105 protein-coding genes and 4 pseudogenes are annotated in these 115,343 nt (G+C 48.5%); 55 read left to right on the top strand and 54 right to left on the bottom strand.

Translation table 11 applies throughout. The features are described 5' to 3' along the window. From dnaA to JMX03_RS00035, 7 genes are all read left to right on the top strand, one after another. Nucleotides 1-1,446, top strand: a 1,446-nt coding sequence (gene dnaA, locus JMX03_RS00005; RefSeq protein ID WP_201593766.1) for a chromosomal replication initiator protein DnaA, incomplete at its 5' end; no start/stop codon positions are given. 160 nt (nucleotides 1,447-1,606) lie between these two features. Beyond that, the gene (gene dnaN / locus JMX03_RS00010) at nucleotides 1,607-2,782 is read left to right on the top strand and encodes a DNA polymerase III subunit beta (RefSeq protein ID WP_201593767.1); all 1,176 of its coding nucleotides are present in this window, start codon (nucleotides 1,607-1,609) and stop codon (nucleotides 2,780-2,782) included. Nucleotides 2,783-2,976: 194 nt separating this feature from the next. Then, nucleotides 2,977-4,203 (top strand): DNA replication/repair protein RecF, encoded by a 1,227-nt coding sequence (gene recF / locus JMX03_RS00015; protein WP_201593768.1) that lies wholly within the window; start codon nucleotides 2,977-2,979, stop codon nucleotides 4,201-4,203. Between the two features lie 495 nt (nucleotides 4,204-4,698). Then, nucleotides 4,699-7,326 (top strand): DNA topoisomerase (ATP-hydrolyzing) subunit B, encoded by a 2,628-nt coding sequence (gene gyrB / locus JMX03_RS00020; protein ID WP_201593769.1) that lies wholly within the window; start codon nucleotides 4,699-4,701, stop codon nucleotides 7,324-7,326. 128 nt (nucleotides 7,327-7,454) lie between these two features. Then, the gene (locus JMX03_RS00025; RefSeq protein ID WP_201593770.1) at nucleotides 7,455-8,936 is read left to right on the top strand and encodes a DUF6880 family protein; all 1,482 of its coding nucleotides are present in this window, start codon (nucleotides 7,455-7,457) and stop codon (nucleotides 8,934-8,936) included. Between the two features lie 99 nt (nucleotides 8,937-9,035). Then, a complete protein-coding gene (locus JMX03_RS00030; RefSeq protein ID WP_201593771.1) occupies nucleotides 9,036-9,644 on the top strand; it encodes a manganese efflux pump MntP in 609 nt (202 codons plus the stop codon). A gap of 82 nt (nucleotides 9,645-9,726) precedes the next feature. After that, nucleotides 9,727-10,365: a manganese efflux pump MntP gene (locus JMX03_RS00035; RefSeq protein ID WP_201593772.1), complete on the top strand. Its 639-nt coding sequence runs from the start codon at nucleotides 9,727-9,729 to the stop codon at nucleotides 10,363-10,365. A gap of 222 nt (nucleotides 10,366-10,587) precedes the next feature. On the opposite strand, the gene rlmF is transcribed toward JMX03_RS00035, so the two are convergent. Together rlmF and JMX03_RS00045 are read right to left on the bottom strand one after the other, a co-directional pair. After that, complete coding sequence (gene rlmF / locus JMX03_RS00040; RefSeq protein ID WP_201593773.1) at nucleotides 10,588-11,646, bottom strand: 23S rRNA (adenine(1618)-N(6))-methyltransferase RlmF; 1,059 nt, start codon at nucleotides 11,644-11,646, stop codon at nucleotides 10,588-10,590. Nucleotides 11,647-11,675: 29 nt separating this feature from the next. Then, nucleotides 11,676-12,449, bottom strand: a complete 774-nt coding sequence (locus tag JMX03_RS00045) for a LysE family translocator (RefSeq protein ID WP_201593774.1) — start codon at nucleotides 12,447-12,449, stop codon at nucleotides 11,676-11,678. Nucleotides 12,450-12,792: 343 nt separating this feature from the next. Between JMX03_RS00045 and JMX03_RS00050 the strand changes: the two genes are divergently transcribed. The 6 genes from JMX03_RS00050 to JMX03_RS00075 all read left to right on the top strand — a co-directional run bounded on the left by JMX03_RS00050 (nucleotide 12,793) and on the right by JMX03_RS00075 (nucleotide 22,835). After that, nucleotides 12,793-13,596, top strand: a complete 804-nt coding sequence (locus tag JMX03_RS00050) for a crotonase/enoyl-CoA hydratase family protein (RefSeq protein WP_201593775.1) — start codon at nucleotides 12,793-12,795, stop codon at nucleotides 13,594-13,596. Nucleotides 13,597-13,699: 103 nt separating this feature from the next. After that, entirely contained in the window at nucleotides 13,700-14,647 is a 948-nt protein-coding gene (locus JMX03_RS00055) for an AEC family transporter (RefSeq protein WP_201593776.1), read from the top strand. Nucleotides 14,648-14,792: 145 nt separating this feature from the next. Then, a complete protein-coding gene (locus tag JMX03_RS00060; protein WP_201593777.1) occupies nucleotides 14,793-16,946 on the top strand; it encodes an McrB family protein in 2,154 nt (717 codons plus the stop codon). After that, a complete protein-coding gene (locus JMX03_RS00065) occupies nucleotides 16,927-18,333 on the top strand; it encodes an McrC family protein (protein WP_201593778.1) in 1,407 nt (468 codons plus the stop codon). Before JMX03_RS00060 ends, JMX03_RS00065 begins: the two co-directional genes overlap by 20 nt. Nucleotides 18,334-18,820: 487 nt before the next feature. Beyond that, nucleotides 18,821-21,487 carry a cation-translocating P-type ATPase gene (locus JMX03_RS00070; RefSeq protein WP_201593779.1) on the top strand — a complete coding sequence of 889 codons (2,667 nt, stop codon included), beginning with the start codon at nucleotides 18,821-18,823 and terminating at the stop codon, nucleotides 21,485-21,487. Nucleotides 21,488-21,680: 193 nt separating this feature from the next. Next, the gene (locus tag JMX03_RS00075) at nucleotides 21,681-22,835 is read left to right on the top strand and encodes a MalY/PatB family protein (protein WP_201593780.1); all 1,155 of its coding nucleotides are present in this window, start codon (nucleotides 21,681-21,683) and stop codon (nucleotides 22,833-22,835) included. Nucleotides 22,836-22,865: 30 nt separating this feature from the next. Here JMX03_RS00075 and JMX03_RS00080 read toward each other — a convergent pair whose 3' ends face one another. From JMX03_RS00080 to JMX03_RS00100, 5 genes are all read right to left on the bottom strand, one after another. After that, nucleotides 22,866-24,431, bottom strand: a complete 1,566-nt coding sequence (locus JMX03_RS00080; RefSeq protein ID WP_201593781.1) for an FGGY-family carbohydrate kinase — start codon at nucleotides 24,429-24,431, stop codon at nucleotides 22,866-22,868. A gap of 174 nt (nucleotides 24,432-24,605) precedes the next feature. Next, nucleotides 24,606-26,288, bottom strand: a complete 1,683-nt coding sequence (locus JMX03_RS00085) for a glycerol-3-phosphate dehydrogenase/oxidase (protein ID WP_201593782.1) — start codon at nucleotides 26,286-26,288, stop codon at nucleotides 24,606-24,608. 32 nt (nucleotides 26,289-26,320) lie between these two features. After that, on the bottom strand, nucleotides 26,321-28,060 hold the full coding sequence (locus JMX03_RS00090) for an FAD-binding oxidoreductase (protein ID WP_201593783.1): 1,740 nt from the start codon (nucleotides 28,058-28,060) through the stop codon (nucleotides 26,321-26,323). A gap of 448 nt (nucleotides 28,061-28,508) precedes the next feature. Further along, on the bottom strand, nucleotides 28,509-30,368 hold the full coding sequence (locus tag JMX03_RS00095) for a BCCT family transporter (protein ID WP_265090433.1): 1,860 nt from the start codon (nucleotides 30,366-30,368) through the stop codon (nucleotides 28,509-28,511). Nucleotides 30,369-30,399: 31 nt separating this feature from the next. Continuing rightward, a complete protein-coding gene (locus JMX03_RS00100; protein WP_201593784.1) occupies nucleotides 30,400-30,630 on the bottom strand; it encodes a cupin domain-containing protein in 231 nt (76 codons plus the stop codon). 283 nt (nucleotides 30,631-30,913) lie between these two features. On the opposite strand from JMX03_RS00100, the gene guaA reads away from it, so the two are divergent. The 11 genes from guaA (at nucleotide 30,914) to JMX03_RS00155 (ending at nucleotide 40,478) form a co-directional block, all read left to right on the top strand. Next, complete coding sequence (gene guaA / locus JMX03_RS00105) at nucleotides 30,914-32,533, top strand: glutamine-hydrolyzing GMP synthase (RefSeq protein ID WP_201593785.1); 1,620 nt, start codon at nucleotides 30,914-30,916, stop codon at nucleotides 32,531-32,533. Between the two features lie 304 nt (nucleotides 32,534-32,837). Further along, nucleotides 32,838-34,040 (top strand): tyrosine-type recombinase/integrase, encoded by a 1,203-nt coding sequence (locus JMX03_RS00110; protein WP_000954590.1) that lies wholly within the window; start codon nucleotides 32,838-32,840, stop codon nucleotides 34,038-34,040. 147 nt (nucleotides 34,041-34,187) lie between these two features. Further along, nucleotides 34,188-34,409 (top strand): helix-turn-helix transcriptional regulator, encoded by a 222-nt coding sequence (locus JMX03_RS00115; RefSeq protein ID WP_001179606.1) that lies wholly within the window; start codon nucleotides 34,188-34,190, stop codon nucleotides 34,407-34,409. Between the two features lie 4 nt (nucleotides 34,410-34,413). Continuing rightward, on the top strand, nucleotides 34,414-35,241 hold the full coding sequence (locus tag JMX03_RS00120; RefSeq protein WP_001162384.1) for a helicase RepA family protein: 828 nt from the start codon (nucleotides 34,414-34,416) through the stop codon (nucleotides 35,239-35,241). Next, nucleotides 35,228-36,109: a replication protein C, IncQ-type gene (gene repC / locus JMX03_RS00125; protein WP_000743064.1), complete on the top strand. Its 882-nt coding sequence runs from the start codon at nucleotides 35,228-35,230 to the stop codon at nucleotides 36,107-36,109. Before JMX03_RS00120 ends, repC begins: the two co-directional genes overlap by 14 nt. Before the next feature lie 1,032 nt (nucleotides 36,110-37,141). After that, nucleotides 37,142-37,330 (top strand): FitA-like ribbon-helix-helix domain-containing protein, encoded by a 189-nt coding sequence (locus JMX03_RS00130; RefSeq protein WP_000024442.1) that lies wholly within the window; start codon nucleotides 37,142-37,144, stop codon nucleotides 37,328-37,330. Nucleotides 37,331-37,470: 140 nt separating this feature from the next. Continuing rightward, on the top strand, nucleotides 37,471-38,250 hold the full coding sequence (gene trbJ, locus JMX03_RS00135) for a P-type conjugative transfer protein TrbJ (RefSeq protein WP_000836966.1): 780 nt from the start codon (nucleotides 37,471-37,473) through the stop codon (nucleotides 38,248-38,250). A 12-nt stretch (nucleotides 38,251-38,262) separates the two neighbouring features. Next, on the top strand, nucleotides 38,263-38,499 hold the full coding sequence (gene trbK / locus JMX03_RS00140) for an entry exclusion lipoprotein TrbK (RefSeq protein ID WP_000718002.1): 237 nt from the start codon (nucleotides 38,263-38,265) through the stop codon (nucleotides 38,497-38,499). 10 nt (nucleotides 38,500-38,509) lie between these two features. Continuing rightward, nucleotides 38,510-39,937, top strand: coding sequence for a P-type conjugative transfer protein TrbL (gene trbL / locus JMX03_RS00145; RefSeq protein WP_001405816.1), 1,428 nt, complete (start codon nucleotides 38,510-38,512; stop codon nucleotides 39,935-39,937). A 4-nt stretch (nucleotides 39,938-39,941) separates the two neighbouring features. Continuing rightward, the gene (locus JMX03_RS00150; RefSeq protein ID WP_000213809.1) at nucleotides 39,942-40,190 is read left to right on the top strand and encodes a hypothetical protein; all 249 of its coding nucleotides are present in this window, start codon (nucleotides 39,942-39,944) and stop codon (nucleotides 40,188-40,190) included. A gap of 63 nt (nucleotides 40,191-40,253) precedes the next feature. After that, nucleotides 40,254-40,478, top strand: a complete 225-nt coding sequence (locus tag JMX03_RS00155) for a type I toxin-antitoxin system ptaRNA1 family toxin (protein WP_000211355.1) — start codon at nucleotides 40,254-40,256, stop codon at nucleotides 40,476-40,478. Nucleotides 40,479-40,514: 36 nt separating this feature from the next. Here the strand turns inward: JMX03_RS00155 and JMX03_RS00160 are convergent, their stop codons facing one another. From JMX03_RS00160 to JMX03_RS00180, 5 genes are all read right to left on the bottom strand, one after another. Further along, on the bottom strand, nucleotides 40,515-40,718 hold the full coding sequence (locus tag JMX03_RS00160) for a hypothetical protein (RefSeq protein ID WP_000131871.1): 204 nt from the start codon (nucleotides 40,716-40,718) through the stop codon (nucleotides 40,515-40,517). Between the two features lie 114 nt (nucleotides 40,719-40,832). Further along, nucleotides 40,833-41,900, bottom strand: coding sequence for an ACR3 family arsenite efflux transporter (gene arsB, locus JMX03_RS00165; RefSeq protein ID WP_001272375.1), 1,068 nt, complete (start codon nucleotides 41,898-41,900; stop codon nucleotides 40,833-40,835). Further along, the gene (locus JMX03_RS00170) at nucleotides 41,897-42,403 is read right to left on the bottom strand and encodes an arsenate reductase ArsC (RefSeq protein WP_000140066.1); all 507 of its coding nucleotides are present in this window, start codon (nucleotides 42,401-42,403) and stop codon (nucleotides 41,897-41,899) included. The genes arsB and JMX03_RS00170 overlap by 4 nt, the downstream gene beginning before the upstream one ends. Next, entirely contained in the window at nucleotides 42,400-43,167 is a 768-nt protein-coding gene (gene arsH / locus JMX03_RS00175) for an arsenical resistance protein ArsH (protein WP_001239389.1), read from the bottom strand. Before arsH ends, JMX03_RS00170 begins: the two co-directional genes overlap by 4 nt. Continuing rightward, on the bottom strand, nucleotides 43,164-43,496 hold the full coding sequence (locus JMX03_RS00180) for an ArsR/SmtB family transcription factor (RefSeq protein WP_000447876.1): 333 nt from the start codon (nucleotides 43,494-43,496) through the stop codon (nucleotides 43,164-43,166). Before JMX03_RS00180 ends, arsH begins: the two co-directional genes overlap by 4 nt. Before the next feature lie 147 nt (nucleotides 43,497-43,643). On the opposite strand from JMX03_RS00180, the gene JMX03_RS00185 reads away from it, so the two are divergent. From JMX03_RS00185 to JMX03_RS00205, 5 genes are all read left to right on the top strand, one after another. Continuing rightward, nucleotides 43,644-44,381, top strand: a complete 738-nt coding sequence (locus JMX03_RS00185) for a recombinase family protein (protein ID WP_001366550.1) — start codon at nucleotides 43,644-43,646, stop codon at nucleotides 44,379-44,381. After that, the gene (locus JMX03_RS00190) at nucleotides 44,378-44,602 is read left to right on the top strand and encodes a hypothetical protein (protein ID WP_000743213.1); all 225 of its coding nucleotides are present in this window, start codon (nucleotides 44,378-44,380) and stop codon (nucleotides 44,600-44,602) included. The genes JMX03_RS00185 and JMX03_RS00190 overlap by 4 nt, the downstream gene beginning before the upstream one ends. A gap of 210 nt (nucleotides 44,603-44,812) precedes the next feature. Then, nucleotides 44,813-46,306 (top strand): IS91-like element ISCR2 family transposase, encoded by a 1,494-nt coding sequence (locus JMX03_RS00195; protein ID WP_001120888.1) that lies wholly within the window; start codon nucleotides 44,813-44,815, stop codon nucleotides 46,304-46,306. 205 nt (nucleotides 46,307-46,511) lie between these two features. Beyond that, a complete protein-coding gene (locus tag JMX03_RS00200) occupies nucleotides 46,512-46,973 on the top strand; it encodes a hypothetical protein (protein ID WP_201593786.1) in 462 nt (153 codons plus the stop codon). 14 nt (nucleotides 46,974-46,987) lie between these two features. After that, a complete protein-coding gene (locus JMX03_RS00205) occupies nucleotides 46,988-47,239 on the top strand; it encodes a hypothetical protein (protein ID WP_201593787.1) in 252 nt (83 codons plus the stop codon). Nucleotides 47,240-47,328: 89 nt separating this feature from the next. Here JMX03_RS00205 and catA read toward each other — a convergent pair whose 3' ends face one another. From catA to JMX03_RS00220, 3 genes and pseudogenes are all read right to left on the bottom strand, one after another. Further along, nucleotides 47,329-47,952: a type A chloramphenicol O-acetyltransferase gene (gene catA, locus JMX03_RS00210; RefSeq protein WP_201597661.1), complete on the bottom strand. Its 624-nt coding sequence runs from the start codon at nucleotides 47,950-47,952 to the stop codon at nucleotides 47,329-47,331. 81 nt (nucleotides 47,953-48,033) lie between these two features. Further along, the gene (locus tag JMX03_RS15075; protein WP_201593788.1) at nucleotides 48,034-48,423 is read right to left on the bottom strand and encodes a helix-turn-helix domain-containing protein; all 390 of its coding nucleotides are present in this window, start codon (nucleotides 48,421-48,423) and stop codon (nucleotides 48,034-48,036) included. A 101-nt stretch (nucleotides 48,424-48,524) separates the two neighbouring features. Beyond that, nucleotides 48,525-49,934 (bottom strand): annotated as a pseudogene (locus tag JMX03_RS00220) (IS91-like element ISCR14 family transposase); the annotation flags it as partial. 193 nt (nucleotides 49,935-50,127) lie between these two features. Between JMX03_RS00220 and JMX03_RS00225 the strand changes: the two are divergent. Further along, nucleotides 50,128-51,288: pseudogene (locus JMX03_RS00225) on the top strand (IS91-like element ISCR2 family transposase); the annotation flags it as partial. Between the two features lie 29 nt (nucleotides 51,289-51,317). On the opposite strand, the gene JMX03_RS00230 reads toward JMX03_RS00225, so the two are convergent. The 3 genes from JMX03_RS00230 to intI1 form a co-directional block, all read right to left on the bottom strand. Beyond that, nucleotides 51,318-54,284 (bottom strand): Tn3 family transposase, encoded by a 2,967-nt coding sequence (locus JMX03_RS00230; RefSeq protein WP_201593789.1) that lies wholly within the window; start codon nucleotides 54,282-54,284, stop codon nucleotides 51,318-51,320. Between the two features lie 3 nt (nucleotides 54,285-54,287). Beyond that, a complete protein-coding gene (locus JMX03_RS00235; RefSeq protein WP_003090771.1) occupies nucleotides 54,288-54,848 on the bottom strand; it encodes a recombinase family protein in 561 nt (186 codons plus the stop codon). Between the two features lie 360 nt (nucleotides 54,849-55,208). Continuing rightward, a complete protein-coding gene (gene intI1, locus JMX03_RS00240; RefSeq protein ID WP_002075255.1) occupies nucleotides 55,209-56,222 on the bottom strand; it encodes a class 1 integron integrase IntI1 in 1,014 nt (337 codons plus the stop codon). A gap of 179 nt (nucleotides 56,223-56,401) precedes the next feature. Here intI1 and aac(6')-Ib point away from each other — a divergent pair, with 179 nt between their 5' ends. Further along, on the top strand, nucleotides 56,402-56,956 hold the full coding sequence (gene aac(6')-Ib / locus JMX03_RS00245; RefSeq protein ID WP_012695458.1) for an AAC(6')-Ib family aminoglycoside 6'-N-acetyltransferase: 555 nt from the start codon (nucleotides 56,402-56,404) through the stop codon (nucleotides 56,954-56,956). A gap of 83 nt (nucleotides 56,957-57,039) precedes the next feature. Next, nucleotides 57,040-57,843 carry a hypothetical protein gene (locus JMX03_RS00250; protein ID WP_201593790.1) on the top strand — a complete coding sequence of 268 codons (804 nt, stop codon included), beginning with the start codon at nucleotides 57,040-57,042 and terminating at the stop codon, nucleotides 57,841-57,843. Here the strand turns inward: JMX03_RS00250 and JMX03_RS00255 are convergent. Continuing rightward, on the bottom strand, nucleotides 57,805-58,218 hold the full coding sequence (locus JMX03_RS00255; protein ID WP_201593791.1) for a phage integrase N-terminal SAM-like domain-containing protein: 414 nt from the start codon (nucleotides 58,216-58,218) through the stop codon (nucleotides 57,805-57,807). The two genes, JMX03_RS00250 and JMX03_RS00255, sit on opposite strands and share 39 nt — an antisense overlap. A gap of 322 nt (nucleotides 58,219-58,540) precedes the next feature. On the opposite strand from JMX03_RS00255, the gene dfrA1 reads away from it, so the two are divergent. The 7 genes from dfrA1 to JMX03_RS00290 all read left to right on the top strand — a co-directional run bounded on the left by dfrA1 (nucleotide 58,541) and on the right by JMX03_RS00290 (nucleotide 63,442). After that, a complete protein-coding gene (gene dfrA1 / locus JMX03_RS00260; RefSeq protein WP_000777555.1) occupies nucleotides 58,541-59,014 on the top strand; it encodes a trimethoprim-resistant dihydrofolate reductase DfrA1 in 474 nt (157 codons plus the stop codon). A gap of 97 nt (nucleotides 59,015-59,111) precedes the next feature. Continuing rightward, complete coding sequence (blaOXA, locus tag JMX03_RS00265; protein WP_201593792.1) at nucleotides 59,112-59,894, top strand: class D beta-lactamase; 783 nt, start codon at nucleotides 59,112-59,114, stop codon at nucleotides 59,892-59,894. A gap of 95 nt (nucleotides 59,895-59,989) precedes the next feature. Beyond that, on the top strand, nucleotides 59,990-60,622 hold the full coding sequence (gene catB, locus JMX03_RS00270; RefSeq protein WP_201593793.1) for a type B chloramphenicol O-acetyltransferase: 633 nt from the start codon (nucleotides 59,990-59,992) through the stop codon (nucleotides 60,620-60,622). A gap of 57 nt (nucleotides 60,623-60,679) precedes the next feature. Continuing rightward, nucleotides 60,680-61,477, top strand: a complete 798-nt coding sequence (locus JMX03_RS00275) for an AadA family aminoglycoside 3''-O-nucleotidyltransferase (protein WP_201593794.1) — start codon at nucleotides 60,680-60,682, stop codon at nucleotides 61,475-61,477. Between the two features lie 156 nt (nucleotides 61,478-61,633). After that, the gene (locus tag JMX03_RS00280; protein WP_000679427.1) at nucleotides 61,634-61,981 is read left to right on the top strand and encodes a quaternary ammonium compound efflux SMR transporter QacE delta 1; all 348 of its coding nucleotides are present in this window, start codon (nucleotides 61,634-61,636) and stop codon (nucleotides 61,979-61,981) included. Next, nucleotides 61,975-62,814, top strand: a complete 840-nt coding sequence (gene sul1, locus JMX03_RS00285; protein ID WP_000259031.1) for a sulfonamide-resistant dihydropteroate synthase Sul1 — start codon at nucleotides 61,975-61,977, stop codon at nucleotides 62,812-62,814. Before JMX03_RS00280 ends, sul1 begins: the two co-directional genes overlap by 7 nt. Nucleotides 62,815-62,941: 127 nt before the next feature. Beyond that, on the top strand, nucleotides 62,942-63,442 hold the full coding sequence (locus tag JMX03_RS00290) for a GNAT family N-acetyltransferase (RefSeq protein WP_000376623.1): 501 nt from the start codon (nucleotides 62,942-62,944) through the stop codon (nucleotides 63,440-63,442). A 528-nt stretch (nucleotides 63,443-63,970) separates the two neighbouring features. Here JMX03_RS00290 and JMX03_RS00295 read toward each other — a convergent pair. Further along, nucleotides 63,971-64,735: an IS6-like element IS6100 family transposase gene (locus tag JMX03_RS00295; RefSeq protein WP_001389365.1), complete on the bottom strand. Its 765-nt coding sequence runs from the start codon at nucleotides 64,733-64,735 to the stop codon at nucleotides 63,971-63,973. A 90-nt stretch (nucleotides 64,736-64,825) separates the two neighbouring features. On the opposite strand from JMX03_RS00295, the gene JMX03_RS15280 reads away from it, so the two are divergent. The 6 genes and pseudogenes from JMX03_RS15280 to JMX03_RS00325 all read left to right on the top strand — a co-directional run. Continuing rightward, nucleotides 64,826-64,957 (top strand): NTP-binding protein, encoded by a 132-nt coding sequence (locus JMX03_RS15280; protein ID WP_201593795.1) that lies wholly within the window; start codon nucleotides 64,826-64,828, stop codon nucleotides 64,955-64,957. A 325-nt stretch (nucleotides 64,958-65,282) separates the two neighbouring features. Continuing rightward, nucleotides 65,283-66,770, top strand: a complete 1,488-nt coding sequence (locus JMX03_RS00305; RefSeq protein WP_119673428.1) for a SulP family inorganic anion transporter — start codon at nucleotides 65,283-65,285, stop codon at nucleotides 66,768-66,770. Between the two features lie 14 nt (nucleotides 66,771-66,784). Next, on the top strand, nucleotides 66,785-67,636 hold the full coding sequence (locus tag JMX03_RS00310) for a universal stress protein (RefSeq protein WP_119673427.1): 852 nt from the start codon (nucleotides 66,785-66,787) through the stop codon (nucleotides 67,634-67,636). Between the two features lie 5 nt (nucleotides 67,637-67,641). Then, the gene (locus tag JMX03_RS00315; protein ID WP_199699786.1) at nucleotides 67,642-67,995 is read left to right on the top strand and encodes a TraR/DksA family transcriptional regulator; all 354 of its coding nucleotides are present in this window, start codon (nucleotides 67,642-67,644) and stop codon (nucleotides 67,993-67,995) included. A 45-nt stretch (nucleotides 67,996-68,040) separates the two neighbouring features. Beyond that, nucleotides 68,041-69,003, top strand: a complete 963-nt coding sequence (locus tag JMX03_RS00320) for an SdiA-regulated domain-containing protein (protein WP_119673425.1) — start codon at nucleotides 68,041-68,043, stop codon at nucleotides 69,001-69,003. Between the two features lie 82 nt (nucleotides 69,004-69,085). Next, nucleotides 69,086-69,427: pseudogene (locus tag JMX03_RS00325) on the top strand (IS91 family transposase); the annotation flags it as partial. Between the two features lie 175 nt (nucleotides 69,428-69,602). Here the strand turns inward: JMX03_RS00325 and JMX03_RS00330 are convergent. From JMX03_RS00330 to JMX03_RS00385, 12 genes and pseudogenes are all read right to left on the bottom strand, one after another. Continuing rightward, nucleotides 69,603-69,905 (bottom strand): phosphoglucosamine mutase, encoded by a 303-nt coding sequence (locus tag JMX03_RS00330; RefSeq protein ID WP_000251875.1) that lies wholly within the window; start codon nucleotides 69,903-69,905, stop codon nucleotides 69,603-69,605. Between the two features lie 86 nt (nucleotides 69,906-69,991). Then, nucleotides 69,992-70,807: a sulfonamide-resistant dihydropteroate synthase Sul2 gene (sul2, locus tag JMX03_RS00335; protein WP_001043260.1), complete on the bottom strand. Its 816-nt coding sequence runs from the start codon at nucleotides 70,805-70,807 to the stop codon at nucleotides 69,992-69,994. Between the two features lie 402 nt (nucleotides 70,808-71,209). After that, on the bottom strand, nucleotides 71,210-71,947 hold the full coding sequence (locus JMX03_RS00340) for a hypothetical protein (RefSeq protein ID WP_201593796.1): 738 nt from the start codon (nucleotides 71,945-71,947) through the stop codon (nucleotides 71,210-71,212). 270 nt (nucleotides 71,948-72,217) lie between these two features. Then, nucleotides 72,218-73,165 (bottom strand): DUF5996 family protein, encoded by a 948-nt coding sequence (locus JMX03_RS00345; protein ID WP_201593797.1) that lies wholly within the window; start codon nucleotides 73,163-73,165, stop codon nucleotides 72,218-72,220. Between the two features lie 110 nt (nucleotides 73,166-73,275). Continuing rightward, nucleotides 73,276-74,304 carry a YhdH/YhfP family quinone oxidoreductase gene (locus JMX03_RS00350; protein ID WP_201593798.1) on the bottom strand — a complete coding sequence of 343 codons (1,029 nt, stop codon included), beginning with the start codon at nucleotides 74,302-74,304 and terminating at the stop codon, nucleotides 73,276-73,278. Between the two features lie 57 nt (nucleotides 74,305-74,361). After that, a complete protein-coding gene (locus JMX03_RS00355; protein WP_201593799.1) occupies nucleotides 74,362-75,339 on the bottom strand; it encodes a zinc-binding dehydrogenase in 978 nt (325 codons plus the stop codon). A gap of 188 nt (nucleotides 75,340-75,527) precedes the next feature. Then, nucleotides 75,528-75,791 (bottom strand): annotated as a pseudogene (locus JMX03_RS15080) (zinc-binding dehydrogenase); the annotation flags it as partial. Nucleotides 75,792-75,806: 15 nt separating this feature from the next. Next, nucleotides 75,807-76,469, bottom strand: coding sequence for an NADP-dependent oxidoreductase (locus tag JMX03_RS00365; protein ID WP_201593800.1), 663 nt, complete (start codon nucleotides 76,467-76,469; stop codon nucleotides 75,807-75,809). 170 nt (nucleotides 76,470-76,639) lie between these two features. Next, nucleotides 76,640-77,242, bottom strand: coding sequence for a GDYXXLXY domain-containing protein (locus JMX03_RS00370; protein ID WP_201593801.1), 603 nt, complete (start codon nucleotides 77,240-77,242; stop codon nucleotides 76,640-76,642). Continuing rightward, the gene (locus tag JMX03_RS00375) at nucleotides 77,242-78,423 is read right to left on the bottom strand and encodes a DUF4401 domain-containing protein (protein WP_201593802.1); all 1,182 of its coding nucleotides are present in this window, start codon (nucleotides 78,421-78,423) and stop codon (nucleotides 77,242-77,244) included. Before JMX03_RS00375 ends, JMX03_RS00370 begins: the two co-directional genes overlap by 1 nt. Further along, nucleotides 78,416-79,477: a DUF2157 domain-containing protein gene (locus JMX03_RS00380; protein WP_201593803.1), complete on the bottom strand. Its 1,062-nt coding sequence runs from the start codon at nucleotides 79,475-79,477 to the stop codon at nucleotides 78,416-78,418. Before JMX03_RS00380 ends, JMX03_RS00375 begins: the two co-directional genes overlap by 8 nt. 90 nt (nucleotides 79,478-79,567) lie before the next feature. Next, a complete protein-coding gene (locus JMX03_RS00385; RefSeq protein ID WP_201576424.1) occupies nucleotides 79,568-79,822 on the bottom strand; it encodes a DUF2798 domain-containing protein in 255 nt (84 codons plus the stop codon). A gap of 266 nt (nucleotides 79,823-80,088) precedes the next feature. Between JMX03_RS00385 and JMX03_RS00390 the strand changes: the two genes are divergently transcribed. Continuing rightward, on the top strand, nucleotides 80,089-80,847 hold the full coding sequence (locus tag JMX03_RS00390) for an aspartate/glutamate racemase family protein (protein ID WP_201576423.1): 759 nt from the start codon (nucleotides 80,089-80,091) through the stop codon (nucleotides 80,845-80,847). A 93-nt stretch (nucleotides 80,848-80,940) separates the two neighbouring features. On the opposite strand, the gene JMX03_RS00395 is transcribed toward JMX03_RS00390, so the two are convergent. Next, nucleotides 80,941-82,509, bottom strand: a complete 1,569-nt coding sequence (locus tag JMX03_RS00395) for an MATE family efflux transporter (protein WP_201593804.1) — start codon at nucleotides 82,507-82,509, stop codon at nucleotides 80,941-80,943. A gap of 271 nt (nucleotides 82,510-82,780) precedes the next feature. Between JMX03_RS00395 and JMX03_RS00400 the strand changes: the two genes are divergently transcribed. After that, nucleotides 82,781-83,728, top strand: coding sequence for an alpha/beta fold hydrolase (locus tag JMX03_RS00400; protein ID WP_201593805.1), 948 nt, complete (start codon nucleotides 82,781-82,783; stop codon nucleotides 83,726-83,728). 123 nt (nucleotides 83,729-83,851) lie between these two features. Here JMX03_RS00400 and JMX03_RS00405 read toward each other — a convergent pair whose 3' ends face one another. From JMX03_RS00405 to JMX03_RS00430, 6 genes are all read right to left on the bottom strand, one after another. Beyond that, nucleotides 83,852-84,898 carry an NAD(P)H-dependent flavin oxidoreductase gene (locus JMX03_RS00405; protein ID WP_201593806.1) on the bottom strand — a complete coding sequence of 349 codons (1,047 nt, stop codon included), beginning with the start codon at nucleotides 84,896-84,898 and terminating at the stop codon, nucleotides 83,852-83,854. Between the two features lie 299 nt (nucleotides 84,899-85,197). Further along, nucleotides 85,198-85,572, bottom strand: coding sequence for a DsrE family protein (locus JMX03_RS00410; protein WP_201593807.1), 375 nt, complete (start codon nucleotides 85,570-85,572; stop codon nucleotides 85,198-85,200). Nucleotides 85,573-85,728: 156 nt separating this feature from the next. Next, nucleotides 85,729-86,271: an acyl-CoA thioesterase gene (locus JMX03_RS00415; RefSeq protein WP_201593808.1), complete on the bottom strand. Its 543-nt coding sequence runs from the start codon at nucleotides 86,269-86,271 to the stop codon at nucleotides 85,729-85,731. 89 nt (nucleotides 86,272-86,360) lie between these two features. Further along, nucleotides 86,361-87,437: a YheT family hydrolase gene (locus JMX03_RS00420; protein ID WP_201593809.1), complete on the bottom strand. Its 1,077-nt coding sequence runs from the start codon at nucleotides 87,435-87,437 to the stop codon at nucleotides 86,361-86,363. A gap of 128 nt (nucleotides 87,438-87,565) precedes the next feature. Then, nucleotides 87,566-88,597, bottom strand: a complete 1,032-nt coding sequence (locus JMX03_RS00425) for a YheT family hydrolase (protein WP_201593810.1) — start codon at nucleotides 88,595-88,597, stop codon at nucleotides 87,566-87,568. Between the two features lie 60 nt (nucleotides 88,598-88,657). Further along, a complete protein-coding gene (locus tag JMX03_RS00430; protein WP_201593811.1) occupies nucleotides 88,658-89,254 on the bottom strand; it encodes a YigZ family protein in 597 nt (198 codons plus the stop codon). 216 nt (nucleotides 89,255-89,470) lie between these two features. Here JMX03_RS00430 and JMX03_RS00435 point away from each other — a divergent pair, with 216 nt between their 5' ends. Next, a complete protein-coding gene (locus JMX03_RS00435; RefSeq protein WP_201593812.1) occupies nucleotides 89,471-90,175 on the top strand; it encodes a pseudouridine synthase in 705 nt (234 codons plus the stop codon). A 323-nt stretch (nucleotides 90,176-90,498) separates the two neighbouring features. Next, nucleotides 90,499-91,518 (top strand): disulfide isomerase DsbC N-terminal domain-containing protein, encoded by a 1,020-nt coding sequence (locus tag JMX03_RS00440; protein WP_201593813.1) that lies wholly within the window; start codon nucleotides 90,499-90,501, stop codon nucleotides 91,516-91,518. A gap of 97 nt (nucleotides 91,519-91,615) precedes the next feature. Here JMX03_RS00440 and JMX03_RS00445 read toward each other — a convergent pair whose 3' ends face one another. Next, nucleotides 91,616-92,275 (bottom strand): DUF2939 domain-containing protein, encoded by a 660-nt coding sequence (locus JMX03_RS00445; protein WP_201593814.1) that lies wholly within the window; start codon nucleotides 92,273-92,275, stop codon nucleotides 91,616-91,618. Between the two features lie 481 nt (nucleotides 92,276-92,756). On the opposite strand from JMX03_RS00445, the gene dnaJ reads away from it, so the two are divergent. The 3 genes from dnaJ (at nucleotide 92,757) to JMX03_RS00460 (ending at nucleotide 95,868) form a co-directional block, all read left to right on the top strand. Next, nucleotides 92,757-93,890 (top strand): molecular chaperone DnaJ, encoded by a 1,134-nt coding sequence (gene dnaJ, locus JMX03_RS00450; protein ID WP_201576398.1) that lies wholly within the window; start codon nucleotides 92,757-92,759, stop codon nucleotides 93,888-93,890. 185 nt (nucleotides 93,891-94,075) lie between these two features. Continuing rightward, a complete protein-coding gene (dapB, locus tag JMX03_RS00455) occupies nucleotides 94,076-94,918 on the top strand; it encodes a 4-hydroxy-tetrahydrodipicolinate reductase (protein WP_201593815.1) in 843 nt (280 codons plus the stop codon). A gap of 47 nt (nucleotides 94,919-94,965) precedes the next feature. Further along, nucleotides 94,966-95,868 (top strand): hypothetical protein, encoded by a 903-nt coding sequence (locus JMX03_RS00460; RefSeq protein ID WP_201593816.1) that lies wholly within the window; start codon nucleotides 94,966-94,968, stop codon nucleotides 95,866-95,868. Nucleotides 95,869-96,106: 238 nt separating this feature from the next. On the opposite strand, the gene JMX03_RS00465 is transcribed toward JMX03_RS00460, so the two are convergent. The 9 genes from JMX03_RS00465 to erpA form a co-directional block, all read right to left on the bottom strand. Beyond that, nucleotides 96,107-97,279, bottom strand: a complete 1,173-nt coding sequence (locus JMX03_RS00465) for a type III PLP-dependent enzyme (protein WP_201597663.1) — start codon at nucleotides 97,277-97,279, stop codon at nucleotides 96,107-96,109. Between the two features lie 179 nt (nucleotides 97,280-97,458). After that, complete coding sequence (gene def, locus JMX03_RS00470; protein ID WP_201576393.1) at nucleotides 97,459-97,995, bottom strand: peptide deformylase; 537 nt, start codon at nucleotides 97,993-97,995, stop codon at nucleotides 97,459-97,461. A 256-nt stretch (nucleotides 97,996-98,251) separates the two neighbouring features. Further along, complete coding sequence (locus JMX03_RS00475) at nucleotides 98,252-98,506, bottom strand: GlsB/YeaQ/YmgE family stress response membrane protein (RefSeq protein WP_201576390.1); 255 nt, start codon at nucleotides 98,504-98,506, stop codon at nucleotides 98,252-98,254. 342 nt (nucleotides 98,507-98,848) lie between these two features. Continuing rightward, on the bottom strand, nucleotides 98,849-100,372 hold the full coding sequence (gene mpl / locus JMX03_RS00480; RefSeq protein WP_201593817.1) for a UDP-N-acetylmuramate:L-alanyl-gamma-D-glutamyl-meso-diaminopimelate ligase: 1,524 nt from the start codon (nucleotides 100,370-100,372) through the stop codon (nucleotides 98,849-98,851). A 294-nt stretch (nucleotides 100,373-100,666) separates the two neighbouring features. Continuing rightward, the gene (locus tag JMX03_RS00485) at nucleotides 100,667-101,308 is read right to left on the bottom strand and encodes a copper resistance protein NlpE N-terminal domain-containing protein (protein WP_227695056.1); all 642 of its coding nucleotides are present in this window, start codon (nucleotides 101,306-101,308) and stop codon (nucleotides 100,667-100,669) included. A 471-nt stretch (nucleotides 101,309-101,779) separates the two neighbouring features. Next, the gene (locus JMX03_RS00490) at nucleotides 101,780-102,304 is read right to left on the bottom strand and encodes a disulfide bond formation protein B (RefSeq protein ID WP_201593818.1); all 525 of its coding nucleotides are present in this window, start codon (nucleotides 102,302-102,304) and stop codon (nucleotides 101,780-101,782) included. 77 nt (nucleotides 102,305-102,381) lie between these two features. After that, nucleotides 102,382-103,944, bottom strand: a complete 1,563-nt coding sequence (gene gshA / locus JMX03_RS00495; RefSeq protein WP_201593819.1) for a glutamate--cysteine ligase — start codon at nucleotides 103,942-103,944, stop codon at nucleotides 102,382-102,384. A gap of 352 nt (nucleotides 103,945-104,296) precedes the next feature. Next, on the bottom strand, nucleotides 104,297-104,653 hold the full coding sequence (locus tag JMX03_RS00500) for a roadblock/LC7 domain-containing protein (protein WP_201593820.1): 357 nt from the start codon (nucleotides 104,651-104,653) through the stop codon (nucleotides 104,297-104,299). A 514-nt stretch (nucleotides 104,654-105,167) separates the two neighbouring features. Beyond that, nucleotides 105,168-105,548 carry an iron-sulfur cluster insertion protein ErpA gene (erpA, locus tag JMX03_RS00505; protein WP_201576379.1) on the bottom strand — a complete coding sequence of 127 codons (381 nt, stop codon included), beginning with the start codon at nucleotides 105,546-105,548 and terminating at the stop codon, nucleotides 105,168-105,170. 455 nt (nucleotides 105,549-106,003) lie between these two features. Here erpA and JMX03_RS00510 point away from each other — a divergent pair, with 455 nt between their 5' ends. Continuing rightward, a complete protein-coding gene (locus JMX03_RS00510) occupies nucleotides 106,004-108,025 on the top strand; it encodes an ATP-binding cassette domain-containing protein (RefSeq protein ID WP_201593821.1) in 2,022 nt (673 codons plus the stop codon). Nucleotides 108,026-108,137: 112 nt separating this feature from the next. Here the strand turns inward: JMX03_RS00510 and JMX03_RS00515 are convergent, their stop codons facing one another. Then, on the bottom strand, nucleotides 108,138-108,500 hold the full coding sequence (locus JMX03_RS00515; RefSeq protein ID WP_201576371.1) for a septal ring lytic transglycosylase RlpA family protein: 363 nt from the start codon (nucleotides 108,498-108,500) through the stop codon (nucleotides 108,138-108,140). A 558-nt stretch (nucleotides 108,501-109,058) separates the two neighbouring features. On the opposite strand from JMX03_RS00515, the gene JMX03_RS00520 reads away from it, so the two are divergent. Beyond that, complete coding sequence (locus JMX03_RS00520) at nucleotides 109,059-110,066, top strand: J domain-containing protein (RefSeq protein ID WP_201593822.1); 1,008 nt, start codon at nucleotides 109,059-109,061, stop codon at nucleotides 110,064-110,066. A 76-nt stretch (nucleotides 110,067-110,142) separates the two neighbouring features. After that, nucleotides 110,143-110,466, top strand: coding sequence for a chaperone modulator CbpM (locus tag JMX03_RS00525; protein WP_201576369.1), 324 nt, complete (start codon nucleotides 110,143-110,145; stop codon nucleotides 110,464-110,466). A gap of 220 nt (nucleotides 110,467-110,686) precedes the next feature. Here JMX03_RS00525 and sstT read toward each other — a convergent pair whose 3' ends face one another. From sstT to JMX03_RS00545, 4 genes are all read right to left on the bottom strand, one after another. After that, complete coding sequence (sstT, locus tag JMX03_RS00530; RefSeq protein WP_201593823.1) at nucleotides 110,687-111,889, bottom strand: serine/threonine transporter SstT; 1,203 nt, start codon at nucleotides 111,887-111,889, stop codon at nucleotides 110,687-110,689. 239 nt (nucleotides 111,890-112,128) lie between these two features. Beyond that, nucleotides 112,129-112,620 carry a DNA polymerase III subunit chi gene (locus tag JMX03_RS00535; protein ID WP_201593824.1) on the bottom strand — a complete coding sequence of 164 codons (492 nt, stop codon included), beginning with the start codon at nucleotides 112,618-112,620 and terminating at the stop codon, nucleotides 112,129-112,131. A 97-nt stretch (nucleotides 112,621-112,717) separates the two neighbouring features. Beyond that, on the bottom strand, nucleotides 112,718-114,364 hold the full coding sequence (locus JMX03_RS00540; protein ID WP_201593825.1) for a leucyl aminopeptidase: 1,647 nt from the start codon (nucleotides 114,362-114,364) through the stop codon (nucleotides 112,718-112,720). A 247-nt stretch (nucleotides 114,365-114,611) separates the two neighbouring features. After that, complete coding sequence (locus JMX03_RS00545; RefSeq protein ID WP_201593826.1) at nucleotides 114,612-115,217, bottom strand: cysteine hydrolase family protein; 606 nt, start codon at nucleotides 115,215-115,217, stop codon at nucleotides 114,612-114,614. Nucleotides 115,218-115,343 lie beyond the last annotated feature (126 nt).

The raw sequence follows: 115,343 nt of genomic DNA on the forward strand, positions 1-115,343 counted from the left end.
ATGATAGATACAGCAACGATTTGGGATAAGTGTCTAAACGACTTACGTTATCACGTTAAAGATAATGTATTCACTATGTGGTTAAGACCATTATCAGTCTATCAGGAGGCGCAGACTCTCGTTATTCTTGCTCCAAACGATTACTTCGTTACTTATATCAAAAAAAACCACTTACACGATATTCAACAACTGGTTGCTAAGCACAGTCAAGGGAGTATTGAGGATGTGGTTGTTCGCGTTGATAACGCTGGCCGTAGTACGGACGAGAGCAGTCAGCCTCAGTCAGGTTCTTTATTTGTAGAAGAGAAGCCCTCCCCTCCTCCAACAGATCATAACTTTGAAACTATACATCATAATAATGCGAAGGCAGATATTGAAGCCAATATGCGTCATGCAGAACTGGTCGACTCAGCCGATGCTAAATCGTTGAGTTATTTGAACCCTGATTTTACTTTTGAGACCTTTGTCACTGGTAAGTCCAATAACTTGGCTTATAAGGCTTGTTATGAGCTAGGAAAGCGCCAATCTAAAAATCGTCATAATCCTTTGTTTATATATGGGCCTTCTGGTTTGGGAAAAACGCATTTAATGCACTCTGTAGAACATCGGTATTTAAAAAATAATCAAAGTTTTTATTATTTCACTTCTGAAAAATTTATTAATCAATTGGTTTATTCATTAAGAAATAATAAAATAGAAGATTTTAAAAAGAAAATAAAAAAAGTAGATTTATTAATTGTAGATGATATTCACGTATTAGCAGGAAAGACCAAAAGTAGTAATGAGTTTTTGACATTATTTGCTGACTTTACTAGTGGTAATAAGCAACTGATTTTGGCATCTGATCGTCATCCTTCACAGATGACTGAATTTGATGAACGTTTTAGATCGCGGTTTTCTTGGGGTTTGACGGTCGCGGTTGACCCACCTGAGATCGATACTCGTGTGCAAATTTTGCAGAAAAAAGCAGCGTCATATGGTATGACACTGCCTAAAGAATGTGCGTTGTTCATCGCCCAAAACGTGGTTTCTAATGTCAGACGTTTAGAGGGTGCTTTAAATCAGGTATTTGCGAATGCAAATTTGACAGGCGCACAGATTACCCTTGAGATGGTGCAATATGCGCTGAAGGATATCGTCGCGCTGCGCGTGCAAGCGGTCAATATGGACAATATTCGTAAGGTTGTTGCTGAGTACTATGATGTGACGGTCAAAGAGATCATGGGTCGTAAACGTACTCGTAGTATTGCACGGCCACGTCAAATAGCGATGGCGCTATCACGTGAGTTGACTGGTGACAGCTTTCCAGAGATTGGCCAGTCATTTGGTGGACGTGATCATACGACGGTGATGCATGCTTGTGATAAAGTGAACGAGCTGCGAGCTGCAGACCCAGCGTTTGACAAGGACTACAAGACATTAGCCCTGATGTTACAAGCTGGTTAGAAGGCCACAGCATCACTATGTTTTCGTCAATTAATATGGTTTATAATATTGAAAGTATGAGTAGAGCCATACTTTATGGATTATAGTCAGTAGACAGGGTATTATTAAGCCAGTATTTTGGATTTATAAAAAAGAATCATTCAAATAAGAGTAACTAAGCATGCAATTATCGATTAATCGAGAGTCGTTACTAAAAGCTATTAACTTGATCGCCAAGGCTGCTGATAAACGCCACAACATGGTTATTTTGGGCAATATTAAGCTGCAACTTTCTGAGTCCGAGCTGATTTTGACTGCCTCTGATCTGGAAGTAGAGCTGACATCGACATTGAAATTGCCTGCTGGTGCATGTATTGAAGCAGGCGAGACGACCTTACCAGCGACAAAACTAAAAGATATTTGTAGATCTTTACCTGCTCAGGCGCAGATTAACCTTGCTACTCAAGAAAATGAACGCTGTTTGCTTACCAGTGGTAAAAGCCGATTTACTTTAGGGACTCTTCCTAGTGAGGATTATCCAAGCTTGGGCAATCCTGAAAATATTACACCCTTAACGATTAGCCGTAATCGTCTGATTGATCTGATTCATAAGACCCAGTTTGCGATGGCAATCCAAGATGTACGTTATTATTTAACGGGTATGTTGTTTGACGTTTCACAGCAGCAATTGACGACAGTGGCAACAGATGGGCATAGATTGGCATTGGCGCGTAGCGTCATCGATGTCAGTAGCGACTTAAATATGCAGGCTATCTTGCCACGTAAAGCGGTCATTGAGCTTGAGCGCTTGGCTTCTGAGTTAGGAAAAATGCTTGGCGACAAAGATAACCCAGTCATACTCAGTTTTGGTCGTGAATTCTTACAAGTGAGCTTGCCGTTTGGTGATGTTGATAGTACAGGGCAGATAAATGATCATCTGATGGTGACTTTTACTGCGCGTCTGATCGATGGTAAATTCCCTGATTACCGCCGTGTTATGCCAAGTAACACAGATAAGTTGGCATTATTTAACCAAGAAAAAATGACCGACGTACTACGCCGTGTCGCGATTTTGAGTAATGAAAAGTCACGTGGGGTAGTGTTTAATTTTGCCAGTGACGGTATGGTAGAAGTACGTGCCAATAATGCGGAGCAAGATGAAGCCGTCGAGATGATACAAGCTAAGTATCAAGGTGAGCCGATGGAGTTGTCGTTTAACGCTGCGTATTTGCAAGATGTGCTAGGCGTTATCCAAGGTGATTTGCAAATGCATATGAGCCAATCAAATGCCTCAGTGCTGGTCAACCAGCTTAATGATGAGTTCCATCAATATGTGATTATGCCAATGCGTGTATAGTTTTTACATTCTTTTTTTAATTTTAAAAACATTATTAGCTTATGAGATAGACTTTATTTATCAGACTGTTTTGCCAATGGTTAGTAGCCCAGTTCTAACAATAAAGTCTCATCCTAAAACCTGCCTAAATGCTTTTTAGACTAAACCTTTGCCTGTTAATTCGCAGGTGATCTTAATAGGCGGCTGTCGATACTATGATTGAACGTCTACAAATATCTAACCTACGTAACTTGACCCAAGTTGATCTCCAGTCTGCTGTTTGCAATGTCATTATAGGTGCCAATGGCAGTGGTAAAACTTCACTACTTGAAGCGATATTTTTACTATCAAGAGGGAAAAGCTTTCGCCATCATCAACCCAAGCGCTATATCCAGCACCACCAAAATACTGTCACTGTGCATGCTAAACTCAATGATAGCAGTACATTGGCTATCCAAAAGCAAGCCGATGCAACAACACTGTTACGCCTTAATCAAACCACTGTCTATAACCAAAGTATCTTAACTGAACAACTGCCAACGTTGCTGATAGATCCATCCACAATGGATATGTTAGAGCAGGGAAGCGCCAGCCGTCGACAATTATTAGATTGGCTAGTGTTTCACATGAAACAAGGCTTTCATCCGCAATGGGTTGCTTATCAACGACTGCTAAAACAGCGCAATAGTTTGCTAAAAAAAACACATCACCTGACGCAGGTTCAGATTGCTGAGCTAAAGTCATGGGATAAAGGGCTTAGTAATCATGCTGCTCTTATTCATCATTATCGCGAACGAATTTTTATGGAATGGCAGCCTTATTTTGCTGAGAGTATTGCTCGGTTACTGCCTGCTTACGCTGAGCAATTAAGCTTGAGCTATAGTGCTGGGTACGATACCAATGTAGCGCTGGATGTGCAGCTTAACGAGCGCCTAGAGCAAGATTTGCAACTGGGATATACCCGTATTGGCAACCATCGAGCTGATATTCATGTACATTGGCGCTCTAATGCTTCGGCAGAATCTACAAACAGCGATTCAAAAAGTGCTACTGGGGACTCAAATAATGCTTCACAAATAGATACTATTAAGTTGCCAGTGTTAAAGGAACAAGCGGCTAATGTACTTTCTCGTGGTGAAAAAAAACTGCTGATAACTGCTTTGCGCTTATCTCAGCTGCCGTTACTACTCCATGCTGAACAAAGCGTAGATGCAGCTAGTGAGCTACTGAACGCTAGAGCCACTCCGGTGGTTCTCTTAGATGATATTACAGCAGAGCTAGATAATAGGGCTATAGAGATTTTATTGTCCACTTTGGCAAAGCTGCCTTGTCAGGTGTTTATGAGCAGCTTGACCGCCGATATCGTACCTTTGGTTAAAGAGCTATGGTCAAACCCTAATATGTTTCATGTGAAACAAGGTCAAGTTTCATCTACTCAATAGTATTATAGTTATCTATCTAACCCACCTTAATAGCCTACAATTCTCATATATCTACGATTATTCACCCTTCAGTATTAACTATCTTAGGATAGCAATCAAAAGCAATAAAACTGCCAGTAAACAGTGACTTAGAGCCAAAAAAATGCTAAAATGGGGCTTTATTTTTGTCCTATTCTCAGCAAGTTATTTTGCAGCGTTATGCAGAGGGTTTTTACTATCTGTATATTTCTAAATGATTGATAAATATACGTTTCATTTGTTTTCTTAGCTTCGATAATATTTAAAAAAGCCGAAGCTAATATCAAAAACTGATCCGCTGATTTTAAGTATTACTTAAGTCTATATAATCTCTCACGAAGTGTTGGCTAACGCTAGGTTAGCAAAGCATATACGCTGAAGGTTTCAACTTTCAAAGTTAGATCTAAGATAACGTCATTTCATCATAGTGATGAGCTAATGATAAACGGCTGATTACGGCTAGATTAAGGAATGCACATGAGTGATTCATTACCTAACGACCACGAGCAACTGATGTCTGACAGCGTTGTCGAAACGGTTGTCGAAACGACTGCACCAGCATTGACTCCAGAAGGATTACCTTCTGATTATAGCTCCAAAGATATTCGTGTCTTGCGTGGACTCGAAGCAGTGCGCGTGCGTCCTGGGATGTATATCGGTGATACTGACGATGGCACAGGCTTGCATCACATGGTCTTTGAGGTAGTGGACAACTCTATCGATGAGGCACTGGCTGGCCACTGCGACCAGATTGACATCATTATCCATGAAGATGAATCGGTCAGTGTCATGGATAATGGTCGCGGCGTACCTGTCGATATCCATCCAGAAGAGGGTGTATCTGCTGCACAAGTGATCATGACTGTACTGCATGCTGGCGGTAAGTTTGATGATAATAGCTATAAAGTCTCAGGCGGTCTCCATGGCGTCGGCGTCTCAGTGGTCAACGCTTTATCAAAAAAACTTGAGATGAATATCTGGCGTGAAGGCTATCATTACCATCAGACTTATACTGACGGGGTGCCTGATAGTGAGATACAGCAAATGGAGGCGACGGATAAAACAGGAACACAAATCCGTTTTTATCCCAGTCATGATGTGTTTACCGGTACTACCTTTGAATACGATATCTTAGCTAAGCGTCTGCGTGAGCTGTCGTTTCTAAACTCAGGCGTGCGTATTGTCTTAACGGATGAGCGTATCGATAAGCGTCACGAGTTTGAGCATAAAGGCGGTCTCTCAGAGTTCGTTAGCTACATTAATGCGGGCAAAGATGGCATTAATGAGGTCTTTCACTTTACCAGTGAGCAAGCTGAAGGCATCAGTGTCGAAGTAGCTCTACAGTGGACAGACACCTATAACGAAAAAGTACTGTGCTTTACCAACAACATCCCGCAGCGCGATGGTGGTACGCATTTATCAGGTTTCCGCTCAGCGTTGACCCGTGTCTTAAATAGCTATATGGATCGTGAAAACTTATTCAAAAAAGAGAAAGTGGTCGCAACTGGCGATGACGCTCGTGAAGGTCTAACCGCTATTGTTTCTGTTAAAGTACCAGACCCTAAGTTCTCCAGTCAGACAAAAGATAAACTGGTATCAAGTGAAGTCAGATCAGCGGTCGAATCAGCCATGCACGACAGATTTAATGATTATCTGTTAGAGAATCCAAGCGCTGGTAAGGCAATCGCGGGCAAAATCATGGACGCGGCACGAGCTCGTGACGCGGCGCGTAAAGCACGTGAGATGACACGTCGTAAAACGACACTAGACATCGCAGGTCTGCCAGGTAAGCTTGCTGACTGCCAAGAAAAAGATCCAGCATTATCAGAGCTCTATATTGTGGAGGGTGACTCTGCAGGTGGTTCAGCGAAGCAAGGTCGTAGCCGTAAGACCCAAGCTATTTTGCCACTCAAAGGTAAAATTTTAAACGTTGAGCGCGCACGTTTTGACAAGATGCTGTCTTCTGCAGAAGTGGGCAACCTAATCACTGCGCTTGGCTGCGGTATTGGTCCTGATGAGTACAATCCTGATAAGGTGCGCTATCACAAAATCATCATCATGACTGATGCGGACGTTGATGGATCGCACATTCGTACCTTGCTGTTGACCTTCTTTTTCCGTCAAACACCAGAGCTGATTGAGCGTGGCTATATTTATATCGCGCAGCCGCCGCTATATAAAGTAAAAAAAGGCCGTCAAGAGCTGTATCTAAAAGACGATGAAGCGCTTAAAGCCTATTTATTGTCGTCGACGATTGACAATACTAAGCTACATATCAGTGCGGATGCCCCTGCTATTACGGGTCAGGCACTTGAGACGCTATTGAATGACTATAACCAAACGCAGCTGATCAAAGCACGTTTGCAGATTCGTTTTCCAGCAGTGATTTTGGACGCTTTGACGCACACGCCGAAGCTTAGCACTGACATGACTTATGATAAATCTGCCATGCAAGCATGGAAAGAAGCCATGCAAACTCAGCTTGATCACTTCGGTAGTGATTTGAGCCCTGAGATTGAACTGGTTAATATCCATGCGCCGCAGCCAAAGAACATGGATGCTGCTGCCGCTGATTTATTGGGTATGAGTCCCGTCATAGAGGTGGAAGAGAGCGAAACAACTGAGAGTGACGCATTATCTGCTAAAGCACAGTGGTTACCACGTATAACTGTGTATGTGCATCAGTTGGCACATCATTATTTGCTAGATTCTAGCTTTATTAATTCAGGTGAATATAGCAAGCTATTACGCTTATCTGCTGAATGGAACACCTTACTCGAAGAAGATGCATTTATCCGTCGTGAAGCAAGTGCGGGTACGACGAGAGATATCCCAGTGCGCGACTTTGATTATCTCTGGCAGCAGATGATGCTAGATGCGCGTCGTGGTCTGGCAATCCAGCGCTACAAAGGGCTAGGGGAGATGAACGCCGATCAGCTTTGGGATACGACAATGGATCCTGAAAACCGCCGCATGCTACGTGTGACTATTGAAGATGCTATCGCTGCGGATCATATGTTTACCTGTCTAATGGGCGATCATGTCGAGCCGCGCCGTATCTTTATCGAAGAGAATGCATTGACCGTTTCTAACCTTGATATCTAAATTTTAGGTTTAAATGTTAAGTTCTAATCTTTAAGCATAAGAAGTTGTTAGTATAAAGCCATTTTGTTCGCAAGGTGGCTTTTTTGTTTCACGTGAAACGCAACAAATAAAATAGCGAGGAAAATACTATGCTAAACATAGAACAAAAGAAGTATTTGTCACAACTACCAAAGACCGCACTCATTGATTTTGTCTCTGAAGTGTATGGAGTAGATAAAATGTTAGACAAAAAGATAGAGCGTCTGCTATTACAATCAGATAAGCCCAAACTCATAAAAAAACTAACCACGACGCTCAAAGGACTCAGAAGACGAAGAAAATTTGTAGATTACTGGGAGTCTAGCGAATTTGCTACTGAGCTTCAACATTTAGCCAGTGATGTGATGAGCCTTTATCCTGAGCAACCACAACAGTGCTTGGCATTGCTTGAGTTGTTTATTGAATCAACGAATTCCAGCTTACAACGTGCTGATGATTCGAACGGTTATATTGGTGATATTTATAGAGGTTTGATTTCATCTTGGCTGACAGTTGCTAGCACTTGCTATGAGCAAGAAAAGCAGGATATACCTATGGATGAGCGCGACATACTCAGTCAGGCATGGGTGCAGAAAGTAAAAGCGTTGGCTGACGATAATGATTATGGTACTAAAGATAGTTTATTAGAAGGTATTGATCAGCTGTTATCTGAGCCTGAGATACGTGGATTGATTGCTGATTATCAACAAAAGTATGAAACTGTGTTGGCTAAAAAGGCAGATAAAGATAAGCTCACTGATGGCCAAAAAAAACCCCTATACGATGCTGACTATACTATTGCTTATGAAAAAATGAGTATTGAGCTTGCTCTTAAAGATTTAGCAAAGGCGTTGGGTGATGTGAGTTTTTTTGAAGCCATTTATCTTGAGATATATCCTGAGCGACCGCTTCATCCACGCAGATTAGAAGGCTTGCTGGAGTTTTTGGTAGGCCACAACGCTTATGATAGGGCACTCAGCTACTTAAACGAAGAGTGGCAAAGTGATGGTCTGTTAGATAAGGTAAAGCGCTTAGAGTGGTTAAATAAAATATATGAAAAACAGAATAATACCGAGGTGCAACTAAAGATACTGGGGAAGGCGTTTGAGTTACAGTCTTCTCCTGCACGTCTAAAGGCAATTATGGCTGTGGCTAAACCCGCTGAACAAGCCCATTGGCGAAAAAGAGCTTATGAATTGGCAGGGCAGCAAGAAGATATTAATATGGCGACCACATTGTTATTGGAGATTGGAGAGATTAAGCTTGCTAATAAGGTCGCTGTAGCTCGTCATACCCAGTTTGCCAATTTGCACTATAAGACCTTGACTGGCATGTTAAAAGAGTTACCAGCGGGCACTGATTTAATTCAAGTGATCATTTATCGAAGTTTACTTAATGATATTCTGGACAGTGCTCGCAGTAAAGCTTATGGTCACGCTGCTCGCTATTTCAATCGTCTAACAAAGCTTGATGCTGTGATTAGTAAAACTTCCATCCTTTACAGTGAGCTTGTGACCCATCAAGAGTATGTTATTGCGCTTAAAGATAAACATGGTAAAAAGCGTAGTTTTTGGGAAAAAGCAGAAGATTAGCATGAAGTTATGTTTCACGTGAAACTTAACTTATCCCAGTCGCACTGTATTTATTTTATGGTGAATCGACTATAACAAATTTCGATAAGCGAAAAAAAGATGATTGAAGTAGTACTATTAGCTATCGCTTTAGCAATGGATGCGTTCGCAGTAGCGATTGGACTGGGTGCCAAGTCGCAAAAACAGAGTAAGCAGTATTTGCTGCGACTGGCTATTTATGCGGCGTTATATTTTGGTATTGCACAGGGTGTAATGCCACTTATAGGTTACTTATTGGGCGCGGCACTGTTAGGTTGGCTAGCCGCTGCTGCCCCTTGGATTGGCGGCATTATTCTTATTGGCCTCGGTGGAAAGATGCTTTATGAGGTTTTGACTGGCGATGAAGAAGAAGCGGTAGACAGTGCGTTTCACCTAAAATCTGACACTGATGATGCTGCTGCCGTCATAAACAATAGCATCAATCATCGCACTATGTTTACGCTTGCGATTGCGACCAGCATTGATGCCATGGCGGCAGGGTTCACCCTTAATTTATTAGCGCTTAATGCATGGTTGGCTTGTCTGATTATCGCTTTAGTAACCGCTGGGTTCAGCTTCTTCGGTGTTTATTTAGGCGAAAAATCTGGCACATGGCTAGAGGATAAAGCAGAAGCGTTGGGCGGAATCGTGCTAGTTGTCATTGGGGTAAAAGTTATGTTTTTTAGCTAGATAACTTCTGCTAAATAACTTTAGCTTAGTAAGTATGATATCGATCCCAAAAAAAGCTGGCTATTAAAGTAGGAGTAAAAACATGTTTGAAGCTTTTTTACTCGCCATTGCTTTAACAATGGACGCGTTTGCAGTGTCAATCAGTTTGGGCGCAAAAGCCCAAAAGCAGAGTCGTGCCTATATTCTGCGCTTAGCTATTTATACGGCACTATATTTCGGTACTGCACAGGGCATTATGCCGCTCATCGGTCATATATTGGATTCTGTCCTGTTAGGTTGGTTGGCTGCTGCCGCACCCTTGATTGGTGGTATTATCCTTATATCATTGGGTGCTGTCATGCTCTATGAGTCCTTTATTGTCATGGCTCGAGAGGCTGCAAGCGATAGCAAGCAAGATACAAATACCAGCAATACTCATAAAGACATCGAAGTTAACGCCAAAGCGCTCAAGGATAAGGATGCCGCTAAAGTTATTCGTCATCGCACCATGTTGACTCTAGCCATAGGCACCAGTATCGATGCGATGGCAGCAGGATTTACTTTGAATTTGATGGCGCTCAATGCATGGCTAGTATGCTTGATTATCGCAATTGTGACGGCTATGTTTGGGTTGGTCGGGGTTTATTTAGGCTGGCGTTCAGGCACATGGCTTGAGAGTAAAGCTGAGATACTGGGCGGACTGGTATTGATAGCTATGGGAATAAAGGTCATGATTTTTTGATATAGTCGGAGCACTTTTAAACCGCTATGGTGTTACCCGCCCTAAATGTACTTAGTGTACTATCTGCGGTCGGTCGCCTTGTAGCGATTTTAAAACTCCTTGACTATACTGGGCTATGCACCATGAATATCAAAAACCATACAGCATAAAAAAACACCGCTTTGGATGCCAGAGCGGTGTTTTTGTTTCACGTGAAACCTAAATAAGTAGTATTTTTATCAATTACTCTTCGTCAGTGTCAAAACGCCATGCTAATACACGGGTATTCTTTTGACCCTGGCTCATCTCTATGATGCGCATTTGTGCGACATCGAGTTGTTTTAACAGTAATTGCAAAGGTTTAACATTCTCTGATTTGGATACGAGAGTGGTAAACCAACCAACATGCTCGGCGAAGTTTTGACTCTCTTTTATCATGTTAGTCAAAAATGCAATCTCGCCGCCCTCACTCCATAATTCTTTATGCTGACCACCGAAGTTTAGGTTTTGTGCAGCATTACCAGTCTTGGTTGAATGTCGGCTGACTTGCTCGTTTTTATTTTTACCGCGGTGCCTTTGTAAATTGTGCTGCTTACGGGTATTGGCTTCCATCGCTTCTTCTAATGAAGCATGGAATGGAGGGTTGCAAACCACCACATCGAAGTAATCTTGACGACCGATAATACCAGCAAAAAACTGCTTAGGATTGGATTGCAGTTTGACTTTAACCGTGCCTTTTAGCTTTGGATTGGCGTCACAAATCAGTGCGGCGGTATTGACCGAAATAGGGTCGATATCACTGGCGGTAAAACGCCATCCATAGCTTTGGCTACCAATAATTGGATAAATAGCACTGGCACCGGTACCAATATCTAAGGCGTGGATTTCTTTACCAGTAGGCGGGGTATTATCGGCATTCACGTGGCTGGTTTGCGCGAGCAAGTCAGCAATATAGTGAATATAATCGGCGCGACCAGGAATAGGCGGGCACAAATAGCCTTCAGGAATGTCCCAAAACTTGACACCGTAATAATGAGCCAATAGCGCCTGATTGAGTACACGTACGGCCTGATGGTCGGAGAAGTTAATCGTTGGCTCGCCATTAGGATTAGTAATCGTATGCTTGGCAAGCTCAGGTAAAGCGCGGGTCAATACGGCAAAGTCATAGCGACCTTGATGTGGGTTGCGCGGGTGTAGCTTACCGAGTTTTTTGGCGGTCTCAGGTGAGCGGTTTCTGTGTTTATTAGTGTTTGGTCTACTGGTCATAGTGTGGGGCTTTGATGTTTGGATATAACCAACCATTTTAGCAGATTTCGCGGGTAACGAATGTCTTATCGGCTACGTAAAATGAGGTTTAATCCCAATACTATCATCGCTGTACCCAATACGCGGTCGATCCAATGCTCAAAGCGTTGAAAGCGTCGATGAATTGCAGGGATGGATAGCAACATTACCACGGTACTAAACCATGCCATCTGCAAGACCATCATCCATACACCATAAATGGCCAACTGCCACAGTGGTATGCCGGGTGATAAAACTAAGGTAAATATCGCCACAAAATAGACTGGCGCTTTTGGATTAAAGACATTGCAAAAAAAGCCACGACGTAGAATGGCGAACGTTGAGTCATTATTGGTAGAGGGTTGTTTCTTAAACAGGTTCTTAGACAAGCTTTTAGCAGTAGGGCTTTGTGTTAATAGTTTTTCGTTAGCAAGTGGCAGTACTTGCTTGGCAGGCGTGGTCTGTGAAACATCCAAGCCGACATTTTCTGAGTCTGCCGCATTTGTTGAGGCTGCTAAATCTGACGGCTTTTTTGGTTTGGCTTGGATGCCTTGCCAACCGAGATAAATAAGATAGCTACCGCCCAACCACTTAATAGCGGTCAATAATGGCTGCGAATGGGCGATGACCGTCGCTAGTCCTAGCACCGAATAGATAATATGTACGGCTAAACCAAGCGTAATACCCAAACTGCAAATCAAACCAGTACGGCGACCTTTTGCTAAAGTTTGCTGTGAAACCAAGACAAAATCAGGGCCAGGGGAGGCGGCAGCGAGTAGATGGACGCTGGTGATAAGCAAAAAACCGTGCCAAAATTCCATAAAATGCTCTGAGTGAAGTCTTAATTTGGATAATAGTTGCACTTATCGCAAATCAGGTCAACTGATATTGATGGCAGCTATGAATAGCAATGCTAAAACGGTGCTTGCGTTGCAAGGGGTGTATGTCTATATTGAAAGTGAACGATGTTAAAAACACTCTACATAGATACAATCCAAAATGAATGTCTATATCTCCGTATAGCTGGAAGAAATTTTTTTGCTTGCTGTGCGCTTTGCCAGACAGAGGCTGCAAAAATTTCTTCCAGCCATACTTTATCTATTGTGGGTTAGTCTAACTATGTCACTGACCTCATAACAAGAATAAACTTTAAAAGGAAATACCATGACTACGGAAAGTAATAACAGTACAGACAAGCGCATCACTTATGAAACGGACGGCTATATCTGCTTAATCGGGCTAAATCGTGCCGATAAGCGCAACGCCTTTGACAGTCATATGATTCAGCAACTATCTGAAGCACTTACTCATTACGATAATGACGATAACCTACGTTGTGCGCTGATATTTGCCCATGGTGAGCACTTCACTGCGGGACTTGATCTGATGGAGCTGCAAGATAAATGGGACAAAGGCGCGTTTGAATTTAACGATGACGAGATTGATCCGTGGGGAATAAGTGGTAAATTACGTACTAAACCTATCGTCGTCGCGGTACAAGGCACCTGCTTTACCGCTGGGATTGAGCTGATGCTCAATAGTGATGTGGTTATCGCTAGTGATAACTGCAACTTTGCGCAAATGGAAGTGCAACGCGGTATCATGCCATTTGGGGGAGCAACGGTACGCTTCATACAGGCAGCAGGTTGGCAAAAAGCCATGCCGTATTTGCTGACTGGTAAAGCCTTTGACGCGCAAACCGCTGATAGGCTGAATCTCGTCAGTGAAGTCGTGGCAAATGGTGAGGAATACGAGCGCGCGCTGACCATCGCCCAAGAGATTTGCCAAGCCGCACCGCTTGGCGTACAAGGGCTACTATCCTCAGCGCAAGATGCCAGTCGCAATGGTGCCGCTAGCGCAATCGCCAATATTCACAGCTATCTGCCGCCTTTGTTTCATTCAGAAGATGCCCGCGAGGGTGCGATGGCAATGGTTGAAAGGCGTGCGGCTGATTTTAAGGGGCGCTAAGCAAGGACGTTAGATTTTGAGTTTATATGCATTCTAAGACTGATTGATTATAATCGCTTGGCTGTATCAATGCTCACAATGCCTACAAGGGGCGATCACTACTATGTTAGACATCATCAACATCACTGCCCCTATTTTTATCGTCATCGCGCTTGGCTACTTATCTGTACGCCTCAAAGTCATTGACCCCAAACATGCGAAAGGCATGGGTAGTCTGGTGATGAATATTGCGCTGCCCGCACTGATGTTTAACGCGATCGCTGGCACACCTTTTCGAGAGGTCATACTGCCGTACTATCTGCTTACCTACGCTTTGGGCTCGTTCATGGCTTTTATGGTTGGCATCATGCTGACCAAAGTTATTTGGCGGCAAGATAATGTCTCCGCCGCTCTCAATTCCACTGCGCTCTCGTTCTCTAACAGTGCCTTTATTGGCTTTGCTGTGATCTCCATGGTTATTGGATCTAGCAAGGCTGCCGCCTACTTATCGATGAACGTCCTCATTGAAAACCTGTTAATCCTGCCGATGCTATTTGTAATAGCCGAGATGAATCCTGCTTCAAATAAGTCGCTGGCAAGCGTGCTGCTAGGCATTGGCAAAAACTTCACTCGTAATCCGCTTATCATCGCTATCGTGGTCAGTGTGATTTTCTCTATCTTTAGTATCCCTGTACCGCAAGTGGTCGCCGGAACCGCGCAGATGCTCACTGGCGCTGCGGCACCCGTTGCCTTGTTCGTTATCGGTATGAGCCTGTATGGGCTAGAGCTAAAGGGCGATTTGCCAAAAATCACCACCGTTGGCTTAGGTAAGCTGGTGCTGCATCCGCTGCTGGTGTTGCTTGCCATAATGCTCGTACCTGGCGGTATGGTGCAAGATAAATATGTCGCGGTACTCTTTGCCTCAGCGCCAGTGTTCTCAACCATCGCTATCATCGGGCAGCACTATGGCTTGGTTGATCGTATGTCTGCTATCGTCATCGTCTCTACCGTGGGTTCGTTCTTTAGTATGAGCGCGGTACTTATTTATTGGAAGATGACGATTGGGTTTTAGAGTAGGCTTGTATCTTGCATGATTATGATAATTGAGTAAGGCTACCTTTAGTAGTTAAATAAAAGGCAGTTTTAAATCAACCGTCAAATTCCAACTCGTTCTATAATCAAATTCTTATCTAAAGCCTCATTAAAAGGATTTTCCAGTGCAAGAAATCATCGTAAAGAATGGTGACTACTATAATACCCCGTCACAAGTAACTAAAGAAGAATGGTTAAACATACTATCTGACGATAGTTTTATGACTAATAATTATAGATATGTACTGAGTATCTTTTATATAGAAACTGAACACAAAGCTACTTGTAAGTATTTAGCTGAAAAATATCATACTCACCCTACCTCAATAAGTGGATTTATCACCCAATTTAGTGCTCGAGTTCAAGAAAATTTAAATAGATTTCAGTTCATTGATGAAAATGGTTCACAAAAATTTTGGTTGGTTACTATGACTGGTCAAAAGATTACTAATGGTTTGTTTGAATGGCGGTTACGCAATGAACTCATAGAGGCGATTGACGAACTTAAATATGTTCAAAAAAGTATGCTTCAAATAAATAACTTAGAGAGACTGGTCAATTATATTAATGATGATATTTCCGACTTTTCGACTAGGTTTGTGAAAACAAGGCAACATTTAGCAGATTTGAAACGTCCGAATAGTGCAAAGCAACTGTTTGTTTATGATAGTAAGGATAGAGATTGGGCAATAAATATTGGTGGTTCTGATGAAGTGCAATATCGTATTTACCTACGCGATGGAGTAATTGGTTATGGTCTAGGGTTTAATACTCGCTATGTAGAGAATGAACGGAGACCTAATTTCGAATATATAAAACCATATATGGAAGCCTTCATTGCTTTGAAAGACAGCGATGAGATAACCAAGCTTAGAGATAGAGGGTTCCATTTAAATAAGGATGTTAAAGATATAAACGATTTTGAGAAAGGGAGATATTATTTATATGGTCGTCAGGTAAAAATGAATGATAGTTACCTCTCTTTGATTGATTATTACAGCATTATCAATGACCTCAAAGGTGAATTATTTGAAGCTTATAAAAAAGTCTACAAGTTGGCCAATAAATTAAGAATAGACAGTACCGAAGCTATGAACGAGGTTCAGCAACCCATTACCAATCCTTTACTACAAGAAATTAGTGAGCTATTACTAGCTAACAAAAACCTGATACTAACAGGCGCACCTGGAACAGGGAAAACCTATTTAGCAAAAGCGCTGGCTAAAGCTTGGGGCGCAGAGCATCAGCTTATTCAGTTTCACCCCTCTTATGACTATACTGATTTTGTCGAAGGCTTGCGACCTATTCAAAATGAAGATGGTGAAGTTGGCTTTGAACTGCGAGATGGGAGCTTTAAAAAGTTCTGCAAAGAAGCGCTGAAATATCAAAACAATCAGCAGCTAAGTAACTTTGAAGAGGTGTATCAAAGGTTTATAGATGACATATCCGAGAACACTCTAGATTTAGCAACGCCTAGTCAAGAAAGCCCATTTAGCGTTGTTGTCAATTCGCGGGATAATATTACCGTTATTCTTTCTAACGAAGCACAAAGACAAATCACTTTAACCAAATCTTTAATACAAAACTATTTAGAAACAGGAAAGTCATTACGATGGAAACCATACTTAGTTTCAGTATGCAAGTATATCGAAGACAATTACGATCTAAGAATGGCTAATACGGAAGATAAAGATAAAAAGTTCATCCTTATATTAGATGAAATAAACTGCGCCGAAATCTCCAAAGTATTGGGTGAGCTGTTTTTCTCTATTGACCCCGGCTATCGAGGTGAGAGTGGTAGAGTCACCACTCAATACGCTAATTTGCAAACTGAAGAAGACGTGTTCAAAGACGGCTTCTATATACCTGATAACGTCTATATCATTGGTACGATGAATGACATTGACCGTAGTGTGGAGTCTTTTGATTTTGCTATGCGCCGTCGTTTTGCTTGGAAAGAAATCAAAGCAGAAGATAGATTGTCTATGTGGGAAAATCAAATCGGCGATTGGGCTGAGGAAGCCAAACAGCGTTTAATCACTTTAAATAGTGCTATTGAAGATATACAAGGGTTAAGCGCTGCTTATCACGTTGGACCTGCCTATTTTTTGAAATTGGCTAACTATGACGGCGATTTCGACAAGCTGTGGACGTATCATTTAGAGTCACTATTATTTGAATATCTGCGTGGATATCCTGATGCTAATGAACAGCTAGCTATCTTAAAAAACGCCTATGACTTGGTTGAGGTTGAGGCTGATGCTAGTAACGACAGATAATACCTCACTGGCTTTAGACTCTAATACGCCAAGCGTTAATAAAGCCCTAGCCGACCTATCAACACTTGCCAATAAAAGTATTGGTGAGCTGGTAAAAGCAAACCCTGAGCTGTTGATATTTCCTGAGTTTTTTAAAGATAACGAGGACGATATCGAAAACGCCCCAATCTATGAACTAACTCTTAGTAACTCTAAAACGGTTTTAAGGACGGGTAATATCATGGGTTTTATTGGCGTACAAGATACGCAACTAAAAATCCAATCTCGTTTTGCTCAGGCCTCTGCTGTTTATGGTGACCAAGTGGATCAGGAGAAAGGCAGTGAAGAAGATTATTTCTTGCACTATATGCTACAAAAGGTATTGTGCCTTAATCTGTTTGACTTAAAGCACAGCCGTAACCAAACTAACTTGTTTGATTTCTTGGTGTACCTGTTTCCTTATTTCCTTAAAAAAGCGCTTTCGCAAGGCTTGTACAAGGAGTATCAAAAGAAAACCTATAATGATAGCAATCTTCAAGGTGCTATTGATATCAAAACGCACCTGAAACAAAACTTACCGTTTCGAGGTAAGGTCGCCTACCGTTTACGAGAGCACAGTTTTGATAATTCGATAACTCAGCTTATCCGTCATACTATTGAACTTATCAGACAAAAACCAAACTTGCGAGACATACTGCACAGCGATAGCGAAACCTTAGATTTTGTTAATCTGATTGCCCAGCATACCCCGTTATATCATGCAAGAGATAGACACACCGTCATCAATGCCAACCGCAAGCCTTTCGTCCACCCTTACTTTACTGAATATACTGGCTTGCAAAAAATCTGCCTACAAATCCTACGGCATGAAGGTCTTAAATATGCCAAAAATGACGCCAAAGCACACGGTATCCTGTTTGATGGCGCTTGGTTATGGGAGGAGTATCTGAATACGCTTCTACACCCTATCGGTTATAAGCATCCGACAAATAATAATCGAAAAGGCGGTATCAAAGTATATGCACAAAAGCTTTCGGGTAATAACGTGAGTCGTTATCCTGACTTTGTAAAAGATAGCCGCATTATTTTGGACGCCAAATATAAACGCATGAAAGAAAATCACATTAGTCGCGATGACCTGAATCAAATTCTATCTTATTTGTTTTTATATCGAGCAGATATAGGAGGCTATATTGCTCCTACAATTGATGACAATTTGGCTTTGAATATGGGCTTGTTGAATGGCTTCGGTGGTAGTATTCATAAGTTTAAGCTAGCTATTCCGCAACAGGTCACAAGTTATCAAGCCTTTAAAAAGACAATTGCTGAGAATGAAGCGAAGTTAATTGAAGCTATTCAAAATCTGTCATCTATGCAAAATAATGGTGAGCCATCTGAGGTTATTTGAGGTTCGTAATAATATAATCGTCGCCTTGGGGCGCGGTTTAGCCCTGACATGAGAGCCGTAAAAAAATTGTACTACAATTTTAGGCTCGCAAGGAAAACTCTCTTAAATGAGAGTTTTTAAAGGTTATCCTGACGGGCTAGGCAAGCTGCGGGCGTGTCGTTTTGAGATGATATCGAGGTAACAGGAACAGCTCAAACGACAACGCCCGCCTTGCCTAGACTGGCAGATAATAGCAAAAGGCAGGATTAGCTCCAAAAACTGCTTCCTCCAAACTAAGCCAACCAAACTCCACAACCACCAAATAAGGTGGTATTTTTTTGCCTAAAAAATATATGGCTCTGACTTTATCTTGAGCTTTTGCATCCATCAGCCAATTTTCAATCCACTCCCTAAACTAGCCGTTAACGAATATTACATTTTTGCTCTGATATCCTTAGTATCATAGTGGACTAGCCATCAACAGATAATAACAACGATAAGTGAGGCAATGATGTGGCACAACAAAACGACGCAGCAAGTCGAAGACGAATTGGATGTCGACCTGTCCATTGGGCTAAGCGAGCAGCAAGTAGCGGCGCGGTTAGAGAAATATGGAAAAAACAAGATTGCGGGCACCAAAAAGAAAAGCCTAATGGCGATGTTTTTTGCACAAATGCAAGACACCTTGATTTATGTGCTACTGGCGGCGACGGTGATTACTTTTATTATTGGCGAATATACCGACAGTATTATTATTTTATCCGTGGTGCTCATCAACGCCATCATCGGCGTGGTGCAAGAGTACAAAGCCGAGCAGGCGATTGAGGCGCTACAAAAAATGTCCAATCCTCAAACCATGGTGCGCCGCGCGGGCGCAAGCCAAGAGATTGATTCAGAAGACTTAGTGCCCGGCGATGTAGTGCTTATAAATGCTGGGCGCTTTATCCCAGCTGACTTACGTTTGATTGAATCATCGAATTTGCAAATTGAAGAATCTGCCCTGACAGGCGAGTCGGTGGCGGCGAACAAAGACGCAAGCGTGGTTATCGATAATGAGGACATCAATATCGGCGACCGTGCCAATATGGCGTTTCGCTCGACCACCGCCACTTATGGGCGCGGCGAAGGGGTAGTTATCGCCACTGGCATGCAAACCGAGATGGGCAAGATTGCCAGCATTTTAGACAGTGCCGACGACACCGAGACCCCATTGCAAAGGCGCTTGGATGAATTGGGTAAAGTGCTGGGTCTGATGGCGGTTGGGGTATCGGTTCTCATTTTGGTAATTAGTGTATTTCAGGGTCGAGATACCTTTGATATGTTTTTGATTGCCATTAGCTTGGCGGTGGCGGCGATACCAGAGGGTTTGGCAGCGATTGTGGCGATTGTATTGGCGCTGGGCGTGACACGGATGTCGAAGATTAACGCCATTATCAAAAAGCTACCAGCGGTAGAGACGCTAGGGTCGGTGAACATTATTTGCTCAGATAAAACGGGCACGCTGACGCAAAACCGCATGACGGTGGTGGAGCATTTTACCTTAGTGGGTAATAAAACCATCCCTGAACAAGTTGTAAAATCTGAAGCTTGTGTTGAGCTGAGCGCCGATGAGCATTTGATGGCACGCAGTTTTTTACTCTGTAATGATGCCTCAATTGAGGGAGAGGAAACTGGCGACCCAACCGAAATTGCGCTAGTAGCTTATGCGCAAAAGGCGGGTTTAATCAAATCAAAAGCGGAGGTGCAGTGTCCACGTATCGATGAGCAACCTTTTGACTCTGAGCGCAAATTGATGTCGACCTTAAACCAGGTGGATACAGCTTATCGAGTGAATATCAAAGGGGCAATGGATCGAGTGCTGCCGCTGTGTACCCATGTGTTGGACAATGGCAAGGAGGTGGCGATTACCGAGGCGCATCAAGCGGCCTTTATAGAAGCATCAACAGCGATGGGGAAAAAGGCGCTGCGAGTGCTCGCCGCCGCTTATAAAAACGTCGATGAGATCATTGACCCCAAAGAGATGGAGAAGAATTTAGTCTTCGTCGGTATCGTCGGAATGATGGATCCGCCGCGAGAGGAGGTCAAGGACTCTATCGCTGAGGCGAAAAAGGCGGGTATTACCGCGGTTATGATTACTGGCGACCATCCTGATACGGCTTTTGCGATTGCTAAGCAATTGAATATGGCATCAGAGCGCGCACAGGCGATTTCAGGGTCTGAGATCAATCAGATGAGTGAAGAAGTCTTTAACAAAGAAGTGCTTAACTACCGCGTGTTTGCGCGCGTTAGCCCAGAGCACAAAGTACGCATCGTCAAAGCCTTACAGTCGCATGGCAATATCGTCTCGATGACCGGCGACGGGGTCAACGATGCGCCAGCGCTAAAGGTTGCTGACATTGGAGTGGCGATGGGCATTACCGGCACCGATGTGTCCAAGGGTGCCAGCGACATGATTTTGGCCGATGACAACTTTACTACCATCGTTCATGCGATTGAAGAGGGACGAAACATCTATAAGAATATCAAGAAGTCGGTAGTTTTCTTGTTATCTTGTAACCTTGGTGAGGTCATTACGATCTTGGTGGCGATTATCTTTGCTTGGCCGCTGCCTTTATTAGCCACGCAGATTTTGTGGATTAACTTAATTACCGACTCATTCCCCGCGATTGCGCTGGGCGTCGATACGCCTGATAAAGAGGTGATGAATGACAAACCACGTGACCCTAAAGAGAGCTTCTTTGCAGGTGGGGTGGGGTTTCGAGCGATTATAGGCGGGGTGCTAATTGGGGCTTTGGCTTTAGTAGCTTTTTATATTGGCCTGAGCGAAGAGGGTTATCATTTAGGGCAACGCGATATCCCTGAAAGTGCGCTCGCTCATGCGCGCACCATGACCTTTTTGGTGCTGGCAGGCTCGCAGTTATTTTACTCGTTGGCGCTGCGCCATGAGTCCAAGTCTATTTTTAAGTTAGGACTGTTCTCCAATCCTTATTTGGTCGCCGCGGTGGTGTTTGGTTTTGCCTTGCAGATAGTGGTGATTAGCGTGCCATTATTGGCCGATGCCTTCAAGGTTCAACCACTAGAGATGCAAGATTGGCTTATTGCGCTGGGATTGTCGTTGATTCCATTTGTACTCAAAGAGTTGTCTAAGTTGTTTATCAGATATGAGAAGATGTAGTTGATTTAAAATATAAAAAGAGACTGTAATTTAAGCGTGCTACTGGTATAAGTTTTACTTGCGTGCTGTGTCTACGCCGACAGAGGCTGCGCAACCTGCACTTAAAAGTGAGCATCCCAGTAGCACTGTATTCTTTTTGAATTGAAACAATTATAGTTGATATTAAATAAACCACCCTTTAAGGAATATGCCAATGCAATACAACTTCGATGAGATAATTGACAGACGTAATACAGGATCTCTTAAATGGCATTATAACGATGACACGATTCCGTTATGGGTGGCGGATATGGACTTTAAAGCGGCTGAGCCTATCTTAAACGCAGTTGAACAAGTGGCGCAGCATGGCATATTGGGTTATACCAAACCTACTGCGGCTTTGTACGAGTCAATTATTAATTGGCATGGCAGTCGTTATGATTTGCAGCTGACTCAAGAGAATATCTTGTTCTCACCAGGGGTCGTGCCTAGCTTGGCGCTGATGATGCAGGTATTTACCGAAGCAGGCGATGCGGTACTGGTCAATGACCCTATTTATACGCCATTTATGACCAAGGCCCAGCAAAATAATCGCACGCTGGTGACATCTGCATTAAAAGAAGTCGAGGGTAAATACCAGCTAGATTTGGACGACATCGAAGCCAAGATAGTCGAGCATGAGATTAAGTTATATTTGTTATGCAATCCGCATAATCCTGGCGGGCGCGTATGGACGAGGAATGAGCTTGAGGCGCTACTTTTGCTTTGCAAAAAGCATGAGGTAGCGATTGTCAGTGATGAGATTCATCAAGATTTAACTTTGAGCGGTCATACGTTTACACCGTTTTTAACGCTAGTAGAAGGTTACGCACATAAAGTGGTCAGCCTAACCTCAATGACCAAAACCTTTAACGTAGCGGGCATCAAAGGCTCGATGATCTTTGCTAAGGATGAGGCGTTACTCAAAAAAATCAGCCAGAAACAGAATTTAAATGATGAGTATGAGCTCAATTTATTTGCATATACCGTGATGCAAAGCGCTTATGAGCATGGCGGCGAATGGCTTGAGCAGGTGCTGGCTTATATTGAAAAAAATATTGAGATTACGATAGACTTTTTAGCAGGGCATTTGCCTGATATTAAGGTCATGCGTCCTGAGGCATCGTATTTGATTTGGCTGGACTGCTCGGCGTATGGGGATGATAATCAAGTGCTTTATGATAAATTAAGAGCCGCTAAAGTTGAGCTTAATGCGGGGATTAAATATGGTGATGAGGGGCATTTGAAAATGCGCCTTAATGTTGCGTGTCCTGAGGCGCTATTGAGAGAAGGGTTGAATCGTATTTATTCGGCGTTTGGTGATAATTAATAAACAAGCTATAAGACGTTAATATTAGTTTCACTTGGCAGGATACCCCGTAATATCTTGGATGCTTTGATATAAGGGCTTTAAGCGCTCGTACATTTTTAGATAGACCTCGTTATAAAGGCGTTTGTAGAGCTGGACATTGGCCTCAATAGGCAAGAACTCATCGCCCAAATGAGTCATCGCTTGCGTCGCGGCTAAATGGTCGGGATAGACGCCGAGCCCCACCGCGCAGTTGATAGCAGCGCCTAAACCTGAAGCTTCATAAGTGTGTGGACGATAGGCGGGCATACCAAAGATATCGGCAGTGAGCTGCATGGCTGAATCACTTTGTGAGCCACCACCAGAGACGCGCAGGTGTTTGATGGATTTGCCTGTGCGCTTCTCGATAGTATCAAAGCCCAGTTTGAGCTCATAAGCCAGCCCTTCCAAGATAGCGCGGTAGACGTGTGCCCGCGTGTGCACATCGCCAAAACCAATGAGCGCGCCTTTGCCCTCAACACCTGGATGACGGACGCCGGGCGACCAGTATGGCTGCATCATCAGCCCCATGCAGCCTGCTGGAATGTCTTTGACCGCTGCATCGAGGAGCTTTTCGGTATCGACCCCCTGCGTCTTTGCTAGCTGAGCTTCATATTGGGCAAATTGTTCTTTGAACCAGCTGACCATCCAAAAGCCGCGATAGATCATATACTCATGGTTATAGTAATTTGGCGCGGCAGCGGTATAGGCGGGCATGTGCTTGAGGATCTCGACATAATTGCTCGAGGTGGTGTTAATAGTCGCAGTAGTGCCAAAGCTTAAGCAGGCAGTGTCGGCAGCGAGACCTGCCGAACCCAATGCTTCGCAGGCTTTATCGCTAGCGGCTGCAATCATGGGTGTGCTTTCTAAAATTCCAGTAGCTTTGGCGGCTTTGGTACTGATATGCCCGAGCGCTTGTCCTGGTGGTACGATCTTGGGCATCTGCTCTGGTCGGCAGCTGAATAAGCGCCACTTGATATTGTTGGGTTTCAGCCACGTTTGCGCTTTATAGTCATAAGGGAGATAGCCTAGGGCGTGACCAGTGGAGTCGGTAAGTATACCTGTGAGCTGATAGGTGAGATACGCTGATAGATTGACGTAATGGGCAGTCTTTGCCCACATCTCAGGCTCGTGATGGGCAAGCCAGTTACAGCGCGCTTTTTGCTGTGCTTCTTGTACCAGCTCGCCCATGCCAATGACTTTGGTCAGGGGATTCAGGAAACCAATATCGTTGGTTTCGCCGCGGCGTAAATCCATCCATACAATAGCAGGGCGTAGAGGCCGTTTATCCTTATCCAGACAGATCATGGTATAGCGCTGGGTGGCGAGACTGACGCCTGCGATTTGCTCAGGAGTGATAGTGCTCGTTTGCCATAACTGCTGGCAGGCTTCACTTAACTTTTGCCAATAATAGTCGGCGTGCTGCTCAGCATAATTGGGCTGCTCGGAGAAATACGGCTCGATAGGGACGCGGGCTTTACTGATCTCATTACCAAATTGATCGAAGATAAGTGCTCTGACGCTTTGAGTGCCATTGTCGATAGCTAAGAAATAAATAGGGTCATCAAGGGTGGTCATAGTCGTCCTTAACTATGTGGGGAATAAATATATGGCTCATTTAAAATATGAGGCGCTGGTAGCGTGCTACTGGTACAAATTTTCCTTGCTTGCTGTGTGACTTCGTCACTCCAGAGGCTACACAAAATTTGTTCCAGCAGCACTGTATCGATTTCAAAATAACCTAGAAAACCATTAAGCTACAGGCAAGTGATAATAACGCTGCCATAAACTGGTGTAGCGACTGACTTCTTGCTGCCATTTTTGCTCATCCCAGCCCAGCTCCTGCTGACATATTTGCTTTAGTCTGGCACTAATTAATGGTGTCATCGCGCCATTTGGTAGTATTAAACCTAAACGCGTCCGCCGCAATAATAAATCATCTAAATGAATGACCTGTTCACAGCGCGCGGCAAAGCGAATCTCTGCCCAGATGGTATTGCTGTCGGTCACGTAAGCCAAATCATCGTCATGCGCCAGCTCAAGTAAGGTATCAAGCTGTAGACCATAAAACCCTTGCAAGCGCTGTTGTAAGTCAGTTGGCATAGTCGCAAACTTGGGATGGGTTGGGGTTGGATTACTAAAGACTTGGCTGCTATACGACGCCTCATCCTGAATAGCTGACTCATCAAGCGCGAGCACCTGTTGGCACACCTTTAGAACATCAAGAGCGATAAGGCGGAAGGTCGTTAGCTTGCCGCCGCTAACGGTCACTAGGTTGTTATCTAGCCAGACGCTATGGTCACGCTTTTCTTTACTAGGGCTGACGCGCTTGCCATTGCCGCACTCTGAGATGAGCGGACGCACACCTGCCCACGTGCTAATCACATCTTCTCGGCTCAGATTGGCATGATCAAAGAGATCATTTGTCGCTTCCAATAAATAATCCACTTCTGCGCTGGTGATACCGACCTCTTCATCGTCTAAAGGCGGATGATCCAAGTCTGTGGTACCAATGACTGATCGATTCTCCCATGGAAAGACAAACAAAGCCCGTTTATCGACAGGGTGCAGTAGGGTGTAGGCTTGATTGATGGGTAAGCGCTGTTGACTGACCACCAAATGGCTGCCACGAGACGGACGAATTTGCTTACGAAATGATTGTTCCGTCTGAGTGTTGGCTTGCATCCGTAACGTGTCTGCCCATGCACCCGTTGCGTTGACGACGACTTTTGCATGAATGTCGTAAGTTGAGGCGTCGTTGTTAAGGGTTAAAGAAGTCGAGTCATTGTCGTTGGTTATGGCAGCGGTGTCTTGTAGCCTTGCGCCCACGACCAAACCTTGCTCATCGGTAAGTAATGAATCGGCTTTGAGGTAGTTAATCGCCTGCGCCCCGTCATGAATGGCTTCATCCAGCACGCGCATCACTAGGCGTGAGTCATCGGTCACTGCATCGCTAAATTGGCTAGCACCCAAAAACTTGTCTTGCTTGATATGAGGATTCAGACGCAAAAAAGCGTCCTTTTTAAAGTAGGTAAAATAGCGTTTGCCCGCGAGTTTATCGTAGACTCGCAGCAAGGTGTTGAACATCCATGGCGGTGGAAACTTGCCTTTATAATGCGGCATGACATAGTGCATCTCGTTGACCAGACCGCCTGCTTCACTGAGCATACGTTCACGCTCACGGACACTCAGCAAGGTAGTTTTATAGTCGCCCGAGGCAATATAGCGTAGCCCGCCATGTACCATTTTGCTTGAACGGCTAGACGTGCCCCAAGCAAAGTCTTTTTGTTCAATAAGTAACACTTCTAAGCCGCGCCTTGCTGCCTCGCGAGCAATACCAGCGCCCGTAATACCGCCACCGATAATCAGTATATCCCAAGGTTCTGAACGTGCTAGGGGAGCAAGTGCTTGCTGGCGCTGTTTGCTTTGGTTCATAAATTTGTCATCTTAATTGTCATTTTTATGTTTTAGTTTTCAAGCAAAACCCCTGGGTTCATACGCTGCTCAGGGTCTAAGCTTTTCAGCATATCACGGGTCACTTGAATACCCAGCTCGCCTTTTTCGGCAGTTAAGTATGGCGCATGATCATGGCCAACGCCATGTTGGTGCGATATCGTGGCTGCACCATTGGCCAGACTGATACTGGCAGCCTGTTTGATTTTTTGCCAACGCTGTAAGGTGCTGGCGTGGTCTTTGGCCGCGCGAAAGAAGTAGGTGGTATAGAGACTGGCGCCTTGCTTATAGACGTGCGAGATATGAGTGAATGCCATGACTGCTTCGCCTTCATCAGCCAGAGCGGTTTGTACCGCTTGTTGCATCTGCTGCATCTGCTTGTCGATATTACTCCAGTTGGTCGCGGTCTCAAAGGTATCGACCATGATGCCTTTTTCCCATAAGGTGCCGCGCAGATAAGGGAATTTAAAACGTCCATGCGCCCATATGCTGCCCATCAGATTGGCCAGTTTGCCACTTACGCCGCCGTACTGCCTTAATAGCTGCTTGAACTGAGTCAGTGCCAGCTTGTTTTGTGCTTTATCGCCTGTTACCCCGTACGTGAGCATAACTTTATCTGTGCTCATTCCGCGCGCCTTTAGGTAAGTGCTAATGGCCAAAAACTGACTGGGAGAGGTGCCCAAATGCAGATGTGCATCAGTCTCAACCGCATTGCTCAGGCGTAGCATCGAGAGTTTGATGTTTTTTTGCACCGCTTGTTTGAGTACTTCCTTACCCGCCTCCCAATTGGGCAAAAACACTACCTTGAATAGCTCTTCTTCTGGCTGAGCCTGCACGCACATTTTGACTTCAGTAAAAATACCGGCGCGGCCTTCAGTGCCCATCATCATCTCTCGCAGATCAGGCCCTGCTGATGACGCTGGGATATCAGCGATGTTGAGTACTCCTTGCGGAGTGACGAGTGTTCCACCCGCAAACATCTGCTCAATACGCCCGTAGCCTAGCGACTGCTGACCACTGGAACGCGCTGCAATCCAGCCGCCAAGCGTTGACAGCTCCCAAGACTGCGGATAATGTCCCAAGCGGTAGCCGTACTCGTCCAACTGTGCTTCGACTGCTGGCCCTTGCGTACCTGCACCAAAAGTCGCAATTTGGCTCTCAGTATCTAAATCGATAAGCTGATCCATCTTGCTCATGGCGATGGTCAATACTGGGCGAGCGCCCTTTTGTGGATTGATATGGCCGACCACTGAGGTGCCACCGCCAAAAGGAATGACAATGAGGTCATGCTCGCTGGCTAGTTTTAATAGTTCTTCAACATCAGCGGTCGATTGCGGATGCGCCACGCCATCAGGATAGACTTCAAAGTCACCGCTGTGCATGGCTATCCAGTCTGGGAAGCTTTGACCGCGAGCATGTCTGAGTCTGACCTCGTTATCAATAGAGACTATATCAAGTTCGATGATGGCAGCAGGCAAGCGCGATTTTGGGACGGTTTTGAGCACCTGTTGTAAGCTGATAGACTTGAGTTTTTTGGTCTTGCCGATGTGTGACCGAATCAGCTTTGCACCGTGTGGCGAGACTTTTTTATTAATGTTGACATTGCCCCAACCATTCCAGCGGGTTTGCTCAATAGGCGTATTGGCAGGGGTATTGCCTTCTGAGGTGGCATTTAGCTCAACATTGTCAGTAGTAGAGATTGCCGCTGATTCTGGCGCAATACTTTTAGGAGTAAGTGATTTAATTTTGCTCATATGACATAACCTGTCGATTTATAATAATTGTATTTTGAATGAGGGTTTGGCTAGGGCTGGTATAGCGTTAATCTAATAATACAGTTGATTCAATCTAAAAGAGGCATCAGGCAACTGAGCACAGATGTATAAATAATACTTCAAACGAGGTTAGCGCTGTCACTCTTTTATAGTGGATTGACTATGGCTGACAATTAGCAGAACTAACGGTAATAAGACTGATTATAAACTAATACCATAATAATGATTATACAATACCATAGAACAAGCAACTATTTTTTATGAGATTGCGATTTATAAACGCGTTTACAGGGTTAAGGAACTCTAGCTGATCAAAAGTAAAGCTGTTATAGATTGTTAAGACATAAAAATAAAAAGGCTGAACTACGAACGTAGTCCAGCCTATCTATCAACACCTGAAAATACCAATAACTTAAAAAGTGCTCACTTATTCGTCTTTTCTGGCACTTTCCGTATCTTCTCGCATTTGCTCCCATTCCTCACTCTGCTGTAATACTGAGCCTTCAAGAGATTCTGAGGTTTCCCCTTCTTCCCAAGGCGCATTATCTGGCAGCTCTTCGATATGAATGGTTTTCAAGTTATAATCTGGTTGATAAGCCAAATCATAGCGCGCGGCTTTAATCACCGATACCATCATCATCGATAGAATGATAATAAGTGGCGCACCAGCGATGATAGACGCGGTCTGCAAGGTCTGTAGATCGCCTAAGAACATCAAGATCGCAGGTAATAAGCACAAGGTAAATGCCCAAAACAGACGGTTCCAGCGGTGCGGTTCATCATCGACTTCTTTTTGTACCACAGAGGCTAGAATATAAGAGATCGAGTCAAAAGTAGTGGCGGTAAAGATGGTGGCTAAAAAGGTAAACACGGCGACCACGACATAAGACATTGGCAGGCTATTTAAAATTGAGAAAATAGCAGCCGTCGGGGATTCGTTATTTAAGATGCCAACGACATCAACTGCGCCAGTCATTTGCAAATATAAACCATAATTGCCAAGGATGATCATAAACATCGCACAGCCAAGCGAGCCGTAAAACATCGAGCCTACGACCATATTACGAATGGTGCGCCCTCTGGAAATTTTGGCGATAAACAGTCCGATAGTCGGTGCAAATACCAACCACCACGCCCAATAGAAAACGGTCCAATCTTGCGGGAAAGTGATGTTTTCAAAGCCAAATTCTTGAAAGTTTTTAAAGGGCTCGACATAGGTCATCATCCGCGGCATCTCGGTGATAGAACGACCTATGGCCTCCAAACCTGTGTTTAGGATGAAGACCGTAGGTCCGACGACCAATACGAATAATAAGAAGGCAACTGCCAAATAAAAGTTGATATTAGAGAGTTTTTGAATACCGCCTTTAAGACCTTGATACGCACTATAAGCAAAAATCATGGTAGTAATTAACAACACCACAATCTGCATAGTGATGTTACGTGGTAAGCCAAATAAATTATATAAACCCTCATTAATCAGTGGTGAGGCCAGACCCAAGGTCGTCGCACCGCCGCCCACCATCCCAAAGACAAACAGGACATCGAGCATCTTTGCCCAATTACTACCCGCCAGCTTTTCACCCAATAATGGCATCAAAGTTTGGCTAACTTTGAGCACTGGAGTCTGGCGCACATAATAAAAGTAAGCAATGGGAATGGCGGGTACTAAGTAGATCGCCCATGCCACAGGCCCCCAGTGAAACATACCGTAAGTGGTTGCCCAGCGGATGGCGTCAGGCGTGCCACCTTCTATACCAAAAGGCGGGCTTTGATAATAATATGCCCACTCAATCAAGCCCCAATACAAAATACTGGCACCAATACCGCCGCAAAATAGCATCGCCGCCCATGAGCCATTAGAGAACTCAGCCGTCTCTTCTGGGCGACCCAGTTTAATCTTGCCGATATCAGAGAAAACGATGTAAATCACGAACAGCATGGCTAGCACACCAAAGCCTAAGTAGGCAAAGCCAAAGTTATCAGTGACAAAAGCACGTGCTATGCCGACCCAAGTTTTACCTTGTTCGGGGAACAGTATCAAGGGGATGGCGATACCAAAAAGTATCACGAGCACCATGCCAAACGTAAACTTATCGATGCGGGTGTCTGGTACGTGGTCAGGTCGCCATTGCGGAATGGACATGCCCACATCAAAAGTACCCAGATGCGGCGGCTTGTGATACTTAGACCTGACTCTTACGTAATCTGGAAGGTATTTTTTTTCAGGCTTGATCGTACCTTTATCAGGTTTTTTACTGTTTTGCTTATCATCAGAATTATCCATTTCATTTTCTCTTTATGCTTGACGTTATAATTTATAACTTACCTAGATCTTCTAAGTCTACAAACTCCCTTTTACCATAGACAGTATACATTTTGCGGTGGCTGTCTGGATAATGGCAAATATCGATCGGCGGTCTGTCACCACCCATTAGATAGACTGCGTCTGCATTGCTATTATTCACCCTAGAATGGGCTGCGATATCAGACTGAGTTAGAACGTAATCTTGAGTGCCTTTGAGCCTCTGCTGTTGTGGCGTATTCATCATTCATCTCCATTACGATTACTTCTGGTTTAAGTCTATAGTAATTATAAATGCAGGGTTTTATTTATTTAATTATGTATAAAAAATGCTTAGCCGGTTTTTGCTGCGTTTATCTTGCACGCTGCTTACTGTCTTGACCCTAGCTAAACGCCTTAAATTCAAATAATTGCTGAGAAACACTAGTAATCATCAATAACTGCAAATAATTGGTCATCTAATAGCCAATAGATGGCCTAAACTTGTTAAAATAGGCCACTAATTTTTTCTTGATGGACATCGATTTATGACCAATGCCGCTGCCACTCCTGCACTACCTACGATTAAAGAAGACCGCATCCTTATCCTTGATTTTGGCTCGCAATATAGCCAGTTGATCGCCCGCCGTGTGCGCGATTCTGGCGTTTTTTGTGAGATGTTCCCTTATGACATCGATACTCAGCGTATCATCGATTTTGGCGCAAAAGGCGTCATCTTATCGGGAGGCCCTGAGAGTGTCCATGCAGAGAACAGCCCGCGTATCAACGATGCAGTGTTTGAGCTTGGCGTGCCTGTATTGGGTATTTGCTACGGTATGCAAGCGATGGCAGATCGTTTCGGCGGGCAGGTTCATGCCAGTGATATCCATGAGTTTGGCGCAGCGACGATTGAAATCAGTGGTCAGTCGCAGCTCACTGACGGTATAGAAGATAGCGTGACTGAAAACAATACTGCCAAGCTTGACGTGTGGATGAGTCATGGCGATAAGGTGATTGAAGCGCCTACAGGCTTCGATATCATCGCCAGTACGCCCAGCTGTCCAGTAGCGATTATGGCAGATGACTCGCGCCATTATTATGGTCTACAGTTCCATCCTGAAGTGACCCATACTTTACAAGGTGAGGTGTTACTTGGTCGTTTTGTGCATCAGATTTGTGGCTGTGCGGGTGATTGGACACCAGATAATATTATCGACATGCGTATTGAACAATTGCAAAAGCAAATCGGTGATAAGCAAGTATTGCTTGGACTGTCAGGCGGTGTCGATAGTTCAGTCGTAGCAGCGCTATTGCATAAGGCGATTGGCGATCAGCTGACGTGTGTGTTTGTCGATACAGGTCTCTTGCGTCTTCATGAAGGCGACCAAGTCATGCAGGTATTCGCAGAAAACATGGGCGTCAAAGTCATCCGTGTCGATGCCGAAGATTTATTCTTAAATGCATTGGCAGGCGAGTCTGATCCAGAAGCCAAACGTAAAATCATCGGTAAAACCTTTATCGATGTGTTTGCCGATAGCGCCCGTCAAGTCAGCGAGCAAAGCGATGGCAAAGTCATTGAGTTCCTAGCACAGGGTACAATTTATCCTGACGTGATTGAATCAGCTAAGTCGCACCAAGGTAAAGCGCATGTGATTAAAAGCCATCATAACGTAGGCGGTCTGCCAGATGATTTAGCCTTTGAGTTGGTTGAGCCGTTACGTGATTTATTCAAAGATGAAGTGCGTAAATTGGGTATCACTTTAGGTCTGCCTGCAAAAATGATTTATCGTCATCCGTTCCCAGGTCCAGGTTTGGGCGTGCGCATCTTGGGCGAAGTCACCAAAGAGTATGCTGATATCTTACGTCAAGCCGATGCTATCTTTATGCAAGAGCTCGAGCGTTCAGGTTGGTATGACAAAACCGCGCAGGCCTTTGCAGTATTCCAGCCGGTTAAGTCGGTCGGCGTGGTCGGTGATGGCCGCCGCTATGCGTGGGTGATTGCGCTACGTGCGGTTGAGACGGTAGACTTTATGACCGCTCGCTTTGCCCATCTGCCGTATGATTTGATTGAGACGGTGAGTAATCGCATTATGAATGAGATCGCTGAGGTCTCACGTGTAACGTATGATGTGTCGAGCAAACCGCCTGCGACTATTGAGTGGGAATGATTCCGCGTCTGGCACAGCCAGGCACCTGATGGCATGAAATGCCGCTAAGCCCGCGTAATTGCGGGCTTTTTTTTGTTTGTGTTTGGCACGATCTGGCAACGGGAGGAAGCGCCAAGCACCGTTTGAGCATGGCATTAAAGCTGGTATTATGGTTTGGCGATGCCATGATTGATGCCGATACCATGCTGCGTTCTTTTGTGTGTTCATGGTATTAATATTCTATAAGTTACTGTTTCGTAAGAAAAAATACGATAAATTCGAGATTTTTTCAGCATGGTATCGGAGACGAAGAAGGACAAGGTACATGCTGACCGATACCAAGCTGCGCAATCTCAAGCCCAGGGACAAACTCTACAAAGTGAATGACCGGGAAGGTCTCTATGTGGCAGTGACTCCAGCCGGCTCCATCTCGTTCCGTTACAACTACTCAATCAACGGTCGGCAGGAGACCATCACCTTTGGGCGTTATGGTGTCGGTGGCATCACCCTGGCCGAAGCCCGCGAGCTGTTGGGTGACGCCAAGAAGATGGTTGCGGCGGGCAAGTCGCCGGCCAAGGAGAAAGCCCGAGACAAGGCGCGGGTGAAAGATGCAGAGACGTTCGGTGCCTGGGCGGAGAAGTGGCTGCGTGGCTACCAGATGGCCGACTCCACCCGCGATATGCGCCGCTCGGTTTATGAGCGTGAGCTGAAGCCGAAATTCAGCAATCAGAAGCTGGTGGAGATCACCCACGAAGACTTGCGGGCGCTGGCTGATGCCATTGTTGAGCGAGGCGCACCGGCCACCGCCGTTCATGTGCGTGAAATCGTGTTGCAGGTATTTCGCTGGGCCATCGAGCGTGGGCAGAAGGTCGAAAACCCGGCAGAACTGGTGCGCCCAACAAGCATCGCTCGATTCGAGCCACGTGACCGAGCGTTGACGCCAGAAGAAATTGGGCTGATGTACCAGTACATGGAGCGAGTGGGCACAAGCCCAACAAACCGTGCGGCGGCCAAGCTGTTATTGCTGACGATGGTGCGCAAGAGCGAGCTGACCAATGCGACCTGGAGCGAGATCAATTTCAGCGAAGCGTTGTGGACGATTCCAAAGGAGCGGATGAAACGCCGTAACCCGCACCTGGTATTTCTGTCCCAGCAGGCTCTGGATATTTTCATTGCCATGAAAACCTTTGCCGGTGGTTCCGACTTCGTTTTGCCATCACGGTACGACTCGGATGCGCCGATGAGCGCTGCCACACTTAACCAGGTGCTGACGCTGACTTACAAGGCGGCGCAGAAAGATGGGAAGTCACTTACCAAGTTCGGACCGCATGATTTGCGGCGCACAGCCAGCACGCTGTTGCATGAGGCCGGCTACAACACCGACTGGATCGAGAAGTGCCTGGCGCACGAGCAGAAGGGCGTGAGGGCTGTCTACAACAAGGCTGAGTACCGCGAGCAGCGGGCGGCGATGTTGCAGGATTGGGCCGATATGATTGATGAGTGGACTTCGGGAGGCAGTAAGGGTTGATGTTTTTGCTATCTTTGATAGCATTGAAGTTGATGCCGTGAATTTATAAATAAGGCCGCCATTGGCATCGGGCAGGTCAATTACCGATTAGCTGCTTCGCGCAGCTACTCGATGAATAGCAACTATTCATTTGAGAGGTATTGACCCATGCAAAATATAAAGACCCTCATCAACAGGAAGAAGCTCCTGGAGATGATCCCGCTTTCGACACGAACAATTTATAACCTGGAGCAGCGAGGGGATTTTCCACGCCGTATCGCGTTAACCAGTAGAAATGTCGCCTGGGATTTGTCAGAGGTCGAAGAGTGGATTGAGGCACGTAAATCATCGGGTGATCAAGCTGCGCGACCTGGCCCTATAGAGGGCTAGTTATATGGCTCTTGATCTTATGGCGGCTTTCACGGAATTGCCGCCACCCATTGATTATGTTCTGCCTAATATGGTTGCTGGCACTGTTGGTGCTCTTGTGTCGCCTGGTGGGGCTGGTAAATCCATGTTGGCCCTTCAATTGGCTGCACAGATTGCAGGCGGGCCTGATTTACTTGAAATAGGCGAGTTTCCCACCGGGCAAGTGGTCTATCTGCCTGCTGAAGATCCACCGGCCGCTATTCACCATCGTCTGCACGCCCTTGGGGCACACCTCAGCGCAGCGGAACGGCAAGCCGTGGCTGATGGTTTGCTCATTGAACCCTTGATCGGTAAATGCCCAAACATCATGGCTGCTAGCTGGTTCGATGCTCTCAAACGAGCCGCTGAAGGTCGTCGCTTGATGATCTTGGACACTTTGCGGCGCTTCCACATTGAGGAGGAGAACGCTAGCGGGCCGATGGCGCAGGTTGTTGGGCACATGGAGGCCATAGCCGCTGATACAGGCTGCTCCATTGTGTTTCTGCACCACGCGAGTAAAAGCGCAGCCATGATGGGGTCGGGCGATCAACAGCAGGCCAGTCGTGGATCGTCCGTACTGGTTGATAACATCCGTTGGCAATCGTACCTATCCGGCATGACGCAAGGCGAGGCCGAGATACTGGGGGTCGATGATTGTCAGCGTGGGTATTTTGTCCGCTTTGGCGTCAGCAAGGCCAACTATGGCGCACCTTTTCAAGAACTCTGGTTTAGACGGCACGACGGCGGCGTGTTGAAGCCTGCTGTACTGGAGCGGCAGTGCAAGGTGAAAAGGAGACAGCGTGAAGAAGCCTAAGCATGACCTGACCCACGTCCGACATGATCCCGCGCACTGTTTGGCACCTGGCCTGTTCCGCAGCCTCAAGCGTGGCGATCGCAAACGCTGCAAGCTGGACGTGACCTACACCTTTGGCGAGGACGAATCCATGCGTTTCGTCGGATTCGAACCTCTCGGGGCCGATGATATGCGTCTTTTGCAAGGCATCGTGGCCCTTGGCGGCCCGAACGGCATCTTGCTAACCCCGGAACCGACCAGTGAGACGGGGCGACAGCTACGGCTATTCCTTGAACCCCGTTTCGAAGCCATTGAGCAAGACGGCTTGGTGGTTCGTGAGAGCCTGACCAAACTGCTCTCAGAAACGGGCATGACGGATAGCGGCGACAACATCAAGGCGCTCAAAGCCAGCCTGCTGCGCATGTCGAACGTCACCATCCTTGTGACGAAGGGACGGCGGCAAGCCGCGTTCCACCTGATGAGTCATGCTTTTGACGAGACGGACGGCAGGCTATGGGTTGCCCTGAATCCGCGTATTGCCGAAGCGATCCTGGGGCATCGTCCATATGCCCGTATCGACATGGCGGAAGTGCGGGTGCTACAGACTGATCCGGCACGGCTGATGCACCAACGGCTATGCGGCTGGATCGACCCCGGCAAATCCGGGCGCGTGGAACTGGACACGCTTTGCGGCTATGTCTGGCCAGATGAAGCCAATGCCGAAGCTATGAAAAAACGCCGTCAGACTGCCCGGAAGGCACTGGCCGAACTTGCCGCCGTGGGTTGGGTAGTGAACGAATACGCCAAGGGAAAATGGGAGATCAAGAGGCCTGGCCCCACGGCAACTGCACCCGTTTACCGTCGTAACGTTCCCTTGTTACCGTCGTAACGCTCCCCTTCTGCCGTCGTAACGTTCCCCGTCCCAATTTGGAAAACCCAGACGGTGCGCTGCTTTGCGGGCAGTTTGGGAAATCCATCCAAGATTATCTAAAGATAATCCATCATGCGCGGTGCAGCTCGCGCCTTGAGGGCGCGTTCTGACCTTGCCAATAAAGCCCTGGCGGGCTTTATCAATCGGCCATAGGCCGATGGTTTAACGCCAAGAAGAGAAGGCGGCTTCAGTGGCCGCTGAAACGCCTTGTGAGAGGGGAAAACAACCCGGAGTCCCTTATTCCATGAGCTGAAGCAGAATCTGCGTCTAACGGTGCTGGAGGGCCGCTGTGTGCACTTGTAGTTATCTGTACTGAAACCTTGGCTCGAAACGTGAAATGGCTAAGCAGTGCCCATTCGTTCGGTAAGAATAATAAGAAGATTATTATTCTTATTATTACCAAGCAGGAATGAGCCGTGTGTGTTGGACGCCCATAACCAGTAACCTGCGTGAAGGTGTCAACATCAGGAAAGGTTGCCCCTCAAGTATCAATACGTCGCCTTAGTGGTATGACGGGAGGGGAGGCAAATTTCTTGTGTTCATTGACACTTGAGGGGCGGGTTATGCCCTTCTTTTTTGGCGTCCAACTCGCCCCATCGGGGCGAATGGTTTGTGTCGATTGTTGGCATTTTAGGTTCCGATTTAAAGCCGATTGAGCAGCGATTTTGAAGCGACTATGTCGATTGCAGGCCGATTTGGTGACGATTACGGTTATGTTGCCAAGAATCGGTGTTTGTTTGACGATAAAACGCTTTACGTTCGATATGCGCTAGATTTTCAATAGTGGGTGAAATGCGGGCAGGATGGGTGAAGTTAGCTAACCGGCAAGCCGGTTATCTATCTTCACTGTCCCTTATTCGCGCCGGGGGCACTCAACGGGAATCCTGCCCTGCGGGGCTGATCGGCTACCGCCGGTTGCAAGAGTATAGGTCTTGCTATTTTTAATATCTTTGATAGCATGGTTGTCGGGTACACCAAAAGGGTATTGATATGGCAAATGTGCTTATCAGGAATTTACCCGCCGAGGTGCACCGTGCGTTGAAAGTTCGAGCAGCGCTCAACGATAGGAGCACCGACGCGGAAATACGCGAAATACTGACGGCGGCAGTACAGCCGCTAGAGCTTGAAGAGATTGGCCGGGAAGTTGGCTTGTCCGAAAGCGATAAAAAAACAGAGTAGTTTTACGTTTGTAAGTCCGGGCCTCAGCGCCAAGGGCAATACCGATCAGCTAGTGGCGTAGCTCTTCGATGAAACGTTGCCGAGAACAAGCACAACGCTTGGTCAAGGCAATGCCTTCTTTTCATCGACGGAGTACGACCATGAAGTCCAAAATTTTAGCGGCTAAAAAAACCGCTCTAGCCGTTGCACTCGCAACCGGCTTTATCACCACTACCACCGCCCCTGTGCAAGCTGGTATCCCCGTCATCGACGGCGGCAACCTGGCCCAGAACATCATGACGGCCATCGAGTCGGTGGCGCAGACGCTCAAGCAGATTGAGCAGTACCAGACCCAGTTGCAGCAGTACGAAAATCAGCTCCAGAACACGATGGCCCCAGCCGCGTATATCTGGGATCAGGCGCAGACTACGATCAACCGGCTGATTGCCGCGCAAAACACGCTGGCCTATTACGAGAACCAGCTAGGCAGCCTGGATCGTTACCTGGCCAAGTTTCAGGACGTGGCCTATTACCGCAGCTCGCCATGCTTCAACGGCAGCGGCGGATGCACGCCGGCCGAAAAGGCAGCGATGGAAGAGAACCGCCGCCTGGCGTCAGAGTCGCAAAAGAAGGCCAACGATGCCCTGTTCCAGACCGTTGCCGACCAGCAAAAGGCTTTGAAGGATGACGCCCGTACCCTGGAGCGGCTGCAAGGCGCGGCCCAGGGTGCAACTGGCCAGCTACAGGCCATCGGCTACGCCAACCAGCTCGCCAGCCAGCAGGCCAATCAGCTCTTGCAGATTCGCACCATGTTGACCGCCCAACACAACGCGGAGGCAGCCCGGATTGCAGCAGAACTCGATGCCGAGGCGCGAGGTGATGCCAGGGCCGAGCAAATGCGTACCTGGACGTTTCGCCCGAGTCCGGCAGACAACTACTAGGGAGGCGGTGAGATGAAAAAAATCTTTTTTACTACCGCGGCTACGTTGCTGTTGTTGGCTGGATGTGAACAGGAAAGGATGCCCGAACCAAATGCGGCGACGTGTGCCCCCGATGCGTTCCAGGCAGCACTGAATGAAATGCGCAGCGAAGCGAACCGAGAGGCCTTTACCGAGGAATGCAGAGCATTCCAGAAGGCCAAGCAGATGCGTCAGTGGGAGTTCAAGCCCAGCCCTAAAGATGATTATTGAGGTGGTCGCCATGAGAAAGAAAATTGCTCTAGGTGGCTTGATGATGGTCGCCACAATGGTGCTGGCTGAACCTGCAATGGCGCAGGAGCTAAGTAGCAGCGGTGTTATGAATGATGTGCTCAAGCGTTTTCATGATGCTGCCGCAACATGGGGGCCAGCTATTGAGTCCGCTGCATCGCGTTTGTTCTGGACGCTGGTTGTGATTTCGATGGTCTGGACATTCGGCATGATGGCTTTGCGCAAGGCCGACATTGGCGAGTTCTTCGCGGAGTTCGTTCGCTTCACGATCTTCACCGGCTTTTTCTGGTGGTTGCTGACGAATGCGAACCAGGGCATGAATATCGCCGGTACGATTGTTCAGTCATTGCAAACTCTGGGCGCGCAGGCGGGGGGACTTTCCAATAGCAATCTTGGGCCCTCCAGCATCCTTGATCTTGGTTTCGAGTTATACAACCGCACAGTACAGGCCACCTCGGAGCTGGGATGGCGGCAGATGGCAACTGCTCTGGTCATGGAGCTAATGGCCCTGGCTGTTTTGTTTGTCCTGGCGTTGATTGCGGTCAACCTGTTGCTGTTGCTCGCATCAGCCTGGATTCTGTTGTATGCCGGTGTGTTCTTCCTTGGCTTTGGTGGAAGTCGTTGGACTTCCGACATGGCGATCAATTACTACAAGACCGTGCTGGGCCTGGCCGCACAGCTTATGGCAATGGTGCTTCTGGTTGCGATTGGCAAAGAGTTCATCAATCACTACTACACGCAAATCAGCGAGAACATGGCATCCCAGGAACTGGCCGTGATGTTGGTTATATCGGTCATCTTGCTTTTCTTGGTCAACAAAGTTCCGCCGATGATTTCTGGTCTTGTGTCTGGTGGTGGTATTGGCGCAGCCGGTGGAATTGGAAACTTCGGTGCGGGTGCGGCAGTTGGGGCGGCGGTGACGGCGGCCAGTATGGCAACTGGCGGCGCTGCCCTGGCAGGTAAAGCGGTTATGGGTGCCGCAGCCGGTGCAGCCGGAGGTGCAAGTGCACTCCAAGCGGCTTTTCAGAAAGCATCAGCGAGTATGGAAACCGGCGGTGACATGTCCAGCATGGGGTCAGTTGTCAGCAGTGGCGGAAACGGTGGTGGTGAAGCGGGTACTGCTGGCAGTAGCCCATTCGCCCAAGCGGCTGGCTTTGGTGACAGCGGCAGTAGCTCAAGCGGTGGCGGCTTTGCCAAGGCCGCGAAGCTGGCCACAGGCACGGCCTCCGAGTTAGCCAAGGGTGTCGGCTCTCAAGTGAAGCAGGGATTCCAGGAGCGAGTGAGCGAAACCACAGGCGGAAAACTGGCTGCTTCGATACGCGAAAGCATGGAGCCGAAAGAAGCAAGCCAATCTGGCCAGTTCGAGGGCAATAGCTTGGGCGCCGATTCTGGCCCAGATAGTAACGAAGTCAGGAGTTAGCACGATGACGACATCAACATACATGGCCGCATTGGCGGCCCTGGATGAAGCGCCAAGGGAAGAAGTCAGCCAGGTATTTATTTCGCCGCTGGGTGATCAATCGACCGAGGTCGATGCAGAGACAGAAACAGCCGCTTTTGTATCACGGCCAGACCCTATGAGAGAGAGCGAAACTAAGCCGATAAGTATTGAGGTTAATGGCGGCAGGAATGAGCGGTCAGCATTCGCGGAGGCGGCGGGGCTGTACCTGTAGGCGCACCGGGCTGGCCACAACCAGCCCGGCACTTTCAATCAACACCTACTGGAGAGGTGAATTATGACAACACAACATATTATCGAACCAGGGCAAGCAGTGCATCAAGCAGCGGCTATTCTTTCTTCTTTGGAGTACATCAACCAAGCGGAAGCGCGGAGCCTTGGGCCATTGGCCGAAGCCGTCGCTAATGCTTTTATGGTGGTGTACTACCAAGCTGAAACGGGCCGGGCGACACAGGCTGATTTTCAAGAAGCAATGAACGCCTTGCGCCAAGCGTGCAGCTAATGACGAAAGGGCGGCCACTCGAACTGGCCGCCTTTTTCAATCTTCACTGTTTGGCCATTCCCGACCCACAGACGGCGCATCCATCCATTCGCGTTCCTCCGGCGGCAGCGGGTAAGCCCCGGATGCTTCCGCGTCGGCCAGTAGTTCGGCCAGTGTGTAGCGCACCCGACCAGTGGAAACGGCGCGGGCCGGGTCGGCCTTCTCATGCAGCCTGTTCTCTAGGTTCTTTGGGTCTGTCATCGGGCGACCTCAGCAAGCATGGATACTAGGTGTTCCAGGTCAGTGATCGAATGCGCCAGGAAGCGGCCGGCGCGGCAATCTGCAATCATTTCCTCAGTTTTTTCCTACTCATGTTCAACCTCGTTCGTACCAGCTCTTCGAGCGATTCACCACGCGCACGACCAGCAGCATCACCGGCACTTCGACCAGGACGCCGACCACGGTTGCCAATGCAGCGCCGGAGTGCAGACCGAACAAGCTGATGGCGGCCGCCACGGCCAGCTCGAAGAAGTTGCTGGCACCGATCAGGGCCGAAGGACAGGCGACAGAGTGCTTTTCCCCCGCCCGCTTGTTCAGCCAGTAGGCTAACCCGGAATTGAAGAACACTTGAATCAAGATCGGCACGGCTAGCATGGCGATCACTAACGGCTGCCGGATGATGGCCTCGCCCTGGAAGGCGAACAGTAGAACCAACGTCAGCAGCAGCGCGGCCATCGACCACGGCCCGATCTTCTGCATGGCCCGTTCAAAGGCGGCCTGTCCTTGCTTGAGCAGATGCCGCCGCAAGAGCTGCGCCAGGATCACCGGCACGATGATGTAGAGCACGACCGAAATCAGCAGCGTGTCCCAAGGCACCGAGATCGAGGACATGCCCAGCAGCAGGCCGACGATGGGCGCGAAGGCCACGATCATGATGGCGTCGTTCAGAGCCACTTGCGAGAGCGTGAAAAGCGGGTCGCCGTTGGTAAGGCGGCTCCACACGAACACCATTGCCGTGCAGGGCGCGGCGGCCAGCAAGATCAAGCCCGCGATGTAGCTGTCCAGTTGATCGGCCGGCAGGAACGGAGCGAACACTTGTCGGATGAACAGCCACCCCAGCAGGGCCATCGAGAATGGCTTGACGGCCCAATTCACGAACAGCGTGACGCCGATGCCGCGCCAATGCTCTTTGACCTGGTGCAGCGCCCCGAAGTCGATCTTGACCAGCATCGGGACGATCATTACCCAAATCAGCAGGCCCACCGGCAAATTGACCTGGGCCACTTCCATGCGGCCTATGGCCTGGAACACGTCAGGAAGGCCCTGGCCGAGCGCAACACCGGCGACGATGCACAGGGCCACCCACAGCGTCAGGTAACGCTCGAAGCCGCTCATCGGGGCCTGGCGCGGCTTCGCGGCGATGGCCTGTGCGCCGGCGCTCATGCTTCCTGCTCGGTCTTGCCGATGTTCGCCAGCTCGCGCTTGATGGCCGTCTGGTCAAGCATTTTGAGAGGCAGATTCACGAACAGGCGGACGCGGTTCATCATGTGCCGGAAGGTTTGTTCGAAGGCCCGGCGCTTCTCGGCGTCAGTGCCTTCGACGGCGGCCGGGTCTTCAAATCCCCAATGCGCCGAGATCGGCTGACCAGGCCACACCGGACACATTTCGCCGGCGGCGTTGTCGCAGACGGTGATGATGAAGTCCATCTTCGGTGCGTCGGGCGTGGCGTACTCGTCCCAGCTCTTGCTGCGCAGATTCTCGGTCGGGTAATTCACCGACTCCACCTTTTCGACGGCGAAGGGATTGACCTTGCCGGTTGGGTGACTGCCGGCGCTGTAGGCGCGGAAGCGCCCTTGCCCCATCGTGTTGATGAGAGCTTCGGCCATGATGCTGCGCGCCGAATTGCCGGTGCAGAGGATGAGGACGTTATAGATTCTTTCGGTCATGATGTTTCGCTTTCTGGTAGTGGCTGGGGAGCAATGGCGATGGATGAAAGATCGGTGGCCTCGTCGATGACGTGGCCGGCCGCTTTCCGTTCGGAATAGCGGTCTGTCAGTGCTTCACGGTGCGGCCGTACCAGCGCCGTGAAGCGCACCAGTTCTTCCATCACATCGGCTATTCGGTCGTAGTACGGCGAGGGCTTCATGCGGCCCGCCGCGTCGAACTCTTGGAACGCTTTGGCGATACTCGACTGGTTCGGAATGGTGAACATTCGCATCCAGCGGCCGAGCAGACGCAAGGTGTTCACGGCGTTGAAGCTCTGCGAGCCGCCGGATACCTGCATCACGGCCAGGGTGCGGCCTTGGGTCGGCCGGATGCCGGCCATTTCAAGCGGCAGATGGTCAATCTGCGCCTTCATGACACTGGTAATCTGACCGTGGCGTTCCGGGCTGCACCAGACTTGTCCCTCTGACCACTCGGACAGGGCGCGCAGCTCCTTGACGGCCGGGTGATCGTCGCTTTGCACTTGATCGGGCAACGGCAAATCGGACGGGTCGAAGATGCGTGTTTCTGCGCCAAAGAATTGCAGCAGCCGGGCCGCTTCCTCGACGGCCAGCCGTGAGAACGAGCGGGCGCGCAGCGAGCCATACAGCAGCAGGATACGCACCGGCGGGGCGTCGGGTGCCAGCCCGAGCGCCGGGCGCTCGATGGCAAAGGATTTGTCCAAAGCGGGCAAAGAATCGGGGTCGGAAAGATGGCGAAGTCTCATGCCAACACCTTCCCGGCTTCCGTGGTGCAAGACAGGTTGCACACCTGGCCGCCGCAGCAGTTTTCCGTGAGAAAGGCCACCAGGTTAGTGGCCGTCGAAAAGTTCGCCTCGTAGATCACAAATCGGCCTTCTTGCCGCGACGTGACCATGCCGGCGTGTGCCAGCTCTTTCAGGTGGAAGGATAGCGAAGACGGCGGGATGCCGGCCGCTTCGCTGATTTTTCCGGCGGCCATGCCGGCGGGGCCGGCCTGGACGAGAAGCCGGAACACCGCGAGGCGCGATTCTTGAGCGATGGCCGCCAGGGCGGCTACAGCATTTATCGTTTCCATGTTTCAATAATAGTCGAAATATGGAGTGTGCTCAATAGCTCATTTAAGCTGTAAAAATGAGCTAGGCGCATTTAGATCGATATGTGATAAATTGGCCTGCCAGTTTAAGATGGGTGCATTTGAGTATGCCCAAAGGAGCCCGCAAGTATGCGCAGGACGAAGCCAGTAGCCGCGCCGATGGTGGCGCGGGTCTATCTGCGCGTCAGCACCGACGCGCAGGACTTGGAACGCCAAGAGGCGATCACTACGGCCGCGAAGGCCGCCGGCTACTACGTCGCCGGCATCTACCGTGAGAAGGCATCCGGCGCACGCGCCGACCGGCCTGAGCTGCTGCGCATGATCGGCGACCTACAGCCCGGCGAGGTGGTCATTGCCGAGAAGATCGACCGCATCAGCCGCCTACCTTTGCCCGAGGCCGAGCGCCTGGTGGCCTCGATACAGGCCAAAGGCGCACGCCTGGCCGTCCCTGGCGTGGTCGATCTATCCGACCTGGCGGCCGAGGCCCAGGGCGTCGCCAAGATCGTGCTGGAAGCCGTGCAGATCATGCTTTTTCGCCTGGCCTTGCAGATGGCCCGCGACGACTACGAGGACAGGCGCGAACGCCAGCGCCAAGGCATTGAGTTGGCCCGCCAGGCCGGGCGGTACAAGGGCCGCCGTGCTGATCCGAAGCGCCGCGCCCAAGTTGTCGCGCTGCGCAAGTCCGGCTACAGCATCAACAAGACCGCCGAGCTGGCCGGGTACAGTGCGGCCCAGGTGAAACGGATATGGGCCGAGGTCAGCCAGGCCGAAGCGAAGCAGCACGGCGCGTTCGTGGAGGACGCATTGACGGAAGCCGATGCCCTGGCCGCTGTCGGCCAGGATGAGCGCCAGGAGGAAAGGGCATGAAGAAGCCGAACCAAGACGACGAGCCGTTTTTCATCACCGAGGAGATTGCGGCCGAAATGATCGCCGGCGGCTATGAGTTCGAGCTGCCGCCCATTCCTTGCACCATCCGCCTACGCGACGTGCTGGAGCGCATGACCGATGCTGAGCTAGCATTGCAGCCGGGCGAGATCGCCGACCAGGAGCGTGAACGCTGCCGGCGCAAGCCGTGTTCAACCTCATGATCTGGTCATGGTATTTTTCATGGCACTGAGCCTGATAGTTCTTGCAAATTGTTGTCACTAAAGGGTTTTGTGTGCTTGTTTACAATCGAGTGGGAGTGACGGGCACTGGCTGGCAATGTCTAGCAACGGCAGGCATTTCGGCTGAGGGTAAAAGAACTTTCCGCTAAGCGATAGACTGTATGTAAACACAGTATTGCAAGGACGCGGAACATGCCTCATGTGGCGGCCAGGACGGCCAGCCGGGATCGGGATACTGGTCGTTACCAGAGCCACCGACCCGAGCAAACCCTTCTCTATCAGATCGTTGACGAGTATTACCCGGCATTCGCTGCGCTTATGGCAGAGCAGGGAAAGGAATTGCCGGGCTATGTGCAACGGGAATTTGAAGAATTTCTCCAATGCGGGCGGCTGGAGCATGGCTTTCTACGGGTTCGCTGCGAGTCTTGCCACGCCGAGCACCTGGTCGCTTTCAGCTGTAAGCGTCGCGGTTTCTGCCCGAGCTGTGGGGCGCGGCGGATGGCCGAAAGTGCCGCCTTGCTGGTTGATGAAGTACTGCCTGAACAACCCATGCGTCAGTGGGTGTTGAGCTTCCCGTTTCAGCTGCGTTTCCTGTTTGCCAGCCGGCCCGAGATCATGGGGTGGGTGCTGGGCATCGTTTACCGCGTCATTGCCACGCACCTGGTCAAGAAAGCGGGCCATACCCACCAAGTGGCCAAGACGGGCGCGGTCACCCTGATCCAGCGTTTTGGATCGGCGCTCAATCTGAATGTTCACTTCCACATGCTGTTTCTCGACGGTGTGTATGTCGAGCAATCCCACGGCTCAGCGCGTTTCCGCTGGGTCAAGGCGCCGACCAGCCCAGAGCTCACCCAGCTGACGCACACCATCGCCCACCGGGTGGGTCGCTATCTGGAACGGCAAGGCCTGCTGGAACGGGATGTCGAAAACAGCTATCTGGCCTCGGATGCGGTGGATGACGACCCGATGACACCCCTGCTGGGGCACTCGATCACTTACCGTATCGCTGTCGGTTCACAGGCGGGGCGAAAGGTGTTCACTTTGCAAACTCTGCCGACCAGTGGTGATCCGTTCGGTGACGGGATTGGCAAGGTAGCCGGGTCCAGCCTGCACGCCGGCGTGGCGGCCAGGGCCGATGAACGCAAGAAGCTCGAACGGCTGTGCCGGTACATCAGCCGCCCGGCGGTATCCGAGAAGCGGCTGTCGTTAACACGAGGCGGCAACGTGCGCTACCAGCTCAAGACGCCGTACCGGGACGGCACCACGCACGTCATTTTCGAACCATTGGATTTCATTGCAAGGCTGGCCGCCCTGGTACCGAAGCCCAGAGTCAACCTAACCCGCTTCCACGGGGTGTTCGCACCCAACAGTCGGCACCGGGCGTTGGTCACGCCGGCAAAACGGGGCAGGGGCAACAAGGTCAGGGTGGCTGATGAACCGGCAACACCAGCACAACGGCGAGCGTCGATGACATGGGCGCAACGGCTCAAGCGTGTTTTCAATATCGACATCGAGACCTGCAGCGGCTGCGGCGGCGCCATGAAAGTCATCGCCTGCATTGAAGACCCTATAGTGATCAAGCAGATCCTTGATCACCTGAAGCACAAAGCCGAAACCAGCGGGACCAGGGCGTTACCCGAAAGCCGGGCGCCACCGGCTGAGCTGCTCCTGGGTCTGTTTGACTGACGAGCCTGAAGGCCAACGATACCAATCAAAATGCTGCGTTCACAGCGCCGCGGCAGGGATCCGCCGTGCTGGTTGTCGGAAAAGGAGCCGCTAGTGGGAAAGAGGAGGGTAAATTTTCAGCGTTGCTGGCTCCCCGTCAGCCGGATTGGGTTGCATCGCAGGGGTGTCGAAAGAGTCAACTGCGGTCCAAAGCTGTTGGACTTGGGTGAAAAGGGCGTTTATTCTTCCTATACGTGCAGAGGAATACGGCATAAGCTCCGCAACGGTGGCAAGGCTTCTCCGCATAGACAAGCTGATAAACGAGTTCAAGGTGCTTGTTGACCGTGGAAATATAAAGGTCCGTTCTGCCGTTGACCTTTCATATCTTACAGAGGAACAGCAGAGAAATGTGTACAAGGTTATGACCGAAAAAGATGTTACTGTCATTGATATGAAAATGGCGAAACAGCTCCGTGAGATAGCATCATCTTACACGATAGTCACCGATGAGCTGATAACCGATGTGCTGAACGGTGAGTACGATTCGGACGAAAAGCCAAAGGACAAGGGAGAAAAGATAACGCTCCCCACCGCAACATACAAGAGGTATTTAAGCAGTTATTCCAAAAAGGAAGCGAACGAGATAATAGAAAAGGCCCTTGCTCTGTACTTTGAGCAGGGCGAATAACGGAGGTATTTAAAATGGAAAAGATGATTATTCAAGGCAAGGTAAAAGAGGTTTTTATGCTCAAAGGAACTGGCAGAATGCTTGACATTTTCGGCGTGAGGATAGCACAGGCGGACGGTTTGGAGGAGCTTGTGGAGTGCGAAGCTGCCGAGCTTGACAAAAGGCTTCACCCCGGAACGAAAATTGCGGTTCTGGCATACCGCACGGACAGGGACGATGACGGAAATCCTGCGGACAGGATTATTGCTAAGACTTTGAATTATTGATACTGTTTAAATAGGTATGACAAAGGCTCAATGGAGGGATTCCTCGTTGAGCCTTTATCTGTATTTTATATTGTCGATAAACTGGAATTTTATTTATTCAGCAAGTCTTGTAATTCATCCAAAAAACGGCAAACATGAAAGCCATCACAAACGGCATGATGCACTTGAATCGATAAGGGAATATAGTATTTTCCGCCATCCTCATAATACTTCCCAAACGTAAATATCGGCAGTAGATAGTCATATCCTTTTTTCAGATTTAAATTAAAGCCTTCAAAGCTTGTCCACGGTATCATAGAAACAGGGAAAGTGTTTTCCGGAGGATTAGGCTTTGCGAACATTCCCGTTCGTTCACCAAAAGCGTCTATATCCTTTTGGTAGTTCTGAAGAAACTCAGTGTAATCTGCTGCAAATTCAGTCCAAATGCTCGAAAATGTTTCTGTTTCCTTATGAAAAACTGTGTAGCAAGGCATCATTTCCAAAAAAACGCCTACCTGTCCGTTTTCATCTAATGCTGTTCTGAACTCTTCATGTCGATTGATTATCGTTGTAACTCCATATAAAAGAGTCGGGTATAACTTTTTTCCACCATTTCTTAAATTGGAAATATCGAGTTTTACCGTCATACTATATGTGCAAGGTGTATTGTAAAGATAGTGGTCGAAATATTCTTTTCGTGCCCAATTATTCACATCAATCTTTGTAAATTGCATCATTCATCCTCCGCAAATTCCGATTTATCGGGCAGATGAAAAATCCACCCAACTAAATTTTACCACAAGCACAATGAAAAATCAATCATCTTTAAGAAACTTATACGCAGGAATATCCAGAGCCTTGGCAATGTCAAACAGGGTATCAAGAGATACTGTGCGGTTTACGTTCGGAGCTTCTACCGCACCTATAAAAGCCGTGTTCTTGTTGATTTGCTCTGCAAGCTGTTCCTGTGTTATCCCTTTCAGCTTGCGGTAATAGCTGATTTTCAAACCGATTCTTCTGTATTCTTCGTAGTATTCCTCTTTCATATCGCCACCGTCCTTTACGTATAGGAAGTTCAAACGCCCTTTTCGGGCAGTCTGCTGGGTAGGCGGCGGTCGCGCAAGCCCCGTTTTGGGCACAGATCGGACGTCTGTGAGTGGGATTTCGGCATCGCGGGGCCACGCAGCGGCGTTGTCAGCAGCCATGCTTCGCTGATTCCCGACAGCGGGCCGAGCGCCGCCCTGCGGATCGTGGCCGCATCGGCTCGGATTCCGGTTTCGCCGTCGGCTGTGCAGCCGGCAGATCGTCACGCGGCTTGCACTGGCGGTGCGCGCGCTGCGGGCCTGTAGTGCGCTTCTTCCCGCGCGCCCTGCTTCACGAAGTGGCCAAGGATGGCGCGGATGGCGGCAGGTTCCTCGATGCTGGCGACGATCCGCACGGTGCCACCGCAGTGGACGCAGGCGGTGACGTCGATGGAAAAGACCCGCTTGAGGCGTTGCGCCCAGCTCATCGAACGGCGCTTCTCCTCGGGGCTGCGCGGCGCGTCGTTCGCGCTTGCGTCCGCCGGCTCCACAGCGGCGTCATGCCGCCTGCCGCGCCCCGATGGCGTCAACTGTGCGCGCAGGACGGCGTTCGGGGCAAACACCCCGTGGAAGCGGGTCAGGTGGGCGCGCGGTGGCGGGACCAGCGCCGCCAGCTTGGCGATGAAATCCACCGGATCCCATTCCACATGCGTGGTGCCATTGCGCCACGGGGTCTTGAGCTGGTAACGCACCCTGCCCTGGAGCGCTATCGACAGCCGCTTCTCGCTGATCGCCGGGCGCGTGATGTAGCGGCACAGCTTTTCCAGCTTGTGGCTTTCGTGTGCTTCGGCCGCCACGCCGGCATGCAGTGAGAAGCCGCCGACCTTGCCGGCTTCGCCCTCCAGCGAACCGGCGTCACCGGGCAGCGTTTGCAGCGTGACGACCTTGCAGCCAGCGTCGCGGCCGATGGCGATGCGGTAGGTGATCGAACTCATCCGCAGCCCATCCATGCTGTCGTCGCCTGCAGCGCTGTCTGCCAGGAAGGCCGATTCGCCCTCCCCTTCGAGCCAGCCTTTGCGCGTCAGGTGCCGACACACCCGGTGCGCGATGGTAGCTGCCAGCTGGGTCAACTGCGCGGTGGTGGGCGCACGGGCGCGGTGCAGGCGCAGTTCGCGCCGCGGCAGCTCGGTGGCTTCCACGTACACGCCGTCGAGCCACAGCATGTGGAAGTGGATGTTCAGGTTCAGCGCGCTGCCGAAACGCTGGATCAGCGTCACCGCGCCGCACTGGGCGCTGGCGCGGTCGATGCCGGCTTGATCGGCCAACCAGCCGGCGCTCACGCGCTGCACGATGCCCAGCACCGGGCCAATGGCTTCTGGCTTGCTGGCGAACAGGAAACGCAAGGGGTACGGAAAGCTCAGCACCCATTGCCGCACAGGCCGCGGGCCGAACACCTCCTCGACCAGGTGCCGCGCACTCTCAGCCATGCGTCGCGCGCCGCAACTCGGGCAGAACCCGCGCTTCTTGCAGGAGAAGGCCACCAGCCTCTCTGCACGGCAGTGCTCGCACACCACCCGCAGGAAGCCGTGCTCGAGCACGCCGCAACGCAGGTAGGCATCGAACGCCTCGCGGACATACCCGGGCAGCGAGCGGCCCTCCGCTTCGATCCGTGCAATGAAGTCCGGGTAGTGCGCTCATGGCACTGAGCCTGATAGTTCTTGCAAATTGTTGTCACTAAAGGGTTTTGTGTGCTTGTTTACAATCGAGTGGGAGTGACGGGCACTGGCTGGCAATGTCTAGCAACGGCAGGCATTTCGGCTGAGGGTAAAAGAACTTTCCGCTAAGCGATAGACTGTATGTAAACACAGTATTGCAAGGACGCGGAACATGCCTCATGTGGCGGCCAGGACGGCCAGCCGGGATCGGGATACTGGTCGTTACCAGAGCCACCGACCCGAGCAAACCCTTCTCTATCAGATCGTTGACGAGTATTACCCGGCATTCGCTGCGCTTATGGCAGAGCAGGGAAAGGAATTGCCGGGCTATGTGCAACGGGAATTTGAAGAATTTCTCCAATGCGGGCGGCTGGAGCATGGCTTTCTACGGGTTCGCTGCGAGTCTTGCCACGCCGAGCACCTGGTCGCTTTCAGCTGTAAGCGTCGCGGTTTCTGCCCGAGCTGTGGGGCGCGGCGGATGGCCGAAAGTGCCGCCTTGCTGGTTGATGAAGTACTGCCTGAACAACCCATGCGTCAGTGGGTGTTGAGCTTCCCGTTTCAGCTGCGTTTCCTGTTTGCCAGCCGGCCCGAGATCATGGGGTGGGTGCTGGGCATCGTTTACCGCGTCATTGCCACGCACCTGGTCAAGAAAGCGGGCCATACCCACCAAGTGGCCAAGACGGGCGCGGTCACCCTGATCCAGCGTTTTGGATCGGCGCTCAATCTGAATGTTCACTTCCACATGCTGTTTCTCGACGGTGTGTATGTCGAGCAATCCCACGGCTCAGCGCGTTTCCGCTGGGTCAAGGCGCCGACCAGCCCAGAGCTCACCCAGCTGACGCACACCATCGCCCACCGGGTGGGTCGCTATCTGGAACGGCAAGGCCTGCTGGAACGGGATGTCGAAAACAGCTATCTGGCCTCGGATGCGGTGGATGACGACCCGATGACACCCCTGCTGGGGCACTCGATCACTTACCGTATCGCTGTCGGTTCACAGGCGGGGCGAAAGGTGTTCACTTTGCAAACTCTGCCGACCAGTGGTGATCCGTTCGGTGACGGGATTGGCAAGGTAGCCGGGTCCAGCCTGCACGCCGGCGTGGCGGCCAGGGCCGATGAACGCAAGAAGCTCGAACGGCTGTGCCGGTACATCAGCCGCCCGGCGGTATCCGAGAAGCGGCTGTCGTTAACACGAGGCGGCAACGTGCGCTACCAGCTCAAGACGCCGTACCGGGACGGCACCACGCACGTCATTTTCGAACCATTGGATTTCATTGCAAGGCTGGCCGCCCTGGTACCGAAGCCCAGAGTCAACCTAACCCGCTTCCAGGGGAGCCCGCAGAATTCGGAAAAAATCGTACGCTAAGGTTTTCCGGGCAGCCGTAGCGGTCTGAACTTCCCGTCTTCCAGCCTGCGGCTCTGCCGCCAGACGTAATCGCCGGTCAGGTTGATGTGTTCCCAGCCCAGAGGCGACAGGTATTGCAGCAGTTCCCCGTCCACCGGCTTGCCAGTTTCGCCTAGCGCCTGGGTGGCGCGCTCCAGGTACACCGTGTTCCACAGCACGATGGCGGCTGTCACCAGGTTGAGGCCGCTGGCCCGGTAGCGCTGCTGCTCGAAGCTCCGATCCCTGATTTCGCCGAGACGGTTAAAGAACACTGCCCTGGCTAGGGAGTTGCGCGCTTCACCCTTGTTCAATCCGGCATGCACGCGGCGGCGCAGCTCGACACTCTGCAACCAGTCGAGGATGAACAGCGTGCGCTCGATCCGGCCCAGCTCGCGCAGGGCCACGGCCTGGCCATTCTGGCGCGGATAGCCGCCGAGCTTGCGCAGCATCAGCGAGGCTGTGACGGTGCCCTGCTTGATCGAGCTGGCCAGGCGCAGGATGTCGTCCCAATGGGCGCGAACGTGCTTGATGTTCAGGGTGCCGCCGATCATCGGTCGCAGCGTTGGGTAGGTCTGCACGCCTTGCGGCACGTACAGCTTGGTTTCACCCAAGTCGCGGATACGCGGCGCAAAGCGGAAGCCCAGCAGGTGCATCAGGGCGAAGACGTGATCGGTGAAGCCGGCCGTGTCGGTGTAGTGCTCCTCGATCCGCAAGTCGGATTCGTGGTACAGCAGGCCGTCGAGCACGTAGGTGGAATCGCGCACGCCGACATTCACCACGCGAGTGCTGAACGGAGCGTACTGGTCGGAGATGTGGGTGTAGAACAGCCGTCCCGGCTCGCTGCCGTACTTCGGGTTGACGTGCCCGGTGCTTTCGCCCCGGCCGCCCGCGCGGAAGCGCTGGCCATCGGAAGAGGAAGTCGTGCCGTCGCCCCAATGGGCGGCAAAGGCATGGCGGTACTGGTGGTTGACCAACTCGGCCAGGGCCGCCGAGTAGGTTTCGTCTCGGATGTGCCAGGCTTGCAGCCAGGACAGCTTGGCGTAGGTCAGGCCGGGGCTCGACTCGGCCATCTTGGTCAGCCCGAGGTTGATTGCATCGCCCAGGATCGCTGACAGCAGCAATGTCCGGTCTTTGGCCTCGGCACCGTCCTTCAGGTGTGTGAAGTGGCGGCTGAAGCCCGTCCAGTCGTCCACGTCCATCAGCAGTTCGGTGATCTTGATGCGCGGCAGCAAATGGCTGGTCTGGTCGATCAGCGCCTGCGCGGTATTGGGCACCGCGGAATCCAGCGGGGTGATCTTCAGCCCGGACTCGGTGAGGATGGCATCGGGCAGCTCGTTGTCCTTGGCCAGGCGGGTGACGGTGGCCAGCTGCTCGTCCAGCAGCTGCAAGCGCTCTTCCAGGTACTGGTTGCTGTTCGGGTTGATCGCCAGGGGCAGAGCCTGCGCATGCTTGAGCGCGGCGAACCTCTCTGCCGGCAGCAGGTAGTCGTCGAAGTCGCGGAACTGCCGCGAGCCCTTGACCCAGATGTCACCGGAGCGCAGCGCGTTCTTCAGCTCGGACAGGGCGCAGATTTCGTAGAAGCGCCGGTCGAGGCCTTCCGGGGTTATCACTAGCGGCTTCCAGCGCGGCTTGATGAAGGCGGTGGGCGCATCGGCCGGCACCTTGCGCAGGTTGTAGGCGTTCATCTCGCTCAGGGTCTGCACGGCTGCCAGCACGCCTTGCGCAGCCGGGGCAGCGCGCAGTTCCAGCACCTCCAGCAAGGCCGGCGTGTAACGGCGCAGAGTGGCGAAGTTCTCGCCGACCAGGTGCAGATGGTCGAAGCCTTCCGGCCGGGCCAGCAGCTCGGCCTCGCTGACGCTCTCGGTGAACTCGTCCCAGGGAATCACCGCCTCAATGGCGGCATAGGGATCGCTACCGCTTTCCTTGGCTTCCAGCAGAGCCTGGCCGATCTTCGAGTACAGGCGCACCTTGTCGTTGATCGCCTTGCCCTGCTTCTGGAACTGCTGCTGATGCTTGTGCTTCGCGCTGCTGAACAGCTTGACCAGGATACGGTCGTGCAGATCGACCAACTCATCAATCACCGTCGCGGTGCTCTCCAGCACCACGGCGGCCAGGGTCGCGTAGCGTCGCTGCGGCTCGAACTTGCCGAGGTCTTTGGGCGTCATCTGCCCACCCTCGCGGGCCAGCTTGAGCAGGCGGTTCTGGTGGATGTGTCGGCCCAGGCCTTCGGGCAAGTCCACCAGCTGAAATGTCTTCAGCCGCTCGATGTGTTCGAGCATGTGGCGGGAGTTCGGTTTCAGCGGTGCCTGTCGCAGCCAGGTCAACCAGGTGATGCTGCTGCCGGCCTTGAGCTTCAACAGCTCGTCCAGCTTGGCCCGATGCGAGTCCGTGAGTGGTTCGACCAGGGCGCGGTAGACTCGGCGATTGGCCCGCGCAATGGCCTCCGAACAAGCTCGATCAATTACGCTCAACGCCGGCAGAATGCGCCGCTTCTGTCGCAGGCTCTCCAGGGCCTGACCGGCCAGCAGTAAGCCCTTGTCGGTCTGCTGGGCCAACTCGGTCAGCTCGCGCACCAGGGCGCGGAAGTCGGACAGGCCGAACGGGGCCAGTTGTAGGTAGGTGCGCAGTTCCTGGGCGTGCTCGCGGCGAGTCACGTCGCGTTCGCCGTACTTCAACCAACTCGCCGGGTCGGCCTGAACTTGCTTGGCCACCCACTGGATGACCGGCTCGGGCGGCTCGCTGTCGGTGCCCAACGCATAGCCGGGGTAGCGCAGCAGGCTGAGCTGCACCGCGAAGCCCAGGCGGTTGGCGTCGCCGCGCCGCTGGCGGATCAGCGACAGGTCGGAGTCGTTGAAGGTGTAGTAGCGGATCAGGTCATCCTGGCTTTCCGGCAACGCAAGCAAGGTGTCGCGCTCCGTAGCCGAGAGAATCGAGCGACGCGGCATGGTTCAGTCGTCCTTGCGAAGGTACTGATAGAGGGTTTCTCGGCTGATGCCGAACTCGCGGGCGAGCTGCGCCTTCGGCTCGCCCGCAGCGGCCCGCTGCCGCAGCGTGATGGCTTGCTCGTCGGAGAGGGCTTTCTTGCGGCCCCGGTAGGCACCGCGCTGCTTGGCCAGGGCGATGCCCTCGCGCTGCCGCTCGCGAATCAGGGCGCGCTCAAACTCGGCAAAGGCCCCCATGACCGACAGCATCAGGTTGGCCATCGGCGAGTCCTCGCCGGTGAACACCAGGCCTTCCTTCAAGAACTCGATGCGCACACCGCGCTGGGTCAGCTTCTGCACCAGGCGGCGCAAATCATCGAGGTTTCGTGCCAGGCGATCCATGCTGTGCACCACCACGGTGTCGCCTTCGCGAACGAAACCGAGCATGGCCTCCAGCTGGGGACGCTGGGTGTCCTTGCCCGAGGCTTTGTCGGTGAACAGCTTGCCGACCTCGACCTGTTCAAGTTGGCGTTCCGGGTTCTGGTCGAAGCTGCTGACCCGGACGTAACCGATGCGTTGTCCCTGCAAGATGCCTCCATGGGCTGGATGGGCGGCAGGGCTTGCGTTGGTTTTTGGTTCCATTGCGCCCGAAGCCTTGAATTTGTCAGGCTGAAATCTATGACCTTGGCAAGCATGTGTCAAAGAATGTGAAAGCGGACTCTATTCTGACGGCGTGATGCGCCTTGTGTCGTTTTCAGAAGACGGCTGCACTGAACGTCAGAAGCCGACTGCACTATAGCAGCGGAGGGGTTGGATCCATCAGGCAACGACGGGCTGCTGCCGGCCATCAGCGGACGCAGGGAGGACTTTCCGCAACCGGCCGTTCGATGCGGCACCGATGGCCTTCGCGCAGGGGTAGTGAATCCGCCAGGATTGACTTGCGCTGCCCTACCTCTCACTAGTGAGGGGCGGCAGCGCATCAAGCGGTGAGCGCACTCCGGCACCGCCAACTTTCAGCACATGCGTGTAAATCATCGTCGTAGAGACGTCGGAATGGCCGAGCAGATCCTGCACGGTTCGAATGTCGTAACCGCTGCGGAGCAAGGCCGTCGCGAACGAGTGGCGGAGGGTGTGCGGTGTGGCGGGCTTCGTGATGCCTGCTTGTTCTACGGCACGTTTGAAGGCGCGCTGAAAGGTCTGGTCATACATGTGATGGCGACGCACGACACCGCTCCGTGGATCGGTCGAATGCGTGTGCTGCGCAAAAACCCAGAACCACGGCCAGGAATGCCCGGCGCGCGGATACTTCCGCTCAAGGGCGTCGGGAAGCGCAACGCCGCTGCGGCCCTCGGCCTGGTCCTTCAGCCACCATGCCCGTGCACGCGACAGCTGCTCGCGCAGGCTGGGTGCCAAGCTCTCGGGTAACATCAAGGCCCGATCCTTGGAGCCCTTGCCCTCCCGCACGATGATCGTGCCGTGATCGAAATCCAGATCCTTGACCCGCAGTTGCAAACCCTCACTGATCCGCATGCCCGTTCCATACAGAAGCTGGGCGAACAAACGATGCTCGCCTTCCAGAAAACCGAGGATGCGAACCACTTCATCCGGGGTCAGCACCACCGGCAAGCGCCGCGACGGCCGAGGTCTTCCGATCTCCTGAAGCCAGGGCAGATCCGTGCACAGCACCTTGCCGTAGAAGAACAGCAAGGCCGCCAATGCCTGACGATGCGTGGAGACCGAAACCTTGCGCTCGTTCGCCAGCCAGGACAGAAATGCCTCGACTTCGCTGCTGCCCAAGGTTGCCGGGTGACGCACACCGTGGAAACGGATGAAGGCACGAACCCAGTTGACATAAGCCTGTTCGGTTGGTAAGCTGTAATGCAAGTAGCGTATGCGCTCACGCAACTGGTCCAGAACCTTGACCGAACGCAGCGGTGGTAACGGCGCAGTGGCGGTTTTCATGGCTTGTTATGACTGTTTTTTTGTACAGTCTATGCCTCGGGCATCCAAGCAGCAAGCGCGTTACGCCGTGGGTCGATGTTTGATGTTATGGAGCAGCAACGATGTTACGCAGCAGCAACGATGTTACGCAGCAGGGCAGTCGCCCTAAAACAAAGTTAGGCATCACAAAGTACAGCATCGTGACCAACAGCACCGATTCCGTCACACTGCGCCTCATGACTGAGCATGACCTTGCGATGCTCTATGAGTGGCTAAATCGATCTCATATCGTCGAGTGGTGGGGCGGAGAAGAAGCACGCCCGACACTTGCTGACGTACAGGAACAGTACTTGCCAAGCGTTTTAGCGCAAGAGTCCGTCACTCCATACATTGCAATGCTGAATGGAGAGCCGATTGGGTATGCCCAGTCGTACGTTGCTCTTGGAAGCGGGGACGGATGGTGGGAAGAAGAAACCGATCCAGGAGTACGCGGAATAGACCAGTCACTGGCGAATGCATCACAACTGGGCAAAGGCTTGGGAACCAAGCTGGTTCGAGCTCTGGTTGAGTTGCTGTTCAATGATCCCGAGGTCACCAAGATCCAAACGGACCCGTCGCCGAGCAACTTGCGAGCGATCCGATGCTACGAGAAAGCGGGGTTTGAGAGGCAAGGTACCGTAACCACCCCAGATGGTCCAGCCGTGTACATGGTTCAAACACGCCAGGCATTCGAGCGAACACGCAGTGATGCCTAACCCTTCCATCGAGGGGGACGTCCAAGGGCTGGCGCCCTTGGCCGCCCCTCATGTCAAACGTTAGCCAGGAATGTGGAGTATTTATGTCTTATAAGAAAATGGTTGCCATTTTTGTCGATGTGATTGGATACAAAAACATCAACGACTTTTCAGTTAAGCATGAGCTTCATCGGCTTTTTCATGAGGAAGTAGCTATTCATGCGCATCGCCAAGCGGAAATACCTCACGTTATATATGACAGAAAAGTTTTCGGATTTTCAGATTGTGCATATTTCTTCTTCTACTATAAAGATGGCATTGAAGATGAAAGAAAAAACGATGTGAACCTTGCGTATATTGCCGCATACAATGTTTCTCTAACAATTCTTAGGTTGATGAGTAGAGGATTCCTTGCAAGAGGTGGTGTTGCATTTGGTGATGTCTTTATTGATGAGCTAGGTTTCTTCGGTCCTGCTGTAGAGCGGGCACATGAGATTGAATCTAAGGAAGCTTTTTTTCCAAGACTTCAGTTCGATCAGCATTTAGGTAGGAGTGTGTTTGAGTGGGATCATGATGTTTCAAATAAAGACCCTGATTTAATCTCAATGTACGATGAAGTTCCTTTTGTAACAGAGGTTGAAGACGGCGCATATTTTGTCAATCCTTTCAATGTATTGCAAAGGAGTGGGCAATTCGTTGCTGGAACTGATGTTCTTACCATTGAGGCTGTAAAGAGTACGTTAATAGGTAAGGCTGAAGCTGATTTAGAGATGTTTTCAACTGACCCTGGAATTGTCAAAAAACTTGTATGGTTAAAAAAATATGTTATGGAAAAGAATCAGCTTCTCAAGGAAGAAATTGAACCAGATTCATTTAGTTTTATGAGCATATACAATCACGACGGCTAACACTTTATTTCGCGGTAATTCCGTATTATTAAAAATGGCCTGTACTTCGGCAGTCGATAAAACAGTAGGCAAATGCCTTGGCTTGGATGCTGGCACAAAATCAAGCTCACCCAATGGCTTATTTAAAAATTGGTTATATAAAAAAGCGAGCGCATTAAGAGCAGTTTTTTGAGTGTTTATAGAGACGTTTTCCGCATTCGCTAAATGTGAAAGAAAAAGCCTAACTTCTTCACCAGCCATCTCTAGAGGATGACGCTTACCATGAAACAAAATAAACCGCTTAATCCAGTGAATGTAAGTTTTCTCGGTACGCAACGAATAGCCTTTTTGCCGCATATCTTGGCTGATGCTAAGTAAGAAAGGACTTTTTGCCATAGCTCCACCATTAACTGTAACTTTATACAGTATAATTTAGACTATTCTTACGATAATGCACGTTTTTACTTTAAACCATGCTCGAATTGTTTTTATAGGAAATAAAAAATCCATATAAAACAATTGGTTGGGGATGTTTGAGCGCAATTAACAGGCAGCCAAAACTGGCAAAATGAGCATGCTCGTTTTGCCAGATTTGAATTGATTGCGGCAATGGAAAAAGTATGGCAGAATCAGGCACTTAAATAATAAATAGAGTAGGGATGCCCAAAGACAAAATGAGCATGCCTATGAATAAAATGTTAACCTCTGAGGAAGAATTGTGAAACTATCACTAATGGTAGCTATATCGAAGAATGGAGTTATCGGGAATGGCCCTGATATTCCATGGAGTGCCAAAGGTGAACAGCTCCTGTTTAAAGCTATTACCTATAACCAATGGCTGTTGGTTGGACGCAAGACTTTTGAATCAATGGGAGCATTACCCAACCGAAAGTATGCGGTCGTAACACGTTCAAGTTTTACATCTGACAATGAGAACGTAGTGATCTTTCCATCAATTAAAGATGCTTTAACCAACCTAAAGAAAATAACGGATCATGTCATTGTTTCAGGTGGTGGGGAGATATACAAAAGCCTGATCGATCAAGTAGATACACTACATATATCTACAATAGACATCGAGCCGGAAGGTGATGTTTACTTTCCTGAAATCCCCAGCAATTTTAGGCCAGTTTTTACCCAAGACTTCGCCTCTAACATAAATTATAGTTACCAAATCTGGCAAAAGGGTTAACAAGTGGCAGCAACGGATTCGCAAACCTGTCACGCCTTTTGTACCAAAAGCCGCGCCAGGTTTGCGATCCGCTGTGCCAGGCGTTAGGGAGAAGTAGATGAAGAGAGTTATTGGTTTATTTTTTCTAATAGTTTCGAACTATGCTTTCGCTACCGAATGGAAAAATAGCTCAGATATTGAGAAACTTTTTATTGATGCAGAGGTGCGAGGAACCTTCGTTCTATACGACGTAGAAGAAGATACGATCATCGGATTCGACCGGCAGCGCGCGGAAACTCGGTTTATTCCTGCATCAACTTACAAGATCCCACACACACTTATAGGTCTCGCTGAGAACGCGGTTGAGAATGTAGACCAGGTTTTGCCATACGGCGGAGAAGAACAGCCCTTTTCCTCGTGGGAGAAAGACATGTCTCTTCGCGACGCCATACCAATTTCAAACGTGCCCGTTTACCAAGGACTTGCTCGGCGAATCACGCTTGACCGTATGGCTAAAAATCTTGCACTAATAGGGTATGGTAACAATCAGGTAGGCACCGTCGTAGACAAATTTTGGCTGGAAGGGCCATTGACCATTTCTGCGGTGGAGCAAACAGTCTTTCTAGCGGATTTAGCTCAGAACAAGCTGCCATACACCACCAAAATTCAGGACCAAGTGCGTGAGATAACACGTCTTGAAAATGGCGACAATTGGGCACTGCACGGTAAGACTGGTTGGACAGATACGCCTGATCCCGATATCGGATGGTGGGTCGGGTGGGTGGTAAAGCAAGGAAAAGTCTATAGCTTTGCTTTGAATATCGACATATTGAAAGACTCCGATGCTAAAAAGCGTGTGGAGTTGGGCCGAAAAAGTCTTACCACTTTAGGTATATTATGAGAGTTGTCCCTAACAAAAACAGTCAAGGCGACGCCAAAAAACGGCGCGCTTGCTGTTGGCGTTAGACGGCAAAGGCACAGACCGCGGGATCTCTTATGACCAACTACTTTGATAGCCCCTTCAAAGGCAAGCTGCTTTCTGAGCAAGTGAAGAACCCCAATATCAAAGTTGGGCGGTACAGCTATTACTCTGGCTACTATCACGGGCACTCATTTGATGAATGCGCGCGATACTTGCTTCCAGATCGTGATGACGTTGATAAGTTGATCATCGGTAGTTTCTGCTCTATCGGGAGTGGGGCTTCCTTTATCATGGCTGGCAATCAGGGGCATCGGTACGACTGGGCATCATCTTTCCCGTTCTTTTATATGCAGGAAGAACCTGCATTCTCAAGCGCACTCGATGCCTTCCAAAAAGCAGGTAATACTGTCATTGGCAATGACGTTTGGATCGGCTCTGAGGCAATGGTCATGCCCGGAATCAAGATCGGGCACGGTGCGGTGATAGGCAGCCGCTCGTTGGTGACAAAAGATGTGGAGCCTTACGCTATCGTTGGCGGCAATCCCGCTAAGAAGATTAAGAAACGCTTCACCGATGAGGAAATTTCATTGCTTCTGGAGATGGAGTGGTGGAATTGGTCACTGGAGAAGATCAAAGCGGCAATGCCCATGCTGTGCTCGTCTAATATTGTTGGCCTGCACAAGTATTGGCTCGAGTTTGCCGTCTAACAATTCAATCAAGCCGATGCCGCTTCGCGGCACGGCTTATTTCAGGCGTTAGACATCATGAGGGAAGCGGTGACCATCGAAATTTCGAACCAACTATCAGAGGTGCTAAGCGTCATTGAGCGCCATCTGGAATCAACGTTGCTGGCCGTGCATTTGTACGGCTCCGCAGTGGATGGCGGCCTGAAGCCATACAGCGATATTGATTTGTTGGTTACTGTGGCCGTAAAGCTTGATGAAACGACGCGGCGAGCATTGCTCAATGATCTTATGGAGGCTTCGGCTTTCCCTGGCGAGAGCGAGACGCTCCGCGCTATAGAAGTCACCCTTGTCGTGCATGACGACATCATCCCGTGGCGTTATCCGGCTAAGCGCGAGCTGCAATTTGGAGAATGGCAGCGCAATGACATTCTTGCGGGTATCTTCGAGCCAGCCATGATCGACATTGATCTAGCTATCCTGCTTACAAAAGCAAGAGAACATAGCGTTGCCTTGGTAGGTCCGGCAGCGGAGGAATTCTTTGACCCGGTTCCTGAACAGGATCTATTCGAGGCGCTGAGGGAAACCTTGAAGCTATGGAACTCGCAGCCCGACTGGGCCGGCGATGAGCGAAATGTAGTGCTTACGTTGTCCCGCATTTGGTACAGCGCAATAACCGGCAAAATCGCGCCGAAGGATGTCGCTGCCGACTGGGCAATAAAACGCCTACCTGCCCAGTATCAGCCCGTCTTACTTGAAGCTAAGCAAGCTTATCTGGGACAAAAAGAAGATCACTTGGCCTCACGCGCAGATAAGTTGGAAGAATTTATTCACTTCATGAAAAGCGAGATCACCAAGGTGCTCGGCAATGATGTCTAACAATGCGTTCAAGCCGATGCCGCTTCGCGGCACGACTTAACTTCGGCGTTAGATGCACTAAGCACATAATTGCTCACAGCCAAACTATCAGGTCAAGTCTGCTTTTATTATTTTTAAGCGTGCATAATAAGCCCTACACAAATTGGGAGATATATCATGAAAGGCTGGCTTTTTCTTGTTATCGCAATAGTTGGCGAAGTAATCGCAACATCCGCATTAAAATCTAGCGAGGGCTTTACTAAGCTTGCCCCTTCCGCCGTTGTCATAATCGGTTATGGCATCGCATTTTATTTTCTTTCTCTGGTTCTGAAATCCATCCCTGTCGGTGTTGCTTATGCAGTCTGGTCGGGACTCGGCGTCGTCATAATTACAGCCATTGCCTGGTTGCTTCATGGGCAAAAGCTTGATGCGTGGGGCTTTGTAGGTATGGGGCTCATAATTGCTGCCTTTTTGCTCGCCCGATCCCCATCGTGGAAGTCGCTGCGGAGGCCGACGCCATGGTGACGGTGTTCGGCATTCTGAATCTCACCGAGGACTCCTTCTTCGATGAGAGCCGGCGGCTAGACCCCGCCGGCGCTGTCACCGCGGCGATCGAAATGCTGCGAGTCGGATCAGACGTCGTGGATGTCGGACCGGCCGCCAGCCATCCGGACGCGAGGCCTGTATCGCCGGCCGATGAGATCAGACGTATTGCGCCGCTCTTAGACGCCCTGTCCGATCAGATGCACCGTGTTTCAATCGACAGCTTCCAACCGGAAACCCAGCGCTATGCGCTCAAGCGCGGCGTGGGCTACCTGAACGATATCCAAGGATTTCCTGACCCTGCGCTCTATCCCGATATTGCTGAGGCGGACTGCAGGCTGGTGGTTATGCACTCAGCGCAGCGGGATGGCATCGCCACCCGCACCGGTCACCTTCGACCCGAAGACGCGCTCGACGAGATTGTGCGGTTCTTCGAGGCGCGGGTTTCCGCCTTGCGACGGAGCGGGGTCGCTGCCGACCGGCTCATCCTCGATCCGGGGATGGGATTTTTCTTGAGCCCCGCACCGGAAACATCGCTGCACGTGCTGTCGAACCTTCAAAAGCTGAAGTCGGCGTTGGGGCTTCCGCTATTGGTCTCGGTGTCGCGGAAATCCTTCTTGGGCGCCACCGTTGGCCTTCCTGTAAAGGATCTGGGTCCAGCGAGCCTTGCGGCGGAACTTCACGCGATCGGCAATGGCGCTGACTACGTCCGCACCCACGCGCCTGGAGATCTGCGAAGCGCAATCACCTTCTCGGAAACCCTCGCGAAATTTCGCAGTCGCGACGCCAGAGACCGAGGGTTAGATCATGCCTAGCATTCACCTTCCGGCCGCCCGCTAGCGGACCCTGGTCAGGTTCCGCGAAGGTGGGCGCAGACATGCTGGGCTCGTCAGGATCAAACTGCACTATGAGGCGGCGGTTCATACCGCGCCAGGGGAGCGAATGGACAGCGAGGAGCCTCCGAACGTTCGGGTCGCCTGCTCGGGTGATATCGACGAGGTTGTGCGGCTGATGCACGACGCTGCGGCGTGGATGTCCGCCAAGGGAACGCCCGCCTGGGACGTCGCGCGGATCGACCGGACATTCGCGGAGACCTTCGTCCTGAGATCCGAGCTCCTAGTCGCGAGTTGCAGCGACGGCATCGTCGGCTGTTGCACCTTGTCGGCCGAGGATCCCGAGTTCTGGCCCGACGCCCTCAAGGGGGAGGCCGCATATCTGCACAAGCTCGCGGTGCGACGGACACATGCGGGCCGGGGTGTCAGCTCCGCGCTGATCGAGGCTTGCCGCCATGCCGCGCGAACGCAGGGGTGCGCCAAGCTGCGGCTCGACTGCCACCCGAACCTGCGTGGCCTATACGAGCGGCTCGGATTCACCCACGTCGACACTTTCAATCCCGGCTGGGATCCAACCTTCATCGCAGAACGCCTAGAACTCGAAATCTAACGTCCGTTCGGGCATCGAGGTCCATGTCGGGGTGGGACGGGCCCGTGGCTTCAAGATCACTTGCAGTCCGACCGCGATGTCTTGGTTGCGCGAGAGGTTGTCGATATCCTCCACTTCCATCATCAACCCTGGATAATGCCGCCGCCGTCATCGCCGCCGACGCCCGTGCCGGGCTTTTCGGGCCTGTCAGGCTTGCTCGGCCTTCAGCCTGCCTGGGCGAGATCTCCGGCGGACGGATTAACGGCGGAGCTTCGCCGCCTTTCGTGCGTGTGAAGGCCGAAGATAGTTCTCTCAAAAACATCCGTTTATGAGAGATACCAAATGTCATTTTCAGAAGACGACTGCACCAGTTGATTGGGCGTAATGGCTGTTGTGCAGCCAGCTCCTGACAGTTCAATATCAGAAGTGATCTGCACCAATCTCGACTATGCTCAATACTCGTGTGCACCAAAGCGAGGTGAGCATGGCGACGGAGGCTCTGTTGCAAAGATTGGCGGCAGTCAGAGGTAGGCTGTCGCTCTGCGCCGATCAGGCGGCTGCTGCGAAATGGTGGTTGAGCATGCCCATGGCCTCCGTCAGCGCCGAGGGCCCAATGCCAAAAGCTCTCTCCACAAGGCGCACCTCGCCCCTGATGCCGGGCTGCAGGCACCAGGGGCGAGCCTGTCCTTTGCGCAGGGCTCGCATGACTTCGAATCCCTTGATCGTGGCATAGGCCGTGGGGATCGATTTGAAACCGCGCACCGGCTTGATCAGTATCTTGAGCTTTCCGTGATCGGCCTCGATCACGTTATTGAGATACTTCACCTGCCGGTGGGCCGTCTCCCGGTCCAGCTTTCCTTCGCGCTTCAATTCGGTGATCGCTGCACCATAGCTCGGCGCTTTGTCGGTATTGAGCGTGGCAGGCTTTTCCCAGTGCTTCAGGCCTCGCAGGGCCTTGCCCAGGAACCGCTTCGCTGCCTTGGCGCTGCGGGTCGGCGACAGGTAGAAATCGATCGTGTCGCCCCGCTTGTCGACTGCCCGGTACAGGTAGGTCCACTTGCCCCGCACCTTGACGTAGGTTTCATCCAGGCGCCAGCTCGGATCAAAGCCACGCCGCCAGAACCAGCGCAGCCGCTTCTCCATCTCCGGGGCGTAGCACTGGACCCAGCGATAGATCGTCGTATGGTCGACCGAAATGCCGCGTTCCGCCAGCATTTCCTCAAGGTCGCGATAGCTGATCGGATAGCGACAATACCAGCGCACCGCCCACAGGATCACATCACCCTGGAAATGGCGCCACTTGAAATCCGTCATCGTTCCGTCCGTCCAATCTCCGCCAAGCATGCTCAAGCTTCACGATTTTTGCAACAGAGCCCACACGAGTATTGAGCATAGTCGAGATTGGTGCAGATCACTTCTGATATTGAACTGTCAGGAGCTGGCTGCACAACAGCCATTACGCCCAATCAACTGGTGCAGTCGTCTTCTGAAAATGACACCTTGCCTGACATCCAGTTAGGGTATAGCTCAGGCTGACATCCAAGCAGGACGCCCTACTCAGGGTTGACTCGCAGTAATTACCCTCTTCCTGTAGACTGTCGCGGCCATTGAGTTACCAAAGACACTCGATAAGACCTCATGCTTACCCTGCAAAACATGATCTGGCTGCCTACGCCGCCATAGCGCTTCGCCCCCCGCATCATCTGTGACTGCTTGCTCTGCCAGCGGTCGCGCTCTGCTGTGCTTTCGGTTTCAACACCCGCCACAGCCCCCCTACATCCGACAATTTGACCTCATATCGACCAGTTGCACATGGCCTGCGCCATGCTGCGCTGCGTGATCCATTGCCTTGGGAATTCTGATGCTCCACTCGTTAAAACAAACCTGGTTATCCAACATCCGTGGCGACATCCTCGCCGGTATTGTGGTCGCACTGGCCCTCATCCCTGAAGCCATCGCTTTCTCGATCATTGCCGGGGTTGACCCCAAGGTCGGCCTGTACGCCTCTTTCTGTATCGCCGTGGTGATCGCCTTTGTCGGTGGCCGACCCGGAATGATCTCGGCCGCAACCGGGGCCATGGCACTGCTGATGGTGACCCTGGTCAAGAATCATGGTCTCGAATACCTGCTGGCCGCCACGCTGCTATGTGGTGTTTTACAGATCGCTGCTGGGTACCTGAAGCTCGGCTCACTGATGCGCTTCGTCTCGCGCTCGGTGGTGACCGGCTTCGTCAATGCCCTGGCGATCCTGATCTTCATGGCTCAGCTACCCGAGTTAACCAACGTCACCTGGCACGTCTACGCCATGACAGCCGCAGGCCTCGGCATCATCTATCTGTTCCCCTACGTCCCCAAGATCGGCAAGCTCATCCCATCGCCGCTGGTGTGCATCATCGTGCTGACCGCCGTCGCCATGTCGGTTGGGCTAGATATCCGCACGGTCGGCGATATGGGCCAACTGCCCGATACGCTGCCAATCTTCCTCTGGCCTGACGTGCCGCTGACGTTCGAGACGTTGGCCATCATCTTCCCTTACTCGGCAGCACTGGCCGTGGTCGGTCTGCTGGAGTCGATGATGACCGCGACCATTGTTGACGACCTGACCGACACCCCCAGCGACAAGAACCGCGAGTGCAAGGGCCAGGGCGTGGCCAACATTGCTTCGGGTCTGCTCGGCGGTATGGCCGGCTGCGCGATGATTGGTCAGTCGATCATCAACGTGAAATCCGGTGGTCGTTCGCGCCTGTCGTCCCTTGCCGCAGGCGTATTCCTGCTGCTGATGGTGGTGTTCCTCGGCGACTGGTTGAAGCAGATCCCGATGGCGGCGCTGGTGGCAGTGATGATCATGGTGTCCATCGGCACCTTCAGTTGGGATTCGCTGCGCAACCTGAAGAAGCATCCGCTGTCGACCAACATTGTCATGGTCGTCACCGTGGTGGTCGTGGTCGCCACCCATAACCTGGCCTTCGGCGTGCTGGCCGGCGTGCTGCTGGCCGCGATGTTCTTCGCCAACAAGGTTGGCCATTACATGGCGATCAGCTCTTCGCTGGACGAAGCCGGCGAGCATCGTAGCTATAACGTCACCGGCCAGGTGTTCTTCAGCTCAGCAGACAAGTTCGTCGCGGCCTTCGACTTCAAAGAAGCCCTGAACAAGGTAACCATCGACCTGAATCGCGCCCACTTCTGGGATATCACCGCCGTTGCCGCTTTGGACAAAGTGGTCATCAAGTTCCGCCGCGAAGGCACCGAAGTCGAAGTGCTGGGCCTCAACGAAGCAAGCGCCACTATCGTGGATCGCTTCGGCGTTCACGATAAACCCGACGCCATTGATCAACTCATGGGCCACTGAGAAGGAGAACAACAATGAACCACATAATCGCCTGTATCGACGGTTCCGCCTCGGCCCCAGCCGTGTGCGACTATGCGGCCTGGGCCAGTCTGAGCCTGGAAGCCCCGTTGACCTTCCTGCATGTGCTGGATCAGCGCCAGTACCCGGTTGCACCGGATCTGAGTGGCAATATCGGCCTTGGCAGCCGCGAGCACCTACTCGATGAGCTTGCTTCCCTGGATGAACAGCGCGGCAAGTTGGCCCTGGAGCAGGGGCGGATCATGTTAGCGGCCGCGAAAGAGCGGGCCATGAAGGATGGTGTGGCCGCACCGGAGTCCAAGCAACGTCATGGCGATCTGCTGGAGAGCCTGCAAGAGCTGGAAAGCGAAACGCGCCTACTGGTCATCGGTCGCCAGGGCGAGTCTAGTGGAGGCCTGAGTCAGCATGTCGGAAGCCAGCTGGAAAGCGTGATTCGTGTCATGCACCGGCCGATCCTGGTCACCCCGACCAGCTTTCAGAAGCCCCAGAGCGCAATGCTGGCCTTCGATGGCAGTGCTACTACCCGCAAGGGTGTGGAGATGCTGGCAGCCAGCCCCCTGCTGAAGGGACTACCGATCCACCTGGTCATGGTCGGGCCCGTGAACGACGAGTCGTCGGCGCAGCTGGACTGGGCGCAAAAAGTGCTGCTCAACGCCGGGTTCACTGTTCGTGCCGAGACCCTGAGCGGTGAGATAGAGCCTACCCTGCACGCCTATCAGAAAGAGCATGGCATTGATCTGCTGGTGATGGGGGCCTATGGCCATTCCCGTATCCGGCAGTTCCTGGTCGGAAGCACCACGACCAGCATGCTCCGCACCACCACCAGTCCGCTGTTACTGCTGCGCTAATGGCCATGGACGACGCCCTCGATCTTGCCCATTTCAAGACCCTGCTGGAACAGCGGGCTGCCGAGCTGGATCGATTGCTGGAAGACGCTGAGTCTCGCTCGCAATCGGTAGAGCTGGATCAAGGCAAGGTAGGGCGTTTGTCGAGGATGGATGCACTCCAGCAGCAAGCAATGAACGATGCCATCCGCAGTCGGGCGCAGCATGAACGCGTCCGCCTCCAGCTGGCCCTCAAGCGTTGGCACGAGGGTGAGTATGGCTGGTGTAACCAATGCGGCGAGTTGATCGCCTCAGGCCGCTTGGAATTCGATCCGGCCACGCCACTGTGCATCACCTGTGCCAGCCGCGTCGAGTCGGGTTGAAACCACCGCGCGGCGCGCTGCATCTCCCAATTAACGAGGTCTCTGATGTATTCGATGGCTAAACACTGGCTGGGCCGAACACGGAAAGCAAGTGCTTGGATGTGGGTGCTGTTGTGCCTTGCCCTGCTCGCCGTATTCCAAGTCCGCACCCATCACCTTGATGATCGTTTGTACTTCTGGATCAAGACCCACTGGCACACCGATGATTGGCAGGAGCGCTCTGTGTGGCTGCCTGACTATCGGGTTGAGCTGGATGCTAAGCCGGTTCCAGGTGTGGACAACAATCTTTCGGGCCTGACCTTCGACCCTGACCTAAACCTGCTGTGGGCGGTCACCAACGGCCCAAACGAACTATTGGCCCTCAGTCGTGACGGTGATGTGGAAAGACGTTACAGCCTGGATGGCTTCCACGATGTGGAGGCGGTGTCCTATGCCGGCAACGGCCAGCTGGTAATCGCCGAAGAGCGCCGGCAGAGCCTGGTTGTCGTGGATGTCCCCATCGCTGAAGACGGTAAACTTTCTCCTGATCGACCATTGAGCCGAGACCAGTATCCAGCTCTGACCCTGGCGCTTGGCAAGGAGGACAACAAAGGCCTTGAAGGGCTCGCCTACGACCTGAAAGGCGACCGCCTGTTTGTGACCAAGGAGCGTGACCCCCGCCAATTGCTGGAAGTGGGCGGCCTTCGTGCCAGCCTGGCAGGAGGTTTTTCCCTGCACGTCCGCGACCTGTCCAGCTTGGTAAAGGACAAGGTGTTTGCGACTGACTTATCTTCGGTCGTCTTCGACCAACAGAGTGGCCATCTGATTCTGCTCAGTGACGAGTCGAAACTGCTGATTGAAATGACCGACGAGGGCAAAGTGGTGAGTTTCCGCTCCCTGGCGAGAGGGTTTGCTGGTTTGCTGAAGGGCATACCCCAGGCCGAAGGCGTAACCATCGACGATGAAGGGTATTTGTACGTGGTCAGCGAGCCGAACCTGTTCTATCGCTTTAGCCGCGAGACAGATTAACCGGTCAACAAGCTACAGTCGGGCGTGGTCGGGACGCTTGCACTGTTAGCGTACGATTTTTTCCGAATTCTGCGGGCTCCCCTTCCACGGGGTGTTCGCACCCAACAGTCGGCACCGGGCGTTGGTCACGCCGGCAAAACGGGGCAGGGGCAACAAGGTCAGGGTGGCTGATGAACCGGCAACACCAGCACAACGGCGAGCGTCGATGACATGGGCGCAACGGCTCAAGCGTGTTTTCAATATCGACATCGAGACCTGCAGCGGCTGCGGCGGCGCCATGAAAGTCATCGCCTGCATTGAAGACCCTATAGTGATCAAGCAGATCCTTGATCACCTGAAGCACAAAGCCGAAACCAGCGGGACCAGGGCGTTACCCGAAAGCCGGGCGCCACCGGCTGAGCTGCTCCTGGGTCTGTTTGACTGACGAGCCTGAAGGCCAACGATACCAATCAAAATGCTGCGTTCACAGCGCCGCGGCAGGGATCCGCCGTGCTGGTTGTCGGAAAAGGAGCCGCTAGTGGGAAAGAGGAGGGTAAATTTTCAGCGTTGCTGGCTCCCCGTCAGCCGGATTGGGTTGCATCGCAGGGGTGTCGAAAGAGTCAACTGCGGTCCAAAGCTGTTGGACTTGGGTGAAAAGGGCGTTTATTCTTCCTATACGTTGTCGGCAGCGGGCCAAAAAGGAATACGTCCATGCCCATCGAGGTGAAACCGGCTGTGAGCGCGGGTTCAAGCATATAGCCCGACAGGCGCGTATCCTTGCCGATCACGACACGATGGCGGTGGTCACCGCGACGAAAGACACGGCCAGCCGCCATGCCGACGCGCAAGGCGGTTTCCGCCGTCATCGCGCCTTCGTTGGCTTTGCCACGAATACCGTCTGTGCCGAAATATTTGCGCACCATAAGGTCGATTATCCTGTCGTCGGGTCGCCCTCAAAGGGGACATGCCTGCTGAACCGCGAATATAGAGAAATATCCCGAATGTGCAGTTAACGAATTCTTGCGGTTTCTTTCAGCGCCGCCAATACCGCCAGCCCGTCGCGCAAGGGGCGCGGCTCGTGTGTGCGGATGAAGTCAGCTCCACCTGCGGCGGCGGCAAGCTCTGCAGCGAGTGTCGCGGCCCCGACATCCCCCGGACCACGGCCTGTGAGCGCGCGCAGAAAGGATTTGCGCGAAACAGACAGAAGCACCGGCAAATCGAAGCGCAGCCGCAATTCATCGAACCGCGCCAGCACCGAGAGCGAGGTTTCGGGAGCAGCCCCCAGAAAAAACCCCATGCCGGGATCAAGGACAAGGCGGTTGCGTTTGATACCGGCACCCGTCAGCGCCGCGATGCGCGCGTCAAAGAACGCCGCAATGTGATCCATGATGTCGCCAGCGGGTGCCTCGCGCCGATCTGCCTGCCCGTCTTGCACCGAATGCATAACGACGAGTTTGGCAGATGATTTCGCCAATTGCGGATAGAACGCAGCGTCTGGAAAACCGCGAATATCATTGAGATAGGCCACACCACGCGACAAGGCATAGGCTTGCGTCGCGGGTTGATAACTGTCGAGCGAGACGGGAATGCCATCTGCCTTGAGCGCGTCCAGCACCGGCGCGATACGCGCGATTTCTGTGTCGGACGAAACAGGCGCGGCGTCGGGATTGCTGGATGCCGGACCGAGGTCGATCACATCTGCCCCCTCGGCCATCAGCTTACGCGCCTGCGCAATGGCTGCGTCTGGCGCCAGATACCGGCCTCCATCGGAGAAACTGTCCGAGGTTATGTTGACGATGCCGAAAATGATGAGCGATTTATTCATGGGGGCTTCTATAATAATAATAATCGAGCATGAGTCTCATACGGATGCTCGGGTCGAAAGGGAATCCCCAGGCGAGTAACCTGTTTGCGGTGATCCATTAGCTGCAGGAGCAGAATAGCATACATCTGGAAGCAAAGCCAGGAAAGCGGCCTATGGAGCTGTGCGGCAGCGCTCAGTAGGCAATTTTTCAAAATATTGTTAAGCCTTTTCTGAGCATGGTATTTTTCATGGTATTACCAATTAGCAGGAAAATAAGCCATTGAATATAAAAGATAAAAATGTCTTGTTTACAATAGAGTGGGAGTAGGGTTTGGCTTAGTTTTTAGCTTTATTTAAATAGCAAAAACACCCAACTTGGTTGGGTGTTTTTTTTGGTTAATTTTTCTAACTAAAAAATCTAATCTACAGAAAATGTAATAGTAAACGGCCTATAGAGTTGACCAAGTCGCGACTATAGGTTGCTAACCACTTATTCGCTTCTTTATCAAAATGAGAGTCGCTAAACGAATTACGAGAGTTTGCGATAGCGCTTGTTAGTGTAGAAATGCTTGTAACCATTAGAACGGGATAATTGCCTTTATTCGATAATTTAGAGTTTATATCGTCACGAACGATTTTTGATAAAGGTATTAAGTCTGTCACGTTTATGCTTGTTGGTACGTGTTTACGAATATAAGATTTATAAAGTCCTTCTAAACATGTATATGATAATGTCATCGCATAATCATAATTTGAAATATCAATTGCATTATCAATTTTTGACAGCATTGAGTTAAGCTTGTCAGAGCTCCATTGCTGATTGGGTATTTTTGCTTTTGGGACTGGTTGAGCATTACCAAATAGATATGCTCTTAAATCCTGAGCCTCATTTGGGAAATGTGGCTCTACAATATCTATAAATGCACGAAAAACTTCAAAGCGAACAGGTTCTTCTAGTTCTTTTAATATATCCCAGTAGAAGTCCTTTCTACTTGTACTTTTATTCAAGCGCTTACGTTCTTCAATATATAGTGAGTAATCGGGCAATCCGCGATCAAAGTTTTGTACTACTTTAATAAACTCAGAGCCACTATGGTAGGCTGGAGTTTCAGCTTTATTCAATATGTTAAATAAATGACTGTAAGCGGATATCCATTGCATTTAGACTATCTCTTTATTCTTATATGTATATGTGATTATGAGTTTATCACAAGTAAATATAGTACTTGAAAATAAAAAAATAGTAGTGATCCAACAGTGTAGAACACTACTATCGCCTTCTGAACAGTTCTAGATAACGTTAACTTTAATCCTTCACATTCACCACATAACGCCCAACGGTCTGATTCGCCATAAAGCGCTCTAAATACTCAGGCGTCTGCTCAAGGGTAATGTATCCCGATCAAATACATCCTGCTATAAATCTCAAACTTAATGAACGTTGCGAGGAACCTTAGGTTTGCCTAGAGCACATTCCAGCGCATCCCTATCCCACTCACCAAGATTGGCAGCAGCCTTATAAGTTGATTGTAAAAACGCCATAAGCGTGGCGTCTGGATTGTCGCTCGTTCTCACCGCATCATAAGGAAGCAAAAACTCTCCAAGGTCTTTATCAAACCTTGCCTCCATTGGTTCTACTTTTTGATCAGCAAAACCGTCTAGCCCTGGATAGGTGTAGGAGTAGAACATCGGCTCATCCACACCGCCACCACCTGGCCAAAATCCTGCAGAGGATACCTCATGGCTATAAGCCTCTTGCGCCACTTTATCTGGCAAGTTCGGAATACCTGCTGGGTGCAGAGGTGCAAGACGACCTGAAAACCGTGTGACAGCCAGATCGAACGATCCCCAGAACAGATGCGATGGTGACACCTTACCGATAAATCCAGAGCGAAACTGAGTAAACACTCGATCAATCTTGAGTAGAGCGGTGTGGAAGTTGGCAACGGCATTAGAGTCATAAGGTCGAGTTTTAGTATCTTTGACAAAAGGCGTCGCATCTTCCAGCTCGTTTGGCTGTCCATGAATACTAAAAGTCCCGCCTACCGCTTCGACGATCATTTTAGTTTGAGCATAGAAGTCGGCAACGCTCATGTCTTTGAGAGCAAACTCTTCTGAGCGTCCATCGTCAGATATCGCACGTAATGTATGATCACAAAAGTCGAGTGTCAGAGTGATATAGCGATCACCATCTGGAACGGTTCCTGTCGATAAACCTTGCGGCGTGACATACAATGTCGTATGCCATGCATGATTAATCCACGGGGTATGCGATAATCGGTATTTACCAACGATCTGGCAGCATAGGTGCAATAGCGTACAGGTCTCTTTCCAATCTTGATAAGGAATATCAGGCCAACTAGCAACTGTCTGTTTCATAAAATGCTCCATCGTTTAATATAGGGCGTAACACTAAGCTTAATGTATAGCGTAAAATGATCCTTAACTCGCTTCATCCTAATGGAGGATTAAATTTAGCGGATTAATTATTACCTATCTTCTAAACCAAAAACCAAGCCCCGCACATTCACCACATAACGCCCAACCGTCTGGCTCGCCATAAAGCGATCTAAGTACTCAGGCGTTTGCTCAAGCGTAATCTCCTCAGCATAACTCTCTAAATTAGGCAATTTCATATCGGTCGAGACACGCTGCCAAATGGCCTTTTTATCAGCCAGTGGAATATAGACCGAATCGATACCGAGTAGGGACACTGCGCGAGTGATAAACGGCAATACCGTCATCGAAAACTCAGCGCCGCCTGCCAAACCACAAGAAGTAACCGCGCCGCCCGCTTTGGTTTGCTTGAGTAGATTTGCTAAATAGTCGCCGCCGATCGTATCAATAGCGTTTGCCCATAGTTCGCGACCGACAGGTTTATCTCCGATCTCGTTGATGCTATCGCGATGACGGACTTCACTTGCGCCAAGATCTTTTAGATAATCGCTTTGCTCAGGCTTGCCAGAGAAGGCGATAACCTCATAGCCAAGCTGACTTAATATCGCGATACTGATACTACCGACACCGCCCGTTGCACCCGTGACCGCGACTGCACCATCTTCAGGTTTTGCACCCATTTTCTCAAGCTTTTGCACGCTTAAAGCAGCCGTTAAGCCGCCCGTACCATATATCATGGCTTCTTTTAGCGTTAAAGAAGACGGACATTCGACCGCCCAATCGGCAGGGATAGAGATCATTTGCGCCAAGCCACCATCGGTATCCATACCCAAATCATAACCAAATACGACGACCTCTTGGCCTTCTGTAAAGGTGCCAGACTTGTCACTGACTACGATCCCTGCCGCATCAATACCAGGGGTGTGCGGATAGTTTCTGGTGATTCTTTTATTACCCGAGGCTGACATGGCATCTTTGAAGTTTAATGATGAATAATGCACTTCGATTAACAAATCATTCTCAGGTAAATCATCGACACTGCGCTGTTGAATACTTTTCTTAAATTCACCGTCGTTGGTTTCTTCGACCACTAGGGCTTTGAAAACTGTGTTATTAGACATAGCGTACTTCCAGTTAAAAGGGTTTGTTTACAACTAAGAGCTATAAAAAATATAAGCTTAAGGCTTTAATAGCACCTTGCCGCTCTTACCCGCCTGCAACTTGCCATCGACTGCCTCGATAATATCGGCTAGATCAAAGGTCGCTTCTACAGGCAGTCTTAATTTGCCGTCAACGGCACACTCTATCAGCTCATTGACCAGACGCTTTTTGTTTTCGACACTCATCTCTTGGCTAAGCTTACTGCCCCAAAATCCTTTCAAGACTGCTTGCTTAAAAATCATATGAGTCGGGTTGAGCACCATTGGCTTGCCTGACATCGCACCAAATACCGCAAACGTCCCATAATGGCCAAGTAGAGAAAGCAGATCACCACTGTCTTCACCACCGACAGAATCGACCGCTGCACTGATTTTATCGTCACCAAGGATCGCTTTGACTTGCTCTTTCCAGTCCTCATCTGCAGTGTTGACGTTGTTTTTGATGTCTAGTGCTTCTAATTCACTCATGGCATCGCTACTGCGTACGACATTGATGGTATTGATACCGCGGGCAGCAGCGATCATGGCCAGTGACTTACCGACCGCACCATTGGCAGCGTTATGGATGATCCATTGACCGCTCTCTACTTCTAGGAATTCAAGCAGCATCAAGGCGCTCAACGGCATGGCGATCAACTGTGCTGCCATCTCATCGTCTAAGCTTTCTGGGATAGGAAATATCATATGCTCAGGCGCAACGAAGTACTCTGCCCAAGTCGCTTGTACGCTTGCCGCTGCTACGCGCTGACCGACTTTTAGGTCTTTGACCTCGCTTCCTACTGCATCGATGACGCCAACTGCTTCACTACCACCGATAGCGGGCAGCTCAGGTTTGAAGCCGTATTTACCGCGGATGGTAAGTAGGTCATGGTTATGAATGGAGGCGAGTACCGTTTTGACACGGACTTCATTGGCCTTTGGTTCTGGGATAGGACGGTCGCCAAGGCTAAGTACTTCAGTTGGTCTGCCAAATTCGTTATAAGTTGCGCTACGCATAATAAATCCTTTTTTTGATTTTTCAGTTTTTTGATAAGGTCTAATTGGTGCGGTTTATTTTGAAGTGCTCACCAATTATCAGTCACTAACAGTAACAAGTCTCACTTGTCTATCACAATGCTTGTTTGGTTAAGTTGCTTTAGTTTAAGCATGTTTTTATAAGTTTAAAACATAAAGCGTAAGAAGAGCTACACTTTAACCACAGCTTTACCTACTGTCCGATTAGACTCAACTTGACGATGAGCGTCTGCTAAGTTTTCAAAGGCAAAAGTCTTGGAAACGTGGGGCTTTAGCGTGCCATTTTCTATCATTTCTTTTAGCGTTTGCATGTCAGAGCCATTGGAAGTCACACTAAAAAACGAGACGTCGATATCATGTTGCTTAGCATAATTCACTACTGCTTCAGAGAACTCAGGACTGGGTAAAGAGATAATCGATTGCCCATCTTTGGTGACCCTAAAGGACTTCTAAAGTACTCCACCGCCGATAGCATCCAAAACAAAATCAAGATCCGATACTATCTTTTCAAAATCTTGCGTTTCATAATCAATATGTTCATCTGCACCTAAAGAGAGCACAAAGTCTCTATTGTCAGCAGAAGAAGTTGAGATAACGTAAGCACCAAGATGTTTGGCAATCTGTATAGCGAAATGACCAACACCGCCTGAGCCTGCATGGATCAGTACTTTATCACCCGCTTTAATTCTAGGCTCTAGTGCTTGTAACGCTGTCAAAGCGGCAAGCGTGGTCGCAGCTGCAGCTTCAAAGGAGATACTGGCAGGTATCTTGGCAAGCTGCTCCGCCGGAGCGGTGACATATTCGGCGTAAGCATTGCCATGACCAGGAAAGTTGACCAGTCCAAAGACGGCATCGCCTTCTTTGAAGTCAGTGACATCTTGACCAATCGCGGTGACTACGCCTGCGATATCCCAGCCTAGAATCAGAGGTCTGTCAGTACCATACACCATATCCAACAGATCAGGTAGCTCGCGTATCTTGACATCGACAGGGTTAATACTAATGGCTTTGGTCTCAATCAGCACTTCATCGGCTTTGGGTGCTGGTCGCTCAATCTCACTCAAAATCAGATTTTCAATACCACCTGCTTTGTGCAGTAGATAGGCTTGCATAAGAGTCTCCTTTATTTTTCTAAAGTCAGGATTTTATTCATAAAATAAGTAAGAATCACTGTAGCAAGTTGCTCTGATTACTAGCAGTAGCAGTTTGGTTAAGTCATGTTATTGCTTGCTTTGACACGCTCTAGGGTAATTATTGAGTTTGAGCGCTTTTTCAAAGTTAATTACTTCGGTTCAATCACCGCAAAGTTTCCATCGACCATATCAGTCAGCAAAGGCTCACCCTTATCATTCACCCGTAAGAGTCCATACTCTGCCGCTTCATAAGCCTCTGCATGACCTTCTTGAAAGAAAAAAGCATTGGTCGCAAGTTTCATGGAGCCGAGACGAATACGATAGTAAATCGCCATTTCATTCGCCGGCAATCCCTCAGGTTGACTATCACTTATACGTGCAAAATGCCCCACATTGTTTTCGTCTAGCGTTACGATGGCATAGCCATCAGCTGACACGATATTGCGAGCGTCAGCTGAATCGTCGGCGGTGCTTTTTTCTAACGCTGTAAAGACATTATTCTCCAGTGCGTATCTAAGGATCATATAATCGCCCTGCATAAAGCCGCGCGGGTCAACAGGGGCAAGCTCTAGTAAAACGCTATCACCTGTCGCGAGATGAGTCTCAAACTTCATGACATTGATATTGATCATGGTTAAAACCAGCAGCAGCCCTAGTATGGCAACGCTAAGCGTAAATGAACGATTTTGCCACCAAGGTAGTGACTTGGCTAAGGAGTCTTGAGTCACCAGTCCATCATTGATATTAGTCATTATGGGCGCTCCTTACGGCTAATATCTTGACTGATAGAGCGGTCATTAGAGCGGTTAGTAATGTTGCCAGTAGTGCGATTAGATAAGGCAGTCTTATCAGCAAAATAATGCTTAATGAGCAACCAGCGCATCAGTAACAGGCTAATACCGATAATCAGCATGGAGATGGATTTAACGAGCAGTGAGGTATCGAGCTGATAGTAATACCAAAATACATAGCCGACCAAAGCAAAAACTCCCGCACCTAATAGTATGCGTTGGCTGTTTGCCATAGCAATAACGATGACGAGACTGGTCGCAAGCAGTCCTGAGACATAGATCGAGATCATGCCCAATACGGCAAGGGCAGATACGATTAAGAGTCCTGCGGCTGATAGGGTTTTGATTTGATAGCGGCTAAGAATCAGATAAGCAGCGTAAAGGCTGGCGAGGGTCAGTAGCCCTTGTGCCAAGTAATAGTTATAGTGAAACCCTTCATTATAGGTAGCAAAAGCATAAGTGCTTTCACTGACGATAAAGTAAACAGAGACGCCCAGCAGCACGAGCGCGCTGCTATAGGCAACCGCTTTGCTCATATCAAAGGCCGCAAAACGAACTTTGTGAGGGACTCGCTGTAACAGGGAGTAGCGTTGCAAATTGGCGACTATCACGACCAATGCCAACAGGCCTAAGCTAAATTCAGGTATACCATAATAACTGAGCATATAGACCAGACATCCTAACGCTATCGCACTACTCAGCAGACGATAAACGAAGTTTGGCATGAGGATGGTGAGTATGATTTGAATCAGCAAAAACAGCCATAAGCTGATTGGCTGTATTCCTTCCATAAATAAGGCAATGACAATATAAACCTGTCCTGCACCACTAATCGCAAAGGCCAAACCATTCCAAAAGGGACTCTGGCGTATATGCTCGTTGTGAAACATAACGCCACCTGCAGCGCTGAGCACTGCACCAACGATAAAGATACCTGCCGTACTATCAAGAATGTTGGTTTCAACCAAAATAAGCGTCAAGAATGCCAAAAAAAGCAAGCTTGCAAACACACCACTTAAGCCAAAAAATACCTGTAAATACCAAGGCGTGTTATCACTTGATTGACTATCAAGGGTTGCATTACCATCGACTAGGCCGATGCGCTTTAACTCTATGAGGGCTTGTTGAGAGTAATCAGTCATGGTTTGCCCCTTTATCTGTTAGTGAGGCTTTAGCGTTTTTGTTATCCAACGACTGGTGCTCAAGGTTTGCCAGTCTTCGCAGCCAAGCGACTGCATATGAGCTCATACCGATCAGTAAGGGCGTGAGTATAAAAAACACACCCGCATTCATATCATTAGGGAGCACCTGCACCGCCCAAAACATGACTACAGTGATGATAGAAAAACAAAGAAAAGTTAGCATCAGCACATCGATTTGCCGCAAATAAAAACGCCAATATATCAACGCGCACCAGCCTACCCATGACAGCAAGGTGAGAATCGCTGTTAGTGCGTTGATATTGCCAATGACATAAATAATAGCAAAATGAGTGATAGAATAAGTGCTGAGAGCGCCAACGACATAAGTACTCCAATGCAAGCGAGCGTTTGCTAGACGGCGCTGGTCAATCAGAGTATCACCATCCAAAAATCTCAACCAGAGAATGAGCATCACTGTATTTATCAATGCCAATGTAGCAACGCGAATGACATAAGGATAATCGCTGTCAAAAGAGAATGCCGCATCGATATATTGCAAAACAGTAGCATTAATCAGCCCAAGCCATAGCAGCCATAGCGCAGGGAAGCGCGCGATGACTACCCACGGAGTGATGAGTGCCGCCCAGCCAAAAAACAACTGCCACGTATCCGCGCCCGTCTGATAGACCTGACCAAATAGCGCCAGCAAGCTGCCAGTAATGACGCTAGCAATGAGTAAAAGTAGCTGTTGGATAAGTTTGAACTTGCGTTTAAAAGCCAATAACGCATAAGCCGCAATGGTGATGACTAACGCACCTTCGACCAAGGCAAACTTACCCATCTTGCCCATGTTTATCCAGTTATAGGCGATAAAGAATACCAGTGCCAGCACCAACGCTACTGCGCCAATGATGAGTAATGCTTTATCAAAAAATGCCAGCCAAGTGCGCTTGCTCGGAAATACTTCTAAGTGCGTCGCCGCTGTCTCTGCGTGCTCTAGGGGCAGGGTGCCTTGATTGAGCAGTTGCTCGATGGTACGCCGCGATTGGCTCATAGCGCTCTCTAAATAAAAACCGTATGACGTCTATATTAGCTGTTTTTATTTAGCAGGTGTGGAAAAGTGGGGTAAAGATAGGGTGGTAAATTAATAAAACTCAATACGACTGAGCAGATGCTCTTGGATCAAATAGGCACAGATGTAAGCGCTTGGCCAAGCAACCATAAAGGCAAATTTCCATGAATGAAACAGGGTGATAAAGAAGCCTTCGACAAATCCTATATTGATCAGCAGCAATGCCGTCGAGATAATCGTAGACATCATCAGCGCCATTAAAAAGGTGAAAATAAGGCGGTAGTATTTGCGCCGCGTGCGTATTCTGACGGTAGGAAATTTTGCCATAATGTTATGTTGTCCTGCATGATGAGAGCCACGCTTAAATAATGTTATAAACGTGATGTTGTGAGCTGATAGATTACGAAGTGAAGCATTACTAATGCTTGGCGGTGACTATGATATCGCGTGATGATGGTGAGGTAAAAGGGTTAGTATCAATCATAACGTTCTCATTATTATATTGTTATCATTTGGCTTTAATGATTTTCAGTCATCCAAGCATATTGAATAAGCTTCAACGCTATCCAAAAATACATGTATAAGGATAAAAAATGTCTACTGATCAAAAAAACTCAGCGCAACGAACCACTAAGCAACGAACATTAGGCATCATCGGCGGTATGAGCTGGGAGAGTACTGAAAGCTATTATCGTCTGATAAATGAAGGCATCAAAGCAAAATTAGGCGGATTACATTCAGCAGATTTGTTGATTCATAGTTTAGACTTTGCACCGATTGGCGAGCTACAAGCCCAAGGCGATTGGAAAGAGATGAGCGAGATATTAGCCAATAGCGGCAAGCGTTTACAAGCGGCTGGCGCACAAGGCTTATTAATCGCTACCAATACCATGCATAAAGTTGCAAATGATGTGAAAGCTGCGACTGGTCTACCGATTATTCATATCGCTGATGCCACGGCTACTGCAATTAAGCGAAAAGGTCTGAGCAAGATAGCGCTACTCGGTACGCAATTTACGATGACGCAGGACTTTTACAAACAGCGCCTTGTTGATGCTGGCTTGCAAGTTTTAATACCTGAGACAGACGCGCGGGCGGAGGTGCATCGGATTATCTATGATGAGCTGTGCCAAGGGCAATTTCTTGATAGCTCACGTCAGTATTATAGCCAGGTGATTCAAGACTTAGCCAATGAAGGAGCAAAAGGCGTGATATTAGGCTGTACCGAAATTGGACTGCTGATTAAGCAAGAAGACAGTCCAATTCCGGTATTTGATACCACCGCCATTCATGCAGCGGCGGCGGTAGAGTTTTTATTGGATAATGCAAAGCCTAGTACAAGACAGAATTAGGTTAGGTGTTCGTAGTAATAGGTAAGTATGATGAATAATTACTCGCCATACCAAGAGCAAAAGCCGCCAAGCCAAGCTTATACTGACACCAAGCTATGATCGCTTATTCTTTCTAATCATACGGTGTCTCTGCAGTCGTCTCTGCAGTCGTCGACGCAACCTTGTGATACGGCGTAAAGGCGATAGTTTCCATACAGTGGTCGGTAAAATATCACGAAATGATGCACTGGTGCCTGTATGCGCGCGAAACTCCTCAGACCTTTGCGCAGCTTCTTCTGCAGGCAGGTTTTTACCCTTGCGCCATCCGCCGTACAGATAGAGTCCCCCTCCCATCACAGCAGTGGCTACCATGCCCGCTGGAAACGACAGCCAAAGCGCATCGGTTCCGAGTAGGGGATAAAGCCCGAAAGCAAATCCAAGACGCACTGGATACATCGAAATCACCATGACAATCAGCGGCCAAATCACATAGCCGTTGGCACGCATGGTGCCGAACAGCACTTGCGCTATCCCAAAAAAGACAAAGCCCCAAGTCGCCATTAACTGAATATGACGCCCAATCGGCACCGCTGGGCTGTCACTACTAAGGAAAAGGCTCAAAATAGCCTCATCAAAAATGGTCAGCACCCCAATCATAGCACCAGTTAATATCACGTTAAAGATGAGTCCCCAACGGGTGATACCTGCAACTCGGCTCCACTGGTTGGCACCGATGTTCTGTGCGACCATCGCACTGGCTGCAGCGCTTAGCGCCATAGCAGGCATCTGTACGTATGTCCAAAGCTGCTGGGTTGCGCTATAGGCTGCTGTCGTCTGTACGCCCTCGCGGTTGATCAGTGATAGCATAGTCAATGCCGCCGAAGAGATGACAATCATCTGAATGCCCATCGGCAATCCTTTTGAGAACATCGACTTCAGGATTTCTCGGTTTGCGCGCAAAAAATGCAGCTCAGGCAAGCTAAGTGTCAGCACAGAGCCACGCCAGTATAGGGTAACGACCATGCCGATAAGCGCCAGCGTGTTTGCAACGGCGGTTGCGAATGCCGAGCCAAATATACCCCATTCGGGAAAGGGTCCTAAACCCAAAATCAGCGTTGGTGTCAAAACCAGATCAATAACCACTGATATGATGATAAACCAAAGCGGCGTCGTAGAATCGCCCGTCCCGCGCAGTGCCATCATTAGTAGCGTAAAGGTCAATGTGACGGGCATCGCAACAAAAATCATCCGCAGGTAAGTTAGGGCAAGCCCGACCGCACTTGACGGTGTACCAAGCAGATCGAGTAACGTCGGGGCAAATATCCACCCTATTGCCGATACCAATACACTTATTGGAATAATGCTGCCCAGCGCCGTTCCCATGGTCTTTTTGACCATAGCATCGTCACGGCGACCCATTGCCTGACCAATCAAAATAGTGGCCGCCATGCCGAAACCAAAAACGAAAGAGATCAAGATAAACATCAAGATGTTACCGTTCGCCGTTGCGGCAAGCGCCTCCTCACCTAAAAATCGGCCCACCCAGACGGCATTGATCGAGCCGTTTAATGACTGTAGTGCCGATGAACCAAGCGTTGGCAAGGCAAACAGTAGCATTGTTTTGGCAATCGACCCTTCGGTGAGGTCATGCTGTTTACCAGTGGCGGTATTTTTTTTACTCAATGTTTATCCTTTTGCGCTAGACCGTTCATTTGGGTCTGATTAAACGAAAACGCTTATCATAAACCAGAAAGCGGGTGCCGTCTTTATTAGAGCTGTAAACCCTGAGTAAGCTCTATAGTTATTTGACTATCGTTTTTTATGTGATTGTCATACTGTTTAGAGACGAGGATAATGGCTATGATTGCTTACACTTAAAATAAGCTTATTCTAGGACTATACCTTTCAAGCCATTAACCCTTTTCTATCTACTAACTCTATCAAGGATGCTCTAATGCTCTTAAAACGCTTAGGCCTAGCCGTTCTGTTCAGTCTTTCTATGGTGGGCTGTACCACTGCGCCCAATAGCCTAGCCGTTGCCACGACGCAAAAACTGATAACGTACGAACGCAATAAATCAGATCTTGACGCCAAAGCGTTCACCCTAGCCTCGGGTGAAAAAATGGCTTATTTAGAAAATGACAACTTGGCAGGTGAGCCTTTAATACTCATCCACGGCTTTGGCGGTAATAAAGACAACTTTACCCGTATCGCAGATAAACTAGAGGGTTATCATCTGATTATTCCAGACTTGTTAGGTTTTGGGGATTCTAGCAAGCCGATGTCGGCAGACTATCGCGCTAATGCCCAAGCGCAGCGTTTGCATGAGCTGCTACAAGCCAAAGGTGTGGCATCTGCTATTCATGTCGGCGGCAACTCGATGGGCGGTAGTATCAGTGTCGCTTATGCCGCCATGTATCCTGAAAGTGTTGAGAGTTTATGGTTACTGGACAGTGCCGGATTTTGGTCAGCTGGCATACATGAAGCATTTGAAGATGCTACTCCTGACGATAATCCATTGGTAATCGATAGCACCGAGCAGTATTTTGAGCTCTATAAACTGGTGATGTTTGACCCGCCTTATATACCTAGAAGTGTGCAAGCAGTCTTTGCACAGGACAGTATAGTCAATCGGGAACTCCATAAAAATATCCTCGAGCAGATCATCGAAGACAATGTCGAAGAACGCGCGAAAGTCGTCACAAAATACAATATTCCGACGCTAATCGTTTGGGGCGAAGAGGACAACATCATCAAGCCTGAAACTGCCGAACTGATGTCTGAGCTGATGCCGCATGCACAAGTCATTATGATGCCCGGTGTCGGTCATGTGCCGATGATAGAAGCAGTGGAGCAGACGGCGGATGATTATAAAAATTTTCGGGAGGGGATCAATAGGTAGTTAAATAGTTGTTTAGGTATAGTAGGCTGGGTTTTTAACCCAGTATTTTCCTTGCAAAGCTAAAATTGCAGTACGATTTTTTAACGCTTCTCAGGGTTAGAAACCTAGCCTACGCTAATCAAATTACAAATCCCTTACCAGTCGCTCTAGCAATTCAATCGTGCTTTCTTGTCTGACCGAGGCGACTCCTTGTCCTGCCCATAAAGACTGATGTTCTGCATCAGAGCCTTTACTAGCATGCGTACGCATAAACTTGGTCATGGCGTTCAATTGTGGGTAGGGCGGTAGTTCATGAGCACTCTCAAATTGGCCAAAGTCTCGCAGATAATCATTTAATAATCCACGAGCTTGCTTACCTGAAAACAGCCGAGTTAAGCGCGTCTCAGCACTGCGCTTATCTTGACTGGCATCGAGTAGCGCCTTTTTATAAATGTCATTAATGCCGCATTTATCTGTGGTCAAAAATGCTGTTCCTAGTTGCGCTAGCTCTGCACCTGCTGTTTGCACAGCTTTAATGGCTTGCCCATTCATGATGCCGCCCGCCGCGATTAACGGAATATCGGTGCAAGCGTGCGTTTGGCTAATCAGCGTCAATAATCCTAGTGGATCGTTTGCGCTTTGCGGTAACCAGCCGCCGCGATGCCCACCAGCTTCTACTCCTTGCACGCATACTGCATCAGCGCCAATCTCTGCCCATGCTTTTGCTTCCAATGGATGATTAGCGGTACCGATGACGCGTGTGCCTAGACTCTGTAAACGCTGAACTTGCTCAGCGCTAATAATGCCAAAGGTAAAACTCGCCACAGGAACAGGATTGTCATAGAGCACTTGTAGCTGCTCTGCAAAGCTGAGCGCTGGCCGTTCAGGTAACGCGACTTCTATGTTTTTTTCTTGATAGTACTTATTTAGCCAATTCGGAATGGAGGTATCAAAGGTGTTGGATTCATGCTCAGATAACACCATTAGATTGGTCATAAAAGGACGATCAGTGAGCGATTTGATGGTATTAATTTGACTGTTCAAAACATCTGGTGCCGTCATGCCAGCACCCAATGAACCCAGTCCACCAAAATTACTAACAGCAGCAATCAATTCAGGTGTGGTTGCACCACCCGCCATTGGCGCTTGTACGATAGGGTAAGTTAAACTGAGGGTGTTCAGTAAAGTCATGACGGGCTTCCTTTTTATTTTATTAGGCGTTTTACATGACTTACTTTAGCAAAGCTGGACGGCTCGCATGTTAGATAATGTGTATTTAGTTTCTGAATAGAAGGGGTGGGGCTTAACCAGACACTGTGATTAAAATTAATAATTAAATTTCGAGAGATAAAGTTCAAAATATAAAATTTAACGCAAAAAATAGGCCAGCCCCCAAACCATCAAAACGATGGCTAAGAAAACTGACCTACTTACTTATACAATCTTATTACTGATCTGACTTACTAGCCTTAGCCACTAATCAATAGTTACTAGGTCAACTGCAACGAGCCTTTTGCACCCATTACCATGTCAATCACATCATCAGCGCTAATGATGGTAAATCGAGGATCAATCTCTGATTCAGCCACACCATTATGCTGCATGCATGCGCCGCAGACCAATATTTCTCCACCTTTTTCGATGAAAGCTTCTAATAGTTTGGCAGCAGGCTCAAACGGCGCGCCAATATCGATACCGTCTAGCGAGTTTGGTTTGGCAAGATAAACCGCGTCCACCATCAGTATAAGGGCGGCTGAATGACCTTTATCTAACGCTTTAAACGCCATCGTATAGGCGACGGTAATCTTGTTTGGGTTGCTTGTGTCATCGAATAGCGTTCCGACATAATCTGTAGTTTTAACCATGTTATTCTCCTTGTTGGGTTTATCACTGTTGAGTGAATACTACTTAACTACCTATATTAGCATTTAATATATTTATTTATATAATGTAATGTTATGAAATAGTAGCCCTAAGGTGAGTAGTTGTGACAGACTGTCAAAAGTATATTTACACAAAAATTAATCTTTTGGCGGCCACGGGCGATCGCCGTCGCTTTCTATCCACTCTGCCACATAGCCTGTCGGCGGCATCTTCCAATCAGGTTTGCCCATCGCCTCTAATACTTCCTGAGTATCGACCACGCCCCCTTTACTGGTGACGCCAGTACGTATCAACACCGATGAGCAGGGTTTTCCCTTCACCCACATGGACTGCTCTACATATATCCAGCGCTCATCAATAGCAGCGATATGAGTCTTCATGGTGACCTTATCAAAGGCACGGATGCGTTTGCGGTATTGTACCGTGCTGCCTGCGACGACCAATCCCCAACGCTGTTTGAGCAGCTGCTTGCCAAGTCCAGTACGAATGGCAAAATCTGTACGACCCAAATCATACAAGGTCAGCACGCGGCCATTATTCATCTCAAGGAAGTTATCAATGTCTGTCAGGCTACAGCGAAACTCAATCTCGCTAGTACCCGTAAAGTCTAGTTGAGCGCCTGTCGTCTTGCCGACAACTGCTTGAACGATGGCTTTGCCATAACGAAAAAATGGATACATAAAGTGGTCTCAACCGTTCAAAAAGATAGTTATGATTTATTCATGGTGACTTGTTAAATAGCCACTTATTAATTGCTACTTATTAATAGTTATTTATTCGACTTGACACCAATAGACTGAAAGTAGGCGCTGACCGTTTCGGGTACCCAATTGATATCGAATTTTTGCGCTTTTGATTGTTTACCGATTGCTTGCTTGGCATCAGGTTGGGTGCTGTCTGAGCGATAACGCAGATACCCAATATGCCCACCGTGGTCAGTCTCCAAAATGGTCACACTATCTGAGACGTCATTTGGCGTGGCGGTAAAGCCGATAAAAGGATCGTCTTTCGCGCTAATTAATAGTAATGGACGGGTCACATTCAATAAGTAAGGTAGGGCAGAAGCGGTGCGATAGTAATCATTGTTAGAGCGATAGCCATGACGCGGCGCGGTAAAGATATGATCAAAATCACTGATACGCTTGACGGATTTAATAGAGGCAATCTCTTCTTTGGTGATGTCGTTTGCCAAGGCTTTTTTGATAATAGGGTTGAGCAAATAAGGCGTGTAAATACGGTGGCTTAAAAAGTTGTGCATGGTAATCGCCGCCGAGGACATATCGACGGGTGCAGAGATGACCGCCGCGCCTTTACATATGGCGTCGTCACCATACTCGCCCATATACTTTGCTAAGGCATTGCCACCAAGTGACACCCCAACTGCGTAAATATTGGCGTATTTTTCACGCAAGTTTTGTAGCATATGATGCACCTCGCTTGTGTCGCCCGCGTTATAAAACACTTGTCCGTTGGCAGGGATGCCGCCGCAGCTGCGAAAATGCGCCACCACAAAGTGCCAACCTTCACTATGCATCTGATACGCCAATGCGCGCGCATAATGACTATCACTACTGCCTTCCATACCATGAAACAGCACGATTAATGGCGTTTCTTCTAACTGATCTATCTCGGTAGAGGTGCTTACAGGATGTGCATCATAAAAATCATAGGCAATATCGGTTTCATCCAATGAGTCTTTTCTGATGACGCGTCTATAATTAGGCGTTTTGGGTGCAAAAAACTTGGGCAAGATACTTTGTAGATGCGGATTGGTCAACCAAAACGGCGGTTTGAAGGGAGTAGGAGCGAATGGCTTTGCGGTGTTTGAAGGTTTTGAAGTGTGCATAGGTCAGTCTTATATAAGTTGTTATCAAAAACAGTGACTTATCATACCGACTGGCAGGGTTAAAACCAATGATTTTCAGTGAACGCTTGGTTACTAAACAGGGATGGATTGCCGCAAAGAGCAGTTAATTACGCAGACGCAGCGGTGTTAAAAAACTGTAGCGCTGTTTCTGGCACCCAATTGGTATCTAACCCTTTGTCTTTCCAACGGACAAAGCCAATGTGACCACCATGCGCCGGCTCGTATAATATCACGCTGTTTGAGACATCACCTGCCGTAGCGTTAATACCCAAAAAAGGGTCGTCTTTAGCGGTGATAATCAAGGTCGGTTTGCTAATTTTATGCAGATGCGGCATCGCTGAGGCTTGACGATAGTAGTCATAAGGTGAACGATAACCCAAACGCGGCGCGGTAAAGGCCTCGTCAAACTCCTGAATGCGCTCGCTGGCGGTAATTTTATTGAGCTCTGTAACATCTAACTGCTGACTTAAAACCTTGGTCAGCATAGGGTTTAGTAAATAGGGTGTATATAGCCTGCGACCTATCAGGTTTTCCATCGCCGTTGTTGCTGATGCCAAATCAAGCGGCGCTGATACCACTGCCGCGGCTGCACAAATAGCATCATCAGCATAATCTGCCATATAACGCGCCAATAAGTTGCCCCCTAGCGAGACTCCCACAGCATAAATAGTTTCGTAGCGCTCGGCCAGTACTTCCAGCGTATGATGGGTCTCTGCGCTATCACCAGCATGATAGACCACCTCATTGGACATTGGCACGCCGCCGCAGCCACGAAAATGTCCCACCACAAAGTGCCAGCCTTGCTGCTCGACATAAGTGGCTAGTGTTCGAGCATAATGACTGGCACTACTGCCCTCCATCCCATGAAATAATACTATCAATGGCGTTTTGTAACGTTGATTGTACTGCGGTTGCGGCTCACTATTATCGATGAAATCATAAGCCACCTCACTGATTTGATGAGAGTCTAGTATCAGCTCCCGACGATAGGCAGGATTATGTTTGACAAGGACAGTAGGCAAGATGGTTTGTAAATGGGCATTGCTGAGCCAAAAAGGCGGCTCGAAGGGCTCAAAGTTAAAAGTATTACCATTGATAATAGGCGGGGTTTTCAGTTCTGCTAGGTTAAGTACTGGCATGGCAACTCTCTTGGTTTGACTTATTATTTTATTGCTATTTATTTTGAAGACTAGCGGTGATTATTCATCTTCTAACACCCGCCCATCCATCGCTAATCGTTCTTTTAAGTTTTCAATGTCTTGCTCAGCGATAGTAATGGTCAGCGTGACTTGCTTACTATAATCGACATCATCAATCTGACCATTTAGATCCTCCACCACATAACGGCATTGGGCTTCGGTAGCAAAGTCAGCCAATATCTGTATTTGCGCCATGGGCACATAAGGCTGCAATGTCATTTTATCAACGGCCGCTTGCGCCGAGCCTGCATAAGCCCGGGTCAGACCACCAGCACCCAATTTAATACCGCCAAAATAACGCACGACAACAATAATAATATTGCCAATAGACTTATGTTGCAGCACATTTAATATGGGTCGCCCTGCTGTGCCATTAGGCTCACCGTCGTCATCAAAGCCGGCACTGGTGGTGTTCTCGGGATCACCAATGATATACGCCCAACACCAATGACGCGCATCAGGGTACTTCACGCGTAGTTGTTCCACGTGAAACATTGCTTGCTCACGGGAGGTGACAGGGTAAGCATAAGCGATAAATTCAGACTTTTTAATCTCAAGGCGGGCAGTGACTGCTTTTTGCAGGGTTTGATAACTCATGTTTTAGCTCATTTAAAATAACGACCCAAAGATAGGTGCTGGAGTTTCATTCTACTTTTATAAAATGAAATACACCCCATATTCTAACCGATGATACGCCTAGGTCTGTGTTGGATATGCTAAACTTGCATGATAAATACTGCTGTGATTTTGCTCACTATTTAGCGCAGTATCCTTTTATTATTCACTATAACAAAACCAATGGTAGCAAATAACATGCGTTTAGATAAATTTATTAGTAAAGCCACTGAGCTGTCACGTAAAGAGTCCAAAAAGATCCTGCACGCTGGTGAAGTGACTGTAAACGATCAGGTCATTAAAGATCCTGGTTTACACGTCGATATCACCAACGACGAAGTCATGTGGGCAGGCGAGCCGCTATCAGTCGCGACTGGCAATCGTTATATCTTATTGCATAAGCCTGAAGGCTTTGAGTGTACGCTGAAAGCGAAAGAGTATCCAATCGTCACCGAGTTGATTGCGGTACCAGAGCTAGACAGCTTACGTATTGCTGGACGCCTTGATGTTGATACCACTGGCGCATTACTCATTAGCGATGATGGCAAATGGCTGCACCGTGTCACCAGTCCCAAGCACGAGCACGCCAAGATCTATGAGCTAACGCTTGCAGAGCCGATGGACAGTGACGCGCAGGCCAATGCAGTCCAAAAGGTTGCCAAAGGCATCTTGCTCGATGGTGATTATGAAGAGACCAAACCTGCTGTCCTTGAGTTTATTGATGAGACTCATGCGCGCCTTACTTTAGAGCAAGGCAAGTATCATCAGGTCAAACGTATGATGGGCTATTTTGGTAACAAGGTCGTCGAGCTGCATCGAGCCAGTATTGGCCACATCACTTTAGATGGTCTTGATAAAGGTGACAGCCGTTTCTTGACCGCAGAAGAGGTCGCAAAGTTCTAATAGCAGATACAATCGAGTCTCCTTAACACCATCACCAGCAGATCGCTATACTCGAAAGCGGGCGGTCTGTTGATGTTGCTTGTGTCTTAAAGTTGAGTAGCAGTTTTGCAAAATAGAGCACTCAGTACTTATCAATCTCTTATAAAAAACTGCCAATGTGCTACAGTCTCAGTAGTTTGTTAATCTACTTTTTTACATAGTATTATTGGTTTTTTAGTCAATCCAAATCAGCGGCTTGTAAGCACGGATAGAGACTGACTACCACAATGTCTCAAAACCGACATAACCGATAGCTTTGTATCGATTCTGATAGGAATTCTATTGTGAAATTACCTGTATTTAAAACTGCCAGTGTCCTGAGTGCCATACTATTAGCGACCACTGCTTGCGCCCAACCTGGCGCGACCAAACCTGCAAATAACAACACTGCCCAAAGCAGCCAGAGCACCAAAGCAGCAGGCACAGTAAGCGCTGATATCGATAGCCATCTGCGCCAAGTACTCACCCAAGCGGGTATCAAAACCCAAATCACCTCTATCACCCCGTCTAATTTGCCTAATATGTACCAAGTAGAGCTCGTTGGGCAACCGCCGTTGCATATGACTGCTGATGGTAAATATGTCATTCAAGCAGAGCTTATCAAAAACCCCAATCCAAACCGTCTATCGAGCAAGACGCCAACGAGTATTGATAGCGCGCAAATAGGTAAACCATTCAATACCAATGCGAAAACCCCATTTTATTACACCGCAGTACCGGGCGTGATTTGGGGCGCAAACCTAGAAGGGGTGCCGTTCTTGGTATCCGATGATGGACAATACATCACTGATGGTGAAATATCAGTCATCGAAAATGGTCAGTTCATGGGATTGGATGAAGAATTTGAAAAACGAAAAAACCAATCGGTATTTAGCGTGTTAGATGAGTCGCAACTGATTACTTATCCAGCAACCACGGCTGAAAAAGCAGTGATATACGTGGCAACGGATGTGAACTGTCCGTTTTGTCGTCAGCTGCATAAGCAAATGGATGCGCTCAATAAAAAAGGCGTCACGGTGAAGACCATTGGCTATCCAATATATGAGCAATCACCTGAGCAAATGCGTGGAATCTGGTGCCAAGCTGATGAGTCAAGTCGCCGTAAAGCCTTAGATAATGCTATGTTAAAAGGCCAAATGACCCCTGCGCCAGCAGGTTGTAGTGCAGATCACATCATACCAAACCGTGACAAAGCAGCAGGACTGGCAGTGATGGCAACCCCTGCGATTTATCGTGAAGATGGGGTGTTGTTTCAAGCGAGTTTTGAGAGCCCTGAGTTTTTAGAGTTCCTGGGTGTAGAATAATACAGTTAATAAAAGCATAGCCAATAAAAACTGCCCCATGAGTCTGGCTCATGGGGCGGTTTTTTATGCTGAAATGTTAAGCAGTATCAAGCAGTATTTACGGCAACACCACATCGATGATTTTCCAATCAAGCAATCCTTGGCGCTGCATCTCTATAGTGAGAGGATAGCCTTTGATCTGTCCGCTAATGGTGAAGCAGTTAATACCGCAATAGCTCAGATTTGGCTTATCACTATCGGTACCTTGAGTTGCCTGTTGCTCTAACTGCGCCGCCTGTTTGCTCATCATTTGCTCGACTTGTTGTTTGACCACAGCATCGATATCTCCACGATGAATGATCAAATCTTGGATAAGGTTTTTGAGATCCATCTGATTGCTAGAGATGGCCCAAGCGGCTGCTAATTTCTTGGTGACAGTATTAGCCTGACCTTGAGTTTCGATCAACCTTTCGATATTTTGCGCGGTAATAGCGCCATCCACCGATTGCTCAATGAAGCTATTGGCTGCTTGAGTAAGAGGTTCACCGCCAAGCTCTGCAACGAGTGGGTAGCTGGCTATGGTGTTGGCAAAGTCACTGGTCAATTGATTTTTGATATTCGGCCTTAGCTGCTCATAATCGATTGCAGCAGCAATGGCTGCACCGTCTTTGGCATCATAAGCATTTTTTAGCTGATAGGCAGTGTAGTAAGGTGAGCCAGCATATACTGCCACTGCGATGACGACTAATAACATCAGTAACGAGATCAGCTTTTTCATAACTTTTAGTACCTTTTCGCAGACTTAATATACCAGTAGCGCGTTTAAATCGATAACCGTTTTACATTCAGCTGGCTATACAACTAAACAATTAATATTGGCGATAAATACTAGCATGACTTTGACTGACAAAGGTATGAAAATGTTACGGTGGATTGCTGTGTCACGAGAGATTTAATTTGCCTTTTTTATGCTATTCATAAGTTTTATACATGCAGTCAGTAATTTACTGACAGTAGCGCTTGATAATTCAGTAGGTCATCTCCATTAATAGCGCAAACTATTATACTTTTTATACTAACTGATTTGGTTAAACAGCACCACGCCGTTTCAAATTACAATCTTCAAGTTTTTCTCATTATTAATGACATCAGTTTGGATGTTTCATGTGAAACCACTATGAGCGTTTGGTTATAACTGGCCAGCGTGATAGTAGATAAGATTGTCAGCCGGCGTTACTGTGATGACGATAGGAGAGCCCATGAGTAAGCGCGATTTTTATGAAGTATTAGGCGTCAGTAAGACTGCAGATAGCAAAGAAATTAAGAGAGCATACCGTAAGCTGGCGATGAAGTACCATCCTGATCGCAACTCTGATGACCCTGATTCTGAGGACAAGTTCAAAGAAGCCTCAATGGCTTATGAAGTTCTCAGTGATGAAGATAAGCGCTCAGCCTACGACCGTATGGGTCATGCAGCCTTTGAAAACGGCATGGGCGGTGGCGGCTTTGGTGGTGCAGGCGCGGGCAACTTCCAAGATATCTTTGGTGATATCTTTGGCAACTTCGGTGACATCTTCGGTCAATCACGCGGCGGCGGTGGGCGTTCACGCCGTGGCTCAGACTTGCGTTATGTGATTGAGCTAACGCTAGAAGAAGCCGTACGCGGCTGCAAAAAAGAGATTAGCTTTACCGCGCCAGCTCCTTGTGATACTTGTGATGGTAAAGGGGCAAAAAACGCCTCAGACGTGGTGACTTGTCAGACCTGTCATGGTCAAGGTCAAGTCCGTATGCAGCAAGGCTTCTTTGCCGTGCAGCAGGCGTGCCCACATTGCGGCGGCACAGGTAAACAAATCAAAAACCCATGCTCCGACTGTCATGGTAACGGCGTAAAAGACAAGTCGCGTACGCTAGAGGTCTCTATTCCAGCTGGGGTAGACGATGGCGACCGCGTACGTCTGGCAGGCGAAGGTGAAGCGGGCGGTGCAGGTGTACAAAACGGCGACCTGTATGTTGAAGTCCGTGTGAAGCCGCATGATGTCTTTAACCGTCAAGGTGCAGATCTTTATATGGATGTGCCTGTTAGCATCACGGATGCTGCCTTGGGTAAAGAAGTTGAGATTCCAACCCTAGATGGTAAGGTGAAAATCAAGGTTGCAGAAGGCACGCAAAGCGGTAAGCTATTACGGGTGCGCGGCAAAGGCGTGACCCCAGTGCGTACCACTATGAAAGGTGATTTGATCTGCCGCGTGGTGATTGAGACGCCAGTGAACTTGACTCGTGAGCAAAAAGATCTGCTGCGCCAGTTCCAAGATACGCTTGATGGTGACAGCAAGCACCAACAGTCGCCACACAAAAAGTCGTTCTTCAAAAAGATCGGCGAATTATTTGACTAAATAATTTTTGCTCAAGATACTGTCTTGATTGGCATGACATTTCAAGCAAAGCCCAAAGGTTTCACATGAAACTTTTGGGCTTTTTATTGGCTGTATAAAAAACCATTCATGCTATGATATTTGTTAAACTTAACAGAAGTTTTTTGCAGATTACACATTAAAAATAAAGTATTCAGGATAAAAATATGAACCAACAATCACAGAGTAAAACAACCGATAAAACGATTAATGTTGGTGTTATCGGTGCAGGCGGCCGCATGGGGCGCATGCTCATCGAAGCGGTGCAAGATAATTCACAAACGACATTGAGTGCGGCTATTGAGCGTCAAGGCTCCAGCCTTGTCGGTGCTGATGCTGGCGAAGTAGCAGCGATAGAGCGATTAAACGTCAAGATAGTCGATGATTTGGTCGCTGTTATCAATGACATAGATGTCTTAATTGACTTTAGTCTGCCTGATGCCACCGAGCAAAACATGCAAACTTGTGCTGAGCATAAGGTAGCAATGGTCATTGGTACGACGGGCTTTAGTGAGCAGCAAGAGCAAGTGTTGTTTGAGGCCAGTAAGCACGTTGCCATCGTCTATGCAGGTAACTACTCAACGGGCGTCAACTTGTCATTAAAACTCTTGGGCATGGCTGCGAAAGCCTTTGGTAACAGTGCTGATGTTGAGATTATCGAAGCACATCATAAGCATAAAATTGATGCACCATCAGGCACCGCTTATATGATGGCAGAAGCCGTCGCAGAGGCACGCGGACAGAACCTAAAAGACGTGGCTATATACGGCCGTGAAGGGCAGACTGGTGCACGTGAAGCCGGCACGATTGGTATTCATGCTGTACGTGGCGGCGAGATAATCGGTGATCATACGGTGATGTTTATCGCTGATGGTGAAGTCGTTGAAATCACCCATCGAGCGCGGGCTCGTATGACCTTTGCAGCGGGTGCAGTACGTGCCGCTACTTGGGTGATTGAACAAAAAACAGGCCAGTATAATATGCAGGACGTTTTAGGGCTAAGTGAGTAGGGTCACTTGTTACTAACCACTTCACGCGAAAAATAAAGGCGGCATATATGAGCATCAATCAGTGGCAGGTAGGATTACGCAATAGGTCAAGCTGTGGTCTTACAATGGCTTATATGCGCCATGCAATGCTTGTTTTAAGCTTAGGAGTGCTATCGATTGGTGCTCAAGCTGCCACTTATCAAACCTACGTTATCCATACCTATGGCGGTGAGACATTACTGCCGGCTGTGCGCCAACAATTAAATAACAGCCGTGATGGTGGAAGCGCTGCGACCTATCAAGACAAATTAATACTAAAAACCACCGCTGCTAATTATCAAGCGGTACAACAATTACTAACGCAGATTGATGGTCAGCCGCAAGCATTGACCGTGGCGGTGCGCGTGGGCAATGATAGCAACGTACAAAGCAATATCCAGCAAGGCCGAGTGGTCATCAGTAACCGAGGGATTGCAGGTGCAGGCGTGATCAGTCAGCGTAATACCCAGCAGCAGAATAACAGCGTTTATCAGGTGCAAACTCTATCTGGCAGTGCTGCCAGTATCAGTATTGGCACACTCTACTCATTAACGCAAAACTATCAAGTTAATGGCTATCCGACTTATCATCGCCCATCAGGACGGATTACTATTCAGCAGCAAGTGTTATTGCCCACCACCCGAGGTATTGCTGTGACACCAAGGATTCTACCTAGTGGGCAGGTAGAGGTCACTCTGTCGCAAACAGAGGAGCAGCTAGCAAGCGTAGATTCATCCTATAACGGCAATGTTTACGCCAATAATGCTGCTATCAAACGCCAAGGCTTAAACAGCACAATTATTGTACCGCGTGGGCAGTGGGTCAATATTGGCCAGATCTCACAAAGCACACAAAACAGCACCTCAAGCTATGGTAGTAATAGTGTTTATAGTGGTAATAACAGCATGCCTATTTGGTTGTTGGTACAGTAGCTTGTTTTAGTCATTTATTAACCTGACCTGACATCCAAAAAGAGCGGCACTGCCAATAACAGTGCCACTCTTTTTATGCTATAAAGTATTATAGTTAATACACTTTAGAAATGACATAGCGCTACTGGAATGAATTTTGCGCAGCCTCTGGGAACGCAGCACGCAAGTAAAATTTATACCAGTAGCGCATCTCAATCTATAACAGTTTTATTTTCAGTTGACTATAGCACTCCAAGTGCTAATCGATATAAATCACTTCTAACGGCGGGAAGCCATTAAACTCAACCGATGAATAAGAGTTGGTATAGGCACCAGTAGTTAGCCAATAGATCTTATCACCAATCGCCAGCTCTTCTGGCAGCTGATAGCCTGCTTCTTCATACATAATATCAGTCGAGTCACAGGTTGGGCCTGCCAGTACCACCGTCCCTTTGCTGGTTGAGGTTTCCATCTTTGGTGTATATACAGGATATTTAATCGCCTCACCCAAAGTTTCTATCAGACCTTGGAACAAGCCTACATCGGTATACACCCAGCGAGTCAAGTCAGTATGTGCCTTACGTGAGATAAGCACCACCTCACTGACCAATACTCCAGAACCACCGACTAGTGAGCGCCCAGGCTCTAAGATGATCTCAGGCATGTCGTCGTTATAATCATCGCTTAGGTAGCGCTGGATCTCTTCGGCATAGACTTTTACTGGGTTAACTTCGCTGATATAGTTGGCTGGAAAACCGCCGCCCAAATTAATCATTTGTAGCTTGATGTTCTCTTCATTTTTCATCCAGTCAAACATATATTTGACCTTTGCTAAGGCATCATCCCACGCCGCGACGTCTTTTTGTTGACTGCCCACATGGAAGGAGATGCCATAAGGAACGAGGCCTAAATCACGCGCTTGTACCAGCAGCTCAAGAGCCATGTTCGGATGACAACCAAACTTACGTGAGAGTGGCCATTCAGCGGTATCTGAGCCTTGCACCAAGATACGCACAAATACCTTAGAGCCTGGTCCATGCTTAGCGATGTTCTTTAGATCCGCTTCTGAATCAGTGGCATAGAGCTGTACACCTTTCTCAAAAGCATATTTAACATGGTTTGCTTTTTTGATGGTATTGCCATAAGAGATACGAGAGGCGTCGACTCCGCAATCAAGCACGCGATCCAGCTCATAAATCGAGGCGCAGTCGAAGTTTGACCCAAGCTCCGCCAGTAAATTAATAACTTCAATGGCAGGGCTCGCCTTCATCGCATAATGAATCTTTGCATTAGGAAATAAGCCGACCATTTCATTATATTTAGTTTTGATACGGTTTAGATCCACTACCAATAAAGGTGTTTCACGACCTTCTGCCGCTTGAGTAAATTTTTGCCAATTGGCTTGATCAAAGTATTGATCGATTTTTATCATAGTCATGATACAGAACCCTTTAATAAGAAGAGTAGGCTACTGAGATTGGGTGATGAGAATTATAGAGATATATAACAGATTAGTATGAATAGCGAAAAATAAAAGCCTTAAAGTTTTTTAAGGCTAAGAAGGCTGAAACAAAAAATCTGACGGATAATAGGGCATGATGAGCAAAACAATTAAGCGTTAGTGGGTTGTGCTTCGCCTTGCTTTTCACGTATCTTAAGTACTTTGCGTACCTTGTCACGCGCGCGAGTTTGCTTTAGACGGGATAGGTAGTCGACAAAGATGACGCCGTTTAAGTGATCCATTTCATGTTGGATACACACAGCAAGTAAACCTTCGACTTCTTTATCAATGGCTTGTCCATTCTCATCTAAGGCTTCGATGCGCACTTTTTTAGGACGTTCTACTTTGTCATAAACTTCAGGTACTGATAGGCAGCCTTCTTCGTACGGCTCTTTTTCTTCTACCAATGGCGTCACTTTTGGATTGATAAACACCATCGGTTCATTTTTGTCTTCGGATAAGTCCATGACAATAAGCTGAATATGCCGATCGACTTGAGTGGCGGCTAGGCCAATACCCTGCGCATCGTACATGGTTTCGATCATATCAGCGATGAGGGTTTTAATCTCATCATTGACTTCTTTCACTGGCTTCGCAATAGTACGAAGGCGTGGATCAGGATAGCTTAAGATAGGGAGTAATGCCATGACGGCTCACCTCGATATTAGCGGGTAGAATAGGCGGTTTATTATAAGGTAAATGAGGGCAAAAGTAACATTAATCAAGACAGTTGCAAATCTATCTGTGTACTGGTGTGTCACAAGCTCCTACAAATATTCATTGCCTACTTATAATGAATTAGAAAATACGGAGTCAGACAAAAAAGACCTTACATTATGTAAAGTCTCTTTTTTTATCAATCTGTTTTTTATTAATATGTACTAATAGTTATCTCAAAAGCAATTATACGCCGCGTTTGCTCATAATCATCTCATATAAGAACAACAAGATAATGGCGCCAATCACTGAGAATATCAGACCTATGAAACCACCATCGGCATTGATACCGATAAGACTGGCGATAAAGCCACCCAACATGGCACCAACGATACCGAGTATGATGGTCATAATCCAGCCCATCGCATCGTTACCGGGCTTAATAGCACGTGCCAACAGACCAGCCACCAGACCGACGATAATCATCCAAATGAATCCCATGATACTTCTCCTAATTTTGTATGGTTAATTTATATTATTAATAAATGAATAAAAATTATTCTTATATTTAGATAGGTGTTTCTGATTTTGATAACGATATTGTAAACACTGAACCGCACAAAAAGTAGGTGTGAAATGTTACCAGTGTAGGGGCTATGTGAGAAAATGCCGTTATTTGCTGTTGTGCAGATAAGATAGGTAAATGGAAAGTTACAAAGGCAAAGCTAGAGAGACGAATAGATATCGGGATACTACTAGGGCGTGTCAGAATAAAAAATAGCGCCGTTTTCACTGAAAACGGCGCTATCATATTAATTTTGCGGCTATGATATGTCTTTAGATCTAAATAATTTGCTCGCGCAACGCTGTTAGTAGCCTTTGATGGATACCTTCAAAGCCACCATTGGACATAATGATAATGGCATCGCCAGCCTCTGCGTGTGCTGTTATATGCTCGATTATGGCATCTGTACTGCGAACAACTAGCTGATTACCTTTGTGCTCAGCATTTTCAATGACTTCTTTTAGACCCCATTCAAGACCAGCTGGCTCATACCATAATGTATGATCTGCCAGTGCTGCTGACTGTGCCAGACTGTCTTGATGGATACCCATTTTCATGGTGTTACTACGTGGCTCAATAATCGCCCATAAGCGTCTGCCCGACAGTTTCTTTTTGGCACCGTCTAAGGTAGTGGTAATGGCTGTTGGATGATGGGCGAAGTCATCAAAGACTAAGATGTCATTAATATCTCCGATCAACTCCATGCGACGCTTGATACCAGCAAAGGCTGACAACGCGGCGCAAGCAGTCGCTACATCTACGCCGACATTATAGGCTGCGGCGACCGCAACCAAGGCGTTGTTCACATTATGAATGCCGCTCATGGCCCAGTCGACGGTCGCTGTGGCTTGCTTATCTTCATTAAAGCTGACTTTAAATTGACTGCCATCTGCGGTGATCAGCTCTGCTTGCCAGTCGCTATCAGTTGTTTCGCTTGTTATTTTTGGCTGATTGGCTGACTGTTCATTAAGGAGAGATTTTTCGGTGACAGCAGTGCGCCAGATTGGTGTCCAGACCCCTTTTGCTAAAGTGTCTTCTAAGCTGATGGTGGCAGCAGGCATAATAACCTTACCAGTACTTGGAATCATGCGTACCATATGGTGGAACTGCGTTTGAATGGCATCAAGATCCGCAAAGATATCCGCATGATCAAACTCTAAGTTATTTAAGATAGCTGTACGCGGCCGATAATGTACGAACTTTGAACGCTTATCAAAAAACGCAGAGTCGTATTCGTCCGCTTCAATGACAAAGTAGCCTGGCTGCGTAGATGAAGTCGTCTCTGCCTCTGAGGCATCAGAGTCTTTATCTACTGTATCTGCACCCAGATAACTGCTATGTGCAAATACTTTTTGCAGGCGCGTATCAGTAGTATCCACTAAGGGTACGCCACCAATCAAAAACCCAGTATCGATACCAGCATAGTGTAGTATCCATGCGAGCATCGTAGTGGTTGTGGTCTTGCCGTGTGTCCCTGCCACAGCTATTACATGCCGTGACTGCAACACTTCTTCTGACAAAAACTGTGGCCCTGAAGTATAGCGCATGCCTTCATTGAGCATATATTCGACCACATCCATACCACGTTTCATGGCATTGCCAACCACCACCAAATCTGGGGCTGGTTGCAGGTGCTGTACAAGATAGCCCTCTTGAATAGTGACGCCAGCATTTTCAAGCTGGGTAGACATCGGAGGGTAGACATTGGCGTCTGAGCCTGTGACTTCATGCCCAAGTGCCCGCGCCAATAGCGCCAATGAGCCCATAAAAGTGCCACAGATACCAAGAATATGAATATGCATAGATGTTCCGCGCTCGGATAGATAATCGTTAAAAAAGAAGGGAGTAATGAGTGACGTTAGCGAGTAAATACTGCTTATTTTTTATTACTGTAGACAATTGAACTCACTATAACAGCGCTCATTGTAAAGTAAACCTCGATAGATGACCAATAAAAAAACGCCAAACAGGGAGGCGTTGGTTAGTCAAAAAACTTTAGAAAATATTACTTTTAGGCTGAAGTATGACTCAGAGAACTACTGCAATGCCCGACTCAAAAAAGCCATTAGTTTACGCGCTGACTCCCTGTGTGCTGCTTACTTGCGTGCTAGGGTGTAGTCAGTATTTGGCTTTTTATCGTCGTCTAACATAACCAGATGATTGCTTTGAATATTATAGCTTTCTATGTCTTTATTATCATAAACGACCGTGATGGTATTACTGTCCTGACGGTAAACACCGTGTTCAACCAAAGGGACTCTTGGCGTTTGTGGGTTCTCATAAACGCTTGTTTTTAGTACAGAGCTATCAGCAAATAAGTTTAGGGTTACTGATACACCATCACAAAAAGAGCAAGGTAATATACCTGCATAATCACCAATTAAGGTTGCCTGCAGAGTATTGTCAGGTTGGGGCTCCGAGATCATTGGTGAACGACGTTTTTGCGCGGAACTATCGGGTTTAGCCGCTGCTATAAGCGACTGGCCTTCATCTTCACTATCTGCATCTACACTGTCTGCAGAGTCGATACTAGAATCATCCATCTGGGCTGTGTCGTCAGCAGCGCCATCATCATTGGTTGCTGACTGTTGTACAGAGGCTTTTTGATTCACTGTGGTTGCAGTGGACGGCTTATCACAGCCTAACAACAGTAAACAAAACGGCAAGGGTAATAACAAACGACTGAAGCGTTTGATAGAAATAGTTAATAGTGGAGAAGTAGGCCCGAAAAAATTCATTATCACACCAACAATAAGCTAAAAATTATAAACGATGGCGACGCATATGCATGATTTAAAAATACTTACCTATATGGTAGCGCTAATCGCGCTCAGCATCGTTGTAAAAACGTCACAAAAGTCAAAACCACAATATTACTCTTATTTGGGCTTTTATCGCAAAAACTAAATCGCTGATACCAGATACGTAGCAATTTCTTAAGATTTGAGCAGTAAATACAAGAGGTGTTAAGACAGAAGGTAACTTATAACCGACAAACGGTGCTCAAGATAACAGAACAACCTGATGACTATGTGTGGTTTTTGTTATAAAGCAGTTACTTTTGACAATAAAAAAGCCACTGATAAAGGTCAGCGGCTAATGGATATTTTTAAAATTATAATAGTGCTAAGACCATCAGCTAAACCACATCAACAGCTATATGGCCAGAATGAGCTATATGATCAGAATGAGCTATATAACCAAAACTATTATCTACGAGCAGATAGCATAGGGCGCATGATTCGCCATAGTATTAATAGGTGAGTCAGTAATAGTACACTAAAAAGTATCAGCGACTGCTCAGGAATGCTTAAACCCAAAAAACGCCAGTCAACGGTGGCACATTCTCCAGAACCAGATAGCACTTCATTGAAAACCTGCTGCATAGGCAAGGTGTCTAGCCAGTAATCAAGACCAGGGCCGCAGGTAGGTACTTGATCAGGAGGTAGATGCTGTAGCCAAACATGACGTGCAGCGACGCCAGTTGACCAAACAATACCCGCCAGACTGCCAATCCATAATAGAAGCTTCACAGCGATAGATTTGGGATTTAACAGCGCAGCGATTAAAGCAAAACCGCCCATCACCATCAAACCGATCCGCTGAAACACACAGAGCGGGCAAGGCGAAAACCCCATATGTCGCTGCAAAAAGAACAATGCGAAGCTCATTCCGATCACGGTCATAATGACCAAAAACACTTGTAAATGGCGATAAGTGGTGAATCTTTGCATCTAGTACATACTCTTAGATAATGGTTGCTAACTAACTAACTTAGGCACAGCAGCAGGTCAAACCGCCTGCTGACTTATTAACGATACTGCTGTATGAAGTCCATAAAGTCTTCTGTTTCGGCTTTTTCAATCTCGGCTTGCTGCAGGATTGATTTTTCAGCCAACACCTCATATTTAGCTTGGGTATTTGGACTAAAAGCTTGCTGCAATAAAGCACCGCGATGCTGCTGCGCTAGGGTCAGTCCAAGCTGCCACATGCCGCCCAAACGCTCACTGTCAGCGTTGACTTGTGCGGAGATGGTTGACTCAGATTGAGCCGCTTTGCCTTGCATGAGTGCCAATGCTGCACGGTAGTCGTTGCCACCATAGTGCGCGTCAAATAGTGCTGCTAGCGGTAGCATGTTGTTTAGATGTTCAACCATCCAGCTCTGTAGGGGAATCTCTTTACCGTCATTGATGATATGTAAGTCATCACGGCGACCTTCATTGACCACACGCTCTAGGTTAATTGCCAACTCTTCATCTTCTGCAGGCAGTAAGTCAGGTGAGCTGTTAAACAAACAATATAAGGCCATGATCTCTAAAAAGCAGGCGCTCGATAAGCGGATACCGATATCACTATAGGGATCAAGGTCGATGGCGCGAAACTCAACATAAGCGATACCACGACGCTCTAAAGCTTCAGTTGGTGTCTCTCCGCGGTCAGCAATTTGCTTGGGACGAATAGGGCTATAATATTCATTTTCTATTTGTAAAATATGATCATTAATCTGTATTGGATTGCCGTCATCATCATCTAAGCCCAACTTTTGGAAGCTTTCATGAGGTGTTTGAATGGCACGGCGTAGACCCACGATATATTCTGGTAAATTATTATAACGAATATCAAGGTTTTCTTGCACACTATTGGTATAGCCCAGTCTGCCCATACGCAAGCTGGTGGCGGCAGGCTTATAGTAGGTTGAGTCGTTTTGAAGTATCAAATCATGCTCACGGCCCGCCAAAAAGCAAGGGGAGACGTTAGGACTTGCACCTAGTAGATAGAGCACGAGACTGGTCAAGCGCTTGAAGTTGCGAATCAGGCCGAGATACTTATCGTTTTTGAATTCTGTGAGAGTCAAATCGCTTGCTTCTGGTGTTTGTGCTTGCCATGACTCAAACAAACCATCACCAAATGATAAGTTATAATGTAGCCCTGCAATGGACTGCATGCGGCGACCATAACGTACGCCAAGACCGCTGCGGTATAGAGTTTTAAGCTTGCCAGTATTGGAGGTGCCAAAGTCTGCCAGAGGAATATCCTCATCTTCAGCTGAGCGCATGTAAGGCATGGACAGCGGCCACATCAGCTCTTCTTCAGGTAAAGCTCGATACACCAGTACATGTAGTTGGCGCAATACCATCAAGGTGTCTTTCGGGGAGCTCCTAGGGTCAGTGACCAGCTCAAGCAAATTCTCTGAATAATCGGTGGTAATAAATGGATGCGTCAGTTTTGATCCGAGCTTCTCTGGGTGCGGTGCTCGACTCAGATAGCCGTCAGGTTTGATCCGTAAGCCTTCTTTTTCGATACCACGCAGCATTCCAGTTAGATGTTGACTGCTCATCCAGTCTGGAGTTTTAAATTGGGAAAAATCACTCATAGTATGTCATCTATTGTTATTCGTTATGATATATTGCAACACCGTTTGTATTTACCCCTTTTGTTTATAAGGGTTGTACTCTGTCATGGCCGATGTTAAGAACCTTGTCAGTTTAGCCCAAAGCAGGGTTAAAAACTATGCACAATTACAAAATCAGTAACCTTTACTTTAGGTCAGCTCAACGGTTTGTGCGTATTTAGCGAGTATAGGATAGGCGATTTTGCTAGTATTTTATAAGCTAGCCAACGCGCCCTTATATAAAAAAAGCATCTACCTATAGATAGGTAGATGCTTTTGCGATTAGAATTATATCTAGGTAAGATAAAAAACTAAGCGGTTCTTCTAAACGGGCTTATGAGAAATCAAGTTCAGTCTCAAAGCTCTTTAAGTTATGACGAGCCATAGCTAGGTTAGACTTTTGACGGTCAAGTACTAGGTACAAAAATAAGTTGCTGTTGCGTACTAATGGACGTAGCAAATGGTACTGCTTGCTTAGGGTGATTAGGATATCTTCGATGCTTTCATCCAGACCTAGAGCGTCAGCTACTTTACGCTTAGAACGTAAAACTTCAGTGTTACCAGCCGCCGCAAGTTCTAGATCGATGCCTGTACCCAATGTTGCGAGTGCTAAGCCTGATTCGCTATCAACCAGTGCTGCTGCCATAAAGCCGTCAATTTCATTTAGTGCATTAAGTGTTAACTTAGCCATACTATTATTCCTTAAACGTAAAAACTATAGAAGATTAACAATCAGTAACGGACGAAGTTCATAACGATTCTCATATTGTGATAATCACATCACTTTGAGCACTTCTTATGGGCGCTAAAACAGTAGGCGCTATTAAATTATACGTGCTACACCGATAGCTAGGCACGTCACTGGATTGTCTAATTGGGGTGTCTTAACATTCTACTAAAGACAGGGTAATCACTGCAATTATAGTGCCATTTGTATTATAGATTAACATTACTCTCTATAACTACATTACTATCTAAGCATATTTTTATGAAAAAGCAAGATTTTCAGCGATAAAGTGTCAGTTTTCGCGAATGAGCGGTCTGGTTGGAGTGTTTTTGGATCAATACTCTAAGCATGGATATAGAAAAGATATGACGAGGAACTATAAGAAAGAGGTCAAAATTAAGCCGTTAACTTTATTAAAAAAGCTAACGGCTGGGAGGTTAAATACGGGTCTAGGTAAACAGTTTCTAATAAACGGCTTCTAAATAGAAAATGATGATCCGCAACCACAAGAGGTGGTGGCGTTAGGGTTTTCTACTACAAAGCGTGCACCCTCTAGCCCTTCTATATAGTCAACAGTAGAGCCTTGTAAGTACTGATAGCTGAGTGAATCAATAACTAAAGTGACATCACCGTTATCAAAGTTGGCATCGTCTTCATTTAAGTCGCTGTCAAATCTAAAGCCGTAAGAAAATCCTGAACAGCCGCCACCCGTCACATAAACGCGTAACATCAAATCGGTATCACCTTCTTCTTCACGCAGTCGGCGTACTTTTTGTGCCGCGCTATCGGTTAGGCTTAAGACAGTGGGATCTACAGGCTGGCTTGCGCTTGGATCGTATTGGTTGGTTTGTGTGTTCATATCTACCTCGGTTACTAATATCAAATGCCATCGTCGTCTTGGTATGATTGGCAGCGTTAGTGACGACAATCTATTAGTGGCGATGTGATGGACTCGGATGGGTACTGTCGTGTCATTGCTGTGATTATTTCGTTTTGTTATAAGACTACAAAAAGCTAGGAAAGACGCCAAATCTATTTTTTATCGATATAAAAACAGCTTAGCTGCTCACAGTTATCGTGTCCTAACAGTATATCATAATGGGGGTTTGCGTGGATTTGTCAATAGCCTTTGCCATTCTGGATGCCCTTTATTGATTTAACGGTTGCTGATAATAAATAATTGGATTTAAAATACTTTTTTAATTGTTTGCCTATAGTGAGTGTGTTTGAAATAATAGCCCGCAATTAGCGCACGCTGTGTGTGCTTTACTATGACATTATTTTGCCAAAAATACATTGAGATGAAAAAAATCTATGATCGAATTTAAAGACGTTAGTGTTCGCCGTGATGGCCGTGAATTATTTTCTGGTGCTAGCTTTCAGCTGCATCCAGGCCACAAGGTTGGCTTAACGGGCAATAATGGTACAGGCAAATCTACACTATTTGCCTTATTACTGACGCAAATGGGCACAGGTGATACCGAAGTCACCGTCGATCGCGGAGAGGTGAGCATTCCTGATACTTGGCAGGTGGCACATATGGCGCAGGAAGTTGGCGCAAGCGCGCAAACGGCGATTGACTATGTGCTGGGTGGTGACGAAGAGTGGTATGAGCTCAACGAAGCAATGAGCGACTTGAGTACGGTCAGTGATGAGCAGATTGGAGTGTTGCATCAGCGGTTTGATGAAATCGATGGTTATCGTACGCCCACCAAAGCGGCACAAATCATGGCGGGCCTTGGCTTTAATACGACGCAACATGAGCTGCCAGTAGAAGGGTTTTCAGGTGGTTGGCGTATGCGTTTGAATCTGGCGAAGACGTTGATGAGCCGTGCAGATTTGTTATTGCTCGATGAGCCAACCAACCATTTGGATTTGGATGCGATTTTATGGCTTGAGACTTGGATCAATCAATTTGAAGGGTTGGTCATCGTCATCTCACACGATCAGGCATTCTTAGATGCCACAGTCGGTCACATCTTGCACGTCGAACAGCAAAAAATCACATTATATACCGGTAATTATCAGCAGTTTATTCGCACCCGTCATGAGCGTATGGCGCAGCAGCAGCAGGCGTATGAGAAGCAGCAAGAAACGCGGGCATATTTAGATGACTTTATTCGTCGCTTCCGTGCTAAGGCCAGTAAAGCCAAGCAAGCACAGAGCCGTATCAAGCAGCTAGAGCGTATGGCGGATCTATCACCAATGATGGCGGATAACCCGTTCTCCTTTAAGTTTTATGAGCCGGCACACATGAGTAGCCCACTGATTGAACTGACTAAGGCTGATATTGGCTACAGTGATACGCCGCTATTGTACAATGCCAATGTGCAAGTAACTCCCGATACACGGCTTGGGCTGCTCGGTATGAATGGCGCTGGTAAATCAACTTTGATCAAAGCCTTGGTTGGTGAGCTGGGCGTGCTGTCTGGGACCTACACCGTATCTGATACGCTCAAACTTGGTTACTTTAATCAGCATCAAATGGATACCCTAGATGCCGAAGCGACGCCAATGGAGATGCTGCGCCGCTTGGCGGGCAAGACTTCCGACGCGTTATTGCGCTCATTCTTGGGTAGTTTTGACTTCCGCGGTGAGCGTATTGATACGCCAAGCAAGCTATTCTCGGGCGGTGAACGTGCTCGTTTAACCTTGGCATTGATTGTCTGGCAACGTCCAAATGTCTTAGTACTTGATGAGCCAACCAACCATTTAGACTTACAAATGCGTCAAGCTTTGACGTTGGCGTTGCAAGGTTTTGAGGGCGCAGTCGTTCTGGTCTCGCATGATCGTGAACTGATTGCCAATGTCTGCGATGAGCTATACCTTGTCCATGATGGCAAGATTGAAGAGTTCGATGGTGATATCAGCGACTATGGTAAATGGCTGAGCGACAAACGCAAACAAGAGAATGCGCCAGAGAAGAACACTGGTAAGAAGAAAAGTAAAAAAGAGAGTAAGAAGTTTGTTTCACGTGAAACAAATAACAGTCAAGTAAGCAATAAAGCATCTGCTACGTCAGAAAAGACCAAAGCCGCGCAGCCAACGCTTAGTAAAGAAGAGCAGCGCAAGCTGGCCGCTGAACAGCGCAAGCTGACCGCACCTGTCCGCCGTGACATTGAAGAGACAGAAAAGACTTTGGCTAAGATTGATAAACAGCTGATTGCTCTTGAAGAAAAGCTTGCCGATACTGACCTTTATGAAGAGAGCCGAAAAACAGACTTATTAAAGTTGCTTGATGAGCAAACGGAGCTGCAACAACAGCATGGCGACAATGAAGAAAAGCTATTGCTTGCCATGACGACTTTAGAAGAGATGGAAGCCAGTTTTGAGTAAAGGGTTTTGATAAATGGTGAATCGGTTATTATTTAAAAGTTGAACTATCACTTAAAAGTTGAATAGCAGCCATAAAAAAAGGAGAAGCACCAGCTTCTCCTTTTTTATTACATTATTGCTTACGGTATTTACCATCACCATAAGACAGAATCTTCATGGTAGTGGTACAAAGCTGACAGTTTATTTTACCAGCAGCGCCTTTAGATAAATCAAGAATTCGTCCTGGTGTAAAAGGACCTCTATCTGTGATTTTTACTATTACGCTCTGCTTTGTCTTTTTGTTGGTCACTTCTACTTCCGTACCAAACGGCAGCGTTTTGTGCGCAGCGGTCATAGCATTCATATTGAATATACTACCGCTAGCGGTGCGTTTGCCATGAAATTTGCTACCGTAGTAACTGGTGTTACCGGCAAAGACTGTGGTACTCAGCAGTAGCGATAACGTGACAACCAAAGACTTGATTAAATAAGACATTTAATACCTTTATGCAGTTTATAAGATAGACAGATACTCTTGCCTATAATATTCCTACTCCCTATGAGTACGAATAATGCACACATAATACAATAAATAACTTGCTCTTTCCTTACAGGTATGTAAAAAACGCTTGAGTTCAAAGTTTGCCAATGTGCATATGCTTGTTAATATGGGTATTCTATAAATAATTGGGTCATTTCGCCTCTAACTAAAAAGCCGCGTCTATTAGTTTGAAAGAATTGACACTATGGCAACAGCGGTTAAACAACAATGATGCCAAAATCAAAATAGCATATAGTTGATACACTTTAAAACCGATACAGTGCTACTGGGATAAAATTTTGTGCAGCCTCTGGAGTGCGAAGCGCACAGCAAGCAAGGAAAATTTGTACCAGTAGCACGACACTATAAACGCATCGATTTTATTTCGAGTTGACTATATGTGAATAAAGCTTTATGAGTGATAGCAGCAGGCAAAAATGAAATACTGATCCATCATCCCCATATTATGTATTAGCTGAATTTTTGTAAATAAATACAATAAGGAAAAATAACATGGCAGAAAAAAACTACTATGACATTTTAGGGGTCAAAAAAGACGCCTCAGACGCTGAGATAAAAAAGAGATACCGTAAGCTCGTTCGTCAATATCACCCTGATGTCAGCGACGATCCAGATGCTGATAATAAGATTGCTGAAATTAATAACGCATATGAAACCATCAGGGACAAAGAAAAGCGTGCTGAATATGACGCCATGTTAAACAACCCCTTTGCCGGTCAAGGTGGCGCAGGTGGGTTCGGCGGCTTTGGCGGTCAGTCTGGTGGACAGCAGGGTGGCTTCCGCTGGGAAGATATCAAAGATCAGTTTGGCGATGGTGAGGCCTTTGGCGATGGCGGCTTTCGCTTTGATGACATCTTTTCGGCTTTTGGTCGCGGCGCACGCGGTGGGCAGTCACAACAGGGTGGCTTTGATCAGTTTGGTGGTGGCTTTGGTGCTCAAGACAGTAAAGGCCAAGATCAACATGCAGAGATTACCGTCGATTTAGCCTCTGTATATAGCGGTGACGACTATAGTATCAAGCTAAACGTTCCTGTTCGTCAGCCTAACGGCAGCGTTGACTACGAGAATAAAACCCTCAAAATAAAAATACCTAAAGGTATCACTGATGGTAAGCAAATCCGCCTAGCAGGGCAAGGCGCTGCTGGTATTGGCAGTGGTAAAAACGGCGATTTATTTCTGAAAGTCAAGATTCGCCATACGGACAATATCCGCTTAGAAGGTGCCGATGTCTATCAGACAGTGAATATCGCTCCATGGGAAGCGGCGCTGGGCGAAAAAGTAAACGTCACGACGCCAGCAGGCACGCTAGGTGTTAGTATCCCAAAAAACAGTAAGTCTGGCAGCAACTTACGCCTAAAAGGCAAAGGCATCCCAGCTAAGCAAGCGGGTGATCTTTATTTGACTCTAAATATTATCAACCCTGATGTCAGCACCGAGACAGAAAAACAAGCTTATGAACAACTGAAACAAGCCTTTGCTCATGCATCCATTCAGCGTTGATAAATTAGGCGTTGATAAGGAAAAAGGATGCACAATTGAAAGCGATAAAAATAAAGAGATAACGAGGATGATAACTATGAAACACTCGCCCGAATTAAACGATATTGTTTTGAGCTTAGATGAGCTAGTGTCTGCGTGCGGTCAGGAGCACCAATGGGTATTGGCGTTGATTGAAGAGAATATCATCGAATATGATGTCCCAGATAGTGAGCAGTTCACAGGCTATCAGCTAACGACCGTCCGCCGTGCTTCACGCCTGAGCCGTGACTTTGAAGCCAGCGTGCCTGCTATTGGCTTGATCCTTGAACTATTAGATGAGCTTGAGCAACTACGCCAATTCAAGCGTCAGTGGGAACTAGAAGCACCAACGGTGGAAGTGGAAGTTCGTCATATTAAATAGTCTGAACATAAAATTATACCAAGCCTAAAAAGTACGATTAACTTTGTCAAACTTGCTAAGTCTACTAGGAGTAGTACTTGCACAAGTTTTCCGCGTTACTCTAACTTTTGGGAATAGTATCAGTGTCAGCTTTTGCAATAAAAAAAACGCCACTTAATAAGTGGCGTTTTTTTGGCAAGTAAGTGACTAACTGTTTATAGTTTTAACGCTATTTATAATATTAACGAGAGTATTTTGGATCAGCCGCCGCTGTAAATAGCACGTCGGTCGACGAGTTCAGTGCCGTTTCTGCAGAATCCTGAATCACACCAATGATAAAACCAATTGCGACTACTTGCATGGCAATGTCGTTTGGAATACTAAACAAGCTAGCGGCAAGCGGAATCAGTAACAATGAGCCACCAGCGACACCAGAAGCACCGCAAGCACTAATGGTCGCTACTAAACTCAATAGCAATGCTGAAGCAAAAGTTACTTCGATACCGAGCGTATGCGCAGCAGCCAGCGTCAACACGTTAATCGTAATCGCCGCACCTGCCATATTGATGGTGGCACCGAGTGGAATGGTGACCGAATAAGTATCTTTGTGCAGACCTAACTTGTCGGCGAGGTTCATGTTTACTGGAATATTGGCCGCCGAGCTACGCGTAAAGAAGGCAGTAATGCCTGACTCACGCAAGCAAGTAAATACCAGTGGATAAGGGTTTTTGCCCGTTTTGACGAGGACAATAATAGGGTTGGCAACCAGCGCAATGAATAGCATACAGCCGACCAATACCATCAAAATACGCGCATAACCTGCCAGTGCTTCAAAGCCTGTCTCAGCCACTGTATTGGCGACCAAGCCTAAGATACCAAAAGGCGCGAGCGCAATGACCCATTTGACCACTTGCGAGATAGCTTCAGAAAAGTCCACCACCATATTGCGCGTGGCCTCTCCTGCTTGACGTAGCGCAAAGCCGATGATTAATGCCCATGCCAAGATACCGATATAGTTGGCATTGGCGACAGCTTCGACTGGGTTTGCGACGAGGTTCATGAGTAGATTGGTCAAGACCTCCTTTAGGTTCGCTGGAGGTACTTGCTCGATAGTGGCGTTTATGAGTACCAGTTCGGTTGGGAATAAGAAGCTTGCTCCAACCGCCGTCAGTGCTGCCAAAAAAGTGCCAAAGACATACATAATCAGCACTGGCTTGATATAAACCTCACTACCACTGCGATGCTGACAAATCGCTGCCATCACCAAAATAAAGACCAGCACAGGCGCTACAGCTTTTAGTGCACCGACAAACAGTGTACCGAGTAGTCCTAAGGCAATACCGATATTAGGCGCAAGCCAGCCAATTAACACCCCTAGCACTAAGCCGATAATAATCAGCGGCACCAGTCCTATTCGTTGGTACATCGCAATCAATGATCGCATACTCCATCCTCAACATAATCAAATAAGAAAAACCATTATAAAAACAGCATTATAAATGGGTGGATGTTAGCATTTTTTTGTATATTCTCCTACTGATATACCGTATTTACGTAGGTGAACAGACTAAAATATCTTTATATTTAGGAGGTTTGGGCAAGATTAAGAAGGCATAAAAAAACCCAAGCGCGCATTTGGCACTTGGGTTTGGTCGTGAAATAGAAAGAGAAGCTTAAAGCATACTACACTTTAAAGTGCGTGAGTTGATACTCTAACTGCTGATAGTGCTTGTACTTATTGCGCCCATCTTGCATGCTTTTTGCATCAGGTTTAATCAGCTCAAGCACGCGAGTAGGGTGCGCGCTACCAGCGACCGCCATAAAGTCATTGACTGGTCGAGGAGTGATATTGAGCACAATACCATCAAAATCGATTGGCATATAGCTGCTGAGCAATACAGGTGCTAACTTGGTAGCAGTATCAGCAGTATCAGCAGTATCAGCAGTATTGTCAGTCGCTGTGCTGCTATCATTGTTAAGACGTTGATGCGGAATGAAGCTGCTGGCATCATGCGCCCACAGTGCCTCATCAAGTGTGCCAAGTAAGACATCCTCTTCAGCAAGGATTAATAACGACTGGTTGCTTTTATTAAGTGCAGTTTGGGTCAACTGACAAATAAAGCCCAAGAGGTCTTGGGCTTTACTCTCACTTAATATATAAAAGCTAATTTGCATGTGATAAGCACTCTAGGTTAATAGCGTTTGACCAAGTGACATTTAGTCAAAGAATAGGCAAACGCTCAAATCATACCTGCCCCAATACTTAGGGCACTTAGATACTGTTTTTTAGATATTGCATAAACAGTGGTACTGGACGACCGGTTGCAGCTTTTTCTTTACCTGAGTTCCATGCCGTACCAGCGATGTCTAGATGCGCCCATGCTTGACCTTCTTCGACGAAGCGAGATAAGAAACAAGCAGCGGTGACTGCGCCAGCTCCTTTGCCACCGATGTTTTGCATATCAGCGATCGGCGAGTCGAGCTGCGATTGATAAGCATCATCCATTGGCATATGCCAAACGAGATCGCCTGATTGCATGCTGGCGTTTTCAAGCTCAAATAGTACGTCTTCATCATTACTAAATACTGCTGAGCGCACATGACCTAAGGCCACGACACAAGCGCCCGTTAAGGTTGCCACATCGATGATGGCTTTTGGTTGATAACGTTGTACGTAGCATAGCGTGTCGGCAAGTACTAAGCGGCCTTCCGCATCGGTATTTAGGATTTCAACGGATTTACCATTCATGGCTTTTACGATATCGCCAGGACGAGTTGCATCACCTGATGGCATGTTTTCTGCGCAGGCCAACGCGCCGACGACGTTAATTGGTAAGCGTGCTTCACACAAGGCTTTGATGGTACCGAGTACAGCGGCTGAACCGCCCATATCAAACTTCATCTCATCCATCGCTGCACCTGGCTTGATTGAGATACCACCTGAGTCAAAGGTCACGCCTTTACCAACCAATACAATTGGTGCATCATCGTTTGTAGCTTGTACATCATCAGCGCTGTCTTTGTCAGCATTTTTAGCAGACTTCTTATTAGGAAGTTTGGTCGGTATTTTATCAGCCAGCGCTTTTAGACCACCGCTGACTTTTGCACTACTGGTAGTGGTTTTTGCGCCAAATTTTGACTTACCTTGATACTCCATCAGCACAAGCTTACCTTCTTTGGTAGAGCCCTGAGCGACTGCTAAGAAGCAATCCATGCCCAGCTCTGCCATCTCATCTTCACCCAGTACCGTTACTTTTAGTAGGTCAGGATAGGTTTTTGCCAGTGCTTCGGCTTGCTCTGCCATATAAGCTGGGAAACAGATGTTGCCTGGCTCATTGGCCACGTCACGGGTTAGGCTTTGACCGGCAAAGACAGATTGTGCAAAGTCCAATGCAGGCTCAAGCGCTGCATCAGCCAGTACATAAATATCCGTGAGGATAGGTGTGGTTTGCTCAGATTTGTACTTATCAAAGCGATAGCTTGCTGCCAATAGATTCAGCGCAAACTGACCGAACTGAGTGTCTTCTAAGGTATCACCAAGCACGACTGTGATTGAAGCGACACGCTTTTGCGTGCTGTCATAGATAGTCTTAGCGATCTTTTGTAATACGGTGTTGTTGAGCCTATCAACATTACCCACACCGACCAAAAATAGCTGCACTGGATTTTGCTTAGCAGTTTTTTTGTCACCTGCCAATGCGTAGTCAGCGACAGTCTCACAGGCTTTGCCATTGAAATGCGAGACTTCGATTAATTGCTCAATACGAGTTGTATAATCCGTTAACGCAGATTCGGCAAGGATGTTTTTTTTGTCATCAACGAGTACTACTAGGCAAGCTTCGTCTTTATCTTTGGCTTCTTTTTTGAGAATCTTTTTGGTATGAGTTTGGGGTAATTGTTGGGTTAATTTAATATTCATATATTATTATCCTTGTTAGAGTGGTTAAAATTTAAATGATTGAAAACAACACAGCGACGCACAGTTACTGCCTATTCCACTAAGGCTTATTATTAGAGGTTGTTTTGCCAAAATATATAGTCAGGTGTGCGTGGTAGTGTAGCATATCAGGTAGTCAGTGCGCTGTCCGTAAGGCTTAGTAATGATTTCACACACTTCTTACTAATATTTTGTATTAGTTATACCAATACCTATATCTATACAGACCCTAATGACTAACGAGCTTATCTGTCGATAGTAAGGTTGCAAACATGTCTTGAAGTGCCGCCATCGCGGTGTCATGCATGATGTCCGCAGTTATGGCACTGCCTTTAGCATCAGGCAAATCACGAGTAGCACAAGCATCATGACAAACAAAGTTCTCCAAGCCAATATCAAAGGCGGCTCTCACGCTTGAGCTGACACACATGTGACTCATGAAGCCTGCAAAGATAATCTGCTGTTTACCAGTCGCTTTTAGCAGCTCTTGCAGTGGCGTATCATGGAAGGCGTTAGGATATTTTTTGGTTATGGTTTTTTCGCTATCAAGCGGTTTTACATCTTCGATAAAGTTGACCTTAGATGATAGTGGGTCAAAAATATTGTCATTATCTTCGCCATGATGCGCCACATGAAACACGGGAACAGCCTCCTTTCTGGCTTTTTCAAGCAGCAGGCGCGCATTGGCAACTGCTTTAGCGCCGGCTTCACCCAAAGGCAGTGCACCATCAACATATTCGTTTTGATAATCAATAAAGACGATAGCGCAATTTGACCAATCGACGCTGCCAAATTGTCCGCCAGCAAGATTGATTAGGGTAGAGGGAGTGGACATAGTATTCTCCATTATAGGTTAAGTAAGTAATAGGTTAAGTGAGTATTGTGAGTATGGTTATGAGCTTTACTAAGTCTAACAAGTAATAGGGGTGATACTTATCAAATGATACGAACCACACACAAG

It is taken from the genome of Psychrobacter fulvigenes (genome assembly GCF_904846155.1).
GTDB classification, from domain to species: domain Bacteria; phylum Pseudomonadota; class Gammaproteobacteria; order Pseudomonadales; family Moraxellaceae; genus Psychrobacter; species Psychrobacter fulvigenes.

Excerpts from the sequence above, each read along its gene's own strand:
- dnaN (WP_201593767.1), top strand. The coding sequence starts at position 1,607 with ATGCAATTATCGATTAATCGAGAGTCGTTACTAAAAGCTATTAACTTG.
- recF (WP_201593768.1), top strand. The coding sequence starts at position 2,977 with ATGATTGAACGTCTACAAATATCTAACCTACGTAACTTGACCCAAGTT.
- gyrB (WP_201593769.1), top strand. The coding sequence starts at position 4,699 with ATGAGTGATTCATTACCTAACGACCACGAGCAACTGATGTCTGACAGC.
- JMX03_RS00025 (WP_201593770.1), top strand. The coding sequence starts at position 7,455 with ATGCTAAACATAGAACAAAAGAAGTATTTGTCACAACTACCAAAGACC.
- JMX03_RS00030 (WP_201593771.1), top strand. The coding sequence starts at position 9,036 with ATGATTGAAGTAGTACTATTAGCTATCGCTTTAGCAATGGATGCGTTC.
- JMX03_RS00035 (WP_201593772.1), top strand. The coding sequence starts at position 9,727 with ATGTTTGAAGCTTTTTTACTCGCCATTGCTTTAACAATGGACGCGTTT.
- rlmF (WP_201593773.1), bottom strand. The coding sequence starts at position 11,646 with ATGGTTGGTTATATCCAAACATCAAAGCCCCACACTATGACCAGTAGA.
- JMX03_RS00045 (WP_201593774.1), bottom strand. The coding sequence starts at position 12,449 with ATGGAATTTTGGCACGGTTTTTTGCTTATCACCAGCGTCCATCTACTC.
- JMX03_RS00050 (WP_201593775.1), top strand. The coding sequence starts at position 12,793 with ATGACTACGGAAAGTAATAACAGTACAGACAAGCGCATCACTTATGAA.
- JMX03_RS00055 (WP_201593776.1), top strand. The coding sequence starts at position 13,700 with ATGTTAGACATCATCAACATCACTGCCCCTATTTTTATCGTCATCGCG.
- JMX03_RS00065 (WP_201593778.1), top strand. The coding sequence starts at position 16,927 with ATGCTAGTAACGACAGATAATACCTCACTGGCTTTAGACTCTAATACG.
- JMX03_RS00070 (WP_201593779.1), top strand. The coding sequence starts at position 18,821 with ATGATGTGGCACAACAAAACGACGCAGCAAGTCGAAGACGAATTGGAT.
- JMX03_RS00075 (WP_201593780.1), top strand. The coding sequence starts at position 21,681 with ATGCAATACAACTTCGATGAGATAATTGACAGACGTAATACAGGATCT.
- JMX03_RS00080 (WP_201593781.1), bottom strand. The coding sequence starts at position 24,431 with ATGACCACCCTTGATGACCCTATTTATTTCTTAGCTATCGACAATGGC.
- JMX03_RS00085 (WP_201593782.1), bottom strand. The coding sequence starts at position 26,288 with ATGAACCAAAGCAAACAGCGCCAGCAAGCACTTGCTCCCCTAGCACGT.
- JMX03_RS00090 (WP_201593783.1), bottom strand. The coding sequence starts at position 28,060 with ATGAGCAAAATTAAATCACTTACTCCTAAAAGTATTGCGCCAGAATCA.
- JMX03_RS00095 (WP_265090433.1), bottom strand. The coding sequence starts at position 30,368 with ATGGATAATTCTGATGATAAGCAAAACAGTAAAAAACCTGATAAAGGT.
- JMX03_RS00100 (WP_201593784.1), bottom strand. The coding sequence starts at position 30,630 with ATGAATACGCCACAACAGCAGAGGCTCAAAGGCACTCAAGATTACGTT.
- guaA (WP_201593785.1), top strand. The coding sequence starts at position 30,914 with ATGACCAATGCCGCTGCCACTCCTGCACTACCTACGATTAAAGAAGAC.
- JMX03_RS00110 (WP_000954590.1), top strand. The coding sequence starts at position 32,838 with ATGCTGACCGATACCAAGCTGCGCAATCTCAAGCCCAGGGACAAACTC.
- JMX03_RS00115 (WP_001179606.1), top strand. The coding sequence starts at position 34,188 with ATGCAAAATATAAAGACCCTCATCAACAGGAAGAAGCTCCTGGAGATG.
- JMX03_RS00120 (WP_001162384.1), top strand. The coding sequence starts at position 34,414 with ATGGCTCTTGATCTTATGGCGGCTTTCACGGAATTGCCGCCACCCATT.
- JMX03_RS00130 (WP_000024442.1), top strand. The coding sequence starts at position 37,142 with ATGGCAAATGTGCTTATCAGGAATTTACCCGCCGAGGTGCACCGTGCG.
- trbJ (WP_000836966.1), top strand. The coding sequence starts at position 37,471 with ATGAAGTCCAAAATTTTAGCGGCTAAAAAAACCGCTCTAGCCGTTGCA.
- trbK (WP_000718002.1), top strand. The coding sequence starts at position 38,263 with ATGAAAAAAATCTTTTTTACTACCGCGGCTACGTTGCTGTTGTTGGCT.
- trbL (WP_001405816.1), top strand. The coding sequence starts at position 38,510 with ATGAGAAAGAAAATTGCTCTAGGTGGCTTGATGATGGTCGCCACAATG.
- JMX03_RS00150 (WP_000213809.1), top strand. The coding sequence starts at position 39,942 with ATGACGACATCAACATACATGGCCGCATTGGCGGCCCTGGATGAAGCG.
- JMX03_RS00155 (WP_000211355.1), top strand. The coding sequence starts at position 40,254 with ATGACAACACAACATATTATCGAACCAGGGCAAGCAGTGCATCAAGCA.
- JMX03_RS00160 (WP_000131871.1), bottom strand. The coding sequence starts at position 40,718 with ATGACAGACCCAAAGAACCTAGAGAACAGGCTGCATGAGAAGGCCGAC.
- arsB (WP_001272375.1), bottom strand. The coding sequence starts at position 41,900 with ATGAGCGCCGGCGCACAGGCCATCGCCGCGAAGCCGCGCCAGGCCCCG.
- JMX03_RS00170 (WP_000140066.1), bottom strand. The coding sequence starts at position 42,403 with ATGACCGAAAGAATCTATAACGTCCTCATCCTCTGCACCGGCAATTCG.
- arsH (WP_001239389.1), bottom strand. The coding sequence starts at position 43,167 with ATGAGACTTCGCCATCTTTCCGACCCCGATTCTTTGCCCGCTTTGGAC.
- JMX03_RS00180 (WP_000447876.1), bottom strand. The coding sequence starts at position 43,496 with ATGGAAACGATAAATGCTGTAGCCGCCCTGGCGGCCATCGCTCAAGAA.
- JMX03_RS00185 (WP_001366550.1), top strand. The coding sequence starts at position 43,644 with ATGCGCAGGACGAAGCCAGTAGCCGCGCCGATGGTGGCGCGGGTCTAT.
- JMX03_RS00190 (WP_000743213.1), top strand. The coding sequence starts at position 44,378 with ATGAAGAAGCCGAACCAAGACGACGAGCCGTTTTTCATCACCGAGGAG.
- JMX03_RS00195 (WP_001120888.1), top strand. The coding sequence starts at position 44,813 with ATGCCTCATGTGGCGGCCAGGACGGCCAGCCGGGATCGGGATACTGGT.
- JMX03_RS00205 (WP_201593787.1), top strand. The coding sequence starts at position 46,988 with ATGGAAAAGATGATTATTCAAGGCAAGGTAAAAGAGGTTTTTATGCTC.
- catA (WP_201597661.1), bottom strand. The coding sequence starts at position 47,952 with ATGCAATTTACAAAGATTGATGTGAATAATTGGGCACGAAAAGAATAT.
- JMX03_RS15075 (WP_201593788.1), bottom strand. The coding sequence starts at position 48,423 with ATGGCTGCTGACAACGCCGCTGCGTGGCCCCGCGATGCCGAAATCCCA.
- JMX03_RS00230 (WP_201593789.1), bottom strand. The coding sequence starts at position 54,284 with ATGCCGCGTCGCTCGATTCTCTCGGCTACGGAGCGCGACACCTTGCTT.
- intI1 (WP_002075255.1), bottom strand. The coding sequence starts at position 56,222 with ATGAAAACCGCCACTGCGCCGTTACCACCGCTGCGTTCGGTCAAGGTT.
- JMX03_RS00250 (WP_201593790.1), top strand. The coding sequence starts at position 57,040 with ATGTCTTATAAGAAAATGGTTGCCATTTTTGTCGATGTGATTGGATAC.
- JMX03_RS00255 (WP_201593791.1), bottom strand. The coding sequence starts at position 58,218 with ATGGCAAAAAGTCCTTTCTTACTTAGCATCAGCCAAGATATGCGGCAA.
- blaOXA (WP_201593792.1), top strand. The coding sequence starts at position 59,112 with ATGAAGAGAGTTATTGGTTTATTTTTTCTAATAGTTTCGAACTATGCT.
- catB (WP_201593793.1), top strand. The coding sequence starts at position 59,990 with ATGACCAACTACTTTGATAGCCCCTTCAAAGGCAAGCTGCTTTCTGAG.
- JMX03_RS00275 (WP_201593794.1), top strand. The coding sequence starts at position 60,680 with ATGAGGGAAGCGGTGACCATCGAAATTTCGAACCAACTATCAGAGGTG.
- JMX03_RS00280 (WP_000679427.1), top strand. The coding sequence starts at position 61,634 with ATGAAAGGCTGGCTTTTTCTTGTTATCGCAATAGTTGGCGAAGTAATC.
- sul1 (WP_000259031.1), top strand. The coding sequence starts at position 61,975 with ATGGTGACGGTGTTCGGCATTCTGAATCTCACCGAGGACTCCTTCTTC.
- JMX03_RS00290 (WP_000376623.1), top strand. The coding sequence starts at position 62,942 with ATGGACAGCGAGGAGCCTCCGAACGTTCGGGTCGCCTGCTCGGGTGAT.
- JMX03_RS00295 (WP_001389365.1), bottom strand. The coding sequence starts at position 64,735 with ATGACGGATTTCAAGTGGCGCCATTTCCAGGGTGATGTGATCCTGTGG.
- JMX03_RS00305 (WP_119673428.1), top strand. The coding sequence starts at position 65,283 with ATGCTCCACTCGTTAAAACAAACCTGGTTATCCAACATCCGTGGCGAC.
- JMX03_RS00310 (WP_119673427.1), top strand. The coding sequence starts at position 66,785 with ATGAACCACATAATCGCCTGTATCGACGGTTCCGCCTCGGCCCCAGCC.
- JMX03_RS00315 (WP_199699786.1), top strand. The coding sequence starts at position 67,642 with ATGGACGACGCCCTCGATCTTGCCCATTTCAAGACCCTGCTGGAACAG.
- JMX03_RS00320 (WP_119673425.1), top strand. The coding sequence starts at position 68,041 with ATGTATTCGATGGCTAAACACTGGCTGGGCCGAACACGGAAAGCAAGT.
- JMX03_RS00330 (WP_000251875.1), bottom strand. The coding sequence starts at position 69,905 with ATGGTGCGCAAATATTTCGGCACAGACGGTATTCGTGGCAAAGCCAAC.
- sul2 (WP_001043260.1), bottom strand. The coding sequence starts at position 70,807 with ATGAATAAATCGCTCATCATTTTCGGCATCGTCAACATAACCTCGGAC.
- JMX03_RS00340 (WP_201593796.1), bottom strand. The coding sequence starts at position 71,947 with ATGCAATGGATATCCGCTTACAGTCATTTATTTAACATATTGAATAAA.
- JMX03_RS00345 (WP_201593797.1), bottom strand. The coding sequence starts at position 73,165 with ATGAAACAGACAGTTGCTAGTTGGCCTGATATTCCTTATCAAGATTGG.
- JMX03_RS00350 (WP_201593798.1), bottom strand. The coding sequence starts at position 74,304 with ATGTCTAATAACACAGTTTTCAAAGCCCTAGTGGTCGAAGAAACCAAC.
- JMX03_RS00355 (WP_201593799.1), bottom strand. The coding sequence starts at position 75,339 with ATGCGTAGCGCAACTTATAACGAATTTGGCAGACCAACTGAAGTACTT.
- JMX03_RS00365 (WP_201593800.1), bottom strand. The coding sequence starts at position 76,469 with ATGCAAGCCTATCTACTGCACAAAGCAGGTGGTATTGAAAATCTGATT.
- JMX03_RS00370 (WP_201593801.1), bottom strand. The coding sequence starts at position 77,242 with ATGACTAATATCAATGATGGACTGGTGACTCAAGACTCCTTAGCCAAG.
- JMX03_RS00375 (WP_201593802.1), bottom strand. The coding sequence starts at position 78,423 with ATGACTGATTACTCTCAACAAGCCCTCATAGAGTTAAAGCGCATCGGC.
- JMX03_RS00380 (WP_201593803.1), bottom strand. The coding sequence starts at position 79,477 with ATGAGCCAATCGCGGCGTACCATCGAGCAACTGCTCAATCAAGGCACC.
- JMX03_RS00385 (WP_201576424.1), bottom strand. The coding sequence starts at position 79,822 with ATGGCAAAATTTCCTACCGTCAGAATACGCACGCGGCGCAAATACTAC.
- JMX03_RS00390 (WP_201576423.1), top strand. The coding sequence starts at position 80,089 with ATGTCTACTGATCAAAAAAACTCAGCGCAACGAACCACTAAGCAACGA.
- JMX03_RS00400 (WP_201593805.1), top strand. The coding sequence starts at position 82,781 with ATGCTCTTAAAACGCTTAGGCCTAGCCGTTCTGTTCAGTCTTTCTATG.
- JMX03_RS00405 (WP_201593806.1), bottom strand. The coding sequence starts at position 84,898 with ATGACTTTACTGAACACCCTCAGTTTAACTTACCCTATCGTACAAGCG.
- JMX03_RS00410 (WP_201593807.1), bottom strand. The coding sequence starts at position 85,572 with ATGGTTAAAACTACAGATTATGTCGGAACGCTATTCGATGACACAAGC.
- JMX03_RS00415 (WP_201593808.1), bottom strand. The coding sequence starts at position 86,271 with ATGTATCCATTTTTTCGTTATGGCAAAGCCATCGTTCAAGCAGTTGTC.
- JMX03_RS00420 (WP_201593809.1), bottom strand. The coding sequence starts at position 87,437 with ATGCACACTTCAAAACCTTCAAACACCGCAAAGCCATTCGCTCCTACT.
- JMX03_RS00425 (WP_201593810.1), bottom strand. The coding sequence starts at position 88,597 with ATGCCAGTACTTAACCTAGCAGAACTGAAAACCCCGCCTATTATCAAT.
- JMX03_RS00430 (WP_201593811.1), bottom strand. The coding sequence starts at position 89,254 with ATGAGTTATCAAACCCTGCAAAAAGCAGTCACTGCCCGCCTTGAGATT.
- JMX03_RS00435 (WP_201593812.1), top strand. The coding sequence starts at position 89,471 with ATGCGTTTAGATAAATTTATTAGTAAAGCCACTGAGCTGTCACGTAAA.
- JMX03_RS00445 (WP_201593814.1), bottom strand. The coding sequence starts at position 92,275 with ATGAAAAAGCTGATCTCGTTACTGATGTTATTAGTCGTCATCGCAGTG.
- dnaJ (WP_201576398.1), top strand. The coding sequence starts at position 92,757 with ATGAGTAAGCGCGATTTTTATGAAGTATTAGGCGTCAGTAAGACTGCA.
- dapB (WP_201593815.1), top strand. The coding sequence starts at position 94,076 with ATGAACCAACAATCACAGAGTAAAACAACCGATAAAACGATTAATGTT.
- JMX03_RS00460 (WP_201593816.1), top strand. The coding sequence starts at position 94,966 with ATGAGCATCAATCAGTGGCAGGTAGGATTACGCAATAGGTCAAGCTGT.
- JMX03_RS00465 (WP_201597663.1), bottom strand. The coding sequence starts at position 97,279 with ATGATAAAAATCGATCAATACTTTGATCAAGCCAATTGGCAAAAATTT.
- def (WP_201576393.1), bottom strand. The coding sequence starts at position 97,995 with ATGGCATTACTCCCTATCTTAAGCTATCCTGATCCACGCCTTCGTACT.
- JMX03_RS00475 (WP_201576390.1), bottom strand. The coding sequence starts at position 98,506 with ATGGGATTCATTTGGATGATTATCGTCGGTCTGGTGGCTGGTCTGTTG.
- mpl (WP_201593817.1), bottom strand. The coding sequence starts at position 100,372 with ATGCATATTCATATTCTTGGTATCTGTGGCACTTTTATGGGCTCATTG.
- JMX03_RS00485 (WP_227695056.1), bottom strand. The coding sequence starts at position 101,308 with ATGAATTTTTTCGGGCCTACTTCTCCACTATTAACTATTTCTATCAAA.
- JMX03_RS00490 (WP_201593818.1), bottom strand. The coding sequence starts at position 102,304 with ATGCAAAGATTCACCACTTATCGCCATTTACAAGTGTTTTTGGTCATT.
- gshA (WP_201593819.1), bottom strand. The coding sequence starts at position 103,944 with ATGAGTGATTTTTCCCAATTTAAAACTCCAGACTGGATGAGCAGTCAA.
- JMX03_RS00500 (WP_201593820.1), bottom strand. The coding sequence starts at position 104,653 with ATGGCTAAGTTAACACTTAATGCACTAAATGAAATTGACGGCTTTATG.
- erpA (WP_201576379.1), bottom strand. The coding sequence starts at position 105,548 with ATGAACACACAAACCAACCAATACGATCCAAGCGCAAGCCAGCCTGTA.
- JMX03_RS00510 (WP_201593821.1), top strand. The coding sequence starts at position 106,004 with ATGATCGAATTTAAAGACGTTAGTGTTCGCCGTGATGGCCGTGAATTA.
- JMX03_RS00515 (WP_201576371.1), bottom strand. The coding sequence starts at position 108,500 with ATGTCTTATTTAATCAAGTCTTTGGTTGTCACGTTATCGCTACTGCTG.
- JMX03_RS00520 (WP_201593822.1), top strand. The coding sequence starts at position 109,059 with ATGGCAGAAAAAAACTACTATGACATTTTAGGGGTCAAAAAAGACGCC.
- JMX03_RS00525 (WP_201576369.1), top strand. The coding sequence starts at position 110,143 with ATGAAACACTCGCCCGAATTAAACGATATTGTTTTGAGCTTAGATGAG.
- sstT (WP_201593823.1), bottom strand. The coding sequence starts at position 111,889 with ATGCGATCATTGATTGCGATGTACCAACGAATAGGACTGGTGCCGCTG.
- JMX03_RS00535 (WP_201593824.1), bottom strand. The coding sequence starts at position 112,620 with ATGCAAATTAGCTTTTATATATTAAGTGAGAGTAAAGCCCAAGACCTC.
- JMX03_RS00540 (WP_201593825.1), bottom strand. The coding sequence starts at position 114,364 with ATGAATATTAAATTAACCCAACAATTACCCCAAACTCATACCAAAAAG.
- JMX03_RS00545 (WP_201593826.1), bottom strand. The coding sequence starts at position 115,217 with ATGTCCACTCCCTCTACCCTAATCAATCTTGCTGGCGGACAATTTGGC.